General features: G+C 53.3%; 99 protein-coding genes and 1 tRNA gene (2 of these 100 running past the window's edge). 33 read left to right on the plus strand and 67 right to left on the minus strand.

Translation table 11 applies throughout. The features are described from left to right. Window positions 1-1,364, plus strand: the 3' portion of a protein-coding gene (locus tag KO216_RS04955) for a solute carrier family 23 protein (RefSeq protein WP_215523180.1). It extends 631 nt beyond the left edge of the window; 1,364 of the gene's 1,995 nt are visible here — the last part of the coding sequence; its start codon lies beyond the left edge, outside the window; its stop codon occupies window positions 1,362-1,364. A 15-nt stretch (window positions 1,365-1,379) separates the two neighbouring features. Here KO216_RS04955 and KO216_RS04960 read toward each other — a convergent pair whose 3' ends face one another. Further along, window positions 1,380-2,945: an alanine/glycine:cation symporter family protein gene (locus KO216_RS04960; protein ID WP_215523181.1), complete on the minus strand. Its 1,566-nt coding sequence runs from the start codon at window positions 2,943-2,945 to the stop codon at window positions 1,380-1,382. Window positions 2,946-3,120: 175 nt separating this feature from the next. Here KO216_RS04960 and KO216_RS04965 point away from each other — a divergent pair, with 175 nt between their 5' ends. Then, on the plus strand, window positions 3,121-3,249 hold the full coding sequence (locus KO216_RS04965) for a hypothetical protein (RefSeq protein WP_309547278.1): 129 nt from the start codon (window positions 3,121-3,123) through the stop codon (window positions 3,247-3,249). A 70-nt stretch (window positions 3,250-3,319) separates the two neighbouring features. Here the strand turns inward: KO216_RS04965 and KO216_RS04970 are convergent, their stop codons facing one another. From KO216_RS04970 to KO216_RS04985, 4 genes are all read right to left on the minus strand, one after another. Continuing rightward, entirely contained in the window at window positions 3,320-4,702 is a 1,383-nt protein-coding gene (locus KO216_RS04970) for an MFS transporter (protein ID WP_215523182.1), read from the minus strand. A 169-nt stretch (window positions 4,703-4,871) separates the two neighbouring features. Continuing rightward, the gene (locus KO216_RS04975; protein ID WP_215523183.1) at window positions 4,872-5,423 is read right to left on the minus strand and encodes a MerR family transcriptional regulator; all 552 of its coding nucleotides are present in this window, start codon (window positions 5,421-5,423) and stop codon (window positions 4,872-4,874) included. A 103-nt stretch (window positions 5,424-5,526) separates the two neighbouring features. Then, complete coding sequence (ftsR, locus tag KO216_RS04980) at window positions 5,527-6,294, minus strand: transcriptional regulator FtsR (RefSeq protein ID WP_309547279.1); 768 nt, start codon at window positions 6,292-6,294, stop codon at window positions 5,527-5,529. 2 nt (window positions 6,295-6,296) lie between these two features. Next, window positions 6,297-6,725, minus strand: coding sequence for an FHA domain-containing protein (locus KO216_RS04985; protein WP_215523185.1), 429 nt, complete (start codon window positions 6,723-6,725; stop codon window positions 6,297-6,299). 157 nt (window positions 6,726-6,882) lie between these two features. On the opposite strand from KO216_RS04985, the gene purU reads away from it, so the two are divergent. Then, entirely contained in the window at window positions 6,883-7,737 is an 855-nt protein-coding gene (gene purU / locus KO216_RS04990) for a formyltetrahydrofolate deformylase (RefSeq protein WP_215523186.1), read from the plus strand. A gap of 57 nt (window positions 7,738-7,794) precedes the next feature. On the opposite strand, the gene KO216_RS04995 is transcribed toward purU, so the two are convergent. After that, window positions 7,795-8,655: an Fpg/Nei family DNA glycosylase gene (locus KO216_RS04995; RefSeq protein WP_215523187.1), complete on the minus strand. Its 861-nt coding sequence runs from the start codon at window positions 8,653-8,655 to the stop codon at window positions 7,795-7,797. Window positions 8,656-8,717: 62 nt separating this feature from the next. On the opposite strand from KO216_RS04995, the gene KO216_RS05000 reads away from it, so the two are divergent. Both KO216_RS05000 and pepN read left to right on the plus strand, forming a co-directional pair. Then, window positions 8,718-10,697, plus strand: a complete 1,980-nt coding sequence (locus KO216_RS05000; RefSeq protein ID WP_215523188.1) for a M13 family metallopeptidase — start codon at window positions 8,718-8,720, stop codon at window positions 10,695-10,697. A 48-nt stretch (window positions 10,698-10,745) separates the two neighbouring features. After that, on the plus strand, window positions 10,746-13,304 hold the full coding sequence (pepN, locus tag KO216_RS05005) for an aminopeptidase N (RefSeq protein WP_215523189.1): 2,559 nt from the start codon (window positions 10,746-10,748) through the stop codon (window positions 13,302-13,304). Window positions 13,305-13,448: 144 nt separating this feature from the next. Here pepN and KO216_RS05010 read toward each other — a convergent pair whose 3' ends face one another. From KO216_RS05010 to KO216_RS05030, 5 genes are all read right to left on the minus strand, one after another. After that, on the minus strand, window positions 13,449-16,520 hold the full coding sequence (locus tag KO216_RS05010; protein WP_215523190.1) for an error-prone DNA polymerase: 3,072 nt from the start codon (window positions 16,518-16,520) through the stop codon (window positions 13,449-13,451). Next, window positions 16,517-18,091, minus strand: coding sequence for a Y-family DNA polymerase (locus KO216_RS05015; protein WP_215523191.1), 1,575 nt, complete (start codon window positions 18,089-18,091; stop codon window positions 16,517-16,519). Before KO216_RS05015 ends, KO216_RS05010 begins: the two co-directional genes overlap by 4 nt. A gap of 100 nt (window positions 18,092-18,191) precedes the next feature. After that, window positions 18,192-18,677: an ImuA'/RecA-like NTPase gene (locus KO216_RS05020; protein ID WP_215523192.1), complete on the minus strand. Its 486-nt coding sequence runs from the start codon at window positions 18,675-18,677 to the stop codon at window positions 18,192-18,194. A gap of 105 nt (window positions 18,678-18,782) precedes the next feature. Then, window positions 18,783-19,061, minus strand: coding sequence for a type II toxin-antitoxin system YafQ family toxin (locus KO216_RS05025; RefSeq protein WP_215523193.1), 279 nt, complete (start codon window positions 19,059-19,061; stop codon window positions 18,783-18,785). Then, the gene (locus KO216_RS05030; protein WP_215523194.1) at window positions 19,061-19,342 is read right to left on the minus strand and encodes a type II toxin-antitoxin system RelB/DinJ family antitoxin; all 282 of its coding nucleotides are present in this window, start codon (window positions 19,340-19,342) and stop codon (window positions 19,061-19,063) included. Before KO216_RS05030 ends, KO216_RS05025 begins: the two co-directional genes overlap by 1 nt. Before the next feature lie 366 nt (window positions 19,343-19,708). Here KO216_RS05030 and KO216_RS05035 point away from each other — a divergent pair, with 366 nt between their 5' ends. The 3 genes from KO216_RS05035 (at window position 19,709) to KO216_RS05045 (ending at window position 22,768) form a co-directional block, all read left to right on the plus strand. Next, a complete protein-coding gene (locus tag KO216_RS05035; protein WP_215523195.1) occupies window positions 19,709-20,182 on the plus strand; it encodes a LytTR family DNA-binding domain-containing protein in 474 nt (157 codons plus the stop codon). A 42-nt stretch (window positions 20,183-20,224) separates the two neighbouring features. Next, complete coding sequence (locus KO216_RS05040; RefSeq protein WP_215523196.1) at window positions 20,225-20,668, plus strand: DUF3021 domain-containing protein; 444 nt, start codon at window positions 20,225-20,227, stop codon at window positions 20,666-20,668. 549 nt (window positions 20,669-21,217) lie between these two features. Next, window positions 21,218-22,768 (plus strand): hypothetical protein, encoded by a 1,551-nt coding sequence (locus KO216_RS05045; RefSeq protein ID WP_215523197.1) that lies wholly within the window; start codon window positions 21,218-21,220, stop codon window positions 22,766-22,768. Between the two features lie 578 nt (window positions 22,769-23,346). On the opposite strand, the gene KO216_RS05050 is transcribed toward KO216_RS05045, so the two are convergent. After that, window positions 23,347-24,063: a hypothetical protein gene (locus tag KO216_RS05050; RefSeq protein WP_215523198.1), complete on the minus strand. Its 717-nt coding sequence runs from the start codon at window positions 24,061-24,063 to the stop codon at window positions 23,347-23,349. A gap of 362 nt (window positions 24,064-24,425) precedes the next feature. On the opposite strand from KO216_RS05050, the gene KO216_RS05055 reads away from it, so the two are divergent. The 6 genes from KO216_RS05055 (at window position 24,426) to KO216_RS05080 (ending at window position 33,750) form a co-directional block, all read left to right on the plus strand. Next, a complete protein-coding gene (locus KO216_RS05055; RefSeq protein ID WP_215523199.1) occupies window positions 24,426-26,339 on the plus strand; it encodes a site-specific DNA-methyltransferase in 1,914 nt (637 codons plus the stop codon). Window positions 26,340-26,354: 15 nt separating this feature from the next. Continuing rightward, window positions 26,355-29,321 carry a restriction endonuclease gene (locus KO216_RS05060; protein ID WP_215523200.1) on the plus strand — a complete coding sequence of 989 codons (2,967 nt, stop codon included), beginning with the start codon at window positions 26,355-26,357 and terminating at the stop codon, window positions 29,319-29,321. 11 nt (window positions 29,322-29,332) lie between these two features. Then, window positions 29,333-32,185, plus strand: coding sequence for an SNF2-related protein (locus KO216_RS05065; RefSeq protein WP_215523201.1), 2,853 nt, complete (start codon window positions 29,333-29,335; stop codon window positions 32,183-32,185). A gap of 21 nt (window positions 32,186-32,206) precedes the next feature. After that, complete coding sequence (locus KO216_RS05070) at window positions 32,207-32,482, plus strand: DUF3644 domain-containing protein (RefSeq protein WP_251452074.1); 276 nt, start codon at window positions 32,207-32,209, stop codon at window positions 32,480-32,482. Between the two features lie 714 nt (window positions 32,483-33,196). Further along, window positions 33,197-33,472, plus strand: coding sequence for a type II toxin-antitoxin system RelB/DinJ family antitoxin (locus KO216_RS05075; RefSeq protein ID WP_215523204.1), 276 nt, complete (start codon window positions 33,197-33,199; stop codon window positions 33,470-33,472). Then, entirely contained in the window at window positions 33,469-33,750 is a 282-nt protein-coding gene (locus KO216_RS05080; RefSeq protein WP_215523205.1) for a type II toxin-antitoxin system YafQ family toxin, read from the plus strand. The genes KO216_RS05075 and KO216_RS05080 overlap by 4 nt, the downstream gene beginning before the upstream one ends. Before the next feature lie 170 nt (window positions 33,751-33,920). Here KO216_RS05080 and KO216_RS05085 read toward each other — a convergent pair whose 3' ends face one another. Continuing rightward, window positions 33,921-34,133 (minus strand): hypothetical protein, encoded by a 213-nt coding sequence (locus KO216_RS05085; protein WP_215523206.1) that lies wholly within the window; start codon window positions 34,131-34,133, stop codon window positions 33,921-33,923. 245 nt (window positions 34,134-34,378) lie between these two features. On the opposite strand from KO216_RS05085, the gene KO216_RS05090 reads away from it, so the two are divergent. Genes KO216_RS05090 through KO216_RS05100 form a run of 3 tightly spaced genes read left to right on the plus strand, consistent with a single transcriptional unit; the run spans window position 34,379 to window position 40,576 of the window. Beyond that, window positions 34,379-37,405 (plus strand): hypothetical protein, encoded by a 3,027-nt coding sequence (locus KO216_RS05090; protein ID WP_215523207.1) that lies wholly within the window; start codon window positions 34,379-34,381, stop codon window positions 37,403-37,405. A gap of 39 nt (window positions 37,406-37,444) precedes the next feature. Further along, the gene (locus KO216_RS05095; protein ID WP_215523208.1) at window positions 37,445-39,325 is read left to right on the plus strand and encodes a DUF2201 family putative metallopeptidase; all 1,881 of its coding nucleotides are present in this window, start codon (window positions 37,445-37,447) and stop codon (window positions 39,323-39,325) included. 60 nt (window positions 39,326-39,385) lie between these two features. After that, window positions 39,386-40,576 carry an AAA family ATPase gene (locus tag KO216_RS05100; RefSeq protein WP_215523209.1) on the plus strand — a complete coding sequence of 397 codons (1,191 nt, stop codon included), beginning with the start codon at window positions 39,386-39,388 and terminating at the stop codon, window positions 40,574-40,576. Window positions 40,577-40,604: 28 nt separating this feature from the next. On the opposite strand, the gene KO216_RS05105 is transcribed toward KO216_RS05100, so the two are convergent. The 4 genes from KO216_RS05105 to KO216_RS05120 form a co-directional block, all read right to left on the minus strand. Further along, a complete protein-coding gene (locus tag KO216_RS05105; RefSeq protein WP_215523210.1) occupies window positions 40,605-41,126 on the minus strand; it encodes a hypothetical protein in 522 nt (173 codons plus the stop codon). Between the two features lie 4 nt (window positions 41,127-41,130). Beyond that, window positions 41,131-41,880, minus strand: a complete 750-nt coding sequence (locus KO216_RS05110) for an ImmA/IrrE family metallo-endopeptidase (RefSeq protein ID WP_215523211.1) — start codon at window positions 41,878-41,880, stop codon at window positions 41,131-41,133. After that, window positions 41,877-42,212: a helix-turn-helix domain-containing protein gene (locus KO216_RS05115; protein WP_215523212.1), complete on the minus strand. Its 336-nt coding sequence runs from the start codon at window positions 42,210-42,212 to the stop codon at window positions 41,877-41,879. Before KO216_RS05115 ends, KO216_RS05110 begins: the two co-directional genes overlap by 4 nt. Window positions 42,213-42,390: 178 nt before the next feature. Further along, window positions 42,391-42,924, minus strand: coding sequence for a YbhB/YbcL family Raf kinase inhibitor-like protein (locus KO216_RS05120; protein ID WP_215523213.1), 534 nt, complete (start codon window positions 42,922-42,924; stop codon window positions 42,391-42,393). A 206-nt stretch (window positions 42,925-43,130) separates the two neighbouring features. Between KO216_RS05120 and KO216_RS05125 the strand changes: the two genes are divergently transcribed. Next, complete coding sequence (locus KO216_RS05125; protein WP_215523214.1) at window positions 43,131-43,592, plus strand: tRNA (cytidine(34)-2'-O)-methyltransferase; 462 nt, start codon at window positions 43,131-43,133, stop codon at window positions 43,590-43,592. On the opposite strand, the gene KO216_RS05130 is transcribed toward KO216_RS05125, so the two are convergent. Continuing rightward, window positions 43,589-44,029 (minus strand): hypothetical protein, encoded by a 441-nt coding sequence (locus KO216_RS05130; protein ID WP_215523215.1) that lies wholly within the window; start codon window positions 44,027-44,029, stop codon window positions 43,589-43,591. The genes KO216_RS05125 and KO216_RS05130 overlap by 4 nt on opposite strands. A 287-nt stretch (window positions 44,030-44,316) precedes the next feature. On the opposite strand from KO216_RS05130, the gene lpdA reads away from it, so the two are divergent. Next, a complete protein-coding gene (lpdA, locus tag KO216_RS05135; protein WP_215523216.1) occupies window positions 44,317-45,684 on the plus strand; it encodes a dihydrolipoyl dehydrogenase in 1,368 nt (455 codons plus the stop codon). A 24-nt stretch (window positions 45,685-45,708) separates the two neighbouring features. Beyond that, the gene (sucB, locus tag KO216_RS05140) at window positions 45,709-47,685 is read left to right on the plus strand and encodes a 2-oxoglutarate dehydrogenase, E2 component, dihydrolipoamide succinyltransferase (protein WP_215523217.1); all 1,977 of its coding nucleotides are present in this window, start codon (window positions 45,709-45,711) and stop codon (window positions 47,683-47,685) included. 188 nt (window positions 47,686-47,873) lie between these two features. Here the strand turns inward: sucB and KO216_RS05145 are convergent, their stop codons facing one another. Genes KO216_RS05145 through ileS form a run of 3 tightly spaced genes read right to left on the minus strand, consistent with a single transcriptional unit; the run spans window position 47,874 to window position 53,936 of the window. After that, complete coding sequence (locus KO216_RS05145; RefSeq protein ID WP_215523218.1) at window positions 47,874-48,896, minus strand: RNase H family protein; 1,023 nt, start codon at window positions 48,894-48,896, stop codon at window positions 47,874-47,876. 56 nt (window positions 48,897-48,952) lie between these two features. After that, window positions 48,953-50,647: a bifunctional folylpolyglutamate synthase/dihydrofolate synthase gene (locus tag KO216_RS05150; protein WP_251451867.1), complete on the minus strand. Its 1,695-nt coding sequence runs from the start codon at window positions 50,645-50,647 to the stop codon at window positions 48,953-48,955. Window positions 50,648-50,675: 28 nt separating this feature from the next. Beyond that, a complete protein-coding gene (gene ileS, locus KO216_RS05155) occupies window positions 50,676-53,936 on the minus strand; it encodes an isoleucine--tRNA ligase (RefSeq protein ID WP_251451870.1) in 3,261 nt (1,086 codons plus the stop codon). Window positions 53,937-54,220: 284 nt separating this feature from the next. Between ileS and proC the strand changes: the two genes are divergently transcribed. The 3 genes from proC (at window position 54,221) to KO216_RS05170 (ending at window position 56,528) form a co-directional block, all read left to right on the plus strand. Next, window positions 54,221-55,036 carry a pyrroline-5-carboxylate reductase gene (proC, locus tag KO216_RS05160; RefSeq protein WP_215523220.1) on the plus strand — a complete coding sequence of 272 codons (816 nt, stop codon included), beginning with the start codon at window positions 54,221-54,223 and terminating at the stop codon, window positions 55,034-55,036. A gap of 97 nt (window positions 55,037-55,133) precedes the next feature. After that, window positions 55,134-55,460: a YciI family protein gene (locus KO216_RS05165; protein WP_215523221.1), complete on the plus strand. Its 327-nt coding sequence runs from the start codon at window positions 55,134-55,136 to the stop codon at window positions 55,458-55,460. Window positions 55,461-55,559: 99 nt separating this feature from the next. Continuing rightward, complete coding sequence (locus tag KO216_RS05170) at window positions 55,560-56,528, plus strand: bile acid:sodium symporter family protein (protein WP_215523222.1); 969 nt, start codon at window positions 55,560-55,562, stop codon at window positions 56,526-56,528. Window positions 56,529-56,626: 98 nt separating this feature from the next. Here KO216_RS05170 and aspS read toward each other — a convergent pair whose 3' ends face one another. After that, window positions 56,627-58,411: an aspartate--tRNA ligase gene (aspS, locus tag KO216_RS05175; protein WP_215523223.1), complete on the minus strand. Its 1,785-nt coding sequence runs from the start codon at window positions 58,409-58,411 to the stop codon at window positions 56,627-56,629. A gap of 166 nt (window positions 58,412-58,577) precedes the next feature. Between aspS and KO216_RS05180 the strand changes: the two genes are divergently transcribed. Continuing rightward, window positions 58,578-60,443 carry a DEAD/DEAH box helicase gene (locus KO216_RS05180; RefSeq protein WP_215523224.1) on the plus strand — a complete coding sequence of 622 codons (1,866 nt, stop codon included), beginning with the start codon at window positions 58,578-58,580 and terminating at the stop codon, window positions 60,441-60,443. A 119-nt stretch (window positions 60,444-60,562) separates the two neighbouring features. Here KO216_RS05180 and KO216_RS05185 read toward each other — a convergent pair whose 3' ends face one another. After that, on the minus strand, window positions 60,563-61,942 hold the full coding sequence (locus tag KO216_RS05185; protein WP_215523225.1) for a UTP--glucose-1-phosphate uridylyltransferase: 1,380 nt from the start codon (window positions 61,940-61,942) through the stop codon (window positions 60,563-60,565). A gap of 30 nt (window positions 61,943-61,972) precedes the next feature. After that, window positions 61,973-63,313 (minus strand): DUF349 domain-containing protein, encoded by a 1,341-nt coding sequence (locus KO216_RS05190; protein WP_215523226.1) that lies wholly within the window; start codon window positions 63,311-63,313, stop codon window positions 61,973-61,975. Window positions 63,314-63,444: 131 nt separating this feature from the next. On the opposite strand from KO216_RS05190, the gene KO216_RS05195 reads away from it, so the two are divergent. Beyond that, complete coding sequence (locus tag KO216_RS05195; RefSeq protein ID WP_215523227.1) at window positions 63,445-64,200, plus strand: MBL fold metallo-hydrolase; 756 nt, start codon at window positions 63,445-63,447, stop codon at window positions 64,198-64,200. A 90-nt stretch (window positions 64,201-64,290) separates the two neighbouring features. Then, entirely contained in the window at window positions 64,291-64,860 is a 570-nt protein-coding gene (locus tag KO216_RS05200; RefSeq protein ID WP_215523228.1) for a hypothetical protein, read from the plus strand. Here the strand turns inward: KO216_RS05200 and KO216_RS05205 are convergent. The 16 genes from KO216_RS05205 to thrS form a co-directional block, all read right to left on the minus strand. Then, window positions 64,849-67,155 carry a RelA/SpoT family protein gene (locus KO216_RS05205; protein ID WP_215523229.1) on the minus strand — a complete coding sequence of 769 codons (2,307 nt, stop codon included), beginning with the start codon at window positions 67,153-67,155 and terminating at the stop codon, window positions 64,849-64,851. The two genes, KO216_RS05200 and KO216_RS05205, sit on opposite strands and share 12 nt — an antisense overlap. 85 nt (window positions 67,156-67,240) lie before the next feature. After that, window positions 67,241-67,780 (minus strand): adenine phosphoribosyltransferase, encoded by a 540-nt coding sequence (locus KO216_RS05210; protein ID WP_215523230.1) that lies wholly within the window; start codon window positions 67,778-67,780, stop codon window positions 67,241-67,243. Beyond that, window positions 67,777-68,865, minus strand: coding sequence for a protein translocase subunit SecF (gene secF, locus KO216_RS05215; RefSeq protein ID WP_215523231.1), 1,089 nt, complete (start codon window positions 68,863-68,865; stop codon window positions 67,777-67,779). The genes KO216_RS05210 and secF overlap by 4 nt, the downstream gene beginning before the upstream one ends. Next, entirely contained in the window at window positions 68,862-70,733 is a 1,872-nt protein-coding gene (secD, locus tag KO216_RS05220; protein ID WP_215523232.1) for a protein translocase subunit SecD, read from the minus strand. The genes secF and secD overlap by 4 nt, the downstream gene beginning before the upstream one ends. A gap of 42 nt (window positions 70,734-70,775) precedes the next feature. Beyond that, window positions 70,776-71,207: a preprotein translocase subunit YajC gene (locus tag KO216_RS05225; RefSeq protein ID WP_215523233.1), complete on the minus strand. Its 432-nt coding sequence runs from the start codon at window positions 71,205-71,207 to the stop codon at window positions 70,776-70,778. A gap of 46 nt (window positions 71,208-71,253) precedes the next feature. After that, complete coding sequence (gene ruvB, locus KO216_RS05230; RefSeq protein WP_215523234.1) at window positions 71,254-72,378, minus strand: Holliday junction branch migration DNA helicase RuvB; 1,125 nt, start codon at window positions 72,376-72,378, stop codon at window positions 71,254-71,256. Window positions 72,379-72,387: 9 nt separating this feature from the next. After that, window positions 72,388-72,987 (minus strand): Holliday junction branch migration protein RuvA, encoded by a 600-nt coding sequence (gene ruvA, locus KO216_RS05235; protein ID WP_215523235.1) that lies wholly within the window; start codon window positions 72,985-72,987, stop codon window positions 72,388-72,390. A 41-nt stretch (window positions 72,988-73,028) separates the two neighbouring features. Next, window positions 73,029-73,667 (minus strand): crossover junction endodeoxyribonuclease RuvC, encoded by a 639-nt coding sequence (locus KO216_RS05240; RefSeq protein WP_215523236.1) that lies wholly within the window; start codon window positions 73,665-73,667, stop codon window positions 73,029-73,031. A 9-nt stretch (window positions 73,668-73,676) separates the two neighbouring features. Further along, the gene (locus KO216_RS05245) at window positions 73,677-74,441 is read right to left on the minus strand and encodes a YebC/PmpR family DNA-binding transcriptional regulator (protein WP_215523237.1); all 765 of its coding nucleotides are present in this window, start codon (window positions 74,439-74,441) and stop codon (window positions 73,677-73,679) included. 83 nt (window positions 74,442-74,524) lie between these two features. Then, window positions 74,525-75,112 (minus strand): NUDIX hydrolase, encoded by a 588-nt coding sequence (locus KO216_RS05250; RefSeq protein WP_251451873.1) that lies wholly within the window; start codon window positions 75,110-75,112, stop codon window positions 74,525-74,527. 1 nt (window position 75,113) lies between these two features. Then, window positions 75,114-76,445 carry a PrsW family intramembrane metalloprotease gene (locus tag KO216_RS05255; protein ID WP_251452077.1) on the minus strand — a complete coding sequence of 444 codons (1,332 nt, stop codon included), beginning with the start codon at window positions 76,443-76,445 and terminating at the stop codon, window positions 75,114-75,116. Window positions 76,446-76,546: 101 nt separating this feature from the next. Then, window positions 76,547-77,662, minus strand: a complete 1,116-nt coding sequence (locus KO216_RS05260) for a glycosyltransferase family 4 protein (protein WP_215523239.1) — start codon at window positions 77,660-77,662, stop codon at window positions 76,547-76,549. Further along, on the minus strand, window positions 77,659-78,609 hold the full coding sequence (locus KO216_RS05265) for a phosphatidylinositol mannoside acyltransferase (protein ID WP_215523240.1): 951 nt from the start codon (window positions 78,607-78,609) through the stop codon (window positions 77,659-77,661). Before KO216_RS05265 ends, KO216_RS05260 begins: the two co-directional genes overlap by 4 nt. Further along, window positions 78,610-79,224 (minus strand): phosphatidylinositol phosphate synthase, encoded by a 615-nt coding sequence (gene pgsA / locus KO216_RS05270; RefSeq protein WP_215523241.1) that lies wholly within the window; start codon window positions 79,222-79,224, stop codon window positions 78,610-78,612. Window positions 79,225-79,227: 3 nt separating this feature from the next. Continuing rightward, a complete protein-coding gene (locus KO216_RS05275; RefSeq protein WP_215523242.1) occupies window positions 79,228-79,791 on the minus strand; it encodes an HIT family protein in 564 nt (187 codons plus the stop codon). 3 nt (window positions 79,792-79,794) lie between these two features. Continuing rightward, window positions 79,795-81,804 (minus strand): threonine--tRNA ligase, encoded by a 2,010-nt coding sequence (thrS, locus tag KO216_RS05280; RefSeq protein WP_251451876.1) that lies wholly within the window; start codon window positions 81,802-81,804, stop codon window positions 79,795-79,797. A gap of 69 nt (window positions 81,805-81,873) precedes the next feature. On the opposite strand from thrS, the gene gluQRS reads away from it, so the two are divergent. Continuing rightward, on the plus strand, window positions 81,874-82,818 hold the full coding sequence (gluQRS, locus tag KO216_RS05285) for a tRNA glutamyl-Q(34) synthetase GluQRS (protein WP_215524060.1): 945 nt from the start codon (window positions 81,874-81,876) through the stop codon (window positions 82,816-82,818). 12 nt (window positions 82,819-82,830) lie between these two features. Here the strand turns inward: gluQRS and pflA are convergent, their stop codons facing one another. The 11 genes from pflA to KO216_RS05340 all read right to left on the minus strand — a co-directional run bounded on the left by pflA (window position 82,831) and on the right by KO216_RS05340 (window position 96,862). Beyond that, window positions 82,831-83,742 carry a pyruvate formate-lyase-activating protein gene (gene pflA / locus KO216_RS05290; RefSeq protein ID WP_215523243.1) on the minus strand — a complete coding sequence of 304 codons (912 nt, stop codon included), beginning with the start codon at window positions 83,740-83,742 and terminating at the stop codon, window positions 82,831-82,833. A 108-nt stretch (window positions 83,743-83,850) separates the two neighbouring features. Further along, window positions 83,851-84,102, minus strand: coding sequence for an autonomous glycyl radical cofactor GrcA2 (gene grcA2, locus KO216_RS05295; protein WP_071128333.1), 252 nt, complete (start codon window positions 84,100-84,102; stop codon window positions 83,851-83,853). Between the two features lie 110 nt (window positions 84,103-84,212). After that, window positions 84,213-86,309 carry a formate C-acetyltransferase gene (gene pflB, locus KO216_RS05300; RefSeq protein ID WP_215523244.1) on the minus strand — a complete coding sequence of 699 codons (2,097 nt, stop codon included), beginning with the start codon at window positions 86,307-86,309 and terminating at the stop codon, window positions 84,213-84,215. 139 nt (window positions 86,310-86,448) lie between these two features. Beyond that, on the minus strand, window positions 86,449-87,702 hold the full coding sequence (gene tgt, locus KO216_RS05305; RefSeq protein ID WP_215523245.1) for a tRNA guanosine(34) transglycosylase Tgt: 1,254 nt from the start codon (window positions 87,700-87,702) through the stop codon (window positions 86,449-86,451). After that, window positions 87,674-88,414 (minus strand): queuosine precursor transporter, encoded by a 741-nt coding sequence (locus KO216_RS05310; protein ID WP_215523246.1) that lies wholly within the window; start codon window positions 88,412-88,414, stop codon window positions 87,674-87,676. Before KO216_RS05310 ends, tgt begins: the two co-directional genes overlap by 29 nt. A 412-nt stretch (window positions 88,415-88,826) precedes the next feature. Next, window positions 88,827-89,492, minus strand: a complete 666-nt coding sequence (gene coaE, locus KO216_RS05315; protein ID WP_215523247.1) for a dephospho-CoA kinase — start codon at window positions 89,490-89,492, stop codon at window positions 88,827-88,829. Between the two features lie 108 nt (window positions 89,493-89,600). Next, a complete protein-coding gene (locus KO216_RS05320; protein WP_215523248.1) occupies window positions 89,601-91,157 on the minus strand; it encodes a hypothetical protein in 1,557 nt (518 codons plus the stop codon). Between the two features lie 25 nt (window positions 91,158-91,182). Then, window positions 91,183-91,674, minus strand: coding sequence for a hypothetical protein (locus KO216_RS05325; RefSeq protein WP_215523249.1), 492 nt, complete (start codon window positions 91,672-91,674; stop codon window positions 91,183-91,185). A 154-nt stretch (window positions 91,675-91,828) separates the two neighbouring features. Continuing rightward, complete coding sequence (gene rpsA / locus KO216_RS05330) at window positions 91,829-93,286, minus strand: 30S ribosomal protein S1 (RefSeq protein WP_215523250.1); 1,458 nt, start codon at window positions 93,284-93,286, stop codon at window positions 91,829-91,831. 227 nt (window positions 93,287-93,513) lie between these two features. Continuing rightward, window positions 93,514-96,177, minus strand: a complete 2,664-nt coding sequence (gene polA / locus KO216_RS05335; RefSeq protein WP_215523251.1) for a DNA polymerase I — start codon at window positions 96,175-96,177, stop codon at window positions 93,514-93,516. Between the two features lie 76 nt (window positions 96,178-96,253). Beyond that, window positions 96,254-96,862: an ANTAR domain-containing response regulator gene (locus tag KO216_RS05340; RefSeq protein ID WP_215523252.1), complete on the minus strand. Its 609-nt coding sequence runs from the start codon at window positions 96,860-96,862 to the stop codon at window positions 96,254-96,256. Window positions 96,863-96,911: 49 nt separating this feature from the next. On the opposite strand from KO216_RS05340, the gene KO216_RS05345 reads away from it, so the two are divergent. After that, window positions 96,912-96,997 (plus strand) — tRNA-Leu (locus KO216_RS05345). A gap of 68 nt (window positions 96,998-97,065) precedes the next feature. On the opposite strand, the gene der is transcribed toward KO216_RS05345, so the two are convergent. The 8 genes from der to xerD form a co-directional block, all read right to left on the minus strand. Next, complete coding sequence (der, locus tag KO216_RS05350; RefSeq protein WP_251451882.1) at window positions 97,066-98,505, minus strand: ribosome biogenesis GTPase Der; 1,440 nt, start codon at window positions 98,503-98,505, stop codon at window positions 97,066-97,068. A gap of 41 nt (window positions 98,506-98,546) precedes the next feature. After that, window positions 98,547-99,257, minus strand: a complete 711-nt coding sequence (gene cmk, locus KO216_RS05355; protein ID WP_215523253.1) for a (d)CMP kinase — start codon at window positions 99,255-99,257, stop codon at window positions 98,547-98,549. Window positions 99,258-99,377: 120 nt separating this feature from the next. Beyond that, on the minus strand, window positions 99,378-100,508 hold the full coding sequence (locus KO216_RS05360; RefSeq protein WP_215523254.1) for a prephenate dehydrogenase: 1,131 nt from the start codon (window positions 100,506-100,508) through the stop codon (window positions 99,378-99,380). 10 nt (window positions 100,509-100,518) lie between these two features. Next, complete coding sequence (locus tag KO216_RS05365) at window positions 100,519-101,385, minus strand: pseudouridine synthase (protein WP_251451885.1); 867 nt, start codon at window positions 101,383-101,385, stop codon at window positions 100,519-100,521. Between the two features lie 59 nt (window positions 101,386-101,444). Further along, window positions 101,445-102,017: an SMC-Scp complex subunit ScpB gene (gene scpB / locus KO216_RS05370; RefSeq protein WP_215523255.1), complete on the minus strand. Its 573-nt coding sequence runs from the start codon at window positions 102,015-102,017 to the stop codon at window positions 101,445-101,447. After that, a complete protein-coding gene (locus KO216_RS05375) occupies window positions 102,010-102,894 on the minus strand; it encodes a segregation and condensation protein A (protein WP_251451888.1) in 885 nt (294 codons plus the stop codon). Before KO216_RS05375 ends, scpB begins: the two co-directional genes overlap by 8 nt. After that, a complete protein-coding gene (locus KO216_RS05380) occupies window positions 102,878-103,714 on the minus strand; it encodes a ParA family protein (protein ID WP_215524064.1) in 837 nt (278 codons plus the stop codon). Before KO216_RS05380 ends, KO216_RS05375 begins: the two co-directional genes overlap by 17 nt. A gap of 427 nt (window positions 103,715-104,141) precedes the next feature. Next, window positions 104,142-105,095: a site-specific tyrosine recombinase XerD gene (xerD, locus tag KO216_RS05385; protein ID WP_215523256.1), complete on the minus strand. Its 954-nt coding sequence runs from the start codon at window positions 105,093-105,095 to the stop codon at window positions 104,142-104,144. A gap of 124 nt (window positions 105,096-105,219) precedes the next feature. Here xerD and KO216_RS05390 point away from each other — a divergent pair, with 124 nt between their 5' ends. Further along, complete coding sequence (locus KO216_RS05390) at window positions 105,220-105,507, plus strand: YciI family protein (RefSeq protein WP_215523257.1); 288 nt, start codon at window positions 105,220-105,222, stop codon at window positions 105,505-105,507. Window positions 105,508-105,807: 300 nt separating this feature from the next. On the opposite strand, the gene KO216_RS05395 is transcribed toward KO216_RS05390, so the two are convergent. Together KO216_RS05395 and KO216_RS05400 are read right to left on the minus strand one after the other, a co-directional pair. Then, window positions 105,808-106,047 carry a hypothetical protein gene (locus tag KO216_RS05395; RefSeq protein WP_215523258.1) on the minus strand — a complete coding sequence of 80 codons (240 nt, stop codon included), beginning with the start codon at window positions 106,045-106,047 and terminating at the stop codon, window positions 105,808-105,810. Between the two features lie 97 nt (window positions 106,048-106,144). Further along, window positions 106,145-106,351, minus strand: coding sequence for a hypothetical protein (locus KO216_RS05400; protein ID WP_309547280.1), 207 nt, complete (start codon window positions 106,349-106,351; stop codon window positions 106,145-106,147). A gap of 38 nt (window positions 106,352-106,389) precedes the next feature. Here KO216_RS05400 and KO216_RS05405 point away from each other — a divergent pair, with 38 nt between their 5' ends. After that, on the plus strand, window positions 106,390-106,518 hold the full coding sequence (locus tag KO216_RS05405) for a hypothetical protein (RefSeq protein WP_309547281.1): 129 nt from the start codon (window positions 106,390-106,392) through the stop codon (window positions 106,516-106,518). Window positions 106,519-106,706: 188 nt separating this feature from the next. Continuing rightward, a complete protein-coding gene (locus tag KO216_RS05410) occupies window positions 106,707-107,012 on the plus strand; it encodes a hypothetical protein (RefSeq protein WP_215523260.1) in 306 nt (101 codons plus the stop codon). A gap of 206 nt (window positions 107,013-107,218) precedes the next feature. Here KO216_RS05410 and araA read toward each other — a convergent pair whose 3' ends face one another. Genes araA through KO216_RS05425 form a run of 3 tightly spaced genes read right to left on the minus strand, consistent with a single transcriptional unit; the run spans window position 107,219 to window position 111,133 of the window. Further along, the gene (gene araA / locus KO216_RS05415; RefSeq protein ID WP_215523261.1) at window positions 107,219-108,727 is read right to left on the minus strand and encodes an L-arabinose isomerase; all 1,509 of its coding nucleotides are present in this window, start codon (window positions 108,725-108,727) and stop codon (window positions 107,219-107,221) included. 42 nt (window positions 108,728-108,769) lie between these two features. After that, entirely contained in the window at window positions 108,770-109,471 is a 702-nt protein-coding gene (locus KO216_RS05420; protein WP_215523262.1) for an L-ribulose-5-phosphate 4-epimerase, read from the minus strand. A 36-nt stretch (window positions 109,472-109,507) separates the two neighbouring features. Further along, a complete protein-coding gene (locus KO216_RS05425) occupies window positions 109,508-111,133 on the minus strand; it encodes a xylulokinase (RefSeq protein WP_215523263.1) in 1,626 nt (541 codons plus the stop codon). 221 nt (window positions 111,134-111,354) lie between these two features. Between KO216_RS05425 and KO216_RS05430 the strand changes: the two genes are divergently transcribed. Both KO216_RS05430 and KO216_RS05435 read left to right on the plus strand, forming a co-directional pair. Continuing rightward, window positions 111,355-112,380, plus strand: a complete 1,026-nt coding sequence (locus KO216_RS05430) for a LacI family DNA-binding transcriptional regulator (RefSeq protein ID WP_215523264.1) — start codon at window positions 111,355-111,357, stop codon at window positions 112,378-112,380. Window positions 112,381-112,553: 173 nt separating this feature from the next. Beyond that, window positions 112,554-113,948, plus strand: a complete 1,395-nt coding sequence (locus tag KO216_RS05435) for a sugar porter family MFS transporter (RefSeq protein ID WP_215523265.1) — start codon at window positions 112,554-112,556, stop codon at window positions 113,946-113,948. Window positions 113,949-114,061: 113 nt separating this feature from the next. Here KO216_RS05435 and KO216_RS05440 read toward each other — a convergent pair whose 3' ends face one another. The 3 genes in view from KO216_RS05440 to KO216_RS05450 are tightly spaced (at most 43 nt apart) and all read right to left on the minus strand, a layout consistent with a single transcriptional unit that may run on beyond the window. After that, window positions 114,062-114,307 (minus strand): hypothetical protein, encoded by a 246-nt coding sequence (locus KO216_RS05440; RefSeq protein WP_215523266.1) that lies wholly within the window; start codon window positions 114,305-114,307, stop codon window positions 114,062-114,064. A 43-nt stretch (window positions 114,308-114,350) separates the two neighbouring features. Then, the gene (locus tag KO216_RS05445; RefSeq protein ID WP_215523267.1) at window positions 114,351-114,740 is read right to left on the minus strand and encodes a peptidase dimerization domain-containing protein; all 390 of its coding nucleotides are present in this window, start codon (window positions 114,738-114,740) and stop codon (window positions 114,351-114,353) included. After that, window positions 114,737-115,343, minus strand: partial view of a hypothetical protein gene (locus KO216_RS05450; protein ID WP_309547282.1) — the 3' portion only. 68 nt of this gene lie beyond the right edge of the window; 607 of the gene's 675 nt are visible here — the last part of the coding sequence; its start codon lies off the right edge, out of view — the gene reads right to left on this strand; its stop codon occupies window positions 114,737-114,739. The genes KO216_RS05445 and KO216_RS05450 overlap by 4 nt, the downstream gene beginning before the upstream one ends.

Genomic DNA, 115,343 nt, shown 5'->3' on the forward strand with positions numbered 1-115,343 from the left:
CGATAATCGTATTAATCCAACGTTTCTTTAAAGGCTTTATGGGAACTCTGGCCGTTCTTGCGGGCCTAGTAATCGGTACCGGCGTGGCGGCTGCGCTGGGCGATACCTCGTTTAGTGAAGTAGGTAAATCCTCTTGGGTAGCGGTCACTACCCCGTTCTATTTCGGCTGGCCACAGTTCTCTTTAACCGCCTGTATCTCCATGATCGTAGTAATGCTACTGACCATGGTAGAAACCACCGGTGACGTCTTTGCCACCGGCGAAATCGTGGGCAAACGCATCGGAAAAGAAGAAATTACTGCAGCCTTGCGTGCAGATGGTCTTTCCACAACTTTGGGGGGAATTTTGAACTCTTTCCCCTACACCTGTTTCGCACAAAACATTGGTTTAGTGCGCCTGACCAAAGTGCATTCTCGCTGGGTAGTAGCGTGTGCTGGCGGAATTATGATCATTTTGGGAGTTATTCCCAAAGCGGGCGCTATCGTAGCCTCGATCCCCTCTCCGGTTCTAGGCGGAGCCTCTATGGCTTTATTTGCCAACTTAACCTTAGTGGGGATTCAAACCTTATCCCGAGTTGACCTGTCAGATACCCGCAGCGGGATTATTCTGACCACTTCGATCGCGCTGGCCATGCTAGTTTCCTTCAAACCAGCAATCGCGGATGCCTTCCCCGCCTGGGCACACATTTTCTTTGCCTCGGGAGTCACCCTGGGCTCAATCAGCGCCATCCTACTCAACCTCCTATTCTTCCACGTAGGGCCGCGATCTAAGGGCGAGGACGTGGCGCTGGGTACTACCGGCAAACGGCGTTCACTACGGGCAGTTAATAAAATGAGCTCCGAGGAGTTTGTAAATACATTTGCCCGCTTGTTTAATGGGGTAACTTGGCCACTGCAGGCAGCTGCGGAGATGCGTCCTTTCCGGGATGTAGGCGAACTTAAAGAGGCGTTGCAAGATGCGGTAATGGTTGCGGATAAAGAGGCTCAAGACCAGCTAATCGCTTCCTATCCGGATGTAACTACCATGTTGACCGCCAGTGAAAGCGAAGCCAAAGAAATTTCGCAGGACGTGGGATCTTTGGCTTTGGGGCAGCTCACGGAAGAACAAAAAGCACAGCTACACACGCTGGAAAGTTCCTACCATGAAAAGTTCAACCTGCCCCTAGTGGCACTGCTTTCACGGATGGATAGCGTGGACGCGATTATTAAGGACGGGGTTCACCGCCTAGAAAACTCGCCGCGGCACGAACGGGTAGTCGCCCTAGGACAGGTGGTAGAGGTAATCAATGATCGCCTAGAGATTATGATGGCGGACGCCAACCCCATCCGTTCGGCTTGGAGCCGCAAGTTCGAGCAACTCGACTAAAGCGGCAGCAAACGGCTAGTTAACCTGGCCTACCGGGGATGCAGAAGTATCCCAAGTCGGATCGAACCCACCCGGGGTTGTCCATACCCGGGTGGGAAGCTCCCCCGGCAGGTATTGGTTGTTTTCCGAACAGAAGATCGGACCGGCAGGATCGGTAGTTTGCATCTGTGCGCGATAGTCGCGCAGAGCCCCAACTGCCCATTTTCCAAGGAAAATCAAAGCCACCAGGTTAACCAGCGCCATTAGCGCCGTCGCCCAGTCAGCGATCGACCACACCGATTTCAAGGGCAGTATCGCCCCAATCGCGGTAGACGCGATTACCAGCAGCTTTAAGGGCAAAGCCGAGCGGTCCACTCCCACGATGAACTTGTAGTTAGTTTCTGCGTAAGTGTAGTTCCCCAAGATAGTGGAATAGCCGAAGCAAACCATCATTATCATCACGAATACAAACACCACGGTTTGGGTGGTGTTATTAGAACCTAGAGATGTCACTATCGAATCCATAGTGAGCACTGCCCCATCGTCATGACTGTGTTTGTCCCAGAAAGGTACCGACATCAAAATAATGAAGGCGGTGGAGGTACATACCAGCATGGTGTCTACGAATACCCCCAAGGCTTGAATCATGCCTTGAGTGGCGGGGTGGCGCACGGTGGCGATAGCCGCGGCATTAGGAGCGGACCCCATCCCGGCCTCATTGGTAAACAGGCCGCGTTTAGTGCCGGTAGTGATCGCGGCAATGAACGCTCCCCCGGCTCCGGCAACTGCCGGCGGCATATAGGTGTTTGACTGTCCGAAAGCTCCCATAAAAATTTCCCGGAAAACAAAGGGAATCCGCTCGTAGTTCAGGACAATCACCAAGATGCCCATCCCTACATAGAGCAGCGCCATCGCGGGTGCCAAGTATTCGGAGAATTGAGCGATTTTACGTACCCCACCGACTACTAGCGGCAAGGTTAACAGCACCAGAATCAGGGCGCTTGCCCAGACCGGGAAACCGAGATATTCCGAGTTTGCCAGCTGAGAAATTGAGTTAGCTTGGATCATTTCGAAGCTAAATCCATAGGCGAAGATTAGTAGCACCGCGAATACGATTCCCCAGGTGCGCGAGCCTAGGCCGCGTTGGATATAGAAGGCAGGACCTCCTCTAAAAGTGCCATCCCCATTGCGTACTTTGAACATTTGCGCCAAGGTCGCCTCTACGAAAGCAGTGGCCATCCCCACCACGGCCACTACCCACATCCAGAAAACTGAACCGGGACCCCCGGCAACGACCGCCAAGGCGACACCGGTAATCGAGCCGGTGCCTACCCTATCGGCAAGCCCAATCGCAAAAGCCTGGAAGGAAGAAACCCCGCCTTCGGAACCTCCCCGGGAGCGAGTAATCACTTTAAGCATGTGAGCAAACATGGTTACCTGCATGCCTTTAGTACGGACTGTGAGCCAGATGCCCACCCCCAGCAGGGTCACCATTAACAGCCAGACCACCGAGTTGGCGTAGGCGGTATCTAACAGTCCCGAGATAGTTTCATTCCACTGGTCAAAGGCACTTAAAGAATCTTTGGCGGCCAGTATCGACATAAGTTAACTCCTTCGATTACACGGCGGCAGGGGCATCATTTCAGTGGCTTCGGCACCCATTGAGTGCGAGAAGATTCCCTCCCCGTGGGCAGTAGCCCGAAACTTTTTTTAATATACTCGCGAATTTGCTCAGGGAAAAAATTTTGTTTGCTGTCCGTCAGACAGATACTTCTTAATGGGAGCAGACAAAAAGCAAGTCTCGGGTTTCAGTAAGGACGCATCCGACAAGCAAGAAGTTAAGAACGACAGTGACACCTTCCAGGAAGTGCCTCCCCGTAGCAGTAACCACAGCAGGCTGGCGTAAACATTGGGGTTTACACCAGCCTGCCTTGAAATATTCTATTTTTAACCCTAGCTGCAGCTAGCAGCGTTTTTTAGTTCATATCGTCCAGTTTTTCTTGATGGGCGCTCATAATCCGCCTTTCGTCGCGGCCGACGATTGCGAACAGCAAGACCGTCAGCACCGAGAACGCGATGAACACCATAAAGGTTACGTTCCAACCAAAGTGGTGAACCAGGATTCCTACTCCAGTGGAAGCCAAGGTAGCCCCCAGTAGGTAACCGAAAAGTCCGGTAAAACCGGCGGCGGTACCCGCCACGTTCCGAGGCGACAGGTCAATGGCCTGCAGACCAATCAGCATTACCGGCCCGTAGATCAGACCGCCGATTAGCGCCACCAGCAGGATCAATACCCACATAGGGGTGCCTTGGGGAGCTAGCCAGTAGCCCAGGATTGCTAGCGCGGTGCAGATAGTAAAGAAAATTCCTGCACCGGAGCGATACCCCTTGAACACTTTGTCGGACATCCATCCGCAAAGCAAAGTTCCCACAATGCCCGCGATTTCGTAGGCGAAGATACCGGCCAGACCGGAACCGATTTCAGCGTGATGCTTTTCGTGCATATACACGGTAATCCAGTTGAGTACCCCGTAACGCAAGGCATATACGAACACATTGGCCACTGCCAACATCACAATGGTGCGGTTAGTGAGCACGTGTTTGAAAATCATATCTTTGGCAGAGATTTTCTCGCCGTCATGTACTTCCACTTTGGCGGGGTCATTGCGATATTCCTCAATCGGAGGAAGCCCCTGTGAAACCGGGGTGTCCCGAATCAGGAGGAAACCGATGAACGCTACCACCAGCGCAACTACCGCCGGTAGCCAGAATGCTGAGCGCCAGTCATTGGCAGTCCAGGCCAAACCGATACCGACTAGCGTCGGCAGCAGGGCACCGCCCACATTGTGGGCTGTGTTCCAAATCGAGGTGACAGTACCGCGCTCATTGGTAGAGAACCAGTGCACCAATACCCGCCCGCAAGGCGGCCACCCCATGCCTTGAAACCACCCGTTAATAAACATTACGGTGGCGAAGATTCCCACCGAAGCAGTTACCCAAGGCACGAAGGCTACTACCAGGTTGGTGCAGGCCGATAGGGCGAGACCGATCACCAGGAAGTAGCGAGCATTGGAACGGTCAGAGATCATTGCGGAGAAGAACTTGGATAATCCGTAGGCAAAAAGTACCGCGTTAGCGATAATCCCTACCCCGACCTTGTCGATGCCAGTGTCATCCATCAACAAAGGGGCAATCGAAGCAATGTTATTTCTAATCAGGTAAAAGCCCGCATAGCCGATAAAAATTCCCATGAACACTTGTAGGCGCAGACGTCGAAAAACGTGCTCGACTTTTTCTTTCGGTACTTTAGGCCCTGGCCCCGGTGCTTTTAGCCAAGAAAAGCCTTTTGACGATGCCATTTTCCACTCCCTTGTGTTCTAGGCGATTACAAGTCGCTTCATTGGAAACTTACGAAGTCTATTGTTCCAGTTAATTGGTAAAAGCGAGCCGTATTCGAGGTAACTAAAGATAACAAAGTTGTTACCGACAAATAAGTGTTAGCTCCCTAGATTTTCCAAGAAATCGCCGCTACCCGGCGTTTCGCCGCGCGCGGGCAGCCGCTAGTTCATCGGGAACTCTTAGCTGTTCCTTAGCTGACTCCACCGGCAGTTCTGCCAGGGTGCCTTCGATTTCTCGCCATACGCGTCCGACTGCAATCCCGAATACGCCCTGTCCCCCTTGTACCAGGTCGATTACCTCGTCGGTGGAGGTGCATTCATAAACGGAGGCACCATCGGACATTAGGGTGATAGAAGAAAGGGAGTCCACGCCCCGTTTAGAGAGAGCATCGACTGCCACTCGAATCTGTTGTAGGGAAACACCCGTATCTAGCAGGCGTTTGACAATTTTCAGTACCAAAATATCGCGGAAGGAGTAGAGGCGGTGCGAACCTGAACCTTTAGCCGATCGAATGGTGGGTTCCACCAGACCGGTGCGTGCCCAATAGTCGAGTTGCCGGTAGGTTATCCCCGCTGCTTTGCAGGCAATAGGGCCGCGATAGCCGGTTTCGGTATCCAGATCCGCTAAGGTATCTCCAAATAACATGCCTTGCGAACGCTGCGGGCGCGGCTGCCTATCCATGGACAACTCCCTGACGATTGATTTAACTACTGTCTTAACGGTATTTTCTTTAGCCTTGCCGGTCAAGAACCATTTACGGAAAGTCTAAAGCTTTACTTGAGGTTTAATTCAGTTTTTCTGCAGAAACCCGCACCATCTGTAAAAACATTTGGGCAGCGGCTTCGGAAAGTTCTCGCGTTTCCGATAGGTGTCGCGCCTTGGCCACTGAGGAGGCGCGGTAGCTGACCGGAGTGGCTGCCCTTTCTACCAAATCTAGTAAACGAAGTGCAGAAGTTTTTAGGAAACGCAGCTGGCGGGGAGGAATCCCCTGCTCTACCAAAATACTGGCCAGCTTAACGATCTGGTGGCTGCGAGCAGGAAAACGTCCCGAAAGATCTGGGGAAACCAGACCGGCCTGCACAAAAGTATCTAGTTCTTCAGTGGAAAGTCCGCTTAAATCTAAAAGTTCCCGGGTCGTAAGCGCTCCATCCGCAGCTGAAGAAGCCACCAATTGCCCTTCGGAGGCCACCAGCCGCGCGGCTTTTTGCTCTGGTTGCACTTCGCTTAGGCTGCGGCCAGCATCTAACTGCGCCAAGTTTTCCCGAATAACCCGCAGGGGCATAAAAGAATCGCGTTGGCTAGTAAGGCAGTAGCGCACCCTCTCGATATCTGCGGCGGAGTATTTGCGGTATCCCGAGGCGGTGCGAGCAGGCGATACAATCCCCTGTTCTTCTAAGAAACGCAGCTTGGAGACAGAAATAGTGGGAAACTCGCCCTTTACCTGTTCAACTACTTTCCCGATAGAAAATACCGGCTTAGCCGAAACGCCCGGAGGCCAGGCTTGGGGGGTAGCTTCTGGCACCGAGCGACGCTGCGCCGCTCCCGTTTGCAACCTTATGAGTCCTTCCGCGAAGAGTAGTAAACCATTCGGTACTTGCCGATCTGGACTATGTCTCCGGTTTTTAGTTGAGCAGAATCTACCCGTTCGCGGTTCACGTAGGTGCCGTTAAGAGAACCGGCATCGCGCATAACATAACCGGTGCCTTCGCGAACAAAGATGGCGTGTTTGCGGGAAACGGTCACGTCATCTAAGAAAATATCGCATTTGGGTTTGCGCCCTACCGAAACTTTCTCGGCGTTAAGCAGGAAACGGGCTCCCAGATTCGGTCCGCGCACTACCACTAGCAGAGCCGATCCTTCGGGAAGCTGCGCAATCGTGTTGCGAGCATCTTCCGACAGGGAACTGTTACCCGGCAGATCATCATCCCTGATAGCACCAATAATGGCGGTGGTTAAGGGATCTGCCACGTCGTTTTCGCTCATGGAGTCCTCCTCTTACTAGCTTCCTGTATCGCTCATTCCGGCGAGCGTTTCAATGTTAGCGCAAAAAAAGTTTAGGCTCACCGGTTTATCACATCCTGGTAACGAAATTTTTGGGGCAAAAAACAGTCTAGGCGCTGCCGCTGGTATAGTTTGCGCCATGAACCAAGCCGTATCTCATATCGTCCTGACACTTTCTTGCCCTGATCGACCGGGCATTGTCTATGAGGTCACTAAAGTAATTGTCGAAGAAGATGGCAATATCGTTGACTCCCAACAATTTGACGATCCGGAAACTGACCGTTTCTTTATGCGAGTGGAAATTCACACTTCCCGCCCTCTGGCGGAGGTGCGTACCGCTTTTACTCCCCTAGCGGAGCGATATGGGATGCAGTGGAGCATCAATGAGGTGGGTAAGAAGGTTCGCACTATCATTATGGTTTCCAAGGAGGGGCATTGCCTGACTGACCTGCTATATCGCCGCCGTAACCTGAATTTGCCTTTAGAGGTGGTGGCGGTGATTGGTAACCACCCGGATTTGGCGCCGCTAGCGCAGTTCTATGACGTGCCTTTCCTGTGTATTCCGGTCAGCAAAGAAACCAAAGCCAAGGCAGAAGCGGAACTATTAGAGCTGGTAGAGGCGGAAAACGTGGAACTAATCGTCTTGGCGCGCTATATGCAGATTCTTTCCGATAAGGTTTGCCAGCGCCTGCACGGAAAAGTGATCAATATTCACCACTCCTTCTTACCTTCTTTTAAGGGAGCGCGTCCTTACCACCAGGCACATCAGCGCGGGGTGAAACTAATCGGGGCCACTGCCCATTTCGTAACGCCTGACCTAGATGAAGGTCCGATTATCGCCCAAGAGGTGATTCCGGTTTCGCACCGCGACTCCACAGCCTCCATGATGCAAAAGGGTCAAGATGTGGAACGGCGGGTATTAGCGCAGGCAGTCACCTGGTATTCCCAGCGTCGCGTCCTCCTCAACGGTAACCGCACCGTGGTTTTTGAATAGGGAGCGCTCGGGGTAAGTAGACGGTCAGCTGCTCCGTCAGCTCCTCTCAAAAGCATCCTACTTTTGACACTTCGGACACCAATAGCTGCGTCTGCCGGCCACTATCCGGTCTCGCACTATCGCCCCGCAACGCCGACAAGGCTCCCCAGACCGCTGGTAAACCCAAAAACGCCCTTGGGAGGGATCATCGGTAGTGCAGATCAAGCCTTCTTTGAGGCCGCGGCGCATTTGGGAACGCAAATCTTCCCACAGTGCCTGTAGGCGCTTTACCGAAACTTTCGCGGCCTGACGATTGGGGTTGATTCCGCAGCGGAATAGGCATTCGGCGCGATAGATGTTGCCGGGACCAGCGATAAAGGATTGATCCATTACCACTTCCCCGATCCGGCGAGTAGTTTTCCGGGCGCGGGCAATAAAATCCTGAGCAGCGCAAGAATCCACCAAGGGATCGGGCCCCAGGCGGGCAAGAATCTTCTCTACTCCCGCTTTATCGAGCAGTTCGCACTGGTTAGGGCCAGACAGATCGGCTACTGCCCGGGAAAACTCTAGACGCAGCCGCACGTTCTCTCCTGGCGCTATTGGCTGGAACTGTCCCGAAAAGTGTTTATAGGTGTCACCCGGATGTTCTCCTGGCATCCGAGGGGCGCCTATATGCCCGGGCAGGACTATTCCCGGTCCCGCCTGGAACTTCCACGAACCATAAAGCCCTAAATGCACGTGCAAAGTCGCCGGCTGGGGGATATTAAAATCTAGAAACAGATGTTTTCCCCAGGCCCAGGGGCGAGTAATTGTCGTGCTATCTAGGGCGGCGGCGCCCTCAGCAAATCGTCCCTGGGGCGAGGAGGCACGCGCAGTGCCCAGTTTCGATAACTCGGCAAAAGCAATGGCTAAACGGTGAATAGAATGTCCCTCTGGCATAAGGCAATTGTTGCCTAGGGCGCTACGTTTGCCAAACTGCTGGGAATATTTAGGCTTAAAGCATGAGTGAAAATTCCCTGGGGCAGGCCCCGCGTATTCAAGATGACCTTTACCGCCATATCAACGGTGCCTGGCTAGATAGCTATGAAATCCCGGCTGACCGGGCGGTTGATGGGGCTTTCCGCGACTTGGTAGAGGACTCGCTGGCTCACTGTCGTCGTCTTTGTGAGGACGCGGCTGCTGGCAGCCTGGAGCGCCCGCAAGATGGCGAAACCAGTGCTGAGCGTTGGGATTTTGATGCCAGCCGGATTGGGCAACTTTTTCAGGCCTACCTGGATCAGGACGCGTTGGAGGCGCAGGGAACTACCCCGATCGCTCCCCTAATTCAGAAAGTTAATTCCTGCCAGAATCGGGATGAGCTAGCTAAGGTGCTTGGGGAGTTGGAACGCGAAGGCATCGATTCTCCGGTTGCTTTCCTGGTGAGTATCGATGCCGAAAATCCCGAACGCTATATCGGTCAGTTCTATCAGGCGGGCTTGGGATTGCCCGATGAATCTTATTATCGTCAGGATGAACACCGCGAAATTCGGGAAAAATACCGGGAGTTTTTGGCGCAAATGGCGTTGGAAAGCGGGATTGCCCCTGCAGGCAGCGAAACCGAGTTTGCGCAGCAAGTGTTTGATTTTGAAACCGCACTTGCCAGGCACCACTGGGATGCGGTGCGTAGCCGTGACGCGCAAGCAACCAATAACCCCACTACTTTCGAGCAGTTTATCGGCGACAATAAGGGATTTAACTATTCTGCATGGGCAGAAGGCTTGGGAGTCAAGCTTGAGGCTGGAGTCGATCCAATTAACGTCTATATGCCTTCCTATCAGGAAGGATTTGCCCAGCTGTGGGCAGACAGTGATTTAGATACCTTAAAGCGATATCTGCAGATGAAAGTGGTTTTGGCGTTCGCCCCTTACCTGGATCCGCAGCTGCAAGAACTACGTTTTTCTTTTTACGGAACTACCCTGTCGGGGACACCGCAACGTCCGGAGCTGTGGAAACGCGCGGTAGGAACCGTGGAATCGGTATTGGACGAGGCACTCGGGCGCGCCTATGTGGCTTATCATTTCCCGCCTGAACATCGCGCAGCGATGGAAAAACTGGTGGACGCACTTTTAGCTGCCTATAAAGATGCGATTAGCAACCTGGACTGGATGGGGGAAGAAACCCGGGAGCGCGCCCTCGAAAAGCTTTCTAAGTTCACCCATAAAATCGGGTATCCGCGCCGCTGGCGAGACGACTCGGGCCTGCGTTTTTCGCCCGACGCCACCCTGGTAGATATGATTCGGGCTTCCAGTGCTTTTGAAACTGACTTCCAGCTGGCCCGGATCTTAAAACCGGTGGATAGAGAAGAATGGCATATGAGCCCGCAAACGGTGAACGCCTACTATTCCCCGCTCACGAACGAAATCGTGTTTCCGGCCGCGATCTTGCAGCCCCCATTTTTTGATCCTGAGGCTTCCCATGCCGCTAACTTTGGGGGTATCGGCGCGGTGATTGGTCACGAAATCGGGCATGGTTTCGATGACCAGGGATCCCACTATGACGGTGACGGAAAACTTACTGAGTGGTGGACCGAGGCTGACCGGGAAGAATTCACTAAACGCACTGCGTCTTTGATTGCCCAATACGATGTTTACCGCCCCAGCGAACTGCCGGGTGAGGACGTACACGTTAACGGCGCCCTCACTATTGGGGAAAATATTGGAGACTTGGGCGGTCTAGCGATCGCTTATAAAGCTTGGAGCAAAACCCACCCGGAGGAGGCCGAGCTGGCGAAAGAGTTTTTCTTTTCTTGGGCGCGGGTGTGGCGCACCGCGATCCGCCCCGAAGCGGCTCGCCAACGCCTGGTGATTGACCCCCACTCCCCCGCCGAATTCCGCTGTAACGGGGTGGTTCGTAACCTGGATGCTTTCCACGATACTTTCCAAACCACGACCTCAGATCAGCTCTGGATGGAGCCAGGCGAGCGGGTGAAAATCTGGGAATAGGAACACTTCAAAGTAAGCATTAGGATAGGTCTAAAAACAGGAGAGGTTATGCCGGGTACTAATCTGACAAAGATTGAGGCAGAAGAACGCAAGAACGTTATTGGGAAAGTTGCTTACACCATCGAGGTGGAGTTATCGGAAAGCGGAGATACTTTTCCTTCCCGCACGGTGATTGATTTTAAAGCTAAAGCCGGTGCCAGCACTTTTGTGGATTTAATCGCTCCGGAAGTGCTTTCTATTAAGCTAAACGGCCAGGACCTGGGTACTGATTGTTACCGGGACAGCCGGATTGAGCTTAGCAACCTAGCGGCAAATAACCGCCTGGAAGTGGTCGCTAACTGCGCCTATATGCACACCGGCGAGGGCGCGCATCGTTTTACTGACCCCGCCGATGGCCTCACCTATGTTTACACCCAGTTTGAGGTTCCGGATGCACGGAGGGTGTTTGCCTGTTTTGAACAGCCCGACCTGAAAGCCACCTACCAATTCTCGGTGACGGTACCGGAAAGTTGGACGGTGCTATCCAATATGGATACTCCCTCCCCGCAGGCTTTGAAGATGGAGCGGGCAGGAGATTCCCAGCGGCACCGTTTTGATTTCCCGGAAACTCCCCTGATTTCGACCTATATCACTGCCCTAGTGGCCGGCCCCTACCATAGCGTTAAATCGGTGCTCACCAGTATTGATGGGCGCACTATTCCCTTGGGGGTTTACTGCCGGCAATCGCTAGCCAAATACTTAGACGCGGATTTTGTGCTTGAGCAAACCGTTGCGGGATTCCGTTTTTACGAGTCCCGCTACGCTCGCCCCTATCCCTTCACTAAGTATGACCAGATTTTTGTTCCCGAATACAACGCGGGAGCGATGGAAAACGCGGGCTGTATTACCTTCCGCGACGAATACATTTTCCGCACTAAGCCCTCTGGAGCGCAGCTAGAGCAGCTCACCAACACCATTTTGCATGAGCTTGCCCATATGTGGTTCGGGGATCTGGTCACTATGAAATGGTGGGATGACCTGTGGCTAAATGAGTCTTTCGCCGAGTTCATGTCGTATTGGTGCATGGCGGAAGGTACTCGTTTTAGTGACGCCTGGACCGGGTTCACGATGCGTAAAGTTTGGGGGGTCAACTGCGATCAGCTGCCTACCACCCACCCGATTGTGGCTCCTATCAGCGACTTGGCAGATGTGGAAGTTAACTTTGACGGTATTACCTATTCCAAGGGCGCGTGTGTGCTGCGGCAATTGGTGGCCTATGTGGGTGAAGGTAACTTCTTAGCCGCTTTGCGCAGCTATTTTGCTAGCCACGAATATTCCAATGCGACTTTGGCGGATTTCCTAGGGGAACTTGAGAACGCCAGTGGACGCAGCTTGAAGCAGTGGAGCCAGGTTTGGCTGCTGGAAGCGGGGATTACCCAACTGGAATCCCGGATTGATCGGGATAAGGACGGGCAAGTCACCAGCTTCCAGATTGTGCAGTCTTTGCCGCAGGAAGGCACCAGTTTGCGTCCGCACGCTACCACCGTAGGCGCCTATGATTTTGATGCTAACGGGAAACTGGTGTTGGCGCGCCGGGCGAGCGTAGATGTTCAAGGAGAGGTCACGACAGTTCCCGGTCTGGTAGGTACCAAGCATGACGTTTATGTGCTTAATGACCAGGATTTGGCTTATGCAAAGATTCGTTTCGATGCTGATTCTTGGGAAGTTATCCGGACTCGGGTTGGTGATTTCGCGGATTCGTTGCCACGCGCGGTGATTATGTGCGCTGCCTGGGATATGGTGCGTGACGGCGATTTGAGTGCTTCGAAATATCTAGAGATGGCTTTGGGTGCGCTCAAACACGAAACTAATTCTTCGGTGTTGAACGGAATTCTGCGGCATATCCAAGGGGCGCTCGCCTACTATGCTGCCGAGCCCGATAGTGCGCATCGCCTGCTGGCACCAGCGCTTTTCGCCTTGGCGCAGAAAGCAGAACCGGCCTCGGATCGTCAGCGTCAGTTAGTACGGGCATTCTTGCATATAGCCGGGGCAAAAGAAGCCTCGGAAATCAAAGGTTGGTATGAGGAAGGCAAAGTTCTCGAAGGCGTCAGCGTAGATACCGATCTGCGTTGGGATATGGTCTTCGCCTTGGCCGCTAATGGCCTGGCCAACGCAGATACGATCCGTAAAATGGCGGAAAGTGACGACACTATTACCGGCCGGGAGAACGCTTTCTTGGCGCGCGCGACGGTGCCGGGTCGCGAAAATAAAGCGCAGTGGGCGCAGCGAGTGCTGGACGACACTACCCTCACCAATGGGCAGATCGATGCCCTGACTGCCGGAATCGCGCGTTCGCTTTGGCTACAGCCCGCCGATGCCGCCGATATTATCGAGCCCTATTTTGCAGCGCTCAACGATATTTGGTCTACCCGCACTATGCATATGGCAGAATCCCTGGTGGGCGGGCTTTACCCCTTAGCCGTGCAAAGCCGAGAAGGCTTCGACCTGGTAGAGCGGACGGAGCGTTGGCTGGCAGAGAACCCGGATGCCGATAAGGCGCTACGCCGCCTGGTACTAGAAGAACTAGATGGGGCGCGGCGCTCTAAGCGGGCTCGCACCGGTAAGTAACAGTACCGCCTTTGCCATTTCCACTAGCCAAGTAACTACTTTTCTCTACCCCGAGGGCGAGGGTAACAGCTCTTTTGGGGTAGCAAAGTAACTAAATGCTGGGCGGATAGCTAGGGGCGGGAACTTACTTTGCTGCCGCCTTCCCTAACGAAAGTCCCGGGATTTGGTGGGGACCGGCAGGTTTAACGGCTCGATTTTATCTGCCAGCAGGGCTAGAGCACCGTCTTTAGCTTGCAGCACTCCCCGCACGATTAGGGCATTTTGACTGAGGGCGAGGCGGCGGTAACGCTGCCAGCAACCAACCTGGCAGATCACGTTGACTAGCCCGGTTTCGTCCTCTAAAGATAAAAACACTACGCCTTTGGCGGTGTGGGGGCGTTGGCGGTGCGTAACTAGCCCCGCGCACCGGATACGTTTGCCGGCTAACGCTGGATGCAGATGCTTGGCAGGGAGAATTCCGCGGCGGGTAAGCTCTGGTCGCAGCAGTTTTGTGGGGTATCCCCACAGGCTGATTCCCAGGGCAGAGCTGTCCCATTTTACTTGTTCCCCGGTACTTAAAGGCGCAAACTTAGGCGTCGCCTCGGCGAGGGCGAGTCCGGGGAGCTCTGGCTGATAGAAGCGGTTTTGCGAGGCAGATAGTAGGGGCGCGCGCCACAGTCCTTCGCGGCGGGTGATCCCCAGGGAAGATAGCGCACCGGAGCCGGCTAGCAGTTCTAGCGCCGAAGTGGGCAGGCGGACGCGGGAAGTAAAGTCCTCCAGGGTTTTAAAGGAACCGGTGGTGCGGGCGGATAGGATGCTTTCTATCCATGCCGGACGCATACCTCGGATCTCCGCTAGCCCCAGGTTTAGGGAGGTCAGTCCCTCCCCGGGAATGGAATCTTTCTGGGAGGTATTCACGTCTGGGCGTAAGATTTTTATTCCGTGGCGGCGGGCATCAGAGATTAACGATTGCGGGGAATAAAATCCCATCGGTTGGTTAGCGAGGATCGCGGCGTAAAAAACCGCGGGATAATAGGCTTTTAGCCAGGCGGAGGCATAGACCAGGTAGGCGAAGGAAAAAGCGTGGGATTCCGGGAAACCGAATTCGGCGAAGCCGGACATTTGTGCCCAGATTTTTTCTTGTACCGGCGGCGGGATCTGGTTCTTTTCCATGCCCCGAAAAAACTCGGCGCGCAAGTCGGCCAGGTGTTCCCCCGGGTTTTTGCGTCCCATCGCTCGGCGCAGGTTATCTGATTGGGAACCGTTAAACCCGGCGGCATCTTTAGCTATCCGCATTAGTTGTTCTTGAAAAAGTGGCACCCCCAAGGTGCGTTCCAGGGCGGGTTTTAATAGCGGATGCAGGTAGGTGACTTTTTCGCGCCCGGAGCGGCGCGCCAGATAAGGATTGACTGCTTGCCCTTGAATAGGTCCCGGACGAATCAAAGCCACCTCGACTACCAGGTCATAGAAACATTTTGGTTTCAGGCGCGGCAAGGTAGACATTTGGGCGCGGGACTCGACTTGGAATACTCCAACCGTATCGGCTGCCTGTAATAGCTGGTAGACGCGCAGGTCTTCCGGAGGTAAGTTATGCAGGCGCCACGGCTTTCCGGAAGGCGATTTTTCCCCCCGCGCCTGCAAAGTTTCAAAAGCAGTACGCAGTGCCCCCATCATCCCCAGGGAAAGTAAATCGATTTTCACTAACCCGGCTTCGGAGCAGCTGTCTTTGTCCCATTGCACCACGGTTCGCCCCGGCATATTTGCCCAGTTAATCGCGGCCACTTCGGTAAGCGGCTTATCGGAAAGCACCATCCCGCCACAGTGGATCCCCAGGTGGCGTGGGAGTTTTTGCAACCGCCCCGCTATATTTCGCACGTTTTCCGGTAAAGCCTTCCGGTCTAACCGCGCCCATTTCGCGGCGGTTTTGGCATCGTATCCGAGGGCGCGGGAGGCGTCTTTTAGCGCGGCTCGCGGGCGATAGCTAATCACATTAGCCACTTGAGCAGCATTTTCCCGTCCATATTTGTTATAGACGTGCTGAAGTACTTTTTCGCGTTGATTAGATTCAATATCCAGGTCAATATCGGGCAGATCTTTGCGGTCTGGAGTTAGGAAACGGTCGAATAGCATCTGATGGCGCACCGCATCTACCGCGGTGATTCCCAGGCAGTAACAGACCGCCGAGTTGGCAGCGGAGCCGCGTCCTTGCACATAGATACCGGAGGAAAAACAGTAGTCAACTATTTCTTTCACGATTAGGAAGTACCCGGAGAATCCTTTTTGGAAAATCACTTTCAATTCTTGCCGAATTGTGTCTGCCGCTTTTTCCGGCACTGGATCCCCGTAGCGGCTGCGCGCCCCCTGCCAGGAAAGCTGCTCTAGGTAGGAGTCGGCGCTATAGCCGGGCGGCACCCGGGCTAAAGGTAGATGCGGCACCGGGGTAGAAAAATCAAAGATCAGGTCTTTTCCGATTGCGGCCGCATTTTCGAGGGCGTGGGGAATCTGCCGATAGATGTGGCGCAGTTGCTCCGGAGTCCGCAACATGGCGTGGGAGGCGGGAAGGAAGTCTTGAACTTTATCTAGGGGCAGGCGGTGGCGGGTGGCGGTCATAACATCTGCCAGGTGCTGACTGGCGGGGTCGGCGCAGCGGGCAGCACTGGTGGCCACTAGCGGCAGCTTAGTTTTGCGCGCCAAGTGATCTAGTTGCGCCGCTAGACGCTCTTCCCTATCGAAACCGGCTAAGGCGGCCTCTACCGCAATGTTTTCTGCCCCAAACATCTCTTTTAGCTGTTCTAAGAAGCGAGCTGCCGCCGCGATTCCGGAGCGGTAAAGTACGCGCCGCAGCGGCCCGGCGCGGGTGCCGGTTAATATTAGCCACTGCCCTTTTGCCCAGGAGGCTAGTACGTCTAGGTTTTGTCGGTCTGCTTCCCGCTTTCCGGCAGCTAGATGATGAGCGCTAATTGCCCCAGTTAAAGCAGAATATCCCTGGTCGGAGCGGCAGATAACTGGCAGATGGGTTTCGTCCTCTAAAGTAAATTCGCACCCCGGCAAGAAAGCGAGGCCGGCTTGCCGGGCAGCGGCGCGCGCCTCCATCAACCCGTAAACTCCGTCATAATCGAGTAACGCTAGACCAGATAGCCCCAGTTTTTTCGCACCCTGCACCATTTCGCGCGGCGAACACGCCCCCACTGCGAAGGAATATGCCGAATGAGCGTGCAACTCGATATAGCCGCTCATTTTTGCCCCTCCCAGGCATCTAACCACCAAGAGGATTTGCGGTACACCAGCAGTAAGATTTCTTGCTCGCCGTAAACCCGCAGGAAAATCCGGGGCCCTAGGTGATTGGGGACTCCGGGACGCCACCACTGTCCGTTTATAGGCCAGGGCCCTTCGGTTTTCTGCACCGCTATTTTCCGTCCGGCTACCTGCACCCATTTGACCGGGGCTTTTAGCTGTCCGTCTTTCCCAGGCAAGATTTGCCGGCCGCGACTATCGATAATTCCCGCCGGTTTAGGGTGCATGAAAACTATTTCCGGCGCTACCCCACTTAGCGCCCCAACTCTAGGACGGGGTCGCTTTTGTCTCCCCCGCTCTTGCCAAGGTTTCAGTTCAATCACTGAACGCGGATCATATCCACTGGTTAAATGAGGTACCCGCACCCCGTGTTTACCTAATAAGCTGCTGGCACTGCGGGCTGCCTGATCTAGTTCCTGGGGAGGATCCGCGTTTCGTCCCCAAAGCGGCGTCATCGCCTGGCGGGCATCTACTGTCTTCAAAGGATGCAGCTCTATCTGGGAGACTGCCCCCAGGGCTTCGCTGCCGCTGCCTCCAACCGTAACCGCCTCTAACTGGTGTTTTATCCTCTCTACTAGGTCTTTGCTGCTAACTTCCACCCCCAGGTTCCAGCTGCGGCTAAGCACTTTCCCGTTTTCGCAGCGGCAAATAAACTGCACCTGGGTGCACACCAGCCCGCTCGCGCGCAGGCGGGCATACATTTCCACCACTAACGCCCGGGCAGGCAGCAACAGTTGGGTAAGGGAGCTGGCGGGCGGGGTGAAGAATTGGTAGAGACCGGGTGAGGCGGGCGCGGTTTTCACCCTGGCAGCGTCCTCCAGATTTTCCCCGCTCGCTAAGTCGTAGCCAATCGCTCCCAGAGTGCCAAAACGCCGGATCAGCGCCGGGCGTCCCAGGGCGCACAGTTGCCCCAAGCTGGTGATTCCCAGGTGGATTAGGCTGTCCGTCATTTTTGTTAGGTACTGGTCGGAGAAATCAAATCCGCTTATTTTTATCCCCGGACGCAAGAAAAACCCCAGGCTACTTAAGGGCTCTGCGCCAAGAAAAGGCATTACCCCAGGGTCGGCAATCAGCAGCTGTTCGCGGGCAGCTAGACACGCCGCCAAAGTACCCCGAGCAATCCCAATCTGCACCGCGTACCCTACCTGCGCTAACTGTTCAGTTAGTTCTGCGGCCAGGGCAGATTCTGCGTGGCGCTGACTGCGACTTAAAGCGGCGGTCACCAGCCCCGGAAACCAGCTCTTGGGGGAATAGAGTTGCTGGGCTGCGGCCTCTACGACCGGTTGAAACGCCAGTTCCATATCTGCCAGTGAGTAGGGTTTTTCTTTGAGGGAGGGACAGAGGACGCGCGCTTGCTTTAGCCGCATCTGCGGCCTTATTCCGGCTGCGCGCGCCGGAGCCGTGACTGCCTGCACTCGCCCGCCACTACACAGCGCCACTGCTTCATCTAGGGGGAGTTTGGCGGCTTGGGCTGGCCACTCGGGGATATAGAGGGCTAGTAATCTATCGTTCATCGCGCCCTCCTCGCCTTAATCGGGATAGCTGAGAGAAAGCGAAACAGCAGAGGCAAACTTAATAACTCCGGTAGCGGGGTCGCAGAGCGCAGAGTATCCATCAGGCACTCACCTTTATAGTGGTTGTTGCCCCAGGGAAACTTGTCGAGTGCCGGGCGCTAGCTTCTAGGGAGATAGCGCCTGCCCAGGCAGACGCGGACAAGATTACGCAACCGGAGCGGCGCGCTTTTGCGGTTAGAATCCGTTGTTGCTGCGGACCGTAATCTACCATTCCGATAGCCAGGACTGCCGCGCAGGGTACGAAAAGTTGGGCGCATGCCAGGGCGCTGCCGCCGGTATAGGGAATGGTGATTACCCGTCTTAAATCCAGCCCGATTTGCCAGGCGCGCTGCCAGCCTAGATCTGGAAAATCTAGGAATACTGCCCAGCCGCTCTCCCCCATTTTTTCGGCGGCCATCTCTAGCAGCTGCGCCCCGCCCGCTACTTTTTGATAAGCGCTGGCCAGTGGCTTTGGGCTGCGGGAGCGCATCGCCAAAACCTGGCGCGCCTTTTCCAGGCGCTGCAACTGAGCCAACTTATCGAACATACGTTCGATTATAGGGAGCCTCCCCCGATTTGTCACCCCTTTTTCCGGGGGTGCTTTTAGCGCGGAAAACCCGCCTTTAAGAGATACAGATAAGCAGTTCAGACTCTAAAAGAGATCTGCGTGACTTCCGGTTGCAACCAAGGACAGCACCAGTACGTCGTGTTGCTTATAGTAAATCAGCAACCAGTCTGGTTCGATATGACACTCTCGATGTTTCACCCAGTTACCAGTTAGCGCATGGTCTCGACACTTTTCCGGTAAAGGAGTATCGCTCGCCAGAAGGTCAACGATCCTCTCTAGTTTTCCAAGGTCTTTTCCCCGCTTTTTAGCAGCTTTCAGTTGTTTGCGAAACTGCGAGGAGTATTTGATGACATAGCGCGCCATTAGTCGTCCTCGCTAAGAGCGGCAGCAAATGCTTCACGGGCGCTTGCGTAGCCGGGAACGCGAGGGTCTTTGGCAATCTGTTCCGCCTCTAACATGGCGGCAATCGTCTCCCTATTGGGGTTGCCTAGTTGAATCTGGAAAGGAATGGCACGCTCGCGGATAGCTTGCCGCACGAAAACGTTAAACGCGGTAGAAATATTCATTCCCATCTCGCTAAACAGCTGATCCGCCTCTTTCTTCAAGGCCGCATCCATACGAATACTGATATTTGTTGTAGCCATAAAAGACCTCCTTTTACGTGCATAGTATGCTATACGCACGAATAAATCAATACTTTTCACGACAGAAATAGTATTTAGAAATTAAAGATAGACCCGGTAGCGTCTTCGCCACAACGACTGCACGTAAAATCCCAGGGCAGCCGTAACCACGGGCATTTTCTGGGGATACTTTTAACGCAGAAAATCTACCTTTGAGGGCGTGCGGGAGGCTCGAAATCTGCCCGCTTGGCGCGGGTTTTATACCGCTTAGTTCAGATTACTTGTACTGCCAGCAATGAGGCTCTTAACTGTAAGTAGCAACTACGCACGCACTATCGTTTTGCGGATTATCGCCGGTAAGTGCGAGAGGAAAGGAGTCGGAACGGAATGAAATTCACGCTCACGATTGATCCCACCGTAACCGAAACTATCGTGACGGTAACGGCGCGGGAGGTTGATGCTGAGGTGCAAGCGATTCAAAGGCTTGCTTCCGGTAGCCTAAGTGGCGCCCTCTCCCCCGCACTCGAGCACCCGCTTCGCCGTCTCATCGGGACAGGTGCCAATGACGCCACGGTGTTGGAAGTGCGCTCGATACTCGCGTTCTTTACTAAAAAGAAAGCGGTGTATGCCCATACCAGTAAGGGTGATTGGCGAATTAAAGCCCGCATGTATGAACTCGAAGAATCTCTACCTGCAGACGATTTTGTACGTATTTCGCAATCGGAGATTGTAAATATTGCCGCGATCAAGAAACTTGATCTTTCTTTCTCGGGAACGATCAGTGTGCAGCTAAAAGATGGCTCTCGCTATTACGTTTCCCGCCGGCAACTTCCAGCTTTTAAATCCAAACTGGGAATCTAACCCCTGCAGAAAACCTCTAAATCACACGAAGGATAAAAACCCATGGAAACTAAAAAAATAGTTGGTCTCACCCTGGTAGGGGCTTGCATTGGGATCACTATCGGCACCAGTATTGAACTTATTTTTTCTTCTCTTTCCTCCTCTAGCTATTACCCGGGAGTTCCAGAATTCTTAAACAGTTTTGGAAACGAAAACGTGGCAGTACTAATTGAGAGGCTAGTTTATGCACTCTACGGCATAATAAGTAACTTTGCGGGGTTGCTTTACCGTAACGAAACTCGCCCGCTCTTCCTCAATACTGCCCTACATTTCGGGATCATCCTTATCTGTGGGATCGCAGCTGGCAGCTACCTTAAATGGTGGGGCTCTAGCTTCGATATGCTCGGCGTAATCATCGCAATAGCGCTTATCTACCTGCTGATTTGGCTGTTTAATTGGCTAGTTGCCCGCGCTGAAGTAAAAAAGATGAACCAAAAATTGCAATAAAGCCTCGCCCCAGGATTCCCGTTTACTCATATGGGTAAACGGGAAAATCCAAAGCAGAGAATATGGTGTAAGGCCTTGCTAGACCGGGCGGCTAGGCATGGCCACAGTCAGCGCACTTATCGGTCTACACGGGATAGGAGCTGTGATCTATTTGTTGGAACCGTTCGGCAACTTTTTCGAGGTAGTCGCGGTGTTTCAACTTGGCTAACCATTCAGCAGGGATTGTTTTTTCTGTAGGCGGCACCCACAACTGTCCGGCTTAGACAGGCATAGGCGGCGCTATCCCCTCCGAAACTGACGACGGTTTCGATGGCTTCGCGGAAAGTAGTGGCGTGATAGCAACTGCGATGTATCCGTCGTACCCTACTTCGATAAACGCACTAAAGCGAGTCATTGTTTGTTTACCAATGTAACGTCTATCACCAGCGCCCAATGGACTTTCACCCCCCCCGTAAGCGGTTCCTGTGGGGTTAGCAGTAGCCCGAGTAGTGGCCGGGGAATTTGCTTGATACACTCGTTATGGATATCTCATCATAATCAGGAGGAATAATGAAGGATTGGTTGCGTACCACGGCTGCTTTTGCAGGCGTGGCGGCCCTGACACTGGGAAGCGCTGTTACCGCTACAGCAGCAAATAGCGTAGATGAAGGTAGTAACGTTAAGAGTTTCAATGTTACTTGGAGCGACAAGGTCAAGCGGTACGACCAAGCACTTGAGGGCACCAAAATTGACGTGCTTCTATACTGCGGGGTTTACGAATTCAAAAATGGCGAGCCAACCGGCGATCCGCTTGGATACGAGTGGCCAAGGCTCCAGCTCACTGTTGGCAAAAATCAAAAAATTCCCCTTGATATCAAACTCAACAACCCCAAGTACAAGGGTGTTGACAAGATAGGCGTTGACGACTGCTACCAGTATCGCGACGGGAAGTGGGGACCTAGCCAGTTCTCTTTTGGAACTGGCTATCATGCTGGCGTCAAAAGTCTCGCCATGAACCAGCAGGCCAACACCGATTTCAAGTTTGAATTGGTTAAAGGCGAGTGGGATGGGGAAACCTATCTAGGTGAGATTCCCGAGGGCAAGGCGCCCACAATCACTGTCGGAGTGTCGCAAGGCAAGGTTACAGAAAATGGCGAAAAAGTTTACGAGCCCCTTATAACCAAGGCCGGCGACCCGGCGGCAAACAAGTATGTCTTCGCCGACGGGGCTTCTCATACGCCTTCTGCCGAAGTCAATCCGAAGAACCGTCAAGACACCCCTATTACTCGTGCTTCAATTGGTAATAGCCTGGACATGTTCTCTGGCTACACGGGTCGTTACAGGTGGTACCAGTTGACCGCTTCTATTGACGATTCTGAACAAGCTAAGCTCTTCCGCGTTGAAAGCGTTGAAGGTAATGACTCTAAAGGCTGGACGGTGAAGGTAAGCTCAGCTATCCGCACGATGACTCCCAAGGCCCCCACTCTAGTAGAGGCAAATAAGTGCGGCGTTGAGGGTACGGTTCAGCTTCCCGAGTCCAAGTACTTTGACTACGAAACCGTTACCGAGGGAACCAAAGTTTCGGTAGCTGCCCTAGTTAAGCAGGCTTACAAGGACAAGATCGAAGTTAAGGGCGACACCAAGTGGGAGTTCAATGTTGCTCCCAAGCCGTGTACACTAGGTCCAGCTGAACAGTTGGCAACTCCTGCTGCTCCTAAGCTGATCAATCCTTCCGCTGATGATCCTTCTTCTTGCACCGTTAAACCTTACGTGACGATCAAGCAGACCGAGGGCGTTTCCTACACCGTTACTGCAAACGGCGTTGAGCTGAAGGCTAACAAGGATGGCAAGTACCTCTACCCGTACAACTCGAAGGTAGAAGTTAAGGCCTCCGCATTGGACGGTTACTTCCTGGCTGAAGACGCTGTAACTAAGTGGACCTGGGACAGCCACGATACCGCGATGAACCCAGCATGCAAGCCGGCTCAACCGGAGAATAAGCAAGTTTCTCAGCCTATGAAGAAGCTTGCTTCAAGTGGTGCTGAGGTCGCTTCCCTACTCGGCATCTCCGCTCTACTACTCCTCGCAGGCGGTGCGCTAACCGCACGCAGGTTCAAGTAACCAACTAGCAACATGCATTTCGCCTCCCGGCTAATTCCGGGAGGCGAAATGTTTTGATACGACCTTACGCTCCTCATCCGAAGTTTAACTAGCACCGTAGCAATCGCGTTATAAGCTCAAATACCTCTTGTGGGCTGAAAGTTAGCTAATGACGTCCAGCAAATCCGGCGTGGATCCTAGTTACCGTCGCACTGAGGATGCGATTTATTTTTTGCAAGCCGCTCAACGCTTGTCCTTGTAGAACCTGGTCAAAACTATCCAAGGGTGTGGAAACGATCAAAGAATGCTTCCAGTTTTTCTATAACCCGCTTTTTGCGTTCAATCCGACTATCAGCGCCGGTAGCGAACAAGGAGCCTTGCGGCAGAATCTTGAAGATATCTACTCGAATCCATGTCGTGGATTCTAAAATACTCGCCTGCAGTCAAGTCATAAATACATTTTGGCTGTTTTATCAGCAGCTACCACGTAGATATTTTTTCCGCGGGACGTAAACATCATTACTTTATTTCTGGTTTTAGAACTGTGCTTCGCATTGTGCACATCTAGAGTTTATTGACTTTCCTATGCGTTGCAACGGTTAAAAATTGAAGGAAAAATTTCGATAAGAGCTATTTACTTGAAAACGGTGCCCATCTTTTCGACGTTGCAAAAAACCAGCAATAGTATCCACATCATTGGGGCGCATTCCTAGCTCTCGGCATTTATCTCTTACTTGCTCAACCGACACAGAGAGCCAACGCTCAGGCCTATTCATCATGTCTGCCTTAAGTTTGTGTTCTTCATTCCATTTAAGCCCACTGGAATAGCCCTGCGCCCATCGAGCAACATTTTCAAGAATTTTTCCTATGTCGTAGGGCAGAGGTTCATCTGGGGATTCTTCTGGCTCAACGGGCTTATACGGAATAACTTGATCGTGGAGAAGTAGGATGGGTCTATTAGCTTCGATCCACTCTTTAGACTCTTGAGGACTCCATTCAATTACAGCTAAAGCGTCAGCTTCAAGACCCCACAGGTCATTAAGACGTTTCCGGTCAGGCCAAGCGAAAAGAATTCTGCCTGCAAGTGCACGCGTGGATAAGCCACGCCAGGTTAGGTGAGTTACTCCGCGTCTTGACAGCAAAGCTTTTATAACGTCACTGCTTACATCTTTTTTTGGTGTAACTACCGTTATTGGACCTCCGGGTTGTTGAAGCAACCATTCTATTGCCCGCGCATTCTGTGGTTCTCGAGATGTTTCAACATTCTCTCCCAACTTAGAGATAGCAACAGGCATGGAGTTACTGACTTGCCCCATTGTTCCCGACCTTTCTTTCGTACTACCTATCAGTAATGTTACCTGTAGACTCTGACAATTCTCCTTAAAAAACCTGAGTCTCCTTACGCTAGGTTTTCCTATGTTGTACTTTTATGGTTTGCCCTGGGGATGAGGTTGCAATGTCTGACTGGGTTACATAGCGGAACGACCGCCGCGTACACGAGGCTCTCGACTACCACACACCAGAAGAGATAAAAGCAGACTGCAGGAACTCTCGAGAATCGTCAGAGAATATAGGCAAGTAGACACACCTAGGAAGAAAACCCAGTACACTTCAATGAGAACCGAAGATCTGCACATATAAAAGGCACCCATAACTTATTTTGACTACGGAGCACCCCATGACAGACACGATCAACAAAGTCCCCGAGACCACACCAGACTTCACAACCGAAGCAGCGAACAAACTGTCCGAGCTATTCCCTGAAGTTGTGGCGGACGGGAAAGTCGACATCGAAAAGCTCAAAACCATCCTCGGAGTCGACGTTGATGATGCTCGCGAACGGTTCGGCCTGACATGGCCAGGCAAGGCAAACGCTATTAGAGCGGCACAAACACCAACGACGGCAACACTCATGCCCGACAAAGAGGGGTCTGTCAACTGGGATTCCACCCAGAACGTGTTCATCGAGGGCGACAACCTCGAAGTGCTGAAAATTCTACAGAAACATTATTACGGGCAAATAAAGATGATCTACATTGACCCGCCATATAACACCGGAAAAGATTTTGTATACCGCGATAACTATGCCGACTCGATTGGTGCGTACCTCGAAATAACAGGACAAACTGATGATAGTGGGAAACTATCCACAAACTCCGAATCAGCTGGGCGATTCCACTCAAACTGGCTCAATATGATGTATCCACGGTTAAGATTAGCGCGCAATCTGCTTGACGAAGATGGAATCATCTTTATATCGATTGATGACAATGAAGTCGCTAACCTGCGACTTATCCTTGATGAGGTATTTGGTGAAGCAAATTTCATTGAAAACTACATTTGGGAAAGCAATTTCAGACCCGACAATAGTTCTCGGGTAGAACGAGAAAATGCTCAGCATATTCTCTGTTATGCCCGCAGAAAACCATCTATACCCGGTTTGGTCGGTGTTCAAAAGGCTACGGAGGGACTTCCATCATTGACCAAGAATTCAATGAAGGCGTCTACTCTGAAGTTCTCGCCAGATTGGGTGGAGTTCCGTTTTCCCGACGGATTATACAGTCCTGGCGAGCGATCTACTGGGTACACGCTTGAGGATGAAGTCGAAGTGCGTGATGGGTGCGCAATGAAAGACTTTCGGCTAACAGGACGCATGATTTGGTCGCAAGAATATCTGGAACAGCAGGTTCTCGCGGGTACCAAAATTGTAATCAAAAGCGAAGGTTTTGTTCCGTACTCTAAGAAAATAGCCACATCTAACTTAGCGCCGACGACCCTGATTCCCAGGGATGTGGTTGGAGATGTGCTTGCTGGGAATGCAGAAATCCGCAACATTTTTGGTAGCCCTGTGTTCAATCATCCGAAGCCAACTAGCTTACTGCGCTATCTGATTAATTCGGTAACGGAAAACCGTAACAAAGACGCGATAATTTTAGACTTTTTCGCTGGTTCGGGATCGACAGCGCATGCCGTCAGTTCCCTAAATGCAGCGGATGGAGGTACCCGCCGGAGCATCTCCGTACAGCTCCCTGAACCAACACCGGACAACTCTGTAGCCCGTAACGAAGGGTACAAGACGATTTCTGAGCTCGCTCGCCAGCGCATCCGCCTGGCAGGAGAAAATATCCTCAAGGATGAGGCGGAAAAGCTAGAGTATAGAGCAGAAACGCTTGATGTTGGATTCCGTGCTTATAAGCTTGCAGATACAAATTTCACGAAGTGGAAAGCTGACTCAGGTTTGTCTCAATCAGAACTTGTCGACCTTTTTGCGGACATGGCTGAGTCTGCAGAGGATACGGCTGATCTTGAGGCGCTACTCACCGAGGTACTCCTTAAACTGGGATTCTCGCTTACAGAGAAGATCGAGACTCTTGAGGTGGCAGGTCTGTCCGTGTTTAGCGTCGCTGATGGCCTAGTGATTGCTTATCTGGATGAACATATTCAGCCGACCCTGGATCAGTTACGTGCGCTTGTTAGTCAGGAGCCGGAGCGTTTGGTGATCTTGGAGGATGCCTTTCAGAGCAATGACGAGTTGAAAACGAATCTGGTGCAAGAGTGCCGTACTCATAATGTTGACCTGTGGACGGCGTAGGAGGGCGAGCGTTCGATGAAATTCCAGTTTGATCCACGACAGCCCTATCAAACCAGTGCTATCGCTGCCGTCACTGACCTATTTGATGGGCAACCAGCCGATGCCGACCAGCTCCTGACCGGCTTGCAGTACTTTCCCCCCCAGCAGTCACTGGACCTGCGGGACTTTGGTGGCCAGGGAGCTCTCGACGTCTTCGAGGAGACCGGTGCATATGGTAACAACCTCCTCCTGGACGAGGACACGATCTTGGAAAATCTGCAGCGCGTGCAAGATAGGAATGGTCTTGAGATCAACGAGAGCCTGGTCGATGGTTTGCAGTTCGACATCGAGATGGAAACCGGCACCGGCAAGACCTACGTGTATCTGCGTACCGCGTTCGAGCTGGCGACGAAGTACAAGTTCAACAAGTACATCATCCTGGTACCGTCGGTGGCGATCCGGGAGGGCGTGAAGACCAGCATCGAGCTTATGAGTGAACATTTTAGCCACCTGTACCCGCAGATCAACATGGACTACAACGTTTACTCCGGTGACCGTGCTGAGGACGTGCGGAATTTTGCAAGGGCCACGTCTTTGCAGTTCTTGGTGATGACGATTGACTCGATTAGGGGCGATAAGAACACCCGCATCATTCACCAGCAGCGCGATAACCTCTCTGGCTTACGCCCGCTGGATTTCTTGCAGGCCACACGCCCGGTCGTGATTATGGATGAGCCGCAGAACATGGAGTCGTTGCTGGCTCAGTCGGCTGTGACTGATCTGAACCCTATGTGTACGTTGCGGTACTCGGCCACGCACCGCACGACCCGTAACATGGTCTACCGGCTTGATCCGCTCGATGCTCACCGACTCGAGCTGGTGAAGAAAATTGTGGTCTCCGATGCTCAGGAGCTTGGTAGTGCGGCTAAACCTTATGTCAAGCTGCTCGAGGTCAAGCGGGATCCAAGTTTTAAGGCCAGCTTGGAGTTGAACTGCCGTAAGAGGGATGGCTCTTATGCCAAGCGCAAGGTCAGCGCCTCTCAGGGTGATGACTTGGAGAGACTCTCCGGTGGGAACCCGGACTATGAAGGCAATTGGCGGATCAACGAGATCAGTGTGATGCCCGAACAGATCGAGTTGACCAACTACGGCTACCTGCGCGTGGGGGAAGAAATCGGCGGTAACCAAGACGCTGTCTTCCAGGCGATGATTCGCGAAACCGTGCGTGAGCACATCCGCAAAGAAGAACAATTACACTCCCAAGGAATCAAGGTATTGTCGCTGTTCTTTATCGACAAGGTCGCCTCCTACCTCGGTGAAGGAATTAACAATCTTGACGCTAACGGTAAGTTTGCTACCTGGTTCGACACTATCTATCAGGAAGAACGGGATAAAATTTCTACCTCCCACGCATTCTTGCCGACAAATCCAGTTGAGGCACGTTCTGGGTATTTCGCACAGATGAAACGCGGCAGGGGCAAGGCTGCGCAAGTGACGTTCAAGGACTCCTCGGGCAAGACCAAGGCTGACGATGACGCCTATGAGTTGATCATGAAGGACAAGGCCCGCTTACTGAGTATGGATGAGCCGGCGCGGTTCATCTTCTCCCACTCCGCGCTACGGGAAGGCTGGGATAACCCCAACGTGTTCCAGATCTGCACCCTGCGAGACATGTCCACCGAGACTGAACGCCGCCAGACCATCGGGCGCGGGCTGCGCCTGCCGGTCAACCAAGCTGGCGAGCGCGTCAAAGACACCGGAACCGCACAGTTGACGGTGGTGGCGAACGAGTCATATGCGGCGTTCGCTTCCGCGTTGCAAGACGAGTACAAGCGCGCTGGTGTTTCGATCGGGTTTGTGCGTAAGACCGAGTTTGCTGAACTGCCCGTGGTTGAGGGCGGTAAGGAATCCCGGCTGGGGACGCGTCGTTCGACAGAGATCTGGGAGGTTTTGCGCAAGCGCGGCTACATCAATGATGCAGGCGAGGTCCAAGGCACGTGGGTTCCTGACCAGCTTGGTTTCACCGTCGGTTTGTCGGAGCAGTACGCGGACTATGAGGCTGAGGTTATTGATCTAGTTGACCGGTGCAAGATCGAAGCACTCGTCAAGCCCAAGCGCAAGCGGAGAGTCCGGACACTGAACAAGCAGGTGTATGCCACACCGGAGTTCGAGGAGTTTTGGGAGAAGATCACTTCTCGCACGACCTACCGGGTGAGTCTTGACCGTACGGATTTGGTACAGCGGTGCGTGGCCCGGATCAAGGAAGCCCCGCGTATTGATCCGATCCGTATCCAGGTCACCCGCACGGGTGTGGAGCTGACCCGGGGTGGCGCGAAGGGCTCGGTGCTTGGGTTTCGTGACGAGGTGCTCAAAGAGTCCTACCCGCTGCCAGACATCGTGCTACAGCTGCAAGAGTCCACGTCGCTGACCCGTAAAACGATCATCGACATTCTGCTCGGATCGCAGCGGGTTGGTGAGTTCCTGGCCAACCCGAATGACTACATCAAGATGGTCACCGGGTGCATCGAAACCGAGCTCGCCCACACTCTCATCGACGGGATCCAGTATGAGCCCATCGGTGGCAGTATCTACGAACTGCGGGAACTGCAAGCGGACGGCCTCGAAGAGAAAGATCGTTTCATTGATCAACTTTACAAGGTAAGCAATAAGGAAAAAACGGACTTCGACTATGTAGTCTTTGACTCTGCGGTGGAGAAACAGTTCGCCCAGTATTTGGACGGACGTGAAGACATCAAGCTGTTCATGAAGCTTCCCGACAAGTTCCGCATCCCCACCCCGGTCGGAGATTACAACCCGGACTGGGCGATCATCAAGCTCGAGGACGGCGTGGATCGACTCTATTTGGTGCGTGAGACAAAGTCCAACCAGGATCCGATGAAACGTCGTCCGAGCGAGAATGCAAAGATTACCGCTGCGATAAAACACTTCGAGGCTATCGGCGTGAACTATGCTGTCAGTTCTCCTGATCGTTGGGAAATATAGGAGATGAATGCGTGTTTCAAAACTTAAACGCCTACCAGGCCAAGTTCTATGCCCACGAGCTTGATCGCTCCTATGCCTCTGACCATGTCGGGCGGTTAGCGGGTCTGCTATTTGATGCCCAGGTAGAACCCAAACCTCACCAGGTAGACGCGGCTCTGTTCGCATTGCAGACCCCCTTCACAAAAGGGGTAATTCTAGCGGACGAGGTAGGTTTAGGTAAGACGATCGAGGCCGGTATTGTTATCAGCCAGTACTGGGCGCAACGTCAACGCCGCATCCTCATTATCGCGCCTTCATCGCTGCGTCAGCAGTGGCAACAAGAGCTGAGCGAAAAATTTGCGCTACCTGCCACATTGATGGACAGAACGAACATTGATGAACTCGTCAGTCCTGGTGGGTGTGATGAAATCCTGATTTGCTCGTATGAGTTCGCAAACTCTCAAACTCAAAGGCTCATTCGTCCCTGGGATTTGGTGGTATGCGATGAGGCACATCGATTACGCTCTAATTGGACCGGACAGGCAAAAATCGCAGGGAACGTTGCCCGCATCTGTCAGGCCGCAGGTAAAACAGTGATGCTGACCGCAACGCCGCTGCAAAACCGCCTGGAGGAGCTTTACGGCCTTGTCAGCGTGTTCTCTCCCGACTACTTCCACACCTTGGACTCCTTTAGGGAGCGGTACCTCAACCACCCAGAAGGCCCCGGGAATGATGATCTCGTGGATCGTGTTTCATGGATTGCTAAACGTACACTGCGGAAGGACGCGGATAAGTACATTCGCTTCACTCAACGAATACCGCTCACGGTGGCATTTACGCCCAGCCCTGCAGAGATTCAACTTTATGATCGGATAAACGAGTACTTGCAGCGTCCGTTCTTACACGCGTTCGCTAAGTCCCAACGCCACCTATCGTCACTGATCCTGCGTAAACGACTTGGCTCCTCATCCTTCGCGGTTGCCACGACGTTAGAGAAGATCGCGAACCGCCTCGAAATAGAAATGACAGCTGGGCGTAGGCGTAACGATGCGGGCAATCTCATGGACGACCCAGATTTAACCGATGAGATACGAGAAGCCAGCGAAGCCAATACCGACACCAGTCCCGCGCAAATAAACTTCACCGACCGGCAGGAGATGCTCGACGAGGTCAACGAATTACGCGGATTCGCCGCGTTGGCGCGGTCGATCACGGTCAATCAGAAGGCCGTGAAACTCGTCGAAGCCCTCGATCAAGGCTTTGATAAACTGCGGGAAATCGGTGCGCCCGAGAAGGCGATCATCTTCACCGACTCGACCGTCACCCAGGACTACCTCGCCCGGTCGCTGGGCGAAGCAGGATGGGGTGAAGGACTGATCCTGTTCAACGGCAGTAACGACAGCCCCGAAGCCAAACGCATCTACAACCAGTGGCTAGAGGAAAACAAGGACGGTGACCTTGTTACCGGTATTGCTGCTGCTGATAGGCGTAAAGCTCTGGTGGATGAATTCCGTGACCGGGGTCGAATAATGATCGCCACCGAGGCTGCCGCTGAGGGTATCAACCTGCAATTTTGTTCCATGCTGGTCAACTACGATCTGCCCTGGAACCCGCAGCGTATCGAACAGCGTATTGGACGTGTGCACCGCTTCGGGCAGAAGCACAACGTCATCGTCGTAAACTTCTCCAACAAGGGGAACCGAGCCGAAGAACGTATTCTAGAGTTGCTCACCGAAAAGTTCCAACTATTTACATCGGTGTTCGGTGCGTCTGATGAGGTGCTGGGTCAGATTGAGGACGGACTGGACTTTGAGAAGATGATCGCTGGTATCTTGGACAACTGCAAGACCGCCGCTGAGATCGATGCTGCTTTTAAGGAACTCGAAGAGCGGTATTCAAAGCAGATTAACCGTGAGATGAAAAAAACGCGAGCTAAGGTGTTCGACAACCTTGACCCGAAAGTGCGTGACAAACTCAAGTATTACGATGCCCAGACCGGGGTAGTTCTCAACGCATTCCAGCGACTACTAATTCAGGTAACGCATCACGAGCTGGAAGGGAAGGCAACCTTCAATAGTTCGGGAACCCAGTTTACCCTCCATGAAGCCCCACTCGTAGGCATCCCCATTGGGGACTACTACTTTAAGTCAGAACCGCGCAAGGGTGCACACCAGTATCGGTATACCAGCGACCTGTGTGCGTGGGTAATCGAGCATGCGAAAAACCACGACACTCCACCGGCCCACCTCACGTTTCAGATCAAAGGCTCCGAACGCGCCACGACGGTCGCTAAGCGGCTCAAGAAGAAGTCCGGGCGGTTGCGGATCGAGGAAGCTACCTTCACCATGAAGGCAGGCAAACAACAACTGCGCGAGTCCTACCTGCTGACCGCAGGATTTTTCGATGACGGCACCCCGATGGATCATGAGCAGATACGAGACCTTCTCGACCTGAACTGCACCGCCATCATCGCCCAGCCAGTCGACAGCACCGGGTTCGAGGATGACCTCAATGCTCAGCTTGCTGAGCTCGGGCAGGATGTGGAGGATCGCAACGCTGGGTTCTTCCTCCAGCAAGAAGAACTCATTGAAGCAGCACGCCTCGACCACAAAGCGAAGTTTGACGCAAAAATCCGCGAATACCAAGCCAAAGAGACCACTGCGAAGAAGGCCGCCCGCAAGGCCGCCAGCGCCACCGAAGAGCTCAAGCTCAAGCAAGAAGCCAGACAGTGGCGACGCAAGATCGACGACACCGAAGATGAATACCGCACCGAACGCAACCGGCTCCGCAACGAGTCCGAGGAATATCTCGACAACGCCCGCGACGCCCTCAACGCCACCGAGAACCGCCGCGAACTGTTCACCATCACCTGGGAGGTAAACTGACGATATGTGTCGTTGAGAAAGATGCGACTGATTGCTAGACCATACGTCTCACACATAAAGCTCTGCGACAACTCACGCGCCGCAATGCTCGCTGCGATCGAGGTCTACAACAAACCCCAGACAACATATCGAGAACAGCTAGTCACCGTCCTGGTCGTCAACGCCTGGGAACTGACCCTCAAGACTGCGCTCCGTAAGGCCAAGAAAAATATCTTCTACAAGAAGAAGCACGGAGAGGACTACAGGTCCTTATCACTGGAGCAGCGTATCGCAGACATGGACACAACCTACTGTTAGAAAGAATCGCTTCGAAACGCTCCTCATCCGAAGTTTAACTAGCACCCTCACAACCGCGTTATAAGCTCAGATACCTCTTGTGGGCTGGATGTTAGCTACTAACGTATAGCGAGTCTGGCGCTTATCCGAGTTAGTGCCGCACGGAGGCTGCGATTTATTTGTTGCAAGCGTCTCAACGCTTCTCCAGGATTATCAATCCATTCTTAAGAATGCTCTAAACCAGGAATCTGAGGAAAGTAAATTAGGTTTATTCCATTGCGCGATTAACGGGTGCTTGCTACCCGAGAACATGGACTGAACGATAACTAGCGAAAATGGCACTGCCTGAAACTGCTACCTCAGTGGGCTCAAACCTAAGGCTTTGAAATCCCAACCACCTACGCTGCCGCGCTAACCATTCGCAAGCCGCCATATCGACCGGTGTAAATCAGCGCATACTCTGATGCGCCAATAGAAGCCCCTAGGTAAAGAAGTAGGTAATAGCTACCGAGGCTGACATCCGTCAAGACCTCCGCCGGGCGCCCAAGAATAAAACAGCGCCTGTAAGTTAGCAGCAACCGCCAGGCGTCCTCATCCAGTTTCAAAGTTTCCGTATCCAAGGTGTAAACCGCGAAAAGCAATAGCTATATGCGCATTACGCATATAGTACGCACATAACCATTGATTTTTGATGCCAATATTTCTAGTATTTATGTAAGAACAGGAGGGACAACGATGGCTAAAGTTAGTACCAACATTAATTTGGACGCCGATCTCAAGCGCTCCGCGCAGCTTTTGCTTAAAGACCTGGGCATGGATCTAACTACTGCGGTCACCATATTCTTGCGGCAAACCGTGCGAGATCAGGCAATCCCGTTCCAAATATCGCGCGACATTCCCAATGCCCAGACCCTGGCTGCCTTGCAGGAATACGAGGAAATGAAGGCGCACCCCGAAAAGTACCCGCGTTATACCAGCTTCGAAGAAGCAATGAAAGACGTTTTTGCATGAGGCTAAACATTGTTCTTTCCAACCGCTTCAGGAAGGATTTGAAACTTGCGAAAAAACGCGGTTTGGATCTGGATCTACTGAACTCGGTTATCAAACGTCTCGCCCAAAGGAAACCTCTTGCCCCTAAACACCGAGATCACGACCTTGGAGGCAATTTCAAGGGATTTCGGGAATGCCATATAAAACCAGATTGGCTCTTAATCTATCGGATAGACGGCGAGGACCTCATATTGTTTTTAAACCGAACTGGCTCACACGCAGATCTCTTCGGTATGTAAGAGCCGAACCGGCAACTTCTGTTTGAGATTGACTGAAGCCCCTGCGGCGATTCCGTTTGCGGCAGCGCCCTATAGACGATTCACCACTGCAACAATACCGAACACGGCACCAGCTCCCTATAAAAAGCAAGGATGCTTCTCCGGCAGGCAATCACCGACACACTATCGTTTTATTTTTTGCTGCGGGTCTTTTTATTCTTTTCCCGATTCCCGATTATCACAAAACAAGCAAAGCCTAAAGCCCAGATCGGAAGGGTGAACAACATGTTTCTAAGATAGTTAGCAGTAAACATCAAAAAGAAGTCCAAAATAGCCGAAATCGCCACCAGGATAATCCCCGCCCAAATCAAAAAATCATCGATAGTGTTTTTGCGCTTAGACATGGTCTTTAGTTTACCGGGTTTCGCGTATGCCCTCGGAAACAGTATTGAGTGTCTATAATCGAATAGCGGGGCTGCACGCCGTCTACACCGGGAGTCAAAACCGGGTAAACCTGGCGGGCACGCACAGGGGCCATTCCTGCCGGGATGACCACAGTAGAGGGTGACAGCGACACAGAACAGCGACGCATAGCAGCGGAGCAGATCAGCGACGACGGCAAGTAATAAAAGGTAGAAAGAGGGACTGCATGAAATCGCTTTCCGAGATGGTGGTAAACAATATTTTTGCCAACCAGGGGGTTCTCTCCCCGTCCTCCGAAACCGTTGCCGCCGTTAGGAAAGTAGTGAATTGCATCGTGGAATCCACTCCCCACCCCAAAAGCTTCTGGGAAACCGACTACTGGAAAAATTTCCTCCTCGGCGAAGATGATTCATTCTGGACGCAAAAATCCGGAGAATCTTTCCAAGAAGTATTCACAAAAGTAGACAGTATCCGCAGTTACCAGGTTTATCCTCCAGCTAAATGGACACGTAAGAACCATGACAATATACACCTGGTTAGATCAGAGAACCGTTATCTATTTTTTCGTGAAGGTAAGCGGCTGTACCTCCGCGACAATGTGGTTTTGATCCCTGCAGGTATTACCCCTATCGGGATTGAGCTAGGCATTGACTCGGAAGGGCGCTACGTCACCTGGGAGGGACGTCCTCTCGCCGGGAACTTAAAAAAACCTGCAGATACTGTTTTAGACCTGTTTCCCTACCCAGACGGAATACTGGTTTTTCCCACCACTGACGGATTTCGTGCCGCCCACCAAGACGAGGACGAAGTTACTGACAGTTTTCTCGATAACGTGACGGGACTGAATCCAAATTCCTTAGAATATTTTTCCTGCCGCCCAGCCCTGACTCCTCACCCTAACGGATACGAGGCCACCCTGTCTTACTGGGACGATCGTTTCGATTTGTCAGAGGAAAAGGATCATCGTCCGGTACTGGTTTTAGCCCGTACCAAATCCGGGGATTCCTACTATGCCGTTGTCGCTCCTCGCAATAATCCCTACTTTAAAGACCGCTGCAAATGGCAGAAAGTTTCGGGTGGTAACACCTTCGTAGTCGAAGGTCAGTTCAAAGGTCAACCGGTGCGGATAACAGAAAAAGTTAACGGTGATTTAGAGATCAGCTATGGAGGGAGAGTAAAATCCCTAGGCAACGGACACTTAAGCGAAGTAAAGAGAATTGCCAATAACGACTTCCTCCAAACGCTTCGGGTCGTTATTTACGATTACCAGGGCGAGATCCGAACCCAGATTTTGGAAATCACTTTGAGCAGCGACGGCGCTATTTCAAAAAAACTCCTCCCTTGCCCGGGCAATGAACTTAAACCAGGCGGATTAGGCCAAGCAGGCAACCCCAAAAAACGCGATAAAAAAGCTGCTTCGCCGCTAGCAAAAGAGAAGGCTAAAACAATTGCTGATCGCCTTACTAACTGGCCACTCATGGGCAAGCAACTGTTACACCCCATTTTCGGAGCAGCCTCCCTAGCCGATAAGGATATCCCCACCGTGGCAAAGATCTGGGATCGCTGGAGTCAGTTTCAAGATGAGACCATCGAAAAAAAGGCAAACCTGTTTATGGGGCTCCTGCCACTGAACGGAAACGATCTAGCTCGCACAACTATGCTGGTAGAGGAAGGCAGAACTAAATATAAATCCTATAGAATAACCGAGGGATCCACCCTAGGTGAAAAGCTGACTATCGATGCCTTGGATTCGTGGGACCTACCTATCGCGATGGCGCAAGAAAAATATCTAAACCGGTTACAAGATCATTTTTCAACCGGACTTAAAGGCATCAGCGGCGTGCAGTTCATCTGGGTAACCCGAAGTGACCCCGAAAATGCTCGCTATTATTCAAGGGACTACGCCAAAAGTTGGGTAGTGGACACCAATCAGAACCTCTGGATGCTGCGCTACCTGGACACTCCAGAACTTAAAGCTAAAAATATAAAGTTTTTAAACGTCCTTGCACAAACCCTGCTAATGGAAGACGACAACCACTGCCGCTACTTCCTTGATCTAGGAACCGGGGATTTTTCCCCTCTCCCGCCTAATCGTAAATGGCTAGCCGGAGGAATCTACTGCGAGAACGGAGTCTACGTAACCCCGAAAGGCGATCCCTACCTGTTATCCGGGGAAACTATTGCGGTACCTAAAGGTCTAAAGTTCTGCCCCTCCTTCAGCGATGAGCTGCATATTGTGCCTGATGCCAGCGGAAAAATGCTGTTGCTAAAAGACGACCTCAGTGCCAGCTGCCTTGACCTGACAATCGATATTGACTCCGCCACGGATTTTACTCCGGTTGCCAGAGTCGTAACCAGTAATAAACGCCCAGATAGACCCGATAGATTAGTAGATACTGTCCCCAAAGAGATGCATTGGGTCTATGTGCGAGATCGCTCGGGAAAAATCCGGTTTTATAACTATTCCTCTTCCAAGTTGGTAGCAGGTAAAGTTTTCAAGGATGAATCGAGTACTGCCTCGCTGGTAGCCGTCAAACCCTACAAGAATTTTACCGTGGAATACTCTCGCACTAAAGGAGTATTGGCCAGGTTTGACACTAAGAAAAGAGCGTTAGTATTAGTTCCTCGGCACTGCCAACTAATAAAAATGGTAGTCACCTCCAAAATCCTGGAGGTTACCTATCAAAAAAATGACGGGAAAGCCTACGATACCTCCATATCCCACAAGCAGGGCAGCTGTTCCTATCAGCGTAAGGAAGAGCCTCACAATATTTTCATGGATAAAGAGTATAACTGGGAAATAGATTCTCATTGGACTCCGCGAATAAACCAACTAACTATGGATGATATTTCGCTCGGTCGCGATGAAGCGTTTTACCAGGGTTTTCATCGTTTAATCCTGGCTTCTCTAAACGCTGAAGACCGCGAAAACTTCTTAGATTTTCTAAAAGAATTGCGCGCCACCGAGAGTCCTGAAGCCCGCTCATGGTACAGATCTAATTGGGCAGAGGCACAAGCCCTAACCGCAGATAATCAACCCAGCCTGTGGGGTCACTATTACCGCTCGTGGACACAGTTCTACGGTTGTCTTTACCTCGCTAACTTTGATTTAGAAGCTGCCCTGGAAGCAATACGGAAAACGTTACAGCGGCAGGAAAGTATCGAAGACGAATATGGCATACCAAAATTATTTATTGATACCGCGAGAACAACTTTTTGGGGAATACCTGATGTTCCCGAAAGATGGATCTAAATTGCGACCGATCGAAAAGAAGGAAACCCAGTAAGAAATATGCAACCCAGAGCATTAACTGAAGAGCAGCGGATGCAATATATGGATGCTCTCTACTCTTGCATCAGCTATAGCAATGCCCCCTATTTAGCGCCACTATTGGTGCGGTTAAAACCTTTAAGCGTACCCGGGTTGGGTACTTTAGCTTCCGATGCCCAGTGGCATGTGTTTATTGATTTCGATTTTCTGGAGTCTGAAAACATCGGCATGGAAGATTTGGGCCGTCTGGTGCAACATGAAGCCTGGCACGCGGCCTATAGACACAATGAGCTCTCCGATCTCTATGACCCGCACTATGACCCGGGACTGGTCACTATCGCCATGGATCTTGTTGTCAACCAGCATATTCCCCATATTGAGGAAGGGTGGACGGGGAAAACCGCAGTACTTCCCGGGAAAGGCGACTTCTCTGACCTTCCTGAGGATTTAACCTGGCGAAAATACTTAAAGAAGATCGGCGAGTGGCATCCCCTCGTACCACTATCAGGCGACAAAAAAGAAGAGGAAGAAGAGGAAGAAAGCAAAAAGGGAAAGAAAAAAGACAAGGAAAAGAAACCGGGTTCACCGCAGGAAGAAAACCCGGATAAAGGAGACGATTCTGATCAGGATAGCGATGCGGATTCCTCAAAAAAGGACAGTGATCAGGATAGCGATGGGGATTCTTCAAAAAAGGACGGCGATCAGGATAAAGACCAGTCCAATTCTAAAGAGAAAACTGAAGAAGATGCATCCGGTGAAGGGGAAGATCAGGGCGACGATCAAGAAGGCGACTCGCCCTCCGAGGATCATTCCGGGACAGGAAAGGGCAAAGATCAAGAGGGGGAGGATTCCGAAACCGATCAGGCCTCCCCGCGTAAGGGCAAAAGCCATAAAAAGAATAGTGACGGCAAGGGTGAAAGTGCCTCCGCAGGAAAAGGAACTAGCAGCTCCAAACCCCAAAAACGCCCCAACGACCAGCCCAGTGAAGGCGGAAATGGTGGCAGCGGGTCCAGTGGCAACCAACCGATAACTTGCGGCAGATCCAAACTGACAAAAGAGCTTATTGAGGCTGCTCAAGAACTAGATCCCGGTTTTGAAGAAGGATCGATGGAACAAGTAATCGCCATTCGAGAAATGGCGGAACAGATTACAAAATTTGCTGAGAGCAACTATCGCTGGGGACAATCCCACCGAGAACTGATCGGATGGGCAGAAGCTCAGTTAGCACCCTCGATAGTTCCTTGGAAAAGACGCTTGTCACGGGTATTGGGCACCAAGATTGGCAATTCTCGCCCTCGTTTCGATTACACCTGGAGAAAACCCAGTAGGAGACAAAGCTGCGGAGTGGGAAAGCCCTATTATCCAGCCTTTAAGGGTGACACAAAATTTGAGCCCAATATCGTGATCGGGATTGACGTTTCCGGATCGATGTCTCGCGGGAACACCATCGACCACGTGGCCGGAGAAATTGACGGTATTTTGCGTTCGCACACGATTAGGAGTGCCTACGCCTTTTTTGTTGACGTGCAACCCGGAGAACTAAACGCAGTAGATAATACCGCTAAGGTGATTCAATCCGGGAAGACTTCGCTAGTTAGTTTCTCGCGCGTCAAAAACATTACACAGTATTTGTTTTCGGGTGGAGGCACCGATATGCGCAAAGCCTTAAAGGCGGCCTCCGAACTTCGCGGTAAGCTGCGCCCCAATATTTTTATATTGATTACCGACTGCGAAACCCCCTGGTTGCAAGAAGAACCCGCGGGCTTGAAACGAGCAGAAACCATTCTTCTAGCGGTTAACACCAATATTTCCTCGATTACCTCCTCGCAGCAGGTTTGCCAACAATTCAATATTCCCGAATGGCTTAGTAAAGCTGTTATTCCGATACCCGCAGAATCATAAAACCCGATTAGAAATCCAAATACCCCCAAAGAAATAGATAAAAGAAAGAGTTGTTTTAGTATGACCACCAATAAAAAGATGCTTTCCGCTCACTCCAGCGCTCTCGCTGAAAAAATTGCTATCACCTGCACGGCTGGGAACGTTCCTATTATTTGGGGGGATCCCGGGATCGGGAAAACCGCAATGGTCGAGCAGCTTGCAAAAGAGGTAGGCAGGGAACTGTTCGTGGTGATTGGCTCCACTATGGAACCTACCGATATTGCAGGGCTACCGATACCGCAAGAGGGCGAGGACGGGGTTTTGGAAAGCCGCTTCACCGATCCTGACTTCTTGGCGTTCGTACGCAAACATAAAGGTAACGTGATTCTACTGTTTGACGAGTTCTTGTCCACTCCCCCGGTGGTACAAAACTCGCTATTGACTGCTATCCAGTCTCGGCGCCTCCCTGGAGGGCGTTTCCTACCAGATAACGTGTGGATGATTCTGGCCTCTAATCCCATGGAACAAACCCTTGACGGCACCGAGTTGTCCCTGCCGATGTCGAATCGCCTAGTCCACTTTTATGCAAATGTTGATCAGGAGTTTTTCTTACGTAACTTCCCGAGCAACTTCGGGAAAGGGTTTAAAAATCCAGCTGAGGCAGATATCCGGGCGATTATCGCTGGTTTCTTAACTCGCAACACTGCAATGATTCATGACATGCCCGAGGTGGACTCCGGATTTGTGGGCGGATGGTGCTCACCGCGCTCTTGGGATAACCTAGCGCGTCAAGTTGCCATGTACGAGGACGGATTCAGAACCCCGGGAATCAAGATGGACTTCGTGGCCACAGTCGGCGAGGGCCCCTATATCGCGTTCTCCAGTTACTTCCTGAACCACAAGCTGCCGGCGCCCTCGGAAATCATCGCTGACCCAGAGCGTTCCGTTGCCTGGGGCAAACTGACCCCAGACCAGATTTACGCGATTATGGCGGGAGTATCTAGTTTTACTCCTGATAAACCGGAGAATCTCGGGAAAACCCTGTTAGCAATTAGTGACGTGTATGTGGCGGCTTCTAAGAGACTGAGCCCGCAAGGGATAGCTGTTTGCTGCGGACTCCTAGAATCCCTCTTCATGAAGACCCGGATCAAAAGGGATCTCACCGATGGTATCGGAGACGTTTTGGAGAAAGCTGAAATCCATGAACAAGTGCTGCAAAAACTTATGGGAACCCCGTTCCTTGACTATCTAAAGGAGAAAAAGCTCGCGTAAAGGGAAGTACGGAGTTAGGTAGTAAATACTAACGAATGAATTCTCCTTTTTCCCAAAGTTGACGTCTATAATCAGCGTTTTCTTGTTGGGAAATGATGCCAGCTTTTTCCAAAAGTTCCAGGATTTTCTTGGTCCCGAAGGCAGCTGTTACCTCTGGCTGCTTCCTGGCAAGGGCAAGCGCGCGTCCATCATCACTTATAAATAGATTATGTTCATTGCGCGCAAAACTACCGACAATAATTGCTATGGTCTCCGCTTCTCCCAGATTCTCATTGTGATCGCAATGCCCGGGGGTATCCAAAACATTCTTATATGCTTGAGCTTGAAGCAGCTCAGCCGAATTAGGCCATTGAACCTTAGTCCAGAATTTTTTCACCTCTAGATATAAATCATCGCGTTTCTTTTTTTTACAACAGAGGTGTTTAATTTCGTCCTTTACTGTGGGTGTCACGTAGAGGTTTTGCTTAAAAAGTTTTTTTACCTTAGGAAGCAGACCTACCAGGGCTAGGTTGAATAGGGTGCAGGTATCGTGGAAAAGTAATGTAGACACGATGTCACAGCTCCAGAAGTTTCAAGATCTCGTCAGCCGAGAGATCTTTGTCGGATTCTTCGGGAACTTCTTCCACCAGGTTGTCCGTAATTTGAATACCGAGAGTCCATTTGTAGGTATCGACGGGTACGTTTCCCTTAATTACCTGTTCATAGAGATTATTCAACAATTCGGTTGGGAATCTTTGCGCGCCCGACAAACTGGCGCGGCGCTGCAAGTCAGCCCACGTTAGTCCAATCTCTTCGAGATGTTCACCTAAAAAGTTTTGGGTATAAACCGTTTTTCCATCCTGATAAAGAAACTCTGGAACCGGCAACTTAAAGTCTTCTAGGCGAGTACTCAAGGCCGGAACTGATATCCCCCAATCCCAGATGAATCTGGCAAATTTGACCGGTTCGACTTTGCCCTCTACCAGACTGTGAATTTGCGCCTCCGGCATCAACAAGTCTGCAGCAAAGAGATTAGCCCCATCTTCCTGCTCTTTTATCTCATCATCATTCTTAATCATGGTGCCCTGTGCTATATGACCAAGTTCGTGGGCGATCCCAAAAACTTGCCTAAACCAGTTGTCTGTTCGGGGAGCCACAATCACCGGGCGAGAACCTAGACATAGACAGGAGCCATTAGCCTTCAAGCCGATCTGCACCACGTCAACATCCAGACGATCTTGAACTTGACTGGAGAAGTCAATATCGATTTTTCCCCCCAGCATCTCCAAGACTTCTGCCGGGGTTTTCCCTTCTATAGTGCTCATCGATAAGCCTGCTTATAAACTAAGCCGATAGAACGAAAAACGTCCAGGTCATCCAGGTTCTGCCGGTATTCTCCGGTTTCCGGATCCCGATCGTGCCGGGCGGCAACGTCACTGGGTACCCAAAACTTGTCATCGCCAGTAATTAACCAATCTAGCGAAATATCTAAGATGGTTGCGATTTCAGCAATCTCGCCGGCGCTAACCTTGCGTTGATCGTTAATCACTCGGCTAAGTTGCGACTCATCCCAACCCATTTTTTCCGCCAGCGTCTTTTGGCTGACTTTCTTGGCTTTGCAACTTTGGCGAATCCTTCGCCCAATGGTAGTTTCCATTTTTGACACCTCCATTTGATTAACTCCAGCATAAACAAATATTTGCACAATTGGAAGCTGAACTTGCGAAAATCACAATTTTACTCAAAACTTTTTTCGCGAGTAGACCATTTTTGCTGGTAGGAGGGTTTGCATGGATTTACCTTGCGGAGAAACGCCTGTTTTTTCTTTCAGCGTCCTACTTATTTTGGTAGGTGACCTCTAAAGTGGCGCGCGCCAAGGAATGAAACAGGGCCTGGAAGTTAGCAGCCGCCGCCGAGGCGTCCTCATCCAGTTCCAAAGTTTCCGTATCCAGGGCGTGAACCGCAAAAATATAGCGGTGGGGCCGATCCCCCTTCGGCGGAGCTGCCCCCATATAGGACCAGCCGCCCCCATCGTTGCGCAAATGGAAGGCCGGGCCTTCAAGCTCTAAGTCACTGCTGCCCGCACCGGTGGGCAAGGAAGTCATCTCCGCCGAGATGTCGGTAATCAACCAGTGCCAGAATCCGGAAGGCGTAGGGGCATCGGGGTCAAAACAAGTCAGCAGGAAAGACTTGGTTTCTTTGGGGAAACCGCTCCACGAAAGTTGCGGAGATAGATTCTTCCCCGCCGCTATCTGCGCGGTGGGCATCTGACCCCCCGCAGTCAAATCCGTAGAAGTCAAAGTGAAAGTTGGAAGTTCTGGCAGCGCCTCGTAAGGGTCCAGAGCCAGCGGGCGAGAGTTAAGATCCATGATTCCTCCAAAAACGTGGGAGTCTTACCGTTTCCAGATTACTTGAACAGGGAGAATATAGCTGAAGAATCACGGAGCTAGATTTCTGCAAGACAGCTAGTACCTCGCATTAACCCGCAGCGGTTTCACAAATAGTTACCTCCACGTGTTCCGAGGATAGCTAGCGAGATTATTCGCCCCTCGGAAAAGGCTCTAGAATCGAGGACGTGTTGCATTTGATCTATTTCGAGCCGCGCATCCCGGGAAACACCGGAGCCGCTATCCGCTTATCCGCCTGCACCGGTACCCTGTTACACCTGGTAGAACCGCTTTGTTTCGATATGGATGACACTAAGCTAAAGCGTGCGGGTCTGGACTACCACGACCTCGCGCACGTAAAAGTTCACCCTAACTTGGAGGACGCCCTCGCCGAGATTCCCGGGAAAATCCATGCTTTTACCGGTCACGCTAAGCTGCACTTTCAAGACGCCTCTTATGGCTCGGACGACGGGCTGCTATTTGGCCCCGAACCTACCGGGCTACCCGAAGAAGTCATGGCGCATCCTCGGGTAGCGGACTTGGTGCGGATTCCGATGGTGCCGCATCTGCGTTCCCTAAACCTGACGATTTCTGCCTCCATCGGCCTCTATGAAGCCCTGAGGCAAAACTCTTACCCCGATCTGGTTTAGTTGCCGCTGGCGCCGCGCAGCGGAGAAGAAACCAGCAGCCAGATAACCGTTAACACCGTGAGAATCGCGGGAAAATACAGGTATTCTTGACCCCAGCTAAACAGCAGTTGCGCCCGCTCCAGATTAGGAGAAGAAAACACCAACGCAAACAGCACCAACAGCAAGGCTTCGATCCCGCTGAGCGCCCAGGCAAGCAGCCGCATCCGCCGCCCATTATGAATCACCGCGATCGAAAGCACGATCCAGTGCGCCACATTCGCCAGCGATAACATTGCCAGCCCGTATCCGGCAGAACCAGCGGCCGGCAGGGTAGAAAACTCGTGAAACAGAGCAACCACCGAGAACACCACTAAACCTGCCATGAAGATACGCCCTACCCCCCAAGAGGGTGTGCGCGGATCCCTATGGGAGGTATGCGCTGATGTAGATGCTGGCACGTTCTTCTCCGAATTTCGCGGTAATATCTTTCAGATTGTACCCGCCCAAGCTGAAAGCACCACTTCACTTCCTTACCGCAAACTTGAAAAGCGTTTTGTATTCTCGTTCACACTTCTTCCCTATCTTGAGAAAGAGCGTAATTCGCCGTGCGTTTAGCGAGCAAAGATGAAACAATGTGTGCAGGTGTCTGGAACGCCGCGGTCGCGGACAATCTTCCTTTAGGAGGTCATTCCCGCCCATGCGCTAACCGGACATGGCCGTGATTTTATTCAAGGAGAACATCACAATGACAAGTACCTATGACGTTGTAGTCTTGGGCGCGGGCAGCGGTGGATACGCTACTGCTTTGCGCGCCGCCCAACTGGGGATGAAAGTCGCCCTCATCGAAGGGGACAAAGTGGGCGGCACCTGCCTCCATCGTGGCTGCATCCCCACCAAGGCGATGCTGCACGTGGCAGAAACAGTTGATGCCATTAAAGAAGCCTCTCGCCTGGGAGTTAATGCCAGTTTTGACGGCGTTGACATGCAGGAGGTGGGTCGTTTCCGCGACAAGACCATTTCCCGCCTCCACAAGGGACTACAAGGTCTGGTCAAATCCCGCAAGATTGACTATATCCAAGGCTGGGGTCGCGTCGTCAGCAAAGACACCGTCCAGGTAGGCTCGGAAACTTACCAAGGCAAGAACCTGGTATTGGCTACCGGCTCTTATTCTAAATCTCTACCCGGCCTCGATATCGAGGGGCGGGTAATCACCTCCGACCAGGCATTGCAACTCGATTGGGTACCAAACAAGGCAGTGGTACTTGGCGGCGGGGTTATCGGAATCGAATTCGCCAGCCTCTGGGCCTCCTTGGGCAGCGAAGTCACCGTGATCGAGGGACTACCCCATTTAGCTAATAACGAGGACGCCTCCGTTTCTAAGGGGCTAGAGCGGGCATTCCGCAGCCGCGGTATCGCCTTCAAGACCGGCACCATGTTCGATTCAGTTACCCAAACCGGTAACTCAGTGCAGGTTAAGACCCAGTCCGGCGACACTTTCGATGCTGACGTATTGCTGGTGGCAGTAGGGCGCGGCCCGCGCACCAAAGATATGGGATTTGAAGAAATCGGGGTGAACATTGATCGCGGCTTTATCCCAGTAGATGAACATTTAATGACCAATGTTCCCGGCGTATATGCAGTTGGCGACATTGTTCCCGGCCTGCAACTTGCGCATCGCGGTTTCGCCCAAGGTATCTTCCTCGCCGAATATCTAGGCGGCCTGGATCCCCAGCCGCTGGTAGAACCCAATATTCCCCGGGTTACTTTCTGCGAACCCGAGATCGCTTCGGTTGGTTTAACTCAGGCGCAGGCGGAAGAAAAGTTCGGTAAGGACGGGGTAAAAGTCACCGAATACAACCTGGCTGGTAACGGCAAATCTCAGATTCTGGGTACCGGCGGCCTCATCAAATTGGTGGCACAAAAAGATGGTCCGATTGTGGGCTTCCATGCCCTGGGCAAACGAGTTGGCGAACTGGTTGGCGAAGGCCAGTTGATGGTCAACTGGGAGGCCTTCCCCGAAGATGTGGCAGCGCTGGTTCACACCCACCCCACTCAAGACGAAGCAGTTGGCGAGGCCGCGATGGCGCTTGCCGGCAAACCCCTACATTCCTAAAGTCCAGAAAGGTAGATTAAGAACATGGCACAAGATATTGAGATGCCCGCTCTGGGCGAATCGGTAACCGAAGGTACGGTTTCGCGTTGGCTAAAGAAGGTCGGCGATCAGGTAGCGGTGGACGAGCCTTTACTGGAGGTATCCACCGATAAAGTTGACTCCGAGGTTCCTTCCCCCATCGCGGGGGTAATCACCGAGATTTTGGTGGAAGAGGACGAAACTGTGGACGTAGGCACGGTGCTTTGTCGGGTAGGTGAAGCCGGCGAAGCCGGATCTGCAGCTCCTGCCGCACCGGCAGCTGAAGAAACTCCCGCTCCGCCCACGGTTCCGCCAGTTCCGGAAACTCCGGCAGCCCCGGAAACTCCGGCAGCCCCTGCTGCTAGCGAAGCCCCGGCAGGGGGCGGACAAGACGTGGAAATGCCCGCTCTGGGCGAATCGGTAACCGAAGGTACCGTTTCTCGCTGGCTAAAGAAAGTTGGCGACAAAGTAGAGGTAGACGAGCCGCTACTGGAAGTATCTACTGACAAAGTTGATTCTGAAGTACCGTCCCCCATCTCCGGTGTCCTCACCGAAATTTTGGTGCAAGAGGATGAAACCGTGGATGTAGGCACCGTGCTTTGCCGGGTAGGTGAAGGTGCCGCGGCTCCTGCCGCCACTAGCACCCCGGCAGCCCCGGCAGCTCCGGCAGCTCCGGCTGCCCCCAAGGCTCCGGCAGCTCCCCCAGCTCCCAGCCTTCCGGAAAATCCGGAAGAACTTCCAGGTGCAGGTATCCCCTCCTCGATTAAACGTGAGGGTGACCATCACGTAGTGCAGTGGGCATACCCGCAGGCACACACCGGTTATCCCGGAACTATGACCGTGGAAGGACAGGTAGTACCGCCCTCCGAGAATGCTCCGGCCGCGCCTAAGCCGCCGGCTGCTCCCCCGGCACCGAAAGTTCCGGCAGCTCCGGCCGCGCCTAAACCTCCGGTAGCGCCGCCTGCTCCCGCACCCGCAGCTCCCAAGGCTCCGGCAGCTCCGACACCGGCAGCGGCTCCGAGCCCGAAGCCCGCGGAAAAACCGCAGGCAGCGGCGCAGGTAAGTGGCGGATATGTGACTCCGATCGTGCGCAAGCTGGCGCGGGAAAAGGCCGTGGATATCTCGACCCTCAAAGGCACTGGCGTAGGTGGAAGGATTCGGCGTGAGGACGTGCTGGCGGCTGCGCAGAAAGCGCAGACCCCAGAGCCTACTACCCCGGCAGCTCCCGCGGCTCCGCTACCTCCGGTCAAACCGGCTCAGGAACGGGGCAAGACCGAGAAACTTTCCCGGATGCGCCAGACCATTGCCAAGCACATGATGAACTCGCTAGCCTCCACCGCCCAGCTAACCACGGTGGTAGAGGTAGACGTTACCCGGATCGCAAACCTGCGGGCGCGGGCGAAAGACTCTTTCGCACAGCGGGAAGGCACCAAGTTGTCGTTCTTACCCTTCTTCGTGAAAGCGGCAGTAGAAGCCCTCAAGGCGCACCCGAAGATCAACTCGCGGGTAAATGACGAAACCAACGAGGTCACCTACTTTGATCACGAGAACGTGGGGATCGCGGTGGACTCGGAGAAGGGTCTGATGGTTCCGGTAATCAAGAACTGTGGCGACCTGACAATCGCGGCTATTGCCCGCAAGATCAACGAGTTGGCCGCAAAGGTTCGCGACGGTTCCATCAGTATCGATGAAATGTCTGGCGGTACCTTCTCGATTACCAACACCGGTTCGCGCGGCGCCCTATTCGATACTCCGGTAGTTAACTACCCAGAGGAAGCGATCTTAGGGCTGGGCACCATCGTGCGCCGGCCGATGGTAGTCAAAGACGCCGAAGGTAACGACACCATCGCGGTGCGTTCCTTGGTGTACCTGGCGCTGTCCTATGACCACCGTCTAATCGACGGTGCTGACGCAGCTCGATACCTCACTACGGTAAAGAAGCGCCTGGAAGAAGGGGACTTCTCCGCCGAGGTCGGACTGTAAAGGTCTCTAGCTAGCTAAAAACTTAATAGTCCTGATAATGTTCTTTGGCTCCGGCATTTGCCGGAGCCAAAGAACATTTTTATACCCGTTATTATTCCCAGGGGCGGAAATACAAACAGCTAGCGGTAGCTAAAGGGCAAAACAGCTTCCCTAAAATAGCCAAAGAAACGGCGGCAGCCAGGAAAAAGCTAGATTCCAAAGACGTCCAAGGGACGCTTAGTGATCTGTTGGAAAATTAGGCGTGCCTGATTGTTTTGGTAACGAGTCCAAATCCAGGACTGCACCGCGTCCGAATCGAAATAAATCACCTGGGCGGCATGCGGGCCGAGTTCGCGCACCTCTACCTCGGAGGGCGAGGGCGGATCTTCTGCTAGCAGCGCCGCAGTTTCGGTGCGAGAAATCGGAACTCCTAGTTCCCCAATCGACATAAAATCAGGGTGCATCATTTGTCGAATCTGCACCCGGTCCGCAGTCGCACAAAACTTTTGAAAACGCAGATCCTCATCCCTAACCACCTGGGTAATCGGACGCAGATTAGCGGCCGCTCCCCGCGCGGCTGACCCTAGTCCTCCGACTCCCGCAGGGCCAGAGCTACGGCCACGGTCAAGAGGAACTACCGGATCTTCTCGCCGATGATTCTGAGGGAACTTAGCCACGTTATCGGGGATTGAATCAGGAACCTCTTTCAACTGGGTGGCGCTGGTTAACGGTTTTTTTGAACTCCGCTCTCGTAGCTGCGCCACCCGCGCTTCACTAAGCCCCGGGCCTTGGTTCACCTGCCCATTATCTCTAAAGGAATAGGCGGCCTCCCGAGCATATATATGCGCCTGTAAAGCCAGTTCCTGCTGGGAAGAGTCCACACATTGCACCTGTAGCGAACGCCCCGCCAAATAGCGATCAATATTACGAATCAGAGACAGATCCGTGACCGGCATTCCATCAAGTTTACGCCAATCATTGCGTCGCCACTGGTGACGCCAGGTTTGGAGCACAGCTGCCACATACTCGGAGGAAGTGTAAATAGTTAGCGGCTCGCGCAATTGGTGGGAACGACGCACGAAAGAAAAAATCGCCCAGAACTGAGCCTGTGAAATCGACATGGAATCTTCCACGTGTCCACACGCCCAATTATCCTGGTCAAGCACCCATGACCAACCCACCAGGTTGGCATCTGCTAGGGAATAGGCGTCGACCACTACCGTTAAAGTCACATAAATATCTTGTCACATTTGCTTGCTGATTGCTCACGCTTGCCTTGAGAACCTTGTCACCTGCGTTTACGATCTTCCCGAATGCGAGGTGCCAGCAGCTGCCGTGCCTGCCCCGCCAAAACTACCGAACCGAAAATCACGATTCCCACCGCGTCCGCGGGGAGCTCGCCCTCCTCGGTTAAAGAAACCGCCCGGTCAACCGCGTCTAAAAGATTCGGAGCCGCGAAGGTTTGTTCCGCCCCAAAGACTTCTCCCGCGATTTTCGCCAGTTCCACTGGCTCCATGGCGCGCTCGCCATCCATCGGCAAAGTCACCACCGCATCTAGCAGCGGCTCCATCTCCGCCAAGATACCTTCCACGTTTTTATCGCCCATCGCCGAGAAAACACCGACAACCTTTTGGAACCCGAACGCGTCCTCGATTCCGGCTCTAAGCGCCGCCGCCCCCGCCGGGTTATGGGCCGCGTCCACGATGATGGTGGGCGAACCCCCCAGAACCTCTAGGCGCCCGGGAGAACGCGCCGCGTCTAGCCCGGCCGCCAGCACTTCCTCAGAAAGCGGTTTGCCTGCTCCTAGCGCTTCGACCGCTGCAATCGCCAAAGCCGCATTTACGGCTTGGTGGCGTCCAAAGAGCGGCAAATAAAGGTCTTGATAGCTGGCAGCGGGGGTAGTCAGGGTAAACATTTGTCCCCCGACCGCCATTTTGTGGTCACTAACCGTGAAATCCTCTCCGAAAAGGCGCAAAGTCGCATCTTTTTCCCGGCAGGCCTGTCTAATAACCTCCAGGGCTTCTGCTTCTTGCGGACCGCAAATAACCGTGGCACCAGGAAGAATAATCCCCGCTTTTTCTCCAGCGATTTCGCTGAGGGTATCCCCCAACCATTTTTCGTGGTCAAAAGAAATCGGGCAGATTACCTGCACCGGGGAGTCCAGCACATTAGTGGAATCCCAGCGTCCCCCCATCCCCACTTCGATTACTCCCATGTCTATAGGGGCAGCCGCGAAAGCCTGGAAAGCTAAAGCAGTTAAATACTCGAAGAAGGAAAGATAGCCTTCACCGGCTGATTCGCCCTCTTTATCGGCGAGGGCGATAATCGGCTCCACATCCTGGTTGGCCTGCAAGAACGCCTGGGGACTGATCGGTTTCCCGTCAATAGAGATCCTCTCGCGTACGCTGACCAGATGCGGGGAGGTAAAGCGCCCTACCCGCATCCCCTGGGCGCTCAGCAAACTATCGGCAATGCGCGCAGTAGAGGTTTTCCCATTGGTGCCGGCAATATGCAAACTGGGATAAGACAGTTGCGGATCCGAAAGGTAGTCCAGGGCGCGCTCGATCCGCGCTTTAGTCGGCGAGATGTTATGTTCCGGGCGCCTCTGTAAGATCCGAGCATAGACCTGGGCGACTTCAAAATCTGCCTGTAGGGCTTCATCGGAGGAAACCGCGGCAGCTGCTGTTTCATTAAAGGAAGCCTCCGCGGCCTCTTGCCCCGCTTCGCCCTCCGCGATACTTTCGTCATCAGCAAGCTCATCGGGCATAGCAATCCCGCCAGCCCGCAGAATCTCTCGTAAGCGCTGCGATTCCTGGGGGTCAGCCGAAGCATCGCTAATCGGCAACTCGATTTGTTCTTCCCTATCTGCCTCCACTAAATAAGGCAGCAGTTCCGGATCTATTTGTCCCCGTTTTCCTTGCGCGCCCTGGGCTATCTGTTCGTACGGATTACCCGCCGGCTGTTGGCTATCTTGACTATTCACTAATCCCCCTTTGCGTCCGGCATATTACCTATACCGGATGCACCGCAGTGATGTTGATTTTCACCTCATCTGCGGTCGCCGCTTCTACCCTAAACGCGGTAGCCAGTACTTCCCGGGCGATCATTTGGGCATGCTCTTGCACGCCGGCTACTCGCTCGCTAGGAACTTCCAGCACCAGTTCAATGCGATCAGAAACGTGCAAATCCTGGGCTTTACGCTCATCTTGGATGGAGCGCACCAAGTCGCGGGCATAGCCTTCGGCCTCAAGCTCCGGGGTGATTTCGGTATCGAGTACCACCACTGTCCCATCGCCCAGAACCGTGGCCACCTGTCCTTCTTCAACTTCAACCGTGGTAGACAGCGAGAACTGGTCCCCGCTTAAAGTAACTGGCTGGTCGGCAACCAACACTTCGGGGAAGACAACGTTTTCGCCCTCTTCGTGCCACTGACCGGTCTTTTGAGCCTTAAATAGCTGGGAAGTAACTTTGCGAATCTCAGGTGCGAAGGCTTTCGGATTCAACTTCAGTTGCCGCTGCAGCTTAAGCCCTGACTCGCTAGAAGCCTGCAACACTACCTGCTTGACGTTTACTTCCCCGGCAATCAATTCCGAGAAATCCGCCAGTTTTTGGGCGTCATCATGCACAATAGTCAGTGACTTCAGCGGCTGACGTACCCGCAGGCCGTGGGTCTTACGCAGCGAATGAGCCGCCGAAACTACCTCGCGCACCATATCCATAGCGGATACCAAAGCAGGGTCATCAACCGTATCTGGAAGCACCGGGTAATCGCAGAGATGTACCGACTCTCCCCCGGTTAGTCCCCGCCAGATTTCTTCGGTCACTAGCGGAGCCAGCGGCGCCATCACCCGCATCAATACTTCTAGGCAAGTGTAGAGCGTGTCGTAGGCTTCGGTATCTTCTTCCCAGAAACGATCCCGGGAAGTACGCACATACCAGTTAGTCATCAAATCCAGATGCTCGCTGATCGCATCGCAAGCCCCCGGAATATCGTAGCTATCCAGCAGCTCCTTGACATTTAGCGCTAAGTTACGGGTACGTGCCAATAGGTAGCGATCCATAACTCCCAGTTGCTGCAGCGCTTTCGGATCCTCTAAATCCAAGGCTTTCGCCTGGTAACCGGCACCTTTATTGCAGGAACCGGCATAGAGGGCGAAGAAGTAATAAATGTTCCATAGCGGCAAAATCACGTGGCGAACCGTATCCCGAATCCCCTCGTCCTTTACCACCAGGTTGCCGCCCCGCACCACCGGGGAAGACATTAGGAACCAACGCATCGCATCCGAACCGTAGGTGTCGAACACTTCGTTTACGTCCGGATAGTTGCGCAGCGACTTCGACATTTTGCGGCCATCATCGCCGAGCACAATCCCGTGAGAAACACAGGAAGTAAAGGCCGGCCGATCAAAAAGCGCCGTAGCCAACACGTGCAGCACGTAGAACCAGCCGCGGGTCTGCCCAATATATTCCACGATAAAATCGCCGGGATAGTGATCCTCGAACCATTGCTGGTTTTCAAAGGGGTAGTGTACCTGCGCATAGGGCATGGAACCGGAATCGAACCAGCAGTCCAACACGTCAGGGATCCGGCGCATCATGGATTTGCCGGTGGGATCATCCGGGTTAGGACGCACCAAAGTATCGATAAACGGCCGGTGCAGATCTTTAACTTCTACCCCGAAATCTGCTTCTAGTTCCGCCAGCGAACCGTAAACATCTACGCGCGGATAGGTAGGGTCATCAGACTTCCACACCGGGATGGGGCTACCCCAGAAACGGTTACGGGAAATCGACCAGTCGCGGGCGCCCTCCAGCCATTTACCGAACTGTCCATCTTTAATATGCTCGGGTACCCAGTCGATCTGCTGGTTTAGCTCCACCATCCGTTCACGGAAGTCAGTCACTTTTACAAACCAAGAAGAAACCGGTTTATAAATCAACGGCTTGCGGCAACGCCAACAGTGCGGATAGGAGTGTACAAAGGACTGTTGCCGCACCAGCACTGCCCGTTTTTCTTTCGGGGTGCGCGCCAAGGGGCCTTGGTCGTCCTCGTTACCGAGCCGGAAGTCGCGAATAATCTGTTTATTGGCGTCAAAAATCTGTACGCCCTGGTAGTCGGAGACCTCCGCGGTGAATAGCCCGGCGTCATCTACCGGGGTGACGGCGTTAATCCCATTGGCGGTTAGCAGGATCATATCGTCCTCGCCGTAGGGAGCCTGGTGCACCAGACCGGTACCGTCAGTGGTGGTTACGAAGTCCGCAGCCAGTACGTGATAGGCCTTAGCGCCCGGGGTTTCCCCCTCGCCCAGCTGGTCTTTGTAGTAGTCAAAAATCGGCTCGTAGGAGCGTCCTACCAGCTCCGATCCCGGGTATTCTGCCACAATCTGGGGATCTTCCCCTAGTTCTTTCGCGTAGGCAGGCAACAGGTCACGCGCGATAATAACTTTTTCCCCGGCTACCGGAGATTCTAAATCTGCTTCTACCTGCACGGTCACATAGGTGATCTCGGGGCCGACTGCGATTGCCAGGTTAGAGGGCAGCGTCCAGGGGGTGGTGGTCCATACCATCGCCAGTTCGCCTGTTTCCAGGCGTAGCCCCACGGTTACGGTATTGTCTTGACGATCCTGATAAATATCGTCATCCATTTTCAGTTCATGGTTCGACAGCGGAGTCTGGTCGTTCCAGCAATAGGGCAACACCCTAAAGCCCTCATAGGCCAGTCCCTTATCGTAAAGCTGTTTAAACGCCCAGATCACCGATTCCATATAAGTGACGTCGAGGGTCTTGTAGTCGTTATCGAAATCTACCCAGCGTGCCTGGCGGGTAACGTATTCTTCCCACTCTTTGGTGTAGCGCAGCACTGATTCCCGGCAGGTCTGGTTGAATTTTTCAATCCCGATACCGTCCGGGCCTTCAATTTCGGATTTGTCTTCAATATTGAGGATGCGTTCGGCCTCTAGTTCTGCGGGCAGACCGTGGGTGTCCCAACCAAAACGCCGTTCCACCCGGTGGCCTTGCATGGTTTGGTAGCGGCCGACCACGTCTTTTACATAGCCGGTCAGCAAATGCCCATAGTGGGGCAGGCCGTTAGCAAAAGGAGGGCCATCGTAGAACACGAACTCGTTAGCGCCCGCATCTCCGGCATCTCTTTGGGCAATCGATTTGCGGAAAGTGTCGTTCTGCTTCCAATACTTCAGGGTCTGTTCCTCTAGCTGGGGGAAAGACGGATTGGCGGAAACATCGCCATCTTTATGCCGCGGATAGTAGCCCACGTTAAACCTCACCTATTTCGAGCCGTTACTGCCAGTGCCGGGACGAAGGCTTTTCAGCCTCGCGGTACCACCCCGCTTCACCCAAAACTTGGGCCTCATTAACTGCTGTTACGGGCTTACCCGTCTGGTTCTACTGCCTGTTATCAGGGTTCTTCCAGAGGCTCCTCGGTGATAGCCGGATCTACGCCACTTCCCAACAGCATAGCCGGTTTAACTTTTTCTGGAAATTTTGTCCGCGCTAAGATAAACACAGTTGGCATAAATCACTTTCTTTTGGAGGACGCATGGTCAAGTTAGGGGTTATCGGGGTTGGTTCTATGGGAGGCGCGATTGTGCGCGGCCTCCTTGCTTCCGGCCAAATGCAGGCGGAAGAGATTTTGGCTTTCAACCGTACCCGGGAGCGAATGCACGCCCTCGAGGAGGAGTTTTCTCTGCCGGTAGCCCCCGATGCTGCCACCGTAGCCCGGCAATCTCAGTACCTGCTGCTGGGAGTAAAACCCTATATGATTGCGCCTCTGCTCGATGAACTGGGCGACGCCCTCGCCGGAAAACCAGTAGTGATCTCGGTAGCTGCCGGAAAACCTTTAGCGGATATTGAAGCGCATTTACCAGCACAAACCCCGGTAGTGCGGGTGATGCCAAATGTGAATGCCCAAATCAACCAGTCAATGTCCGGGATTGCTGCCAACCAATATGTGAGTGAGGAGGAAATGAGCGAAGTGCGCGCCATGTTTGACGCTATCGGGAAAACCGCGCTAGTACCGGAGGATCATTTCGCTGCTTTTGCCGCGCTCGCTGGGTGTTCTCCGGCCTGGATTTACCGTTTCATTGATGCTCTTGCGCAGGCAGGCGTGGCCCACGGTTTTAAGAAAGACGAAGCCACTCAGATAGTAGCGCAGGCGGTAGCGGGTTCGGCGCTAAACGTGCTGCAAAATCTGCCCCAGGGGCTAAACCCGCAAGCTTTAGTGGATCAGGTTTGCTCCCCGGCAGGTACTACGGTTGCTGGTCTGTTAGCGATGGAAGATGCCGGTTTTTCGGCGGCTGCGCGCGCGGCAGTTAACGCCGCAGTCGCCCGGGATAATGAATTATCAGCTTCGTAAATATGCCGGTTTTTTAAGGCGAGCTGGGATAGGATGAAAGTAGTTGACGTTAGCCCCATCCAGTGGCAGCTAGCAAGGCACAAAATGTGAGGTAAAGATGGCTACTCCCGGACACGAAGACAATCAAGGAATGTGTCTTTATATAGTTCTTTACGACTACGATCCCGAACTACTGGGGCGCAAAAAAGAGCTGCGAGATGAGCATCGTACCTTTATGCATCGCCTAAACAGCCTGGGCACCGTGCTTTCTAGCGGGCGCACCGCCGCCGGAGATGAGCGAGGATCTTTAACCATCATGCTGGCACGCGACGTGGAAGAAGCACAGCGAATCCTCAAAGATGACCCCTACGCTCAAGCTGGAATCGTAAAATCCATGACCGTTCGGGAATGGTCGCCAGTAGTAGGAACTTTTGCCGACTGTTAGAGCAGCAAGCTTTTTGAGGTGCTGGTAAAACTCTCCCCCGCTGCCGCCCAGCCCTAGGCAAGTTAGACCAGTTAGGCTGCGCGCAGGTATCTTAGTTTTGTGAGTGGAAAGCAGCGATTACGCAGTCTCCTAGATCCCTTCATCATCTCCATCCTGGTGATTTTGGTGCTCGGGATTCTATTCCCGGTACCTGCGGTGGTTGTGACCGCTTTGGGATATTTGGGGAACGCCCTGATCGTACTGTTGTTCTTCCTATATGGGGCACGCCTGTCTACAAAAGAAATTTGGGAAGGCTTAAAGAACTGGCGTCTACAAGGAACCGTTGCGCTTTCCACTTTTGTACTTTTCCCGCTGCTGGGAATAGCGATGCACCCGGTAGATCTAAAGCTATTGGGGCCAGTTTTCGCCCTCGGAACTCTATACCTAACCTTGCTGCCCTCTACCGTCCAGTCCTCGGTAACTTTCACTTCTATTGCAGGCGGAAACATTGCGGGGGCAGTTTGCTCGGCTACTATCTCTAATATCGCGGGGATTATCCTCACCCCCGCCCTGGTATTCGCGGTGATGGGCAGAGCCAGTGGGATTGAGGCTTCGCGGGTGGTAAACGTGCTGCTGCAACTGCTATTGCCCTTTGTTTTAGGGCAGCTGGTTCACCGTTTTATCGGCAAGTGGCTAAATGCACACCGCCGCCTTACCAAAGCTACCGATAATGGAACTATCTTGGCGATTGTGGCCTCTTCGGTTTGCGGTGCCACTGCCGGCGGACTCTGGCAACAAATCTCCGCCCACCAAGTGGGATTGCTGCTGCTGCAATGCATGGTGGTACTGGCCATTATGCTTACCCTCACCTGGAACCTAGGACGCTGGGTATCGCTAGCGCGGCGCGACCGGATTGTGCTGCTAATGTGCGGATCCAAGAAGTCCCTGGCCACTGGTTTACCGATGGCAGCGATTATTTTTCCGCCCGCTACCGTTGCGGCTGTAACTATCCCGGTGATTGTGTTTCACCAATTCCAGTTACTTGTCTGCGCGATTTTGGCGCGTCGCTTAGCCGCCAACCCTTCGTAAGTTGGCGAACCGGGCGAGGAAAACGAGCAAAGCCTAAACTAAACCGCCCCTACGAGCTAGAAGCCAGGTAGGGGCGGCATTAAGGTTTATTTGCGAGGTTAGTCTTCTTCGTCCTCCGGCACGAAGTCGACCCCACTTTCTTTACGCTGCTCGGGCGTAATCGGAGCCGGAGCATCGGTTAACGGATCGTAGCCGCCCCCGGACTTGGGGAAAGCAATCACGTCGCGAATCGATTCCGCGTGGGTCATCAAGGAAACAATCCGATCCCAACCGAAAGCAATCCCGCCATGGGGAGGGGCACCAAACTTGAAGGCGTTCAGCAGGAACCCAAACTTTTCTTGAGCTTCTGCTTCCGACAAACCCATTACCTTGAAGATGCGTTCTTGCACGTCACGGCGATGGATACGGATGGATCCACCTCCGATTTCATTACCGTTAAGCACAATATCGTAAGCATAGGCTAGGGCGTTGCCCGGGTCTTCCTCGAAGCGGTCAAGCCATTCGGGTTTAGGAGAGGTAAACGCGTGGTGTACTGCGGTCCAAGCAGAGGCTCCCAGCGCCACGTCCCCTTCGGCTTTCGCGGCCGCCGAGGGCTTAAACAGCGGGGCGTCCACTACCCACACGAACTTCCATTCATTCGGGTCTAGCAGGTCGCAACGGGCACCGATTTCTAGGCGCGCTGCCCCCAGTAGGGCGCGAGCCTCATCGATCTTTCCGGCACCAAAGAAAATGCAGTCCCCCGGTTTCGCTCCGGTTGCCTCAGCTAGGCCCTCGCGCTCGGTATCAGTGAGATTCTTGGCTACCGGCCCCGATAGGGTGCCGTCGTCTTCTACCTTTACGTAGGCCAAGCCTTTACCGCCACGCGAACGCGCCCAATCTTGCCATTTATCGAAAGTGCGCCGCGGCTGGGAAGCGCCTCCGGGCATCACTACTGCTCCCACATATTCGGCGTTGGCGAACACCCTAAAGGGGGTGTCTTTAAAGTATTCAGTCAGGTCAGTTAGTTCCAGACCAAAACGCAGATCCGGTTTATCAGTGCCAAAACGCGCCATGGCATCGGCGTAGGTCATATGAGGAATCGGGGTTTCAATATCGACATCAATCAGCTTAAAAATAGCTTTAAGTACCTGTTCGGCAACTTCGATAACGTCTTCTTGCCGCACGAAGCTCATCTCTACGTCCAGCTGCGTGAACTCTGGCTGGCGGTCAGCGCGGAAGTCCTCATCCCGATAGCAGCGGGCAATCTGGTAGTAGCGTTCCATTCCCGCCACCATCAGCAGCTGCTTAAACAGCTGGGGCGACTGCGGGAGCGCATACCAAGAGCCGGGAGCGAGGCGAGCCGGTACCAGGAAGTCCCGCGCGCCCTCGGGAGTAGAACGGGTCAAAGTTGGGGTTTCGATCTCTACGAAGCCCAAAGAATCTAAAGTATCGCGAGTGACTTTGGATACCTTAGAGCGCAGACGCAAACGGTTTGCCATCTCGGGTCGCCGCAAATCCAGGTAGCGGTATTTAAGACGCGCGTCCTCGCCAACCTTCCCGGAGTCCTCGGCGTGTACCGAAACTTGGAAAGGCAGCGCAGCGGCGGGGTTTAGTACCTCAACTTCATCGGCGTAAACCTCGATTTCACCGGTAGGAAGTTCCGGGTTTTCGTTGCCTTCAGGGCGAGGATGCACCTTGCCCTTAATACGCAGAACATATTCGCTGCGCAGCTCATGAGCAATTTTCTCGTCATGGATAACGACCTGCGCCACCCCGGAGGCGTCGCGCAAATCAATGAAGCAAACGCCTCCGTGATCGCGGCGACGATCTAGCCAACCCGCTAGTTCTACTGTTTCTCCCACCAGGTCGCGGTTTAGAGTTCCCGCGTCATGCGTTCTGAGCAATGCTGTTCCTTTCCTCATGTAACTGTTAATAGTCTAGCGCCCCCGCGAATCGCTGGCATTTTCCGCCGGTCTTGGTGTCGTGTTTCACTGGCTATCATTTGCTAACTTTGCTGCTACCTCCGGTAACGTTAAAGCGAATAGTTTTTAAGCAGACAGGCAAAAATTAATGAGCGAAATAGCTGCGGGGGCGAGTGCGTCCTCTTTGGAGACCAATCCCGACTTTGAAACCGGGGAACTAGACCTGGAGGGCAGCTTCGATACCCACGAAGCAGACGCCACTAATGGAGATTCCTTTGCGGAAGAAACCACTTTCTTTTCCGACCTGGGGTTACCGGAAATCATTTTAGATACTTTAACCGATATGGGATTTACCGAGCCCACCCCGATTCAGCGGCAGGGAATTCCTCCCTTGATGGCCGGACGGGACGTAGTGGGGATTGCCCAAACCGGGACGGGCAAGACCGCCGCTTTCGGACTGCCTATTCTGTCCGCATGTGACCAAACCGGGCAGGTTCAAGCCCTAATTCTGGCTCCCACCAGGGAGCTTGCTGCTCAGTCCGCGACAGCGATCACTGAGTTCTCCCGAGGAATGAAGCTAAAAGTGGTGGCGGTTTATGGCGGCGCCTCTTACGGACCGCAAATTTCGGCGCTGCGAGAGGGTGCCCAAATCGTGGTCGGCACCCCTGGACGGATTATGGATTTAATGGAGCGCGGGGAGCTGAATTTATCGGCGCTCAAGTTCTTTGTCTTGGATGAAGCCGATGAAATGCTGCGCATGGGATTTTCCGAGGACGTGGACCAGATTGCCAGCGGCGCTAACCCGAATGCTATCCGCGCCCTCTTTTCCGCCACTATGCCTCCGGCGATTAAACGGATTGCGGAGCGTCACTTGTCCGATCCGGTAGAGATTTCGATCGCGCCCCAATCTTCCACGGTCGAAACCGTGAATCAGACCTATGCGGTGGTACCTTTCAAGTTCAAATCCGAGGCTTTATGCCGGGTACTAGCACTCAGCGAAGCCGCGGCCTCGATCGTGTTCGTGCGTACCCGTATCGACGCCGAGCAGGTAGGCTCCGAACTACAAAAAGCCGGGTTCTTAGCGGCTGCCATCAGCGGTGATGTGCCGCAGGCAGAGCGGGAACGGATTGTAGCCCGCCTGCGCGATGGCGGCCTGGATGTGTTGGTGGCTACCGATGTGGCTGCCCGCGGCTTGGATGTAGAACGTATCGGGCTGGTCGTAAATTACGATGTACCGCGAGAAGCCGAGGCCTATGTACACCGGATTGGTCGTACCGGCAGAGCTGGACGCGAAGGAACTTCGCTTACTTTCTTTACTCCCCGGGAACGTCCTCGTAAACGAGTAATCGAAAAACTCACTGGCGAAATAATGACCGAAGTGTTTATTCCCTCCCCTGCCCAAGTCGCGTTGGCGCGGGCAAATCGAATGAGTGAGCGTGTCCAAAGCCGCCTAGAGAAGGGGGAAATGGATGTTTACTATGACGCTATCCAAGACCTGGTGGTTTCCCGCGGAATCGATATCGGGGACGCCGCCGCAGCGCTGCTAGCGCTCGCCAGCGGTGATCTAGGCCCGGAAAAACGGCAACTTGATTTCCGCGTCCGGCGGGAAGAAAAAGTCGACGAATTGGGACGTTTTATTTCTGCCAGTTTTGAGGAAGGCCGCGAAGGCGCCTCTGCGAAGGGTGCGCGCGGCAAGGGCGCGGCTCGCCGCCACTTTTCTTCTACTTCCGCTCGGCGCTATCGAGTGGAGGTAGGACGCCGAGATCGGGTTAAACCGGGTGCCATAGTGGGGGCAATCACCGGTGAGGGCGGCCTCAAAGGTGGCGATGTGGGGCATATCGATATTTTGCAGAGTTTCTCGCTGGTAGAGATGGCGCGCCCGCTTTCCCCGGAAACTATTCGCAAGATTGCCAAAGCCCGAGTCTCGGGACGCACCTTGCGGATACGCGAGGACGAAGGCTCCGGTAAAAAGAGTGGCAAGAAGCGCGATTTCAAGCGCAAACACCGGGGCTAAGCGATTCTTTTCTCAGGGGTCAGCCCCGGTTAAGCGAGGCTGGGATTTAAGCGGTTTTGGTTGCTTGCGGCGGTTTCGGGTCGGCATTTCCAGAAGCTACCGGCTAAAGCCTTAACTGGTTAACCGGCCAGGCTAGTGCCCGCAGCTATCTGCTGTTCTTCCGCAGTTTCCAAGCTAACTTGACCCTGCACTTTGACGTCCTTACCGAAGGTATAGGGGCCGCTAACTTTAAAAGCCTTAGCTTCTCGCAGCGAGGGCACCCCGGCCGGGAAACGCGCCTCGAAATCAGCGATCTTCTTAAAGTAGCGGGAATCCAAATCCACTTCGACTTCTTGGTCATTGACCTTAAGCAGATGGTAGTTATCGCCCAGTTCATAAATGTCTGAACGCACTAAAGTCAGTTCATTAGTAGTTTTCACCGGCAGGAAACGGCTGCGCGGCACCAATATGGCGGTAGCGCCCTTAAAGGATGCAATCGCTGCCCCCATCGCGGTTTCCATTTGAATAACCGCTGGGCTTTGGGAATCGGAGGGGTCAACTGTTTTGTGGTTTGCGATTAAGGGCAAGCCCAACACCGCGTTGCGCTCTACCAAAGTATCGCGCAGTTTCACCAGGTCAAACCAGAGGTTATTAGTGTGGAAGAACGGATGCCGATGTTCATCGGTAAAGTAATCCATCTGTTCCGGCGGAGTCTGGGCAGTGTCACGCAAAATCAGTTGTCCATCGGCTTTGCGGATAGCTAAATGACCACCCTTGCGGTCATTGATCGTGCGGATACATAGCTCCGCGGCATAGGGGGCGCCACTGGCCGCAAACCAGCCCGCGATCTCTGCGTTCGGGGTGGCTCCCAAATTATCTGAGTTAGAGGTCATCGCATAGCGATAGCCGGCATCGATCAGTTTATCTAACAGTCCGGAGCCATAAAGCGCAGTGTAGATGTCGCCGTGTCCAGGCGGGCACCACTCTAAAGAGGGATCTTTTTCCCAAGAAACCGGGGTTAAATCATCGGCTCGCAGTTTCGGTTCCTGATTCTGTAAGAAATCTAAAGGCAGTCCGGAAACTTCAATTCCCGGGTGATTCTGCAAAGCCGCCAAAGTGTCTGCCTGGGTACGGAAAGAATCCATGAAAATCAGCGGCAAGCTAACCCCGAACTCTTTCCGTGCTGCCATTACTTGCTGGCAAATAATATCTAGGAAAGTGAGCCCGGCACGCACCGGCAACAAAGACTTGGCCTTATCCATGCCCATGGAAGTGCCCAGTCCCCCATTGAGCTTAATCATCACAGTCTTAGCTAGAGCAGACTGTGCCTGCTGGGGGCTAACCTGGTTATCTTCCAAGCGATCCACGCTGGTCAGCGGGGAAATGGTTTCCTCGGGGATAAAGCTGCTATGTTCGCCCTCTAAAACCTGGTAGTAGTGCGAAAATACCGAGATGGCTGCCGCGCTAACCCCGGCGTTCTCCATTTTCTTGATTGCTTGGGCTAGTCCGGTTTCGCTCATCACAGACCTCTTTGTTGACGTTAACAGCTCCTAAAAAGACTCTACCTGTTTTAGCCAAGCCTCACGGGCTTTTAGCGACTCTTTTAGTTCCGCAGCTTTTTTGCTATCCCCGGCAGATTCTGCGTCAGCAATCTCCGTCTTAATCTGCTCAATCAGCGATATAAGCTGCCCAGCCATCCCTTCGGCGCGTGCCTTGGTTTCAGGATTAGATTTGCGCCAAACTTCTTCTTCCAGGCTGCGCAGGTGATCTTCGACCGCCCGCATCCGCCGTTCCACGCGGTCAATATCGCCGCGCGGCACATGCCCAATCTCATCCCACTTTTCTTGCAGGGGACGCAACTTTGCCTTCAGCTCATCTACATCGGTGATTTCTTTAAGGGCTTCCGCCTTTACCAAGATGGCTTCTTTTTTCTGAAGATTCTCAGTTTCGAGGGCGTTAACCGCCTCGTTTTGGGCGTTGCGGGCATCAAAGAACTTTTGCTGTGCGCGGTGGAAACGTTGCCAGAGGGCATCGTCTTCGCGGCGTGAAGCCCTGCCCGCGGCCTTCCAACGCTGCATCAAATCACGGTAAGCCCGGGAGGTTTCCCCCCAATTGGTGGAGTTAGAAAGTGCCTCGGCCTCGATAATCAGTTTTTCTTTAGCGGCTTTAGCCTGGGATTGGGCCACATCTAGCTCGTTAAAGAATACCCGGCGTTTTTTATCAAAAGCCGAGCGAGCCGCCGCGAAACGTTTCCACAGTTCGTCTTCGATTGAGCGTTCAATACGTGGACCGGCGTGTTGGAGGCGTTTCCACTCGTCCAGTAAATCACGCAGTTCCTGCCCGGATTGTTTCCACTGGGTGCGCGCAGAATCCTGCTCGGCGATTTCCTCGGCTCTCACCACTACTTTTTCACGGTTTTTACGCGCTTCTTCTTTGGCTTCTGCCCGCTGAGCTGCTGCCTCTTCCTTGCGTTTATCGGCTTTTTCTTGCAGCCGCGCCACTTTTTCCCGCAAAGCAGGCAGATCCCCTACCGCTGCCGGCTGTGCTACCTGCTCACGTAAAGATTTCATAGTCTGGTCAATCTCGCGTTCAGCAAGTTTAGGTAGCCGTTCGGCGAATAAAGATATTTGAGCAGCTAAATCCAGGTAGCGCCGCACATAGATATTTAACGGGTTCTCAGGTACTTCCGCCGGGAACTGTCCAATCTGACGTTCTTCTTCTCCGTCCTTAACCCAGACGCGCCCCTCTTCATCGACGCGCCCAAAGGGTAACGCTGCAGAAAAGTCAGGGGTTTTTATGGGCACTACCGGTTTATTTTCCCTGGGCAGATGAATCTTCCCCGGGGTCGGTACGGGCCTGGGCTTCGGAGCGGTATCGGGCTGTTCAGTCACTAATTTTTCCTTAAATCAGTTATTTTCACGGCTAGGCTTAGCCGCTTGCGCGCGGAGCGTATTGCTCCTAAACCATATTATGCCCTAGAGCAACTAAAGCACCAAGGCCGCGCATCCTTTAAGATGAGCCTATGAGGATCGAAAAGTTTTATGCCCCGTTTTATTCGGAAAATCCCTATCTGCTTTTAGCTCCCGACAGCAACCAGGCGCTAATAGTCGACCCCGGACAGGGAGCCTTAGAGCAGATCAAACAGGAGCTATCTCGTCTAGAGGCGACGGTGGCGGCGGTGCTATGTACCCACGGACATGCCGATCATATTTGGGATGCTCATGCGGTGGCCGGTAAAGCTCCGGTTTATATTCCGGCCCCGGATGAATACCGTTTCCACCCGGAGCAACTGGATCCTCGCGAACGCATCGAGCATCAACTATCACTCCCGCCTTGGAAAGCGCCCGAAAACCTGCAGGTGTTGCCGGGTGCCGCCACCAATGAAGGCGTAGAACTAGCTCCCGGAATTTTTATGCGAGCAGTACCAGCCCCCGGACACACCGAAGGCTCCACCCTATTCCTTTTTGAAACTCCTGAGATTTCTGGCAAAGGAGGCGAGGAAGCACAAAAAATTTACGATAACTGGCTAGCAGAATCAGAAAGAGAGCCCGAAAAGCCACAAAAACTTGCCCTCTCGGGGGACGTAATCTTTTTCGGCTCGGTTGGACGCACCGATCTGCCCGGCGGAGACTCCCAACAAATGCTGCATACCTTGCGCACCCTACAAAACGTGATTGACCCCGATACCGTGCTATTGCCCGGGCACGGTCCGGCCACGGTCTTCGGATTGGAAAAAGCCCACAACCCTTTCTTTGCACAGGCAAGATACCAGGGATAAAAACTTTTCCACAGTTAATCTAGTTTCAAGTTTTCCTTGCGGACTTTTCCTGGCTTTCCGCTAAGCGCTTGGGGGCTGGAAGCTTAAAGCATGGAAGCAATACTGGTCGATGCGCTGGAAAACCAGATCCTGCATGGTTCGGCGCGGGCATCATTGACCCGCGGGAATCGTTTTGCCTGCTGGCGGGGAACTAACGCCGAGATCCTGGCGGAACCAGTAACCCTATCTTCAATCTATGGACGCGCCCTCTTCTTAGCTCCCCTACTTCCAAAAGAATGTTTCTTAACCGGGCATTCCGCAGCCTGGGTGTGGGCAGGACAGGGGCTTCCTCCCGAAACCTTATATATCGCCAGCGCACGCCGCCCCCTGCGTGCCGCCGATTCCCGCTTTTGGGTTCACCTCGATGCCCCCTCTCGCCGCCGCTTAGCCAAGCGCGGCATTAAAACCCTGGGTACCCATCGGGAAGCTAGCTGCCCACCCATTCCCCTCTCTGCAGGGCAAAGCGGGGAAAACCAGGCCGACTTCTTGCGTCTAGGAAAAGTTCGGCTGCTTAGTCCCCAAGCGGCCTTACGTTTTTGTAAACGTCACCCGGATCTTCCCGGAGGTGACAGCTGGAACCGTACCCGCCTACTCAAGCTGGCTAGTCAGTTACTTTCGTAAAGTACGGGTAGTGCGCTCAGCTGAGAACACCCCGGGAACTTTGCGAATATCGCTCAAAATGGTGTGCAAATAACGCGAATCTGCTACCTCAAAAGTGTAGCGGGAACTAGCGACCCGATCCGAGGAGGTATTCATCGAAGCCGCCAAGATATTGGCGCGGTAATCAGAAAGCACATTAGTAACGTCGTTAATCAAACCTTCGCGATCTAGCGCCTGAATCTCAATCTCCACCTGGAATTTAGCGGTGGGATGATCAGCCCAAGACACCTGCACTACCCGTTCGGGATGAGCCATCAAATTTTGGGCGTTAGCACATTCTTTACGATGAACTGACACCCCGTGTCCGCGGGTAACGAATCCGACGATTTCATCTCCGGGGAGGGGGTTGCAGCAGCGGGCAATCTTGGTCCAGATTTCCCCTTGTTTCATTCCCTCCACCTGGATGCCGGTACCTTCGTTCCCCCCAAGAGGGCGAGCCTCTACCTGTTCGGGAAGTACCGCTTCGGATAGGGTTTCTTCGGCACCGTCTTCTCCCCCGGCGCTTTCCATTAGTTTGTCCACTACATTGGCGGGAGAAACATGATGCGAACCCACGGCCGCGTAGAGGGCGGAAATATCGCTATAACCCATGCCGGAAGCTAACGCCGTCATAGTGTCATGACTCATCAGGCGCTGGAGCGGTAGATTCTGTTTGCGCAAATAGCTAGAAATCAGATCTTGACCGGTCTCAATAGCTTCTTCGCGTCGTTCTTTCGAGAACCAGGCTTTAATCTTGTTGCGCGCCCGGGGGCTGGCCACGAACTTTAGCCAATCCCGAGAAGGTCCCGAGTTAGGTGACCGGGAAGTCAGTACCTCTACACTGTCCCCATTTTCCAGTTTGGTATCTAAGGGGACCAGTTTGCCGCCGACTTTCGCCCCCACAGTCCGGTTGCCCACCTCGGTATGTACCGAGTAGGCAAAATCTACTGGAGTGGATCCGGCAGGCAAGTCTTTAACCTCTCCCGCAGGGGTAAACACATATACCCGGGAACCGGACATTTCGTAGCGCAGCGAATCTAAGAATTCGCCGGGATCTTGGGTTTCCTTTTGCCAATCCACCAATTGGCGCAGCCAGCCCATTTCATCGCCATCTGCCAATGCCGTTTTATTTTCACCCGCAGACTTCGCGTTCGGGTCTTCTTTGTACCGCCAGTGAGCAGCGATACCATATTCGGCGCGGCGATGCATTTCGTAGGTACGAATCTGGATTTCTACCGGTTTTCCGCCTGGCCCCACCACCGTAGTGTGTAGCGACTGATAAAGGTTAAACTTAGGCATCGCAATATAGTCTTTGAAACGCCCAGGAATCGGGTTCCAACGCGCATGCATTTCCCCCAAAACGGCGTAACAGTCTCGCACTGTTTCTACCAGTACCCTTACCCCAACCAGGTCATAGATATCGTCGAAATCGCGCCCCCGCACAATCATCTTTTGATAAATGGAATAGTGATGTTTCGGCCGCCCGGTAACTTCTCCCGCGATCTTATTTACCCGTAGATCTTCTTTGATCTTGTCGATTACTTCCCGCAGATATTTTTCGCGCTCCGGGGCACGCTCATGCACCAAGTTATCGATTTCTTCATAGAGATCCGGGTAAAGAGTTTTAAAAGCTAGATCCTCTAGTTCCCATTTAATGGTGTTCATCCCCAGGCGATGCGCCAGGGGCGCAAAAATTTCTAGGGTTTCGCGCGCCTTATTTTGTGCCGACTTGGGGGATACATATTTCCAGGTACGGGCATTATGGAGGCGGTCTCCCAGTTTAATCACCAGTACCCGAATATCGCGGGACATGGAGATAATCATTTTTCGCACAGTTTCGGATTGTGCTGCCTGCCCGTAGGTGACTTTGTCGAGTTTAGTTACCCCATCGACCAGCAGGGCGATTTCTTCCCCAAAATCTGCTGTCAGCTGCTCGAGAGTATAGTCAGTGTCCTCAACCGTGTCATGGAGCAGCGCCGCCGCCAAAGTAGTGCTGGTCATCCCGATTTCGGCCAGGATAGTGGCGACTGCTACCGGATGGGTAATATAGGGCTCGCCCGATTTACGGAATTGGCCTTCGTGGCAACGCGAAGCCGTCTGATAGGCGCGTTCAATCAGGGAAATATCAGCTTTAGGGTGATTGGCTCTCAGCGCCCGTACCAGGGCTTGAATATGGGGATCAATGCTCTTAGAACGCCCTGTTAACCAGGCTAAAGACGCACGCACCCGCGAGGACGGAACCGCATTGGCGCCCTCATCGGGAGTGATAGAAGTCATGCATCTAGTTTAGTGACTCACCAGTCATTTCCCCAAGTTTCCAGTTAGAAACCACCAAAGGAACGGAAAGAGCTGCGTAAATAGGCTAAATCAAAGTGAGGGCTTCACATTCAAGGTCGCCAATATGGGCGCGGCCGTCGAGTTCTTCCAGCTCCATCAACACGCACACGGATTCTACGATTGCCCCCGCGCGTTTAATTAGCGCCGCCGAAGCATTTACGGTGCCTCCAGTGGCCAGCACGTCATCGAGTACCAAGACTCGCGCGCCCTCGGCAATAGAATCCGGCTGTAATTCCATCCGGGATTTACCGTATTCGAGGCCGTAGTCAATCCCGATTACTGGACCAGGCAGCTTCCCCGCTTTGCGGATCATCAAAGTTCCCAGCCCCAGTTCTACCGCTACCGGAGCCGCAATCAAGAAACCACGAGACTCCAGTCCGGCAACCAAATCAACCCGACCCCGATAAAAGTCAGCTAGTCCTTTCACCAACTGGGAAAATGCTTCTCCGTTTGCCAGCAGCGGGGAAATATCGCGGAAGAGTACCCCCGTTTGCGGAAAATCCGGTACGTCACGCAGATTATCGCGAATAATTTTCCCTAAAGGGGCGAGTTTCGGATTAATCATCGCTTACTCCTGGGGGTGCGTTTAGGTTGTGCCTGTTGGCCCTGGTGATGACCAGACTTTAGAGGTTGCGCCACCCGGGAAAGCTCCGGAGCCTTGCCATCTTCCTGATCGCTGCCTCCCGCACGCCGATCCAGTACCTTTTGGGTGTGGCTGGAAATCTTTTCGCTGCGAGTACGCAACACCATCAGCATAGAGGGTGCAATCAGAATCGAGGACAGGGTACCGGCGATCATCCCCACAAATAGGGCAAGCGAAATATCGCGCAGGGTGCCGCCCCCGAGAGTAATCCAAGAAATCAACAGAATCGAGGTAACCGGCAATAGCGCCACCACTGAGGTGTTGATCGAGCGCACCAGGGTTTGGTTGATTGCCAGGTTGACAATCTCGCCATAGGTGGAGCGGGTTTGCTGCTCGAAATCAACCGACAGTTCCCGCACCTTATCGAAGACCACCACCGTGTCATAGAGGGAGTAACCCAAAATGGTGAGCACGCCGATGATGGTGGCCGGGGAAATCTCTACCCGGGTCAGCGCCAAAACTAGGCCGGTAATCAGCACGTCATGACAGAGCGCGAACAGCGCCGAGAATGCCATCGTCCAGGTTTTAAAGTATGCCCAAAGCATTAGCGCCACTAGGACGAAGAAAATCACCAGTGACTGCAGGGCCTTGAAGGTAACGTCTGCCCCCCAAGACGGACCGATAGTAGTCGCCGCCACTTTAGCCTCGGGTAGCTTATAGGCTTTCGCCAAATCGGTGACTACCTGGCGTTTATCAGTGGTATTTAGGGAAACCGATTGTACGCGCACTGAGGAGGCGCCTACCGAGTTAACCGAAGATCCCTTCAGTTTGGGATTGGCATTTACTACTTTTCGCGCCGGAGCTTGATCCCGTCCGCTGACGGAAGAAATCGTGAACTCTGTCCCGCCCTTAAAGTCGATAGAGCGTTCCAATCCCAGCACCGACATTGCAATCACTGAGATCAGCATTAACGCTACCCCAGCCAGCAGTAGGTACTTGCGGTTATCAATGAACTTGTAGGATTTGCGACCAGAATAAAGGGCGTTACCCCAACTTGCGAAACTCACTTGTTTTCCTCCTGGTCAGTCCCGGATGCTGACGCCAGCGCTTCCGAAGCAGCATCATCCCCACTGGAATCTGGTGTTGCGGTGTCTTTGCTATCCCCTGCTTTTTCCGCGGTTTCCTGGGGATTAGGTTTATAGACCGAGCGAATCTTACGAACCTTGCCCGCACCTACATAGCGGTAGGTTCCGCGCTGGGCTCCCAAATGCTCTGGATCCAAACCGGAAAGCTTATGGCCTTCACCGAAGAACTTAAAGCGCAACAGCCACACCATCATCGGGTGGGTGAAGATGAAGATTAGCGCCAAGTCAATCAAAGTGGTGACACCCAAGGTGAAGGCGAAGCCTTGCACCCCGCCGACCGCCAGGAAGTAGAGCACGCAGGCAGCCAACACGTTTACCAAGTCGGAGGTAACAATAGTGCGTTTTGCACGATCCCAACCGACGCTGACCGCGCTAGAAAGGGATTTTCCATCACGGACCTCGTCGCGAATCCTCTCAAAGTAAATAATGAAAGAGTCCGCTGTGGTACCAATCGAGACAATCACGCCCGCAATCCCGGCTAGCGACAGGCGGTAACCCATCGACCAAGAAAGCAAGGTCAATACCAGATACAGTATTACCCCAGCACTTACTAGGGAACCCACTGCCACCACGGCTAGACCACGGTATTGCCAAATCAGGTAGAACACCACCAGGATCAAGCCGATAATACCGGCAATAACCCCATATCGTAGCTGGTCAGCACCGAGAGTCGCCGAAACCTGCTGTTCAGATTGCACATCAAAGTTAAGCGGCAGCGAACCGAACTTTAATTGGTTAGCAAGAGCGGTGGAAGAAGAACGAGTAAAGGAGCCAGAAATTTCAGCTTTACCGTTAGTAATCGCGTTGTTTACTCCCGGGGCTGAAACCACCAGTCCATCCAGAACGATCGCAAACCGGTTTTTGTCGTTATTTTGCCCCGGTGGCAAGCCATTTTCTCCCGCAACCGGTTGGTTGCGGAACTTCATCATCCGGGTGGTAATATTCGCGAATTTAGAAGCCCCCTGCTTATCGAAGGCCAGATTAACTACCCATTGACCAGTGGACTGTCCGGAGGCTCCGGTTCCCATCCCGGATTCTGCAGAAGAAATCCGGGCACCTGATACCTCGGCCGGCGAAAGGATATATTTTTCGTGTCCTTCGCTCGAGCAGGCTACTAGCGGTTTCTTAATATCTCCAGAGGAGCCGCCCTCTCGAGAACTCTTTTGTTGGCAGTCTTTGGCATAGAACTCTTCGAGGACTTTTTCGGTAATCCAAGCGTCATCCGAATTATCTTTCGGCTGACCGAGCGGCTGATCGCTAATCTTGCCGTCACCGTTAATATCAGCCATCTGCTTGGCAAAAGCCTGCGGGTCGATATTAGCCTTCGGGGCTTCCTTCTTTCCCGATTTTTGTTGCTCTGCCTGCTGCGCTATCACCGATTGGGGAACTCCCGGGGCAGATCGCAGCACTGCCCGGAAATACAACTCGGCAGACTGGCGTACCAAATCCAAAGTTTCTTTCGAGGGATTACCCGGCAAAGCAACTAGGATATTGGAGTTACCTTGAGAGGTAATCTCGGCCTCAGATACCCCCGAGGCATCGATACGCTGGCGAATAACCTCAATCGCCTGCGTGATGTCTTCCGCAGTCACCGCGCGTTTTGCACCGGATGCGACGTTGCCTTTCGGAGTGAGGATCAGCTGGGTGCCGCCCTCCAAATCCAAAGCCAGAGAGGGAGTAGGATTCGCTTTCTTAGTGAGTACCCCCACCAGTAAAGTTCCCGCAAGGGCCAGCACAAGTACCAGGAAAAACGCCAGTGTGCGCCCAGCGTGATATTTTTTCTTAGCCAATGTTGTTCTTTCCGTTAAGTACGGTGATTATGTCTTCGCTGATTAGTTCTTTTCAGCCGAATCGCTGTCTTCGGAGGAAGAATCCTCTGCTTCACCAGCGGGAGTTTCGTCCTCTTTGACTTCTTCTTCTAGATTTTCTGCGGGCTGTTTATTTTCCTCGCCAGCGCCTTCAGTATCTGCGCCATCAGTGGCGGAATCGGTATCGGGAGCAAAGGGCGGGTTACCCACGCTAACGACAGCCCGCGTAGTCCACAGGGTTTCGGTGCCATCGGAAGTTTCCAATACGATTACGTCACCATCGGTTTCTACGTAGCGTCCATAAAAACCGGAGGTGGTCATTACCCAGGCGCCCGGCACCATTTCGTTTGCCAGTTTGTCGCGCTGATCCGCTTGCCGCTTCTTAGCATTGCGTGAAGAAAAGATCATCATCACTAAAAACGTGAGGATAACCGCTAGCAGTAACCCACTACCCATTGTCAACCTTCCAATCTAAATTTCTTAACCTTAATGATTCTAAGCGTTAAAGCACGTCTGTTTCATCTTTCGTGCCCGGTTTTGACCCGTTTTGTGACCAGTTGCCCCTTGATTCGCTGTCGCCGAAGTCGAAAAGAGCGGCTTCGCTAGCTGCCCGCGGCGGGGTCAACCCCAAATGAGCAAAGGCATTAGGGGTAGCGATTCGCCCCCGGGGAGTGCGGGCAATAAAGCCTTGACGCACCAGATAGGGCTCTGAGACGGTTTCTACGGTTTCGGGTTCCTCCCCCACGGATACCGCCAAAGTTGTAAGCCCTACCGGCCCGCCCGCAAACCGTTCACATAGCGCCTGCAGAACTGAGCGATCCAGTCGGTCTAGGCCGGCAGGATCTACCTCGAACAGGTCGAGGGCAGCTTTGGCAGCTTTCAAGGAAAGCGTGCCGTCCCCGTGTACCTGGGCATAGTCGATAACCCGGCGGAGCAGACGGTTAGCGATCCGGGGGGTTCCGCGGGAGCGGGCCGCCATTTCGGAGGCTGCCTGCGGATCCAGTTCGGCCTCCATGAGTCGCGCCGAACGGGTGAGTACCTGGCGCAACTCTTCGGCACTGTAATAGTCCAAATAAGCGGTAAAACCGAAACGATCCCGCAAAGGTGCCGGTAGCAATCCGGAGCGGGTAGTTGCCCCCACGACTGTAAACGGCGGTAAGGTTAGCGGGATCGAGGTCGCACCCGGGCCTTTCCCCACCACCACATCTACGCGAAAATCCTCCATCGCCAGGTAAAGCATCTCTTCCGCCGTGCGCGCTAAACGATGGATTTCATCGATAAAAAGTACGTCGCCCTCTTGCAGGGCAGAAAGAATCGCCGCTAGATCTCCGGCGTGTTGAATCGCCGGCCCGGAAGTCAGCCGCAACGAAGTTCCAGTTTCATGCGCGATAATCATCGCCAGGGTGGTTTTACCCAGTCCGGGAGGACCCGCCAAAAGCACGTGATCAGGGGTGGTGCCGCGTCCAATCGCCGCTTTTAACACCAGATCCAACTGGCGGCGAATCTTTTCTTGCCCTACGAAAGAATCCAGGTCTTTAGGACGCAGCGCGGCTTCGGCGGCCCGCTCAACCTCATCCGCTCCCGGCCCTACCGGAGAGCTAATCGCCCACTCGTTTGTTTCTTCCACTGCGCTCCCCTATGCGTGATGCTTGCCTAACAATTGTAAGGCCCCGCGCAAAAGTTCGGGAACTCCTGCCTGCGGGTTAGCTTCGGCGGCCTCGTTAACCGCCTTTTGGGCCAGCGGAGTTCTCCACCCTAACTGTTCGAGGGCATGGCAAACTTCTTCCTTGCCGGCGCTACCGATTCCGCCAGTTGGAGGTGTTCCCGCCTCGCTAGGTTCGCCTAGTTTATCTCCGATTTCTACCAGGATTCGTTGCGCGGATTTCTTGCCTACCCCCGGGATTTGGGTAAGAGCTGTCAGGTCACTTTGGGAAACTGCTGCCCGCAGCTCATCGGGACTAAAAACCGCGAGGGCGGCTAAGGCTAGTTTGGGTCCGATTCCCGAAACCGTAATTAGGGTAGAGAAAATATCGCGTTCATCGCGTCCGGCAAACCCGAAAAGTAACCAGGCATCTTCCCGCACTACCAGGTGGGTTAATACTTTCACCTGCTTACCGGCCTCTAGGGTCGACAATGTAGCGGGGGTAGCGAAAAAAGTGTAGCCCACGCCCGCCACGTCGATCGTGGCTTTGTCTAGTCTGACTTCTTCGATGGTTCCCGATAGATGCGTAATCATATAGAATCTCCGCTAGCTGGCTACTGGTTATAGACGCTATCTTACTTGCCCTTATTTCGCCTAAGCCGGGGATCAACCGCGCCGGTGCGTCGAGTTGTTGCCTGCGCCTGCGCCCACATTTTTTGGGCAGCAGTCAGATTCCCCCGCGAAGATATTTTGCCAGATAGAGAAACGTTCACGGTGCCATCTCGGCTCGCCCCTTGCAAACCATCGCGCCGCCAACCGTGACAAATCGCGATAGCTAAGGCATCGGCAGCATCGGCGGGTCGCACTACTTTTTCCATCCGCAAAATTCGTTGCACCATGTGCTGGACTTGGGCTTTATTCGCAACCCCGGAGCCGGTGACTGCGGCTTTAACCTCCGAAGGAGTGTGGATAGCTAGCGGCAGCTTGTGGGCGGCGGCCTCGGCCATGGCCACCCCCATCACCCACATGGTGGAGGTAACCGATTGCACATTATCCTGGGCGAATACCCGTTCAATCGACATGACTTCCGGGTGGTGCTCTTCAATAGCCGCTGCTATTCGCCGACGGATTTTATCTAGGCGAAAATGAGAGGCCATATTTTGCGGAGACCGGGCAACCTCGACATGCACCAGCTGGGCGCGCCGCTGGGAATCCATATCGATGATTCCAATTCCGCAGCGGGTCAGACCGGGGTCAATTCCGATAATCCGCAAAGATATTGCCTATTCTTCCTCTGCTTCGTATTGCTCTTGTACTTCGTGGCTTACCGAAAGATTAGTGAACACGTCCTGCACGTCATCACTGTCTTCTAAAGCATCAATTAGCCGCATTACCTGGCGATACTTAGCTAAATCTAGCTCTGCTTCGGTGGTAGCTTTCCACTGGGATTCTGCCGAATCATAGTCAATGCCGGCTTCTTGTAGGGCTTTGCGTACCTCAACCAGATTCGTGGGATCGCAAATAACGGTGAAGTTTTCTGCGCCTTCTTCGACTTCTTCGGCTCCCGCGTCCAGAACCGCCATCAAAATGGTGTCTTCGTCTACGCCCTCGGCTTTAGCGACCTCGATAGCGCCGATCCGGTTAAATAGGTAGGAAACGGAGCCAGGATCAGCCAAGTTGCCGCCGTTCTTGCTAAAGGCAGTGCGCACATCGGCGGCAGCGCGGTTTTTGTTATCAGTGAGGCACTCTACCAGCATCGCTACTCCGCCCGGGCCGTAGCCTTCGTAGGAGATAGTCTGCCAGTCTGCGCCGCCTGCCTCGGCGCCGGAGCCGCGGGCAACTGCCCGTTTGATGTTATCGGCGGGTACCGAGTTCTTTTTCGCCTTCTGGATCGCGTCAAATAGAGTGGGATTTCCCGCGGGATCGCCGCCACCGGTACGGGCTGCTACCTCGATATTCTTAATCAACCGGGCAAATAGTTTACCCCGCTTAGCGTCGATTGCCGCTTTCTTATGCTTGGTGGTAGCCCACTTTGAGTGACCCGACATTCGCTCTCCTTAGTTCCGCTCGCGGATAAATCAAAATACAAGCCCGATTTTAGCGCCTTTGCGCCCTCAGCGTCTAAATAGCCTTAATCGTAGACGCTGAGGCAGTTGCCATCCCAACCGCTAACCCACTGCTGAGCCAGTTCCGGGAGGCAATTAGGATAGATAGTTTCCCGCTCGCCTAAGCGCGCAAGTTCTGTAAGGGGAACCCAGCGGATATCCTCTAAAAGTTGCTTTTCCGAGGGCGTCCACTTGGCGGTAAATGCCCGGGGTGCATCTGCATTTAGATGCACCAGGAAATAATGTTCTGCCTGGATGGCCCAAAGTTTGCGGAACTTTAGCAAAGATTCCCGGTAAAGCACCGATCCTTGCAGCTGACCAAGATTCAGGGTGATTCCAGTTTCTTCTTTAGATTCCCGCAGAGCCGCCTGCGCGCGGGTTTCTCCGCCTTCAATCCCGCCTCCGGGGGTAAACCACCAGCGATGGGTGGGATCAGAAAAATCGTGTCCACTGATTAAGAGGATGCGCCCTCGAGAATCAAACGCCACTATCCGGGCAGCGTGGCGACCCGGGTAGCCATCCTGATCGACCGGCCAGTCGGGAGCGAGCGGATTTTCTCCGTTAGGCGGAAAAGGATTCGGGAGCGGACGCGGCACCTGAAAACCGGAGCTCACCCTAGGATCGCCCCATTCGATAGGCACCTACGGGGGCGCTAGCACGAGCAAAGTCCGCTCGAGCCTGCAATAACTTCTTGACCGTCTCCTGGTTTTCTTTTTCTACACTTGCCGAGAGGCCACGATGGGAACTGGAAACATAGTTTAAAGCCAGAACGGTGCAGGCTTGTTGGAAAACCGAGAGAGCCCGGCGGGCAGCGGGAGAAATAGTGCGAGCGGATTTGCGGGCACGCCGCCGTCCAGACAGCGAACAAAGCATTTGTGCTTCTCGCACATCAATCCACCCAGCAGCGATATAGGCTTGAAGACCGTTTTCGATCGCATTGCGTTGCCGCACCGAAACCACCAGGTTAATAGCTAGCCAGGTGATAAACATCGGTCCCCAGAAGAACAGGTAGGAAACCAGGAAAAGCAAAGCAGAATAGGTGGCGAGACCATTCCAGGCGGCATGCAAACAGATGGCGGAAGCCAGTCCAGAAATCGGGAGAATAATGCGCATTTTGGGGGAAGCCACCCGGGTAAGAGCCATCCCCAAGGCTAAGCCAAAGATCGAGGTGTAGACGGTATGACCGAAGGGACCGAGCATGGCGCGCATGAAGAAAACCACGGGGAGCTGATCGTAAAAACGCGCAAAGTAGAGCACGTTTTCAGTAAAGGCGAAGCCAGCCGCCAGAATTCCGGCAATAACTACCCCGTCTAGAGGGCTTTTCACTGAGCGCCGCCTGGTCAACATAATGATTACTACCCCGAGGCCTTTTAGGGATTCCTCTACTATGGGTGCCACGATGGTGGCCAGAACCCCAAAAGATTGGAAGGGAGTAGGCCCGAAATCTACTGCTTGCAGCGCTTTTCCTGAAAACGTATTTAGTCCTAAGGCGCAGGCAGAAGCAATCCCTGCCCCCCAGAGGAAGGCCACTACCAGCAGCCACCACGGTTTTGGCGCCCAGCGGTCAAGCCAAACCATCACAATCACTACAATCGCCATCGGTAACAGGGCAGCCATCACCGCCCCAATCGTGGTGGCAACTGACTCTTCAGCGGAGATAAAAAGCGCGAAATAGCTAAGTCCGCCCCCGGCAGCGATTAAACAAAGAACTTCTAGCCAGGGAAAAGAGCGCATCCGGGAATGGCGACTAGTTTTTTCTGCTCCCGGATCTACCAGCAGCGGCTGCGAAGATACTCGCTGTGAAATCGCCGGATGCGGAATCAAGGGATCTACTGGCAGGCTGAGGGCATCGAAACTGTAATCTTGTACTAGCTGCTCCGGTAGTTGCTGATTGTTAGCCGCAGGACCAGGTTGGGCAAGCGAGGCGGGCGAGTATGCCGGGTTCATCTGGCTCACCTATTTCTCCTTTGCTGGGCTGATACTAGTCTAACCGGGAAAACGCATTTTCTCTTATTAGCATTACCAAAAATAGATAACCGCTATTATCGCTAGTTTTCGGGTGTTTGCTTCCGGCAGCGTTCATAGACCGCTAATACTTGGTCAGTGACCACCGACCAGTCGTAACGTTTTGCTCCCTGGTGTCCTCGCTTTGCTAAGCGGGCAGCTGCTTCTCGATCTTCACAAACCGCCAGCAGCTTTTCAGCCAGTGAGGCCGCGTCCTCGGAAGTAAAAATCTCACCGAGGCGCCCCTCCTCTAGTACCGCTGTGAAAGCAGGGATTGAGGAAGCGACTACCAGGCAGTTAGATGCCATCGCCTCTACCAGTACAATCCCGAAAGATTCTCCCCCGGTTTGGGGCGCGATATAGGCAGTCGCCGAGCTAAACAGCGCGATTTTTTCTTCTTCGCTAAGCGCTCCCAAGAACTCAACGCTGTTTCCATAGGGCGCTAAAGTAGCGCGGGCACGGCTGGCGTTTCCCGGTCCCGCAATTAAAAACCGCGCCTGGGGATAGGACGCCAAAACTAGCGGAATCGCTTCTACCAGGATTGATAATCCTTTGCGAGGTTCGTCTAGGCGCCCCAAGAAACAGAACACTGGCGATTCTTCGCTTTGTTGCCACTTTGGAGTGGGACTTGCCTGCGCAAAAGCCTGATAGTCTACCCCGTTCGGGATCACGGTAGCGTCCCCACCTTGATAGCGCTGCAGAGTTCTCCGCGCTTCCTCAGAGACTGCGATTTGCGCACTGAGTTTTTCTTTAACCGACTGCACCACCGGTTTGCCCAAGGTGTAGAGCAAGGATTTCTCGATGGCAGCATGAAAAGTACCCACCACCGGACAGCGCGCATGCTGTAGGGCAATTAGAGACACCGAGGGCGTGGCCGGCTCGTGAACATGCAGAATATCAAAATCACTGGTAGTAACCCATTGGCGCGTGCGCGCCGCCACCCGCGGCCCAAATGCCAGGCGCGCAACGGAACCGTTATAGGGGATTGCAAAAGTTTTCCCCGCGTTTACAAACCCATCCTCGCTATATTCCGTTTCTACCGGGGCAAATACGGAAACTTCATGACCGCGCCGCCGCAGCTCTTCTGCCTGGTCACGTACATGAAACTGTACTCCCCCCGGCACATCATAGGCGTAGGGGCAGACGATCCCGATTTTCACTGCTGCGCCTCCTTCCGGCTGCGCTGCCGCGCCCGCTCAAGGCGAACTGGATCTAAATCAGCGACAAATAATTTTTGCAGCATGAACCAAGATTCGGGGGAATCCACAATCATCTCCCCGACTTTTTCCGCCCAATCCCGAGTCATAGTTTCTACCTTATCGGGCTTTATCGGTCCGGCAAGGTTAATCACTATTCCCCAACGCGAGCGTGCAGCCCGGCGTCGTGAGTGCGCGAGCTGTTCTAAGGAGATATGCCCGCAATAAAGGGGAGCATTAATTTTTTGCGCAAGGGCAGCCGGACCTGCTGCTAACAGGGCTTTTGATTTCCCCAAAGTCACTTCCACCCCGTTGCCGGTAATATCTCGGTCAGCGAGCAGCGGTATCAGATACTTTCCTTCTTCCGCAGCCGCCACTAAGTTTGCAAAAGGTTTTTCGCCCTTGTTGGCCGCAATTATCCGCATATTCGCCTGCTGCCGTACCTGGGTAAATGCCTGGAATAGGGCTTCCGGTTTTACTTTTTCAGCCACAGTCAGTACCGGTCTTACTTCTTTACTAGCAAAGTAGCCCGCGAGATCCCAGTTGCCAGAATGGGTAAGCGCTAAACACACGTTCCCGCGCGCACAGTCGTCTAAGAAAACTTCCCGGTCACCCTCAATCCGCACGCGGGCAAGAATTTGGGAGCTGGAAAGCCTCCCTAACAAGGCGGTTTCGGAAAATAGCCGCATATAGCCTTTAAGCCCCTGCCGTACTGTTTTTTCAATGCTATTTTCCGGGATTCCTAAATGTCGCAGATTCTTCCGATACTGTCTCGCGCCGGAAGTATCTATCCGGTAAAGCACTTCCCCAATCAGGCTTCCGATTCCCTGAGCCCCGCCTAGCGGCAGATACGAGAGTAGTTTTAAACCAGTTCGCGCCAGCTGAGCGCTAGAAAATAGCTCAGTTTTCACTTATTTCAGGTGCTTTCTGACGTAAAGGATTCTTTGTACCACGGTCACGAAACTTGCGAAAGCTACCCAGGAAAGCGCAATCGGAAAACAGATCTCCGGCGCTCCCAAATCGGTTATGCCTGCCCCTACTAGGGCGACTACTAGGCGATCGGTGCGCTCCCCAATCCCCACTTTGGCAACCACCCCTAAGGCTTCACCGCGAGCACGCACATAGGGAACTGCCGCTGCCCCGACTAGGGCGCAAATAGCGGCAATAATGGTGAAGGTGCGGATGCTCCCCGAAGCCATCCCGCTAATCGCCCAGTACAGCAGGGAGCCAAAAATCGCTCCATCAGCAAGGCGGTCCAGAGAGGAATCTAGGAAGGCTCCAAAGTCGCTGGTCTGATTGGTAAGACGCGCCAAAACCCCATCTATGGAATCCGCGAAAGCGGTTATCCCGATCAGGATTCCTCCTAGCGCTAAATAGCCGTGTGCTAGCAGCCCGATAGCCAGCGCCATATTGATTATGGTTCCGGCAATAGTGACCATATTGGGGGTGACCCCCGCTTTGGCCAGCAGCTTGGCGGGGACGGTGAAAATTGCGCGGGCTAGACCCCGCCCATGGTTACCTAGCATGATTTATCCTTGCCAGCCGTTAGCTATCTGTTCGCGTGCATCCCCCAAAAGCTGGGGTACTGCTTTGGTGTGAGCAATCAGGGGGAAGAAATTGGCGTCTCCTCCCCAGCGCGGAACAATATGTTGATGCAGGTGGCCGGCGATGCCTGCTCCTGCGACCTCCCCTTGATTCATTCCCAGGTTGAAACCCGCAGGGTTTGCCACCTTTTGCAAGGTTCTAATCGCTTGCGCGGTTACTTCCCCGAATTCGGCGCGCTCGTCCTCGTCCAGGTCAATGTATTCGGATACATGCCGGTAGGGACAGATCAACATATGCCCGGAGTTATAAGGGAAGAGGTTCATGAGGGCGAAGACTTTTTCTCCCCGGTAAACAATCAGGGCGTCCTCGTCGCTGCGATGGGGAGCGGCACAAAACGGACAGTCTTCACTTTTCTTGGTGGCCGGACGTGCCTCACCCGAGATATAAACCTGGCGATGTGGAGTCCATAGACGCTGGAAGGCGTCGGGAACTCCCCCGAAGCAGCGAGAATCTTCGGTCGGCAGCGCGCTAGAATCCGGCGAGGTCATAAGCTATTTCCGTTCTGCGATTGCGGCAGTGATCTTAGCGATTGCTTGCTCGATCGGTACCCCGTTTTCTTGGCTGCCGTCACGGTAACGGAAGGAAACCGCCCCCGCCTCGGCATCCTCGCCCCCGGCAATCAAGGTAAAGGGAATCTTATCTTTGGAGGCGTTACGGATTTTCTTCCCAAAGCGATCATCGGAGGTATCGACCTCAACCCGGACTCCTTGTTTGCGTAGCTGGGCTGCTACCTCGAACAGGTAGTCGTTGAAGGCCTCGGCTACCGGTACGCAGCGCACCTGGACAGGTGCCAGCCAGGCGGGGAAAGCGCCCGCATAGTGTTCCAGGAGTACCCCAAAGAAGCGTTCTATCGAGCCAAACAGGGCGCGGTGAATCATCACCGGACGCTGATGGGAACCATCGGCAGCAGTGTAGGTAAGGTCGAAACGTTCCGGCAGGTTGAAGTCCAGCTGGATAGTGGACATTTGCCAGGTGCGCCCAATGGCGTCTTTGGCCTGTACCGAGATTTTTGGCCCGTAGAAAGCGGCCCCGCCCGGATCCGGGACTAGTTTCAGTCCGGAAGCAGTCGCTACCTCTTCCAAGGTGCGGGTAGCTTCTTCCCAAGTGTCATCGTCACCTACGAACTTGTCGGGATTCTTGGTGGACAGCTCCAGATAAAAATCCTCTAGCCCAAAATCTTTTAACAGATCCAGGACGAAAGTTAGCAGGCTGGCAAGCTCATCGCGCATCTGTTCGCGGGTGCAGTAAATGTGGGAATCATCTTGAGTGAATCCGCGAGCGCGAGTTAGTCCGTGCACCACCCCGGATTTTTCGTAGCGATAAACGGTGCCGAACTCGAAAAGCCGCAGCGGCAATTCCCGGTAAGAACGCCCCTTGGAAGCAAAAATCAGGTTATGCATGGGGCAGTTCATAGGCTTCAGATAGTAATCTTGCCCCTGCTTGGTGATATTGCCTTCCCTGTCATGCTCTTCGTCCAAGTGCATGGGCGGATACATGCCATCTGCATACCAATCCAGGTGGCCAGAGGTTTTGAACAGATCCGCCTTGGTGATGTGGGGACTGTAAACAAAGGAATACCCGGATTCGATATGCCGTTTGCGGGAGTATTCTTCCATTTCGTTGCGGATAATCGCCCCTTTGGGGTGGAATACCGGCAGACCGGAGCCAATCTCGTCGGGGAAAGAGAACAGATCCAGTTCGCGTCCCAGTTTGCGGTGGTCGCGCCGCTCAGCCTCGCGAATACGGGTTTGGTAGGCAACTAGATCATCTTTGCTGGCCCAAGCGGTGCCATAGATGCGCTGCAGGTGATCATTTGCTTGATCACCTTTCCAATAGGCGGCGGAAGATTTGGTCAGGGCGAAACCGTTGCCAATATAGCGGGTGTTGGGTACGTGCGGGCCGCGGCAGAGATCCTTCCAGGCGCACTCGCCGGAACGCTCAACATTGTCATAAATGGTTAGTCCGCCGGCGCCTACTTCTACGCTGGCACCTTCGGCTTGATCAGGCCCATGACCTTTGGACTCGATCAGTTCCAACTTGTAGGGCTGATCAGCGAGTTCCTGGCGGGCCTCCTCGTCGCTTACTTCCCGACGCACAAAACGCTGCCCACTTTTAACGATTTTCTTCATCCGTTTTTCTAGGTCTTTTAAGAACTCGGGAGTCACCGGATCGATATTGCCGAAATCGTAATAGAACCCGTCAGTGATGTAAGGGCCTACTCCCAGGTTGGCATCCGGGTAAACCTGTTGCACAGCTTGGGCGAGGACGTGGGTAGCCGAGTGGCGAATAATTTCTAGTCCGGCCTCGCTATCAGCGGTAATCGGTTCTACCTGTGCCCCCTCGGGCAAGGTACGCGCCAGGTCCCAGGGCTCGCCCGCAACCCGCATCGCTACCACGCTGCGGTCTTTGCCCCACAAATCCAGGCCGGTGCAAGTGGCAGCTACCTCTTTAGTTTCCCCTGCAATCTGGACGTTGATTAGCCCTGCTGCCTCTGCTGCCACTTTCGATCCTCCTAGTTACGGATTAAGTTATTACCTGGCTATTCTACCTAGGTGCTCATTGCGATTAAAATGAAGCCGTTTCTACTTACCCTACTAGCGGAGGGCAGTTTTACGCTCGTTGGTCGATACGCGCCCAGTCCTACTGGCGCTTTGCATTTGGGGAATCTGCGCACCGCCCTAATCGGGTGGGCGCTGTCTCGGCAAGGCGGCGGGCGTTTCGTGCTGCGTTTTGAGGATTTAGATGCCCGCTCGCGTGATCCTTTCCGCGCCCTACAACTTAGAGATTTAGCGGCCTTGGGGATTGATTGGGACGGGGAACCTTTGGTGCAATCAAGTTGTATCGGGCGCTATGAGGAGGTGTTTGCGCAGCTTAAAGCGGAGGGGCTGGTTTATGAATGTTATTGTTCGCGCCGGGAACTATCGCAAGTTGCTTCGGCCCCGCATACTCCTCCGGGAGCATATCCGGGCTATTGCCGCGACCTCACCCCGGCCGAGCGCGCCGGGAAGCGGGAAGAACTTTCAAAAGTAGGACGCGGCCCCGCTCTTCGCCTGCGCAGCAACCAAGAAACTTTGACCTTCACGGACGCGGTTTACGGGCCGCAGACCGGGGTGGTTGATGATTTCGTGCTACGCCGCTCCGATGGGGTGTTTTCCTATAACTTTGTTTGCGTAGTTGATGATGCCTATCAAGGGGTCTCCCAGGTGTGCCGCGGCCGGGATTTGCTTTCTTCGGTTGCCCGGCAGAACTATTTACATCAGCTATTAGGGTCTATCCCGCCCAACTGGGTGCATGTTCCTCTGGTGCTGAATCAAAAAGGAGAGCGGCTAGCTAAACGGGATGGAGCGGTGACTTTAGAGCAGCTGCGCGCCTGCGGAATTGAAAGCCCGCAAGTGATTTCGATGCTGGCTACTTCCCTGGGTTTCCCGCCCGCCAAAACTGCCAAAGAGTTCCTTGCCCACTTTGACTTGGGGAAAATGAGCCACGAGGATTGGCGTTTTCTTCCCCCACGTTAGGGAAACAGTGGTTTAGGAAGAAAACACCTGTTGGATACCTTGTTCGCGCATGATCTGTTTCGCTGCCTCTACCTGTTCTTTAGTAGGCACCGGGGTGTCTGCTAGTTGATAGTCCAAGCCCAGATTTTCCCATTTGTCCCGAGCCATCTGATGGAACGGTAAGATCTCGAGGCGTTCCAGGTTTGGCCAACGCTGGGCAATCTGTGCTACTTTCGCAATATTTTCTGGGTCATCGGTTAGCCCAGGAACCAACACGAAACGCACCCACACCGGGACTTTGGCTTCAGCTAAACGATCGCCAAAAGTAATCGTAGGGGCAAGGGCGCGTCCAGTCACTTGGTTGTAGGTGGCTTCGTCTCCACTTTTGACATCCAAGAGCACTAAATCCAGATTCTTTAAATCAGCATCGGCCAGATTGGCACCTAAGAATCCCGAAGTGTCGAGGCAAGTATGGATACCTTCCTGGTGACAGCGTCGCAGCAGGTTTTGCACAAAATTCACCTGCATTAAGGCTTCGCCCCCAGAAATAGTCAGTCCCCCTCCGGTGACCTTAAAAATAGCACGATAGCGTTTTACCAGCTTAAACACATCGGCAAGGGTGACTGCATGACCAGAACGCATCTGGAAAGTATCCGGGTTGTGGCAGTACTGGCAGCGCAGGGGGCAGCCAGATAAAAACAGGGTCATTCGGGTACCGGGGCCGTCTACGGCAGTCACCAGTTCCCAGGAGTGCACTGAAGCTAGATTGCCTTCGCGGACAGCCTGGTTGTGCTGGGAGTGGCTCATCTCGGGGGCTTCTCTTAGCGCTCCTAAACCGGAACCGCGCGTACGAGGAACTTGCTCTTCTAACGGCTCGGGAGCATATTCTCCGGTAATCCCATCAGCACTGACGCTGATATTTTCGGCACCGCCAGTTATTTCCATTAGCCCCGCCTTGTCTGTTTCCTTTGGTGAATACTCGATTCTATTTATGGTGAGGGCGGGCATCTCCTTGCAGAAGGAAGATACCCGCCCGGCACCAATATTTAAATTTTAGAGTTGGTTATGGAAAGTACGGGAAATAACGTCTAGCTGTTGTTCGCGAGTTAGCTTCACAAAGTTAACTGCATAGCCGGAAACCCGCACCGTTAGCTGGGGGTATTTTTCCGGGTTTTTCATTGCATCTTCTAAAGTGTCGCGATTTAGCACGTTGATATTAGCGTGGTAGAGGCCTTGGACTCCTCCGCGTGCTTCGCGATTGGCTTTCATGGAAGCGAGCCGCTCATCGAAAGTTTTTACACTCATGGTTTCTCCTATTTTATTTGTTTCTTGATTATTTCTAGTTCTATTTCTGCCCTAACCGGCTGCGTTTACGCCTTATAAAAGCACCAGGTGCTGCTGCAGGCAGAGAGTTTTCAGTAGGAAGAGTCTTGGGGAATGAAACCGGCGTCCATAATCCCCACTAGGTTCTGGATCTGTTCCTCTTTGGTTCGTCCCAGCGAGGAGGGCACGATGGTGTTGGTCAAAGAAATACCATCCAACGCGTCATGGTAATCCAGTTTGCCTACCGAGAGCATCGAGGCCAGCATCCCATGCGAATCCATTCCATTTTCCGGGTTGGCGCCGGGAGCAAAGGGGGTTCCAGCCTCATGCCCGGAGGGGAAAGCCCCGGTGGCTTTACCGTAAACCACATTGGAGGTGATAGTGAGTACCGACTGGGTTGGAATGGCATCCCGATAGAGTTTAATTTCTTTAATCTTTGCCATTACCGTGTGCACGATGGTGGCCGCGATGTCATCGACGCGGTCATCGTCGTTTCCGTAGCAGGGGAAGTCCCCTTCGGTGTGGTAGTCCACCACCAAGCCGGTTTCGTCACGTACCGGGGTGACCTTGGCGTATTTGATAGCCGATAGGGAGTCCGCCACAATCGATAGTCCCGCGATTCCGCAGCCCATGGTACGTACGATATCGCTGTCATGCAGAGCCATCTCTAGGCATTCGTAGGCGTAACGGTCATGACAGTAGTGAATAATGTTGAGCGCCTCCACATAGGTGCCCACCACCCAGTCCAACATTTTCTCGTAACGTTCCCACACATCATTGAAGTCCAGGGGACCGTCGCCAACGATACCTTCATATCCGGGCACTACTTGCTTGCCGGTTACTTCGTCGCGTCCACCGTTAATCGCGTAAAGCAGGGTTTTAGCCGCGTTTACCCGCGCGCCGAAGAACTGCATTTGTTTACCGACTCTCATGGGGGAAACGCAACAGGCAATGGCAGCGTCATCGCCCCACTGGCGGCGAATCTGATCATCGGCTTCATATTGGATAGAGGAAGTTTCGATGGAAATCTTCGCGCAGAACTCTTTATAGCCTTCCGGCAAACGCGGGGACCAGAAAATAGTGATATTGGGTTCGGGTGCCGGCCCCAAATTTATTAGGGTCTGCAAAAGCCGGAAGGAGGTTTTGGTAACGAGGGTGCGTCCGTCCTCCCCGAAACCCGCATCTGACCAGGTAGCCCAGTAGGGGTCACCGGAAAAGATTTGGTCATAGGCTTCGGTACGTAGGAATCGCACAATCCGCAGTTTAACTACCAGGGCGTCAATGATTTCTTGGGCGCCCTGTTCATCTAGGGTGCCTTCCGCGAAATCACGTTCAAAGTAGCAGTCGAAGAAAGCGGAAAGGCGGCCAATGGACATGGCGGCTCCGTCTTGGCTCTTTACCGCGGCCAAGTAGCCGAAATAAGTCCATTGCACAGCCTCTTTAGCGTTCTTTGCCGGGCCAGAAATATCGAAACCGTAGCTGGCAGCCATGGTTTTTAACTTCTTCAGCGCCTTGATCTGCTCGGAGTGTTCTTCCCGGTAGCGCGCCCAATGTTCACTAAAAGGTTTGTCGGCAACTTTGTCTTTATCATCCTGTTTCCAAGCGATTAGCTGGTCTACCCCGTATAGGGCGACACGTCGATAGTCACCGATAATCCGGCCGCGTCCATAGGCATCGGGCAGACCGGTGATGATGTGGGAAGATCGAGCCGCCCGAATTCGAGGAGTGTAAATATCAAATACCGCGTCGTTATGGGTTTTGCGGTAACGAGTAAAGATTTCTTTCACTTCCGGATTGATTTCTTTTCCGGCTTCTTTAATCGCGGTTTCGACCATGCGCCATCCGCCGTTGGGCATCATCGCTCGCTTTAAGGGGGTATCGGTTTGCAGACCAACGATTACGTCATCTTCTTCGCTAATGTATCCGGGCCCGAAAGCATCAATATCAGCCGGAGTGTCGGTGTCAACATCGAAGACTCGTTTTTGACGTTCTATTGAAAGATAGTTTTCCTCTAGCGCTTGCCAGAGTTTCTGGGTTTTGGAGGTCGGTCCGCTTAAGAAAGCTGCGTCGCCCTGGTAGGGGGTGTAGTTCTTTTGAATGAAATCGCGTACATCGATTTCTTTATTCCATTTCCCCTGGACAAAAGTGCGCCACGCATTATCCGTTGAATTCTCTACGGTAGTAGACATCAATTATTCAGCTCCTCCGGCAGGATTGCTGCCAGTAAGGGTACTTATTTTTGCAGATATATTTTCTCAAATTAAAGTCGTACACACACCCTCAAATGGATAAGTGCAACCTAAGTCATAGATTAAACTCAGGTTGCTATTATCCCCAGTGGGAACGCAGCGGCTCTCCCCCATAAAAATCGCCGAGGACGCGCTCTTTATATGCCGGGTAATCACCCTCAATAATGGATTGTCTAATCCCGCGTACCAGCTGGACGGTGAAGTATTCATTGTGGATGGTCGCCAGGGTAAAGCCCAACATTTCTTTAGCTTTGAACAGGTGATGCAAGTAGGCGATCGAATAGTTCTTGCAGGTGTAACAATTACAGCCCGCCACCGGAGCCCGGAAATCGCGTTTAAATTCGGAGCGGGTCAGGTTAAAGCGCCCATAACGCCCATAAAGTCCGCCGTTGCGCCCTATTCGGGAGGGATTCACGCAGTCAAAAGTGTCCGCCCCGGCCTCTACCCCGGCAAAAATATCGTCCGGTTCGCTAAGTCCTAGCAGGTGGCGGGGTTTATTTTCCGGGAGTTCTTCGCAGACCCAATCCACAATGGTGGCCAGGTTTTCTTTCTCAAAAGCGCCCCCGATTCCAAAACCGTCAAAGCGGCGTCCTGCCACTTTCATCCCGGACAAATCGCGGGAGGCTTTACGCCGCAAATCTTCATATTGTGCCCCTTGAATAACCCCGTAAAGCATCTGATAAGGCTTATCGGCACGCTCCTGGGTGAGGCGCTCATGTTCGGCTAGGCACCGCTCCGCCCAACGCCGGGTGCGCTCCAGGGATTCCACCTGGTATTCGCGAGAATTCAGCAAGGTAGTGAGCTCATCGAAGGCCATCATTATATCGGCGCCCAGCTGGTGCTGAATCTGCATAGAAACTTCGGGAGTAAACCGATGCTGGGAACCATCCAGGTGAGAGCGAAAAGTAACGCCCTCGTCATCTACATGGGCGTGCCGTTCCTTCTTGTCTGCCACCGTATGGTCGGCGCGTCCCGAACCGGTGAACTCGCCCGAAAGCACTTTCTTATAGCCAGAACCTAGGGAGAGCACCTGGAAGCCGCCGGAGTCGGTAAAAGTGGGGCCATCCCAGTTCATAAAGCGAGCTAGCCCACCTGCCTGGTCAATAACCTCAGGCCCCGGCTGCAGGTAGAGGTGATAGGCGTTAGAGAGGATCGCCGCTGCCCCTAACTCTTTCATGGTTTCCGGCAGCACCGTTTTCACAGTGGCTTTGGTGCCTACCGGGATGAAGGCAGGGGTGGGAATATCTCCATGCGGGGTATGAATAATGCCCGCACGTCCCCGCCTTCCGGGCAGATCCGCTACTTTAGTGAAGGTCAAGACCGTACCCCTCATGTTTCTTAACCCGGGAAATAACCAGATAGGTGAAAGGCAGGCAGAGGATTTCCACCGCGCATTTATAGAGGTAGCCGCCGAGGAAAATATAGATTAGCAGCTGGGAGAAACTCATGATTCCCCCAAATGCGATAGTACAAAACACGATGGAATCGACCAGTTCGCCTGCCAAGGTGGAGGTGACTAGGCGCACCCAGAGATTATCCTCGCCCCAACGCTCCTTGATTTTCACCAATACGTAGGCGTTAAGCCAGTTGCCCAGAACGTAACCGGCCATAGAAGCGATTACAATCCGGGGAACAAACCCCAGGACGCTCTGGAAGGCAGCGTTATTATGGTAAGAGGCTTCGGGAGGGAGCATGCCCACCACCCAGAAGGTCAGGGAGGCCATTACGGAAATCACGAAGCCCATCAAAATGGCACGCTTTGCAGCGCGCAGTCCCCAGACTTCGCTAATCACATCTCCCAGGACGTAGGTGAGGGGGAAGGTAATGGCTCCCCCATCAAAAACAATCGGCCCCAGTTGAATCGCCTTAGTGGCGCAAATATTGGCGATCAGCAAGAATGCCACAAAGAAAATAACGCAAATATCAAAGAGACCACGCGGGCTGCGAGCAAAAGTTGCGGCACCGCGGACTAGTGAAGAATCCTCTTGATCGCGGACTGCAGACTTTGCGGGAACAGATTTGTCAGATTTTTCTAAAGTTGTCACCCGCCTAATCTAGCAGCCACCCCGGGGTACTCGTCCAGTTAGCCCCAGACTGCAGCTATAGGTTCTTGTTTTTATGCTACTTGGAGATAACTGTGTTCCGGTGCGCAGATAACAAGCCTCACGGGCAAGGGTTTTTCCTCCTGCCCAAAAACTCGAAAAAATCTAAAGATATTTTTCGAGTTTTACGCCCACCTAGCCCACTCGGATAAAACCCTTGCCCGCGCCGCCTTGCGTTCCAGCGGTAAAGCCTAACCTGAACCCGTAACCGCGCATACGAGAAAAATATTGCCAGTGCAGTCTGGCACTAACGGGAAACCTAAAATAAAAATCTCTGAACTATTTACGGAGGAAAAACCTCTGCCCGCGCCAACACCAGATGCCTCAGAAATCTTCTGGCTTTTATAGAGGGATTCTACGCGCTGTCGCCATTGGCCAGGCGGCGCAGCTCGGGCCACAGCTCCGAGGCGATCGTGCGCCGCAAATCTTCGCGGGTAGTATCATTAACCAGCTCAAAGTTGGCAATCGCGCGGCGTTCTTCCTCGCTGGCTTGCGCCGCAATCCGGGCATCTACCTGTTCCGGTTCTAAGCCGGAGCGTTCTTGCAGGCGCTGGTAACGCTGCTTAAGGGGCGCGCTTACTGCCACAATCACGTCAAAAGCGCGCGCGTTCGGATTCTCGGCTAGCAACGGAATGTCGTAAATCCCGATATCTCCAGGAGTGAGAGAAGCAAAGAAACGGTCAGAAAGAAACGAAATATAGGGGTGAGTTATTGATTCTAAGAGGCGGCGAGCATCGGGATTATTAAACACGATAGCTGCTAGCGCACTGCGGTCAACGCCGCTTTCCCATTCGGGATGGTCAAACGCGCGGGCAATATCGGGGGCTAAATCTTCCAGAGCCTGCCCCGCCAGTTCGTCGGCGCTGCAAGTCTTTGCCCCCAGAGCTTTGAGAGTATGCACGGTAGTGGATTTACCGGAGCCAATCCCACCGGTTACCGCCACCGAAAGGGCGTTCGTAGGCGAGGCTGCCGCCCAACGCGCGCCCCGATCCGGGTTGCGATAAATCAATAGTTCACTCACGCCCTAAGCCTACCCAGCGATTCCTCTTCCACCCAAGCGAGGTTCCATAAGAGGCAACTAAATCTGCTTCTACCGGGGAGCGGATATTGCTTTAGCGATTGGGGGGTTTCACTTTTCCCAGCCCAGCACATAGTTGTGTTTGTAATCATCAAAGGCATACCACAATATGTTTCCTTGGGAGTCTTTCCAAATCGCATCCCAGTAGTAACCGGAGTCCTTAAACCTTTCGGGTGAAACCGCCAGGGAGGAATCCGCACCCGGAAAGGGCAACAAATCCGGAACTTCTTCCAAGGGAAAAGCAGATTCTGTTAGTTCAATACAGGCTTCCGGGGGTAATACTGCGGTATAACTTCCATCGAGCATTCTCACCAAGTTGTCCTTAACTACCCGATATTCCGTTTCTTCATTTCGGGACACTTCGGTTAGCTGTCCCATATCTCTTCCGCCGATGGTAACGTCATTCCAGTTAGAGTCACTGTAAAGATATTTAACTTTTAACCCCAGGCCTTCCGCCGCAGATAAATCAACCGCGAAGAGATTTCCGGTACTGCCTCCTCCACCACAAAATGGGCCATTAGTTGGAGAGGTCAAAGGAGAATCCATCAACTTTGGTTTTTGACCTTGGGGATCCCAAATCCACACTAGAATCCGCTCCACTACCCCCTGATAGGTGTATTCCCCCTGATCACCTTCGGGCATTTGTCCCCCGACGTCCTGATGATAGATAACCTGAGCAAAATCGAGGTAGCCATCACCATTGATATCGGCATACACCTTATCGTTTTGTCTAACGCCGACGGCTAGGCCTATATAACGATTGGGGTCTGGCGACTCCTTGAACCTGCCATCGGTAAGTTTGCGCGCCTCTCCCTTGGCATTGGCGATATCAATATTCTGGAAATCTACCTTCTTGATTGCATCCCAACCGACAGGCTTTTCACTGCCCGGATCCGGCGCCCCGGGAACATCAAATCTTTGGTAACTGATCTTCCCCTTACTATCGGTGGTACGCGTAGCCCAAATAGATTTACTATTGGCTGCCAAGGCGGGTTGCCCCTGCAGGCTAGTTTTCCAGATAGTCTTGCCTTTTTGCAGATAACTAACCGTTTTAGCCTGCTTAGCGGTAGGCTCGGCGCACACCGTTACTTGGCTATCTCGATAAATTACCTCGCCTGCGCAATTGCCGGTTTTAGCGGCAGCTGCCGGGGTATTTTCCTTCTCCCCTAGCGCACCTTTACAAACTATCTGACCGCCGAATACCTCATAGGGTTGCGCCAAACCATTATCGCAGGCAGGCAGACTAATTGGTTCCCCTTTTACTTTCCCATCCAAAGATAGAGGCTGGGCACTAGGCCCTTCGCTAGTAATAAAAATTAGCCAGATATCTAGGCTTTCCTTCACTATTACTGCCGGACTAGATTCAGTAACTACGTAAGGCGTAAACGAATCCTCTTTTATCTGCTTATGTACCTCTACCACAGTGGAAACGGTGGGTGTTTTTGCCTTGGTCAGCACCGATCCCAGTTTGCCGCTGTCGCCGGAAAGCACAAACAAGTACACAGTTAGCGCCAGATCAATCAGCACCAAAGTCACTAGCACCGCTAACAGACGCATCACCAAGCGCCCCTTTGCGCTGGCAGCAGCGGAAACTTGCTTAGTTTTCATCGCCATTCACCTACCAAAAACCGGCTCACCATAGACCTGAGGTAATATTCCCCAGGTGTTCCGCGAGAGTGATGATTGAAACCGGCAGGGCAAATGAAGTAGGCAGCGCCATGAAATGGGTTTTTACCAGTATGAAAAGTAAAAAAGCCAGGTACGCTACCGCGATTACAATCCCGATTACGATTAACATAACGGCACCATTATGCGCCGAAGAAGTTTTCTGCCCCACTAGATTCGGGTTACCGCTAGCCCCGGAGTTAGCACCACAAGCGGGATTTACATGCGGGTATGTTGCAGGGATCGCCCCCGGTAAAGCTGCAGGAGACACCGGAGCCGGCTGCATGCCGGTAGCTTGTCCCGCCAAATGCGGCGGGGAAGCCGGCAACGGGGTGGAAGTGCCCGGCTGCCTTGCTGGTATCACCCGCCCTGGGGGTCCATAGGGACTTGGATGTTGCGAGCTGAAGTGCAAGTTCCCGGTTTTGCTTCCCTCGTCATCGTTACCTGGCGAATGATTCATAGTTTCACGCTATCAGGGGTGCGCTCAGCAAAGTGGAAGATAGAAAAATCCCAAATGTTTCCGGACAAATAAAAAGGGTGGGCAGAAGCATTTTTGCTTCTGCCCACCCTGAAAGTTAAGCGCCACAGCTCTTGGTTAGAGCTACAACTTGCCGCTATTCACCGGTTAGCTTCTCGCGAAGAGCAGCTAGGGCTTCATCGGAAGCCAAAGTGCCTTCGGAGTCTTCACTCTCGGTGGAGTAGCTGGCGTTCTCCGCGGGATCGGGGCGGGTATTGGCGGCTTCAGTGTCGGCTTCCAGAGCCTTAGCCACCTGTTCCTTGTGCGCCTTCCAGCGGGCTTCTGCCTGGGCGTATTCTTCCTCCCAAGCTTCACGCTGCGCCTCGTAGCCTTCCATCCATTCATTGGTTTCCGGATCGAAGCCTTCGGGGTATTTGTAGTTGCCCTCTTCATCGTATTCGGCGGTCATGCCGTACAGCGAAGGATCAAACTCGGAGGTGTTGGGGTCAACGCCCTCATTAGCCTGCTTAAGCGACAGTGAAATCCGGCGGCGATCCAAATCAATGTCAATAACCTTGACGAATACTTCGGACCCGACTTTAACAACCTGTTCCGGTACCTCTACGTGGCGCTGTGCCAATTCAGAGATATGCACCAAACCTTCGATACCGTCCTCGACCCGAATAAAGGCGCCAAAGGGAACCAGTTTGGTAACTTTGCCCGGCACAACCTGCCCAATGGCGTGGGTGCGAGCGAAGGTCTGCCACGGATCTTCCTGAGTGGCCTTCAAGGACAGCGAAACCCGTTCGCGATCCATATCCACATCCAGAACCTCGACGGAGACTTCCTGACCGACTTCCACCACTTCGGAGGGGTGATCGATATGCTTCCAGGAAAGTTCGGATACGTGCACCAGGCCGTCTACTCCGCCCAGATCCACGAACGCACCGAAGTTGACGATCGAGGAAACCACGCCGGAACGAATCTGACCCTTTTGCAAGGTATCCAGGAACTGGGTGCGTACTTCCGCCTGGGTTTGCTCCAACCAGGCACGACGAGACAGCACCACGTTATTGCGGTTTTCATCCAGCTCAATAATCTTGGCGTCCAGTTCGCGCCCGATATAGGGAGCGAGGTCACGCACGCGGCGCATTTCCACTAGGGAAGCCGGCAAGAACCCACGCAGACCGATATCCAAGATTAGGCCGCCCTTGACCACCTCAATCACCTTGCCGGTGACTACGCCGTCAGCTTCCTTAATCTTCTGGACATCGCCCCAGGCACGCTCGTATTGGGCGCGCTTCTTCGAAAGCAGTAAGCGGCCTTCTTTATCTTCTTTCTGCAGCACCAGGGCTTCGATTTCGTCGCCCACCTGGACAACGTCTTCGGGGCTCACATCATGTTTGATGGATAGTTCGCGGGAAAGGATGACGCCCTCGGTTTTGTAACCGATATCTAGTAGGACTTCATCGCGGTCGACCCGCACGACAGTACCGGTAACGATGTCGCCATCGCCAAAGTACTTAATAGTTTTATCGATTGCAGCAAGTAGTTCTTCTTGTGAACCGATATCATTTACGGCAACTTGCTCGAGTTGCTCATTAGAGGTGGTCATAGAGATAATTTCTCCAAAACGGACTTAATAGACAATATGGACAATTTGGCTACTCTTTCAAGCAGCCTTGTTGAGCCTATCAGCAAAAACCCTTTCAGCTCCAACTCAAAAAGCCCTTGCGGAGCGGATTTTCGCAAATTGTATCCGATTACACAGTGTTTTCAGGTGTCGAGGACGAGCCCAGGCCTTCCCGGATTCGCTCCCCTTTTACCGCAAAAAATATTTCGCTAGTGAGCGGCGCTCCGCCAATTTCCGCCTACCCCGATACCGACTACTAGGGGAACTGCTAACTGGGCGGCGTGGCACATGGCGTCCTCTACCAAGGCGCTCAGCTGGGTTTCCTCCCCGACCGCCACCTCTAAAATCAACTCGTCATGAATCTGCAAGAGTACCCGCGAGGAAAGTTTCTTCGCCTTTAATTGTTCATCAACCCGAATCATCGCCTGCTTCATCAAATCGGCAGCCGTACCCTGGATGGGGGCATTAAGGGCAGCGCGTTCAGCCATCCGCCGCAAAGTGTGATTACGGCTCTTCAAATCGGGCAGTTGACGGCGCCGTCCCTGCATAGTTTCGGTATAGCCCCGCTCGCGCGCCTGCTCTACAATCTGATGCAAATAACTGCGTACTTTCCCGAAACGCTGGAAGTAACTTTCCATCAGTTTTTCAGCTTCCTTTTGCGGAATACGCAGCTGATTCGCCAAGCCATAGGCGGACAAGCCGTACGCCAAACCGTAGGAAGTCGCTTTTACCTGTGAACGCATCTGGTCATCAACCTGCTCGGCCGGTATCCCAAAAATCATTGCCGCCATGGTGCGGTGCAGATCTTCACCGGTACTAATGGCAGCAATCAAATCTTGATCGCCCGACATATGCGCCATTACCCGCATCTCAATCTGGGAATAGTCCACGCTCATCAGATTCTCGAAGCCCTGACCACTAACGAAGGCCTCCCGGATACGTTGCCCAGTATCGGAGCGTACCGGAATATTCTGCAGGTTCGGATCGGCAGAGGAAAGCCGCCCGGTAGCAGTCACGGTTTGCTTGAAAGTGGTGTGAATCCGTCCATCAGCTTGCACCGCTTTTTGTAACCCTTCCACAGTCTGCAAAAGCTTTATGGAGTCGCGGTGCGCCAACAAATACTGCAAGAAAGGATGCTGGGTTTTACTAAAAAGCCATTCCAAGGCATCCGCATTCGTGGTGTAACCGGTGCGAGTCTTTTTGGTCTTGGGCATTCCTAACTGGTCAAATAAGACTTCTTGCAGCTGTTTGGGGCTAGAAAGATTTAATTCCGGCCGGTCTACTTCGCTCCTGGCTGCCTGCTTAGCGTCCTCGGTTTGCCGCCTTAAATCATCGCCTAAATCTCCCAGAACCTGGTCGGATACTGCGATTCCGGTATCTTCCATCCGCGCCAGAATCTCGGCGATCGGCCGCTCCATCTCTAACCAGAGATGTTCGGCGCTACCCGCGGATAGTTTTTGCTGTTCGGCATGAGCAATCTCGGGCAGTACGGCTGCCACCTGGGCAGTCTTGGTATTGGAGGTGCCAGAAAAATCTAGAGCGGTCTGGCCGCTGTCTTCTTTTTCCTCTAGTTCCAGGGGGTGCCCCAACATTTTTTGGCTCAAAACCTCAATATCGTAGGAACGGGCAGAAGGATCAATCAGGTATCCTCCGATTTCAGTGTCCCAGGCGGGCAGCCCCAACCGGAATCCCGCCCCTTTAAGGGCGTGCCAAGCGCTCTTCCAGTTATGAAACACTGCTTGGTCCGGATTTTCTAGTAGGCGTTCCAATGCCGAAATTTCAGCCTGGCTAGCGTCAATCAAATTAATGCTCACCGCTTCATCACCGCTGGCTATAGTAATTTGCTCTGCGTCGCCCTCCCCGGGAGCAGAAACCCCTTCAACTATGATCCCCACGGGGTCGGAAAGATCATTTATCCAGTTAGCAGCCTTATTTTGGGCAATAAGTTTAACTTCGGGACGTTTTTTCGCAGGCTCAGTTCCGAGGGCGAATGCAGGAATACTAGCTAGAGCCCCGCGGGTACCCTGCCCGATCTGCAACTTGTCTAGTAGTTTGCCTAGCTGCTCGGCATCGGCTTTCCCAAAACTCAGTTCTTGAACTTCTAGCCCTAAATCTAGGTCGGTCAGCAGAGCGTTCAGTTTCCGGTTACGTTTAACCTCCTCCAGGTGAGCGCGCAGGTCTTCTCCGCGTTTGCCTCCAATATCGGCGGCATGGGCAATCACTCCCGTCAGGCCGTCATATTTATTTATCCAGGCGGCAGCAGTTTTCTCCCCAACACCTGGCACACCTGGCAAGTTATCGGCTTTCTCCCCTACCAAGGCGGCAATCTCCGGGTAGCGGCTTGGTGGCACCCCGTATTTATCTTCAATAGCCTGCGGTGTCATCCGTTTTAAGTCGGTGATTGATCGGGACGGATAAAGTACCGTAACCTGCTCGTTTGATAACTGGAAGGTGTCCCGATCTCCGCTAGCGACCAGCACCTGCATTCCGGCCGCTGCCCCCCGGGTAGCGAGGGTAGCTAAAATATCGTCGGCCTCGATGTTCTCTTGTTCTAAAGTGGTGACTCCCAAGTGGCGAAGCGCTTCTTTAATCAGATCCACCTGCCCTAAAAACTCTGGCGGAGTGGGTTTGCGTCCTGCCTTGTACTCAGGATATTCATCGGTACGGAAAGAATGCCGGGAGACGTCGAAAGCGACTGCCAGATAATCGGGTTGCTCGTCCTGAAGCATTTTTACTAGCATCCGCAAGAACCCGAACACCGCGTTGGTATATTGCCCCTCTTGGGTACGGAAATTTTCGGGTTCGAGGGCATAAAACGCGCGGAAGGCGGCGGAATGCCCATCGATTACTAGCAGAGTTTTCTTTTCGACCATCTGTTCCTCCTAGGAACTATCCTAAGCGAAAGGCCGCCCCGGGTTCCCCGGAAGATTTGGTTGCTCCCAGTAAGCGTTAACCCACCTGATCAATAACTGCCTCGGCGACTTCGCGCATGCTGAGACGCCGATTCATGGAGGTGGTTTGAATCCAACGGAAAGCTTCCGGTTCGCTCATCTCCATATTTTCCATTAACAGCCCTTTGGCGCGGTCAACCAATTTCCGGGTTTCGAAGCGATCTTGCAAGTCAGCGACTTCGTTTTCCAGCGATTGGATTTCGTTGTGGCGGGAAATAGCGATTTCTACCGCCGGTAAAAGCTCGGCGGGGGTAAAGGGTTTCACCACATAGGCCATGGCGCCAGCATCACGGGCCCGCTCCACCAACTCTTTTTGCGAAAATGCGGTGAGCATCACTACCGCGCAAGAGATTTCTTTCAAAATCTTCTCGGCAGCGGTGATCCCGTCCATTTTCGGCATTTTCACGTCCATAACGCACAGGTCAGGCTGGTATTCGAGTGCTGCCTGATAGGCGGCCTCCCCGTCTCCGGCTTCGGCTACCACCTCATAACCGGCTTCGGTGAGTGTTTCCACAATATCCAGCCGAATCAGGGTTTCATCCTCAGCTACCAGCACTTTGCGCGCCGTGTTCTGTTCTTTCTTTGCATTAGATTTCGAAGTTCCCACGTGTCTATATTAGACTGAAACCCGTCGCGCTTTACAGCGTTACAGAAAAGCCTCGATGGCGGAATTGGTAGACGCAGCGGATTCAAAATCCGCCGTCCTTCACCGGACATGTGGGTTCGAGTCCCACTCGAGGTACTAATAAGGTGCTTAACCCCGCTATAGCGGGGTTTTACCAATTGCTTTTGATTACTTTCCCTCAAATCCTAGGAACGCTTGCGGCGTTCGCGTACCCGTACCGAAATCTGGATGGGGCTGCCGGTAAAACCGTACTGTTCACGCAAGCGATGTTCAATAAACCGGCGATAAGAGGGATCTAAGAATCCGGTAGTAAAGAACACGAACCGGGGAGGCGCCGCCGAAACCTGGGTGGCGAACATAATCCGCGGCTGTTTTCCTCCCCTCACCGGATGGGGATGTTCGGCCACTAAGCGCCCCAAGAAACTATTTAGTTCACTGGTAGAAATCCGGGTTCGCCAACCAGCAAGTGCCTGCGCTAGCGCTCCTTGAATCCGATTGGTGTGCCAAGCAGTTTTGGCTGAAAGGTTGATCCGGGGAGCCCAATCCACATGAGAAAGCTGCAGTTCCCATTCGCGTTCTAAGTCGTGGCGGCGTTCTTCATCTAGCAAATCCCATTTATTGTTCACCAAAACCAGGGCTCTACCCGCAGAAATAACTTGCTCAATAATTCTAATATCGGCGCTAGCTAGTTCTTGCGAAGCATCGAGCAACACCATAGCCACATCCGCTTCCTCGATGGCCGCCTGGGTACGCAAAGAGGCATAAAAGTCAGCGCCCCGACTTTTTAGCATCCGGCGGCGAATCCCGGCGGTATCAACAAAGGTCCAAGGCACCCCGGCAATCTCGATCACCTCATCTACCGGATCGCGAGTAGTACCCGCCAAATCATTTACCACTACCCGCTGCGAACCTGCCAAAGCGTTAAGCAGGGATGATTTGCCCACGTTCGGGCGTCCAATCAGCGCCACCCGCCCGGGACTCCCCTCAGGAAGCGCCTTCGAAAACTGAGATTTTTCCGGTAGCAACGCCACTAGTTTGTCCAGTAAATCGCCGCTGCCGAGACCATGCAAGGCAGATAGCGGGAACGGCTCCCCTAAACCTAGGGACCAAAGGGCGGTGGCGTCCGCCTCACCGCGTGAAGAATCAACTTTATTAGCGACCAAAATTACCGGCTTATCGCAGCGTTGCAGGATACGGGCAATCTGCATATCAGTTTCGGTGGCACCCACCTGCGCATCGGCTACAAATAGCACCACATCGGCCAGATGAATCGAGGCCTCGGCTTGAGCAGCTACCATCTGATCAAGGCCTTTGACTCCCAGTTCCCAACCACCGGTATCTAACAACTGGAAATCTGTTCCCGCCCACTGCGCCGGGTATCGCACCCGATCTCGGGTTACTCCCGGCTGATCTTGTACTACGGCCGCGCGCCGACCTAAAATCCGGTTAACCAGGGTTGACTTACCAACATTCGGACGCCCAATAACGGCTACAACCGGGAGGGCACCTAAGTCTTGGTGCTGTTCGGCAGGGTTTTCAGCATCCAACAATTCATAGTCATCGTCTTGTAGCTGAATTTCACTAAGGATATCCGCCGAATCTTCGGGCTTTAGATCTTCACTCACGCCCTCAAGTTTAGGTGAGAGCAGGGGGCTTTGGCGAAAGCTTAGCCCTGACGAGCCTGGAAAGCCCGCCCTACAATCGCGACTACGGCTTCCATAGTTTCTTGTTCGTCCAGGTCGGAGGAATCTAGCAGCTCAACTCCGGGAGCGGGAGTAGTGAAGTTGTTTACCTGCGAGTCCGCGAAGTCACGCTCGGCTACCGAATCGCTGCCTGCCCCCAGCTGCCGGGCGCGGCGTTGCTCGCGCACCTGTGGGGAGGCGGTCAACAAGATTTTAACGTCCGCATCCGGAGCCACCACGGTGGTGATGTCCCGTCCTTCAGCCACAATCCCCCGTCCAGAGGCTTTAGCAGCTTCAATAATCTGACGCTGGCGGGCAATCATCTGCTCGCGCACCTCAGGCACCGCGCTGACCCGGCTAACTGTGCGGGTTACTTCCTCGCCCCGAAGCAAACGGGTTACATCGCGCCCCTCGATAAGGATACGCGGGGCATGGGCGACTGCTTCTACCTGCATGGGTATCGAGTAGGCCAACATAGCTAGCGCCGCGGTGTCATTTAGGTCTGTATGTTTTTGCAGTGCATACCAGGTTAGGGCGCGATACATGGCGCCGGTATCCAAAAAGTTGGTACCCAGTTCCGCCGCAGATAGGCGGGCAATAGTGGATTTACCTGCCCCGCTGGGGCCATCAATGGCGATTACCAGGCCAGCTCCCAGAATTTGCTGACCTACGTATTGTGAACCGTCACCTGACATAGCGTTTACACCCTTCCGAAAACGTCATTTACGGCTGCCAAAAAGCGCCTTATACCTTCGATAATATGCTATTTGTTAGCTTTTTGGACAGCTTCCCCATTACTATTTAGAGATTTCCTGCTAGGCAGACACGATTTCCCAGCCTTTTACCTCCAGTTTTTCTGCCAGCGAAGCCGCAGAGTTGGGTTCAATCGCTAGCCGCGCCACCCCAAAAGCTGCCCCGGGCGAGTGTTCTAGCTCCAAATCCTCGATATTGATACCGGTATCGCCCACTGCTTGGAAAAGCCGCCCCAAGGTTCCCGCCTCATCAGGTACCTTAACCATTACTTCCTGGTAGCGCCGCGGGGCTCCCCCGTGTTTACCAGGAATACGGGCCACCCCCAAGTTGCCTTGACGCATAGCCAAAGTTACGGCCCCCACTAAGGAGGGTGAAGGGATAGCAGCTCCCGGATGTTCGAGGGCGCACAAGACTTGTTGCATATCATCGGCAAATCCTCGCAACACTTTCGCTATATGTTCGGCGTTACCGGCGATAATAGCCGCCCAAAGGGCAGGATCAGAAGAAGCAATCCGGGTGGTATCCCGCAAGCCCTGACCAGATAGCCCTAAAGATTCCGGCAGTGCCTTCGCCAATTGGGCCGCCAGCAGGGAAGAAACCAGTTGGGGAACATGGGACACTAACGCCACCGATTGGTCATGAGTTTCTGCGTCTAGTTGCAGCGGCATAGAACCCACATCTAATGCCAAAGTACGCATGGCTAAAACTGCACTCGGGTCGGTTTCTTCGTTGGGAACCACCACCCAGGGGCGAGATTCAAACAGGTCTTCGCGGGCAAAGGCAGTGCCAGAGCGTTCCCGCCCTGCCATCGGGTGAGAGCCTATATAGCGGGAAAGGTCGGCACCTGCCTCCGCTACTTCCTCTAGAATCACGCTTTTTACCGAGGCCACGTCAGTAACGAGGGCGGCAGGGAACTCTTTTAGGGCAGCAATTACTTGCTCCGCAGCCACGTCAGGCGGGGTTGCCACCACTACCAGTGCGGGGTCGGGGCAGCCTTCCTCCCACTTTTGCCCTGCGCCCATATCGCAAGCCAGAGCACTAACTACCGGATAAATATCTCGTAAAAATACTTGCACTCCCAGTTTGCTTAGGCGCATTCCGAGCGATGCCCCTAGTAATCCAGCGCCGATAATCAACACCGGTCCGGTAGTTCCTACCTGCGTCTTTTCCTCAGAAACTTTTGTGTTCTCCATATTTTCCAGCCTAAAGGTCTACGCTCTTCATCAGTACGCTTAGCTCCGGCTTTGAAAGGCGGCGCGTCGCCCCCAGGGGCAAAGTCCCCAGTTTTACGGTACCGTGCGCAATCCTGGATAGTTCCATCACCGAGGCTCCTACTTCTGCAAACATCCGCCTCACAATCCGGTTACGTCCCAGATGCAGCTCAATTTCCACCAAAGTTAATCCCCCGTGGTTACCCTTGATAGAAACCCGGTCAGCCTGCGCAAACCCGTCCTCCAGCATGATTCCGTCCCGCAACTGTTGCGCGGTCTTCCCGGTAAATTTGCCTTTTACAGTCGCCAAATAGGTTTTCGGCACTTCCCAGGAGGGATGGGTGAGGCGGTTGGCTAGTTCACCATCATTGGTTAGCAGCAAGAGCCCCGAGGTATCCACGTCTAACCTGCCCACATGGAAGAGGCGTTCCGGATAGTCGTTCAAAAATTGGGTGAGGTCGTTAGCGGCTCCCCGCAGGGATGATTCCACCCCGGTGGGTTTATTTAGGGCGATAGTCACGCGGGAATCATCTAGCATCACTAGCTGTCCATCCACATGTAGCATTACCTGTTCGGGATTAACCTTGGTGCCCAACTCGCGCACTACTTTCCCATTAACTTTCACCCGCCCAGAAACTATGAGTTTCTCGCAGGCACGCCGAGATGCCACCCCGGCAGCCGCTAGCACTTTTTGCAGCCGTTCTTCCTCGCCACTTTCGGGAGTTGCTGGGGGTTTCGCCACCGGAACCTGCGGGTCTTTACGCCGCGGAGGCATCGGGGCTAAGGGAATATCCTCTTGGGAGCGTCCTTGGCGGTCAGTGCCCTCATCACTTTCCTGATAGGAACTAAGATCAGTCAACTTGGCTTCTCCTATTGGGTTTTATTTCTTAACTGCCCTCATCCTATCGCGGTGGCAAATTATTCTTTTAGCCGCGCCTCTAGCTCGTCTAACTCTTCACTACCCGGCAGATGGGGAGCTAGCGGCGGTAGTTCATCCAGGCTGGTCAGTCCCATTCGCTCTAGAAAACTGGTGGTGGTGCCGTAAAGAATCGCCCCCGACTCTGCTTTTTCGACTTCCCTAATCAAATCATGCGCCAATAGGGTACGCACCACCCCATCGACACTCACTCCCCTAATACTGGCAATCACCGAGCGAGAAACCGGCTGGCGGTAAGCGATTACGGCCAGGGTTTCTAAAGCCGGGTTAGATAGATGGGAAGTGCCTGGCTGGGTGAGGAAGCTAGAAACGATTTCTTCTTGGGCGGCGGCTGAATAGATCCGCCAGCCTCCCGCCACATTGCGTAAAACAAATCCGTGAGGACGAGAAGTTTCGCCCGCATATTCGGCGCGCAGTTGCTCTAAAGCTGCCTTTACCTGCTGGGGTGTGGTTTGTAGGTGCGGTGCCAGTTCCTCGGGGCTTAAAGGCTCGCTGGCTACAATCAAAATTGCCTCTAGGGCGGCCAGTAGCTGTTCATCAGCGGGGTTATTCATCTACGGCTCCATAATCATCGAAACTGAAGTTATTAATATCTAGGCTTTGGCTGGTATCTAGGGCCACGTATAACTCGGCGAGGGCGCTTTCCTGGGTAAAATCTATGCAGCGGTGCCGGTAAAGCTCCAGTAAAGCTAAAAATCGGGTCACTTTTTCAGTTGCGTTCTTGGCGGAGCGGGTAAGCTCCCTAAAACTAGCTTTGCCCCGGCGCGATAATTCTTTCACCACGATTTGCGCCTGTTCCGCCAGGGAGGCTTGCGGTAAGTGCAGGTGGGAAAGGGATACTTGGGGAGGACGTCGGGTAAAGGCTTCGGAGGCGGCGCGGGCTAAATCTTCGGGGGTGAAATCAACTCGCAGCGGCGGCAAGAGGCGAGAAAACTTAGCGGGCAAGGGAACTTCCCGCGGATAGTAGGCCCCACCTTCCCCGAGGCGCAGGCGTAAAAATTCTGCGACTTCCTTATAGGCACGGTATTGCAAAAGTCGAGAGAACAGCAGGTCACGTGCCTCTAAATATTCGGGATCGAGTTCTTCAGTTTCTTCTCCGGGCAGCAGCTGACTGGCTTTAATATTTAGTAAAGTAGCAGCGATCTCTAGGAACTGGGAGGCTTGCGATAAATCCGGAAACGCCTGCATGTAGGCAATAAAATCATCGGTTACCTGCGCCAACGCCACCTCGGTAATATCCAGTTTGTTCTTGATAATCAAGGTGAGCAGCAAATCTAGAGGACCGGAAAAGACCTCTAATTCCAGTTCGAAGGGGGGAGCTTTTTCCGACTCCTTTTTCCCGGCCAGCTCGGGAGAAAAAAGCGCTCCTTCCTCCCCGCTTGCCTCCTCGGGCTTAGGTGAAACTGTTGGCGAGTTAGGCGGCGTCACCACGGGCAATAACCTCGCGCGCCAACTGGCGGTAAGCAGCCGCCCCGGGATGCGAAGACGCAAAAGTAGTGATCGGTTCGGTGGCTACCGAGGCATCCGGGAACTTTACTGTGCGGCGTATAACCGTCTTATAGACCCGATCTCCGAAGGCTTCTTTTAAGCGTTCCATTACTTCTCGCGAATGCAGGGTGCGGGTGTCGACCATAGTCGCCAAAATCCCGTCGATTTTTAGTTTCGGGTTCAGTCGGTCACGCACTTTTTCAATGGTTTCAACCAGCAGCGCCACCCCGCGCAGAGCGAAAAACTCGGTTTCCATCGGGATCATTACCCCGTGGGCAGCGGTCAGGGCGTTTACCGTCAGCAACCCCAGGGACGGCTGGCAGTCAATCAAAATCACATCGTATTTATCGCTAACCGAATGGAGGGCGCGGGAAAGCGCCATTTCCCGGGCCACCTCGTTAACCATTTGAATCTCGGCAGCCGAAAGATCGATATTGGCCGGCACCAGATCCATGCCTTCAATCGCGGTGGGGTGAATGATCTGCTCTAAGGTGACCTTGCGATCCAGCAACACATTGTAGATAGTGGCATCCAAGTCGTTGCCATTTACCCCCAGCCCGGCGGTGGCGGCGCCTTGGGGATCGAAATCTACGATCAGCACTTTGCGCCCATACTCTGCCAGTGAGGCGGCCAAGTTAATGGTGGTAGTTGTCTTGCCGACCCCACCTTTTTGGTTGCACATAGCAATAATCCGCGCGGGCCCATGTGACTCCAAGGGCGCAGGCGCAGGGAACTCCGCATCTTTCGGGGTTGGCGGGGGCATCAAGCCAGGTTGAATCTCACTCACCCTTATAACGATATGACAACCTGAGAAAAAATGTTACCAACTGGCGCTCAACGAGCCTTTTATCCCCCGCTCGATACCGTGAAATGTACATCTCGCTACTGGCGAATAAAAACAAAGGCGACAATAACCACGTTGGTAGAGACTTAAATGCAGTCACGAATCCCAGGTACTCTAACTAACTTGCGGGAATGTGGAGCTAAGACCTGATTCGAGCAGTGGCACACAATGAGGACATTATTTTTTCCGATTAGCTGCGGTGACGTCCTGTGCGGGGAAAATATTTTATCCGAGTAGGCGCGGTGGGCATAAAGTCTGAGAAAATACGTCAGTATTTTCCAGACTTTGGGCAGGAGGAAAAATATTTTTCCCGCACTACCCAGCACCCCGCAACCGTTACCAATCACTACCGAGCACGCGGATGCGTCTCTTGATATACCTCGCGCAGCAAAGTAGCCGTTACCTTGGTATATATCTGAGTGGTAGTTACATTCACGTGTCCGAGCAGCTCTTGCACTACCCTAACGTCCGCGCCGCCCTCTAACATATGGGTGGCGAAGGAATGCCGCAGGCTGTGGGGGGAAACTGCCGTTTGTATCCCAGCGATCTCCGCGGCCTCGCGAATAATATTCCAGGTACTTTGCCGGCTTAGGCGCCCTCCCCGCAAATTCAAGAACAGCGCGGAGCTACCTCGGCCTTTTTGCGCGAGCTGTGGGCGGGAGCGCACCAGGTAGGCGTCTAACGCTTTGACCGCGTATTCTCCTAGCGGTACTAGCCGCTGCTTATTACCTTTCCCAGTCACCGTAACCAAAGTGATGGGGTTTTCTTCCGGATCCGCTGCCTCACTACCAGCTAAGACCCCTAAATCATCAACGTCTAGGGCGCATACTTCACTCACCCTAGCTCCCGAAGCATACAGGGTTTCTAGCAGCGCCCGCGAGCGCAAAGAGGCGGGGTCTTCCCCGCTAAAGGCTTCCAGCAGGGCGCGGGTTTGGGTGACAGTGAGCGCTTTGGGGAGCGGCCGCGCCAAGCGGGGGTTTTCTAGGCTTTCGGTGGGGTCGATGCTGCTTAAGCGCTCGTTTACCGCAAAGCCGTGGAATCCGCGCAGGGAGGCCATTAGCCGCGCAATTGAAGATGCCGCCAGCGGGTTTTTCCCGTCTTCTCCGGCAGCGGCGGCCTGCAAGAACGCCCGCAAAGTCTCCGGGGTAATTTCGGCTAAAGCATGAATACCGGCGCCCGCTAGATATTCGTGGTAACGCGCCAGGTCGCGCCGGTAGGAATTGACAGTGTTATTGGATAGTCCGCGTTCAATCGCCAGGTGATCTAGATACGCCCCGCTCGCCTGCTCGATTTCATCCATGCATTTAGTCTAGAGGGCGCATCCGCTTTTACCTTGCCTCCCCTGCGTCAAAAGTTATTTTCCGGCGCAACTTCGCTGCCGGGGTAATAATAGAAGCACGGTTGATTTATAGGAGTGATCTTTTATGGCTTTATTCGCCGTCGAATATTTTTATGACCCCGCTGCCGCCGAAAAAATGAATGAGGTGCGCCCTGACCACCGCGTTCACCTGCGCGGTCTGCACGCTCAAGGCATAGTAAAACTGGTGGGTTCTTGGGTTGATGATCCCCATCCGGGCGCGCTTATCGCAGTCGAAGCCGAATCCGCTGAGGACGCCCTCACCGCTTTAGCTGAAGATCCCTTCTTCCTGGCCGGTTTCATCACCGATCGCAAAGTACACCAGTGGAATGTAATCATCGGGGAAATCGCCTAGTTAGAGCCCAATCCCGCAGCAACAGAGAATGAAAATTGAGCACTTTTCAAGCATTTCATTGAGCACTTTTCAAGCAATTCAATGTGCACTTTTCAGAGGTTTATTCTTATAAACGATAAACGGTCACTGACAAGATCAAGCTCATACAGGGTTTTTATGTGCATCCAAAACAACGCATCACGGCAATAGCGCTAGACGTTAAATTTGAACTCGACCACGTTTCGCGCGAGACGAACGTCATACATCGAGGATGTGACTACCAACGGTTGCTCACATTTGGCGAGGCGTGCTACGACCGCGTTAGCTTTCTAGCGACATCACGCGAGCCGCTAGGAAGGGGATCACCCCGAGGGTGGATGGGAACCTGTGATGTCCCACCACGGTGTAGCACACCGAACGGCGAGCAGCCGGTAGATCCTCCGACGAAGTGAAGCTGCGTAACGCCCCGGAACGGCAGGCCGGGCAGCAGAAGGGGCTGGGTTCCCGGGTAGCACCCGGGGTAATGCGACGATGAGCACGGCGTAGGCCGCCCAGTGACAAGCCGGGAAAGCATCCCCCTCCGGGTACTTCGTCGTATCTGGAGACTCCTCATGGGAACCTACTCCCCTCCGTCCGAGAGGACGCACTACCTCACCCTTCAAGAGGCCGCTGCCGAAGGCTTCGGCGCGTACTCGACTCTGTGCACATGGATCGCCCGGGCAAGCTGCCCGCCTACAAGACCGGCAATCGCGTGAAGGTTCGCCGCGATGATCTCGAAGCCCTTGCTGTTCCGGTGGGAATCGATTCTGTTGAGCGACACGTCAAGGCGCTTGTTAATGCCGCTCCTCGCCTGTCCGACGAGCATATCGCTCGCCTCCGCTTCGCTCTCGGAGGTGGTCAACGATGAGTTTGATCGCCTTCCAAACCATCTCTGATCAGCTCCAGAACACCGCTTGGCATTCCTCTGAGGAGCTTGTTGGTGGCGTTCCTACTGCCGTGCTCTGGAGGCGCTTAGAGCGCCGCCCCTTGTAGGAAGAGATGCGATCCGAGCTCATCGTCATCGACGGTGAAGAGTACGAGATCGCGAAGTTCCCCACGGCTCCATGGAACACGGTCGGTGAGTATCTCAGCGCAAAGAACAAGGCTCGCTATGCCGCGAACTTTCGTCCCGGAACGTTCGGTGCGAACCGTCCGACTGGTGCCCTTCGCACTGTGGACGAGTGGAAACTTTTGCGAGCTCGTATCGAATCGGCGGTCTCAAGATCCGCTCGGACGGTCGTGTCGTTTTGCAGCGCGTCGTCGCTGCGCATCGTCTCGGACTTGCCTCCGTTCCGATGCTCGACGCAAAGATCTCCGTGCGCGAGAAGCTTGATTGGCTTTCCTCGCTCGGATTCGGTGACTTCACTCGCGCGCAGTGGGACCACTTGACCAAGGCCGACCGTCTTTCCCGCGTCGGGCGCTCGCTTGAGGGTGCGGTATGGGTCGAGACCCTCGACATCATCGAGAACCTGCCCGCCCCATGGTGAGGCATTTATATCTGCCCTTTACTAACGCCGGGCGGGCACCGGCGTTCTCACGAAAGGAAATGAATCATGGCGAATCTCGACAAGGAAATCGCGGACGCTCGAGCTATCTCGAGCGATCGCGATTTAATTCAATCCTTAAAAAATAACTGCTCTACCAGCGCAATCGCTAGTAGAGCAGTCATTTTATGTCAGTCCCTGAGCCCTATTTACAGAGCTGGATCGATTCGGTAGTACACGGCGTTCCAACGCAGTTGATCTTCGAAACGACGAACAGTTGTTTCTTCATCGATGACTGCGAGTTCAACTTCTGCAATCTTGGCAAAGGCTTCCCACACATCCATACCAATTTGAGTGGTCATCACGGTGTGGTGTGCAGCGCCTGCTGCCAGCCAGCAGTGTGTTGAAGTCTGGAAATCAGGTGCTGGCTGCCATACTGCGCGAGCAACTGGGAGCTTAGGAAGATCTTCATTCGGCTCGGTGACATTCACTTTGTTAGCGACGAGGCGGAAACGTTCGCGAACATCGCTCATTGCCACAACAACGCCTTCGCGTGGGGTTGCGGTGAATACCAAACGGACCGGATCTTCACGATCGCCAATGCCCAATGGGTGAATTTCTAGGCGTGGCTTTTCATCGCACAGTGTGGGGCAGACTTCGAGCATGTGTGCACCGAGAATCTTTTCTTCGCCGCGAACCATGTGGTAGCAGTAATCTTCCATCAAGGATGCCCCACCTTCGAGGCCATAGCCCATGACTTTTGCCAAGCGAACGAGAATAGCTGTCTTCCAGTCGCCTTCGGCACCGAAACCGTAACCGTCAGCCATCAAACGCTGAACAGCAAGGCCTGGGAGCTGCTTGAGCCCGCCAAGATCTTCGAATGTATCGGTGAATGCGCCAGCTTTTTCTTCTTCGAGGAAGGAACGCAAGGCAATTTCTTGCTTGGCTGCATAACGCAAGGAATCGTGGCGTTCTCCGCCCTTACGCAGTTCTTCTACGACGTCGTACTTTTCTTCGTATTCGTTGACGAGTGCATCAACTTCGCTGTCTTCGACAGATTCGATGCGGGCAACAAGATCGTTGACGCCCCAGGTGTTGGTGGAGATGCCGAAACGAACTTCAGCTTCTGTTTTATCGCCTTCTGTTACGGCGACGTTGCGCATGTTGTCCCCAAAGCGGACAACTCGCAGGTTCTGTGCTTCGTTCCATCCGGCTGCAGCACGTGCCCATACGCCTACTTCGCGATGGACTTCTTCATCGGTGTAGTGACCAACAGCGGTGGTGCGTGGAACGCCCATGCGGGTGAGGATGTAGCCGAATTCGCGATCTCCGTGAGCTGCCTGGTTCAGGTTCATGAAGTCCATATCCATGGTTGCCCACGGCATTTCACGATCGATTTGGGTGTGGAGGTGAAGGAGTGGCTTGCGCATTGCTTCTAGGCCACGTACCCACATTTTTGCGGGAGAGAAGGTGTGCATCCACGCAATCGTTCCGATTACGTTATCATCGGCACCGGCATCGAGGAATGTGCGCAAAATAGCATCCGAGGTGGTGAGAACTGGCTTCCACACGATCTTGACAGGAACTTCGCCTGAGGCATCAATTGCCTTGGCAATTTCCTGGGATTGTGCTGCTACCTGATCCAATGTTTCTGGTCCGTAGAGGAACTGGCTTCCTGTGAGGAACCAGATTTCTTTACCTTCGAATGGGTTTTTCATGGGTGTACTCCTTTGTTTCATGAATATGTGTGGTTGGTGTTTTTATTGTCCGTAGACGTTTTGGTAACGGTTGTAGAGTGAATCGATTTTTTCTTGAGGAATCGGGATGAGTTCACCAAGCTGGCTAGCAATATGGACAGTGCGTGCTACTTCTTCAACCATCGTTGCTGCTTTCACAGCTGCTTCCCCATCTTTACCGATGGTGAAAGGTCCATGGTTTTGCATGAGAACAGCTGGGGAACGATGGCCTTTGAGTGTTTCGACGATGCCGCGGCCGATCGAATCATCACCGATGACGGCGAAGGGACCGATAGGCACCGGGCCGCCGAATTCATCGGCCATCATGGTGAGCACACAAGGTACTTCTTCGCCTCGGGCTGCCCACGCTGTTGCGTAGGTGGAGTGGGTATGAACCACACCACCCACTTCGGGCATATTTTCATAAACATAGGCATGTGCTGCGGTATCTGATGATGGGCTTCTATCCCCATCTATCAGTTCGCCTTTAATATTGCAGACCACCATGGATTCCGGGGTGAGTTGATCGTAGCGAACACCGGAAGGTTTGATGACGAAAAGATCATCATGTGAGGGTTCATCTCCCACAACAACACGTTGGGACACATTGCCTGCTGTCCACACCACGAGTTCCCAGCGGGGAAGTTCAGCGTGAAGATCGCACACGATTTTTCGTGTTTCAGCAATTTTTTCCTGAATCTGAGGTGAATAGTTTTCTAAACTCATCGTTTTTCTCCTTATTGGCTATTCAGATGATTGGCTCTACAGATCACGTGGACGAAGCGCTTCAGTTGCAGCAGGCTGAATAGCCAAAGCTGCGCGGTATTCAGCTAAGAAATCAGCGAAACCTTGCGCATCAACCGAGGATGGAACGATCGTGGTGTTTGCTGCAGTAGCGAATACAACGTCGTTCAAAAATTCTGGCAAACTCTTGACGGCTGGCCCGTGCTGTTTTTCTTCACGATAGGCGGTGTATGCAGCCAAAACAGCCATTCCCCACGATCCACCTTCCGAAGCTCCATCGGGCACGGTGATCGGTGTGTGAGTTGCCGCGGCAAGCAATCGCTGTGCCACCTTTTCTGTTCGGAACACTCCCCCATGAGCGGAAAGAATATCGAGCTGCACCTTTTCGGATTCCAATACCTCAACGCCAATCGCCAGTGCTGCGAATGTGGAATACATTTGTGCTCGCATAAAGTTTTCCAAATTAAGGGTTGCCCAAGGCGTGCGAGTAATCAACGGGCGGCCATCCGTGAGATGAACAACGGGTTCACCTGCCAAATTGTTGAAGGCGAGAACTCCGCCAGCATCTGGTTCGCCATCGAGAGCGCTCTCCAGCATTGCTTTAAACACAAAATCGGTGGAGGTATCGGGAGCCCCGAGGCGCTTACCTACCTGACGGAAGATTTCCACCCAGCGCGACATTTCATCAGCACCGTTATTGCAGTGCACCATCGCAACAGGCTTACCATCTGGCGTGGTGACAAGATCGAGTTCAGGATGAACGTTCTTCAAGGGGCCTTCAAGAACAGCCATCAGGAAGATCGATGTTCCTACGCTGACGTTTCCTGTTCGAACGCTCACCGCATTGGTGGCTACCATGCCTGTTCCGGCATCGCCTTCAGGTGGAGCAAAGAGAACCCCAGGCTTGAGTTTGCCGGAACGGTCCAGGAGCTGCGCTCCTTTTTCAGTGAGGTGCCCGGCGCTAGAACCTGCTTGGAGGATAGCGGGCATGAGATCTTCAACATTCGTATCCTGGCCGGACAGAGCGTTGAAAGCTTGAATCATCTCTGGTTCGTAACTGGTTCCATCAGCGGTGATGGGGAACATTCCAGAAGCATCACCCACGCCGAGTACTTTTTCACCCGTGAGTTTCCAATGGACGTAACCAGCTAGTGTGGTGAAGAAAACGACGTTGGGTACGTGCTTTTCTCCATCAAGTATTGCTTGGTAGTAGTGCGCAATGGACCAGCGAAGCGGAATATTGACGCCGAATTTTTCGGTCAGTTCTTCAGCGGCGGCGCTGGTGGTGGTATCGCGCCATGTTCTGAACGGCGTGAGAAGATTGCCTTCGTGATCGAATGCCATATATCCATGCATCATGGCAGAAATGCCGATGCTTGAATATGTTTCAGGGACGACGCCGTGATTATCTTTGCAGTTCTCCAGCATAGAGACGTATGCGGAAGAAATGCCTTCCCAGATAGCATCAAGAGAATAACTCCAATGGCCGTCAATCATTTGGTTTTCCCATTCGTGCACACCGGTAGCGACAGGTTCCCCTGTTAGTGTAACGAGACTTGCTTTAATACGTGTGGATCCAAATTCGATCCCTAAAGCAGTACCCCCCGAGCGAATCACAGATTTGTGATCGGGAAGAAGTGGCATGGTAACTCTCCTTCGAGTAAAACTTGCGGTCGTTTGTTACGCCCATTTATGTTAGCGCTAACATTATTGCATTTCCTAGAATACCGGATAAGTGAAAGTTACACAAGGGGCAATTTGCATTGAATGACTTTTCTCCCTTGTTCTATAATTTAAAGCCGATGTGGGCTGCTGCGGCCGTCTATGAAATACATTCCTATCTTTAGGTAATCAGGAAGGGAAAAATGGGCTCTGTACAATCCGTTTCCATGGCGCAAGTAGCTAAAATCGCAGGCGTTTCCCACCAGACTGTCTCCCGCGTCGTCAATAATTTCCCCGGAGTTAAGCCGCAAACACGCGAACGCGTAGAGGAAGTGATCCGCCAAACCGGATATGTCCCCAACACCACTGCACGAACTCTGGTCACCAAGCGTTCGCGCATGATTGGAGTGATCGCGGTAGGGTCATTCCTCTATGGGCCAACGCAATCATTTTCATCAATTGAACAATCAGCGCGTGCCCAGGATTACACCACTCTTCTCGCAACCGTCACAGAAGAATCTCGCAGCGAATTCTTCGGCGCAGTAGGTAATTTCATGCAGCGTTCGGTTGATGCACTCATCATCGTTGCGGCGTGGCATTTAACCACGGAATTCGCCGCTGAACTCGAACTCTCCATCCCCGTTCTTTTGGTCAGTTCCCCTTCGCCGCTGAGTGAAAACCTCAATATTTTAGGGATTGATCAAGATGGAGGGGCTCGGTTGGCGATTCGTCACCTTATCCAACTCGGGCACAGAAATATCGCTTTTCTCACCGGCCCAGATAACTGGATGGATGCACGGCAGCGCCGGGAAGCAGCTACAGATGAAGCAGAGCGCAACAACCTCAAGTTGATTGAATTTCCAGGAGACTGGGGCGCACAATCGGGATATCAAGCAGGTATAGCGCTTGCCTCCATGCCTAAGGAAACCCGGCCAACAGCAGTATTTTCAGCCAACGATCACATGGCTCTCGGGCTTTTTGCCGCCTTCCATAAGTGCGGAATCTCTGTCCCTTCAGACATTTCTGTGATCGGCTTCGACAATGTTCCGGAATCCGAATACTACAGCCCACCCCTATCAACCGTAGAACAAGATTTCAGTTCATTAGGTCACAAGGTTTTAGCCAATGCACTACACCTCATTGAGGAGGAAGAAACTGATTTCGCGCCTATTCCTACACATTTAGTGATTAGAGAATCAACTTCTCAACCGTGGAACCACGAGAGGTAATTTCCCCATCCTTTCATTTAGGTATTGACAAACAGATTTCCACTCATTAAAGTCACTATTACACCCCATAATGTTAGCGCTAACTTTTTTAAAAGTTTCGCTTCGCCGACCAGGCGAAATAATCGTAGTGATGCGATGAATGAGAAACAGAGAGGTTTATTTAAGGAGTTCCTATGGCACAAACTGTAGATGGCCGGAAGAAAATTTCGGAGAAGTTCATTTATTTCTTCGGTGCTTTTGGCGGGATTTTATTTGGTTACGATATCGGCGTCATGACTGGCGCTCTCCCCTTCCTCCAGCATGATTGGAATCTTGAAGGGCACGCAACAACCATCGGTTGGATCACCTCGGGCGTTATGTTCGGCGCTATTTTCGGTGGTGCAACCGCCGGTATGCTTTCTGACCGTTTAGGTCGAAGGAAAATGATTCTTGCCTCGGCAGTCATTTTCGTCGTAGGTTCTATTGCTTGCGGTATCGTTCCCAATAACGGCACCGGCTGGCTCATCGCTATGCGTATTTTCTTAGGTATAGCGGTTGGTGCAGCTTCCGCACTCGTTCCTGCATACATGTCAGAAATTGCACCTGCACGCCTGCGAGGTAACCTATCCGGCCTGAATCAGACGATGATCGTTTCAGGTATGTTGATTTCCTACATCGTCGATTACTTACTCAAGGGCCTTCCTCACCAGTACGCATGGCGTTTGATGCTCGCTGCAGCCGCAATTCCTGCTCTGATTTTGTTCCTCGGTGTTCTCCGCCTACCTGAATCTCCTCGTTTCCTTATTCATCATGGAAATGTTGAGGAAGCACGTCACGTTCTCAGCATGATCCGTCCTGCCGATCAGGTAGAAGCAGAAATCAATGAAATCACCACTACCGCAAGCGAAGAAGCTGAAAATCAACGTAAAGTCAGTTGGGGTACCCTGTTCTCCCCTCGCTACCGCTACTTGGTTATCGCCGGTATTGGCGTGGCCGCGTTCCAGCAGTTCCAGGGCGCTAACGCGATCTTCTACTACATCCCACTGATCGTTGAAAAAGCAACAGGCCAAGCCGCCGGTGAAGCGCTGATGTGGCCGATTATCCAGGGCGTGATTCTGGTTCTCGGTTCACTCTTGTTCATCGCTATTGCAGAAAAGTTCAACCGCAAGACTCTCATCATGATGGGTGGAACGGTGATGGCTCTGTCCTTCATCTTGCCCGCCGTGATTAACATGGTGATGCCAAATGCTCACCCGATGATGATCGTCGTGTTCTTGAGCCTTTATGTTGCCTTCTACTCCTTCACCTGGGCACCGTTAACCTGGGTTATTGTTGGAGAAATCTTCCCACTTGCTATTCGTGGCCGCGCTTCAGGAATTGCTTCCTCCTTCAACTGGATCGGATCTTTCCTCGTGGGCCTCGTGTTCCCGATCATGACAGCGAAGATGTCCCAAGAACTCGTATTCTTCATCTTCGGCGTGATTTGTGTACTCGGCGTTCTCTTCGTCAAGTTCATGGTTCCTGAAACCCGTGGACACAGCCTCGAAGATATCGAAGAGGCAGCTGTTCGTCGTTCCCTAGGAAAGTAGTTATTCTTCTTAGACGAACGTCAAACAATATTTTCCGGTGGCACCACACTTTCCACATCAGGTGCCACCGGATTTTTTTCTCTATGTTATGGACGACGAAGGATTGCCACCCCCTATTTCCCGAGTTTGCTATAGGGCGCACTCACAGCGATTTTCACAGCGGGTTCGAGTGAGCTTTCCGGATCTGCATAGAACAACGGTGAATGGTTGGCGGGGAGAACTTTGCCGTACATCTCCATTTGTTTCGGACCTGCTCCTCCGTAGAGCCAGAAGACGTTTTTTGCCCCGAGTTCATTGCCCCAATCCGTAAAATCTTCCGAGAAACTAAAGTTTTCTTGGACAATTTGGGCTGATTCCACATTCTCAGACAGCTACTTGCGCAAGGCTTCTGTTTCATCTGGATCATTGATGGTGGGACCAACATCTGAGTTGTTTAACAGTTGGTTCGGGAGCCCCTGACGATTGCGCTTCAGAATGAACGATGCGTTCAATCCCCTCTTTAATAATGGCGCGTGTTTCTTCATCGCGGAAACGTGTGTTGATAAGAAGGCGGGCGCTATCCGGAATGATGTTATCAATTGTTCCCGAATTAAATTCACCGACCGAAACAACCGCGATGGTATCTGGATTAGTCATTCGTGAAGCAATTGTTTGCAAGCGCATCACTACAGCAGCTCCCACAACAATAGGATCCACCGCTGTATGGGGTTGGGAACCGTGCCCGCCCTTGCCTTGCAGCAACACATCAAAACCTTCACTTCCAAGAAGAGCGCCACCTGGATACAGACTCACCCACCCTGCAGGGCGAGGTCGTAGCCGACAACCCGATCCACGAAGTCATAGGTGCTTCGCAGAGAGTCACCCTGCCCTACCGTGCCCATGAGCACCGACCAGTTGCCCGTGGTATAACGAGCATGCACGACTTCGTTGATCTGTGTCGACATGATAGTCAAGACCGGCAGGAAACCATGGCCGAGCGCCTGGGCTGCGTTGGCAAGATCCGCATTCTGTCGCTTGCTATCGGACGACTTGTAACCTTGGCGCACCTCGAACACTGCACCCTTCAGAGGCGCAGTAATGTTCAAACGAGTACGTTGCGCGTCGATCCACCCCTTCATTCGGTCTCGTGCAGTCGAGTCGTCGACATCTTCAAGCGAAACACGACCGTCGAGTGAAAGCACCCGCGCCTTCGCACCCCTAGGCGCGCCCTCGACATCAGGTTCCGGAAGAATCTCATATGACCACGTGACCTCATCTGCATCAAGAGAGAGCTGATCACGTAGAACCTGACGAAAAAGACGTTCACTCCCAATACCAAGCTGGCGGTAGATCGAGGTCATACCACCGGCAGCCTTGTGGGCGGCAAACATGAGTGGCGAGTCCAGACCCATCCAG

Origin of the sequence: Varibaculum prostatecancerukia, from assembly GCF_943169825.2 — a bacterium.
In the GTDB taxonomy this organism is placed as follows: Bacteria; Actinomycetota; Actinomycetes; order Actinomycetales; family Actinomycetaceae; genus Varibaculum; species Varibaculum prostatecancerukia.

Bases quoted from the DNA above. Each gene is read 5' to 3' on its own strand.
- KO216_RS04960 (WP_215523181.1), bottom strand. From the start codon at position 2,945: ATGTCGATACTGGCCGCCAAAGATTCTTTAAGTGCCTTTGACCAGTGG.
- KO216_RS04965 (WP_309547278.1), top strand. From the start codon at position 3,121: ATGGGAGCAGACAAAAAGCAAGTCTCGGGTTTCAGTAAGGACGCATCC.
- KO216_RS04970 (WP_215523182.1), bottom strand. From the start codon at position 4,702: ATGGCATCGTCAAAAGGCTTTTCTTGGCTAAAAGCACCGGGGCCAGGG.
- KO216_RS04975 (WP_215523183.1), bottom strand. From the start codon at position 5,423: ATGGATAGGCAGCCGCGCCCGCAGCGTTCGCAAGGCATGTTATTTGGA.
- KO216_RS04985 (WP_215523185.1), bottom strand. From the start codon at position 6,725: ATGAGCGAAAACGACGTGGCAGATCCCTTAACCACCGCCATTATTGGT.
- purU (WP_215523186.1), top strand. From the start codon at position 6,883: ATGAACCAAGCCGTATCTCATATCGTCCTGACACTTTCTTGCCCTGAT.
- KO216_RS04995 (WP_215523187.1), bottom strand. From the start codon at position 8,655: ATGCCAGAGGGACATTCTATTCACCGTTTAGCCATTGCTTTTGCCGAG.
- KO216_RS05000 (WP_215523188.1), top strand. From the start codon at position 8,718: ATGAGTGAAAATTCCCTGGGGCAGGCCCCGCGTATTCAAGATGACCTT.
- pepN (WP_215523189.1), top strand. From the start codon at position 10,746: ATGCCGGGTACTAATCTGACAAAGATTGAGGCAGAAGAACGCAAGAAC.
- KO216_RS05010 (WP_215523190.1), bottom strand. From the start codon at position 16,520: ATGAGCGGCTATATCGAGTTGCACGCTCATTCGGCATATTCCTTCGCA.
- KO216_RS05015 (WP_215523191.1), bottom strand. From the start codon at position 18,091: ATGAACGATAGATTACTAGCCCTCTATATCCCCGAGTGGCCAGCCCAA.
- KO216_RS05020 (WP_215523192.1), bottom strand. From the start codon at position 18,677: ATGTTCGATAAGTTGGCTCAGTTGCAGCGCCTGGAAAAGGCGCGCCAG.
- KO216_RS05025 (WP_215523193.1), bottom strand. From the start codon at position 19,061: ATGGCGCGCTATGTCATCAAATACTCCTCGCAGTTTCGCAAACAACTG.
- KO216_RS05030 (WP_215523194.1), bottom strand. From the start codon at position 19,342: ATGGCTACAACAAATATCAGTATTCGTATGGATGCGGCCTTGAAGAAA.
- KO216_RS05035 (WP_215523195.1), top strand. From the start codon at position 19,709: ATGAAATTCACGCTCACGATTGATCCCACCGTAACCGAAACTATCGTG.
- KO216_RS05040 (WP_215523196.1), top strand. From the start codon at position 20,225: ATGGAAACTAAAAAAATAGTTGGTCTCACCCTGGTAGGGGCTTGCATT.
- KO216_RS05045 (WP_215523197.1), top strand. From the start codon at position 21,218: ATGAAGGATTGGTTGCGTACCACGGCTGCTTTTGCAGGCGTGGCGGCC.
- KO216_RS05050 (WP_215523198.1), bottom strand. From the start codon at position 24,063: ATGGGGCAAGTCAGTAACTCCATGCCTGTTGCTATCTCTAAGTTGGGA.
- KO216_RS05055 (WP_215523199.1), top strand. From the start codon at position 24,426: ATGACAGACACGATCAACAAAGTCCCCGAGACCACACCAGACTTCACA.
- KO216_RS05060 (WP_215523200.1), top strand. From the start codon at position 26,355: ATGAAATTCCAGTTTGATCCACGACAGCCCTATCAAACCAGTGCTATC.
- KO216_RS05070 (WP_251452074.1), top strand. From the start codon at position 32,207: ATGCGACTGATTGCTAGACCATACGTCTCACACATAAAGCTCTGCGAC.
- KO216_RS05075 (WP_215523204.1), top strand. From the start codon at position 33,197: ATGGCTAAAGTTAGTACCAACATTAATTTGGACGCCGATCTCAAGCGC.
- KO216_RS05080 (WP_215523205.1), top strand. From the start codon at position 33,469: ATGAGGCTAAACATTGTTCTTTCCAACCGCTTCAGGAAGGATTTGAAA.
- KO216_RS05085 (WP_215523206.1), bottom strand. From the start codon at position 34,133: ATGTCTAAGCGCAAAAACACTATCGATGATTTTTTGATTTGGGCGGGG.
- KO216_RS05090 (WP_215523207.1), top strand. From the start codon at position 34,379: ATGAAATCGCTTTCCGAGATGGTGGTAAACAATATTTTTGCCAACCAG.
- KO216_RS05095 (WP_215523208.1), top strand. From the start codon at position 37,445: ATGCAACCCAGAGCATTAACTGAAGAGCAGCGGATGCAATATATGGAT.
- KO216_RS05100 (WP_215523209.1), top strand. From the start codon at position 39,386: ATGACCACCAATAAAAAGATGCTTTCCGCTCACTCCAGCGCTCTCGCT.
- KO216_RS05110 (WP_215523211.1), bottom strand. From the start codon at position 41,880: ATGAGCACTATAGAAGGGAAAACCCCGGCAGAAGTCTTGGAGATGCTG.
- KO216_RS05115 (WP_215523212.1), bottom strand. From the start codon at position 42,212: ATGGAAACTACCATTGGGCGAAGGATTCGCCAAAGTTGCAAAGCCAAG.
- KO216_RS05120 (WP_215523213.1), bottom strand. From the start codon at position 42,924: ATGGATCTTAACTCTCGCCCGCTGGCTCTGGACCCTTACGAGGCGCTG.
- lpdA (WP_215523216.1), top strand. From the start codon at position 44,317: ATGACAAGTACCTATGACGTTGTAGTCTTGGGCGCGGGCAGCGGTGGA.
- sucB (WP_215523217.1), top strand. From the start codon at position 45,709: ATGGCACAAGATATTGAGATGCCCGCTCTGGGCGAATCGGTAACCGAA.
- proC (WP_215523220.1), top strand. From the start codon at position 54,221: ATGGTCAAGTTAGGGGTTATCGGGGTTGGTTCTATGGGAGGCGCGATT.
- KO216_RS05165 (WP_215523221.1), top strand. From the start codon at position 55,134: ATGGCTACTCCCGGACACGAAGACAATCAAGGAATGTGTCTTTATATA.
- KO216_RS05180 (WP_215523224.1), top strand. From the start codon at position 58,578: ATGAGCGAAATAGCTGCGGGGGCGAGTGCGTCCTCTTTGGAGACCAAT.
- KO216_RS05185 (WP_215523225.1), bottom strand. From the start codon at position 61,942: ATGAGCGAAACCGGACTAGCCCAAGCAATCAAGAAAATGGAGAACGCC.
- KO216_RS05195 (WP_215523227.1), top strand. From the start codon at position 63,445: ATGAGGATCGAAAAGTTTTATGCCCCGTTTTATTCGGAAAATCCCTAT.
- KO216_RS05200 (WP_215523228.1), top strand. From the start codon at position 64,291: ATGGAAGCAATACTGGTCGATGCGCTGGAAAACCAGATCCTGCATGGT.
- KO216_RS05205 (WP_215523229.1), bottom strand. From the start codon at position 67,155: ATGACTTCTATCACTCCCGATGAGGGCGCCAATGCGGTTCCGTCCTCG.
- KO216_RS05210 (WP_215523230.1), bottom strand. From the start codon at position 67,780: ATGATTAATCCGAAACTCGCCCCTTTAGGGAAAATTATTCGCGATAAT.
- KO216_RS05225 (WP_215523233.1), bottom strand. From the start codon at position 71,207: ATGGGTAGTGGGTTACTGCTAGCGGTTATCCTCACGTTTTTAGTGATG.
- ruvA (WP_215523235.1), bottom strand. From the start codon at position 72,987: ATGATTACGCATCTATCGGGAACCATCGAAGAAGTCAGACTAGACAAA.
- KO216_RS05245 (WP_215523237.1), bottom strand. From the start codon at position 74,441: ATGTCGGGTCACTCAAAGTGGGCTACCACCAAGCATAAGAAAGCGGCA.
- KO216_RS05255 (WP_251452077.1), bottom strand. From the start codon at position 76,445: ATGAACCCGGCATACTCGCCCGCCTCGCTTGCCCAACCTGGTCCTGCG.
- pgsA (WP_215523241.1), bottom strand. From the start codon at position 79,224: ATGCTAGGTAACCATGGGCGGGGTCTAGCCCGCGCAATTTTCACCGTC.
- KO216_RS05275 (WP_215523242.1), bottom strand. From the start codon at position 79,791: ATGACCTCGCCGGATTCTAGCGCGCTGCCGACCGAAGATTCTCGCTGC.
- gluQRS (WP_215524060.1), top strand. From the start codon at position 81,874: ATGAAGCCGTTTCTACTTACCCTACTAGCGGAGGGCAGTTTTACGCTC.
- pflA (WP_215523243.1), bottom strand. From the start codon at position 83,742: ATGGAAATAACTGGCGGTGCCGAAAATATCAGCGTCAGTGCTGATGGG.
- grcA2 (WP_071128333.1), bottom strand. From the start codon at position 84,102: ATGAGTGTAAAAACTTTCGATGAGCGGCTCGCTTCCATGAAAGCCAAT.
- pflB (WP_215523244.1), bottom strand. From the start codon at position 86,309: ATGTCTACTACCGTAGAGAATTCAACGGATAATGCGTGGCGCACTTTT.
- tgt (WP_215523245.1), bottom strand. From the start codon at position 87,702: ATGAGGGGTACGGTCTTGACCTTCACTAAAGTAGCGGATCTGCCCGGA.
- KO216_RS05320 (WP_215523248.1), bottom strand. From the start codon at position 91,157: ATGAAAACTAAGCAAGTTTCCGCTGCTGCCAGCGCAAAGGGGCGCTTG.
- KO216_RS05325 (WP_215523249.1), bottom strand. From the start codon at position 91,674: ATGAATCATTCGCCAGGTAACGATGACGAGGGAAGCAAAACCGGGAAC.
- rpsA (WP_215523250.1), bottom strand. From the start codon at position 93,286: ATGACCACCTCTAATGAGCAACTCGAGCAAGTTGCCGTAAATGATATC.
- polA (WP_215523251.1), bottom strand. From the start codon at position 96,177: ATGGTCGAAAAGAAAACTCTGCTAGTAATCGATGGGCATTCCGCCGCC.
- cmk (WP_215523253.1), bottom strand. From the start codon at position 99,257: ATGTCAGGTGACGGTTCACAATACGTAGGTCAGCAAATTCTGGGAGCT.
- KO216_RS05360 (WP_215523254.1), bottom strand. From the start codon at position 100,508: ATGGAGAACACAAAAGTTTCTGAGGAAAAGACGCAGGTAGGAACTACC.
- scpB (WP_215523255.1), bottom strand. From the start codon at position 102,017: ATGAATAACCCCGCTGATGAACAGCTACTGGCCGCCCTAGAGGCAATT.
- KO216_RS05380 (WP_215524064.1), bottom strand. From the start codon at position 103,714: ATGCCCCCGCCAACCCCGAAAGATGCGGAGTTCCCTGCGCCTGCGCCC.
- xerD (WP_215523256.1), bottom strand. From the start codon at position 105,095: ATGGATGAAATCGAGCAGGCGAGCGGGGCGTATCTAGATCACCTGGCG.
- KO216_RS05390 (WP_215523257.1), top strand. From the start codon at position 105,220: ATGGCTTTATTCGCCGTCGAATATTTTTATGACCCCGCTGCCGCCGAA.
- KO216_RS05400 (WP_309547280.1), bottom strand. From the start codon at position 106,351: ATGCTCGTCGGACAGGCGAGGAGCGGCATTAACAAGCGCCTTGACGTG.
- KO216_RS05405 (WP_309547281.1), top strand. From the start codon at position 106,390: ATGAGTTTGATCGCCTTCCAAACCATCTCTGATCAGCTCCAGAACACC.
- araA (WP_215523261.1), bottom strand. From the start codon at position 108,727: ATGAAAAACCCATTCGAAGGTAAAGAAATCTGGTTCCTCACAGGAAGC.
- KO216_RS05420 (WP_215523262.1), bottom strand. From the start codon at position 109,471: ATGAGTTTAGAAAACTATTCACCTCAGATTCAGGAAAAAATTGCTGAA.
- KO216_RS05425 (WP_215523263.1), bottom strand. From the start codon at position 111,133: ATGCCACTTCTTCCCGATCACAAATCTGTGATTCGCTCGGGGGGTACT.
- KO216_RS05430 (WP_215523264.1), top strand. From the start codon at position 111,355: ATGGGCTCTGTACAATCCGTTTCCATGGCGCAAGTAGCTAAAATCGCA.
- KO216_RS05435 (WP_215523265.1), top strand. From the start codon at position 112,554: ATGGCACAAACTGTAGATGGCCGGAAGAAAATTTCGGAGAAGTTCATT.